100 protein-coding genes (2 of these 100 cut by a window edge) are annotated in these 115,343 nt (G+C 70.4%); 45 read left to right on the forward strand and 55 right to left on the reverse strand.

Annotated elements, in window-relative coordinates; genetic code table 11:
- From RIN46_RS08820 to RIN46_RS08855, 8 genes are all read left to right on the forward strand, one after another.
- A protein-coding gene (locus tag RIN46_RS08820; protein ID WP_309082316.1) for a hypothetical protein crosses the window boundary here: on the forward strand, positions 1–646 show its 3' portion. It extends 68 nt beyond the left edge of the window; the window shows 646 of its 714 coding nt (coding positions 69–714); the start codon falls outside the window, past its left edge; the stop codon is at positions 644–646.
- Between the two features lie 32 nt (positions 647–678).
- Entirely contained in the window at positions 679–1,878 is a 1,200-nt protein-coding gene (locus tag RIN46_RS08825; RefSeq protein WP_309109457.1) for a phage/plasmid primase, P4 family, read from the forward strand.
- A 285-nt stretch (positions 1,879–2,163) separates the two neighbouring features.
- Complete coding sequence (locus tag RIN46_RS08830) at positions 2,164–2,457, forward strand: hypothetical protein (RefSeq protein ID WP_309082315.1); 294 nt, start codon at positions 2,164–2,166, stop codon at positions 2,455–2,457.
- Positions 2,454–2,834 (forward strand): hypothetical protein, encoded by a 381-nt coding sequence (locus RIN46_RS08835; RefSeq protein WP_309082314.1) that lies wholly within the window; start codon positions 2,454–2,456, stop codon positions 2,832–2,834. Before RIN46_RS08830 ends, RIN46_RS08835 begins: the two co-directional genes overlap by 4 nt.
- Positions 2,835–3,564: 730 nt before the next feature.
- Positions 3,565–4,926 (forward strand): hypothetical protein, encoded by a 1,362-nt coding sequence (locus tag RIN46_RS08840; protein ID WP_309082313.1) that lies wholly within the window; start codon positions 3,565–3,567, stop codon positions 4,924–4,926.
- A gap of 265 nt (positions 4,927–5,191) precedes the next feature.
- A complete protein-coding gene (locus tag RIN46_RS08845) occupies positions 5,192–5,443 on the forward strand; it encodes a helix-turn-helix domain-containing protein (protein WP_309082312.1) in 252 nt (83 codons plus the stop codon).
- Positions 5,440–9,375 (forward strand): hypothetical protein, encoded by a 3,936-nt coding sequence (locus RIN46_RS08850; protein WP_309082311.1) that lies wholly within the window; start codon positions 5,440–5,442, stop codon positions 9,373–9,375. The genes RIN46_RS08845 and RIN46_RS08850 overlap by 4 nt, the downstream gene beginning before the upstream one ends.
- 3 nt (positions 9,376–9,378) lie before the next feature.
- A complete protein-coding gene (locus RIN46_RS08855) occupies positions 9,379–9,801 on the forward strand; it encodes a hypothetical protein (protein ID WP_309082310.1) in 423 nt (140 codons plus the stop codon).
- A 67-nt stretch (positions 9,802–9,868) separates the two neighbouring features.
- On the opposite strand, the gene RIN46_RS08860 is transcribed toward RIN46_RS08855, so the two are convergent.
- From RIN46_RS08860 to RIN46_RS08875, 4 genes are all read right to left on the reverse strand, one after another.
- On the reverse strand, positions 9,869–10,372 hold the full coding sequence (locus tag RIN46_RS08860) for a hypothetical protein (protein WP_309082309.1): 504 nt from the start codon (positions 10,370–10,372) through the stop codon (positions 9,869–9,871).
- Positions 10,373–10,523: 151 nt separating this feature from the next.
- Entirely contained in the window at positions 10,524–10,943 is a 420-nt protein-coding gene (locus RIN46_RS08865; RefSeq protein ID WP_309082308.1) for a hypothetical protein, read from the reverse strand.
- A gap of 182 nt (positions 10,944–11,125) precedes the next feature.
- Entirely contained in the window at positions 11,126–11,689 is a 564-nt protein-coding gene (locus tag RIN46_RS08870; protein ID WP_309082307.1) for a recombinase family protein, read from the reverse strand.
- Positions 11,690–12,039: 350 nt separating this feature from the next.
- Positions 12,040–12,948 carry a LysR family transcriptional regulator gene (locus RIN46_RS08875; RefSeq protein WP_309082306.1) on the reverse strand — a complete coding sequence of 303 codons (909 nt, stop codon included), beginning with the start codon at positions 12,946–12,948 and terminating at the stop codon, positions 12,040–12,042.
- Between the two features lie 73 nt (positions 12,949–13,021).
- Here RIN46_RS08875 and RIN46_RS08880 point away from each other — a divergent pair, with 73 nt between their 5' ends.
- The 8 genes from RIN46_RS08880 to RIN46_RS08915 all read left to right on the forward strand — a co-directional run bounded on the left by RIN46_RS08880 (position 13,022) and on the right by RIN46_RS08915 (position 19,546).
- Entirely contained in the window at positions 13,022–13,951 is a 930-nt protein-coding gene (locus RIN46_RS08880; RefSeq protein ID WP_309082305.1) for a DMT family transporter, read from the forward strand.
- Positions 13,948–14,679 (forward strand): NAD(P)H-binding protein, encoded by a 732-nt coding sequence (locus RIN46_RS08885; protein WP_309082304.1) that lies wholly within the window; start codon positions 13,948–13,950, stop codon positions 14,677–14,679. Before RIN46_RS08880 ends, RIN46_RS08885 begins: the two co-directional genes overlap by 4 nt.
- Before the next feature lie 155 nt (positions 14,680–14,834).
- Positions 14,835–15,437, forward strand: a complete 603-nt coding sequence (locus RIN46_RS08890; RefSeq protein WP_309109451.1) for a TetR/AcrR family transcriptional regulator — start codon at positions 14,835–14,837, stop codon at positions 15,435–15,437.
- 115 nt (positions 15,438–15,552) lie between these two features.
- Positions 15,553–16,689, forward strand: coding sequence for an MFS transporter (locus RIN46_RS08895; protein WP_309109458.1), 1,137 nt, complete (start codon positions 15,553–15,555; stop codon positions 16,687–16,689).
- 29 nt (positions 16,690–16,718) lie between these two features.
- Positions 16,719–17,696, forward strand: coding sequence for an EamA family transporter (locus RIN46_RS08900; RefSeq protein ID WP_309109452.1), 978 nt, complete (start codon positions 16,719–16,721; stop codon positions 17,694–17,696).
- Positions 17,697–17,761: 65 nt separating this feature from the next.
- The gene (locus RIN46_RS08905; protein ID WP_309082215.1) at positions 17,762–18,268 is read left to right on the forward strand and encodes a nuclear transport factor 2 family protein; all 507 of its coding nucleotides are present in this window, start codon (positions 17,762–17,764) and stop codon (positions 18,266–18,268) included.
- Between the two features lie 3 nt (positions 18,269–18,271).
- A complete protein-coding gene (locus RIN46_RS08910; RefSeq protein ID WP_309082214.1) occupies positions 18,272–18,415 on the forward strand; it encodes a hypothetical protein in 144 nt (47 codons plus the stop codon).
- A gap of 144 nt (positions 18,416–18,559) precedes the next feature.
- Entirely contained in the window at positions 18,560–19,546 is a 987-nt protein-coding gene (locus RIN46_RS08915) for an Abi family protein (protein ID WP_309082213.1), read from the forward strand.
- A gap of 78 nt (positions 19,547–19,624) precedes the next feature.
- Here the strand turns inward: RIN46_RS08915 and dnaE are convergent, their stop codons facing one another.
- Positions 19,625–23,137 carry a DNA polymerase III subunit alpha gene (gene dnaE, locus RIN46_RS08920; RefSeq protein WP_309082212.1) on the reverse strand — a complete coding sequence of 1,171 codons (3,513 nt, stop codon included), beginning with the start codon at positions 23,135–23,137 and terminating at the stop codon, positions 19,625–19,627.
- 122 nt (positions 23,138–23,259) lie between these two features.
- Between dnaE and RIN46_RS08925 the strand changes: the two genes are divergently transcribed.
- Positions 23,260–24,180, forward strand: coding sequence for a LysR family transcriptional regulator (locus RIN46_RS08925; RefSeq protein ID WP_309082211.1), 921 nt, complete (start codon positions 23,260–23,262; stop codon positions 24,178–24,180).
- A 123-nt stretch (positions 24,181–24,303) separates the two neighbouring features.
- Here the strand turns inward: RIN46_RS08925 and RIN46_RS08930 are convergent, their stop codons facing one another.
- Both RIN46_RS08930 and RIN46_RS08935 read right to left on the reverse strand, forming a co-directional pair.
- Positions 24,304–25,458: an AAA family ATPase gene (locus RIN46_RS08930; RefSeq protein ID WP_309082210.1), complete on the reverse strand. Its 1,155-nt coding sequence runs from the start codon at positions 25,456–25,458 to the stop codon at positions 24,304–24,306.
- The gene (locus RIN46_RS08935; RefSeq protein WP_309082209.1) at positions 25,455–26,006 is read right to left on the reverse strand and encodes a dihydrofolate reductase family protein; all 552 of its coding nucleotides are present in this window, start codon (positions 26,004–26,006) and stop codon (positions 25,455–25,457) included. The genes RIN46_RS08930 and RIN46_RS08935 overlap by 4 nt, the downstream gene beginning before the upstream one ends.
- Before the next feature lie 107 nt (positions 26,007–26,113).
- Here RIN46_RS08935 and RIN46_RS08940 point away from each other — a divergent pair, with 107 nt between their 5' ends.
- A complete protein-coding gene (locus RIN46_RS08940; protein ID WP_309082208.1) occupies positions 26,114–26,707 on the forward strand; it encodes a TetR/AcrR family transcriptional regulator in 594 nt (197 codons plus the stop codon).
- Between the two features lie 272 nt (positions 26,708–26,979).
- On the opposite strand, the gene RIN46_RS08945 is transcribed toward RIN46_RS08940, so the two are convergent.
- On the reverse strand, positions 26,980–28,161 hold the full coding sequence (locus RIN46_RS08945) for an MFS transporter (protein WP_309082207.1): 1,182 nt from the start codon (positions 28,159–28,161) through the stop codon (positions 26,980–26,982).
- Positions 28,158–28,499, reverse strand: a complete 342-nt coding sequence (locus RIN46_RS08950; RefSeq protein ID WP_309082206.1) for a transcriptional regulator — start codon at positions 28,497–28,499, stop codon at positions 28,158–28,160. The genes RIN46_RS08945 and RIN46_RS08950 overlap by 4 nt, the downstream gene beginning before the upstream one ends.
- Before the next feature lie 112 nt (positions 28,500–28,611).
- Between RIN46_RS08950 and RIN46_RS08955 the strand changes: the two genes are divergently transcribed.
- The 3 genes from RIN46_RS08955 to RIN46_RS08965 all read left to right on the forward strand — a co-directional run bounded on the left by RIN46_RS08955 (position 28,612) and on the right by RIN46_RS08965 (position 29,750).
- Positions 28,612–29,103, forward strand: coding sequence for a hypothetical protein (locus RIN46_RS08955; protein WP_309082205.1), 492 nt, complete (start codon positions 28,612–28,614; stop codon positions 29,101–29,103).
- Between the two features lie 9 nt (positions 29,104–29,112).
- Positions 29,113–29,313, forward strand: a complete 201-nt coding sequence (locus RIN46_RS08960) for a hypothetical protein (RefSeq protein ID WP_309082204.1) — start codon at positions 29,113–29,115, stop codon at positions 29,311–29,313.
- Between the two features lie 131 nt (positions 29,314–29,444).
- Positions 29,445–29,750, forward strand: a complete 306-nt coding sequence (locus RIN46_RS08965; RefSeq protein ID WP_309082203.1) for a helix-turn-helix transcriptional regulator — start codon at positions 29,445–29,447, stop codon at positions 29,748–29,750.
- 22 nt (positions 29,751–29,772) lie between these two features.
- Here RIN46_RS08965 and RIN46_RS08970 read toward each other — a convergent pair whose 3' ends face one another.
- The 3 genes from RIN46_RS08970 to RIN46_RS08980 form a co-directional block, all read right to left on the reverse strand.
- Positions 29,773–30,681, reverse strand: a complete 909-nt coding sequence (locus tag RIN46_RS08970; protein ID WP_309082202.1) for a hypothetical protein — start codon at positions 30,679–30,681, stop codon at positions 29,773–29,775.
- Positions 30,678–31,019: a histone-like nucleoid-structuring protein Lsr2 gene (locus RIN46_RS08975; protein WP_309082201.1), complete on the reverse strand. Its 342-nt coding sequence runs from the start codon at positions 31,017–31,019 to the stop codon at positions 30,678–30,680. Before RIN46_RS08975 ends, RIN46_RS08970 begins: the two co-directional genes overlap by 4 nt.
- A gap of 120 nt (positions 31,020–31,139) precedes the next feature.
- Positions 31,140–31,520 (reverse strand): hypothetical protein, encoded by a 381-nt coding sequence (locus RIN46_RS08980; RefSeq protein WP_309082200.1) that lies wholly within the window; start codon positions 31,518–31,520, stop codon positions 31,140–31,142.
- A 303-nt stretch (positions 31,521–31,823) separates the two neighbouring features.
- On the opposite strand from RIN46_RS08980, the gene RIN46_RS08985 reads away from it, so the two are divergent.
- The 3 genes from RIN46_RS08985 (at position 31,824) to RIN46_RS08995 (ending at position 33,057) form a co-directional block, all read left to right on the forward strand.
- Positions 31,824–32,090, forward strand: coding sequence for a helix-turn-helix transcriptional regulator (locus RIN46_RS08985; RefSeq protein WP_309082199.1), 267 nt, complete (start codon positions 31,824–31,826; stop codon positions 32,088–32,090).
- Positions 32,091–32,131: 41 nt separating this feature from the next.
- Positions 32,132–32,335, forward strand: a complete 204-nt coding sequence (locus RIN46_RS08990; protein WP_309082198.1) for a hypothetical protein — start codon at positions 32,132–32,134, stop codon at positions 32,333–32,335.
- A gap of 425 nt (positions 32,336–32,760) precedes the next feature.
- Complete coding sequence (locus RIN46_RS08995) at positions 32,761–33,057, forward strand: hypothetical protein (RefSeq protein ID WP_309082197.1); 297 nt, start codon at positions 32,761–32,763, stop codon at positions 33,055–33,057.
- Here the strand turns inward: RIN46_RS08995 and RIN46_RS09000 are convergent.
- Positions 33,044–34,576: a recombinase family protein gene (locus tag RIN46_RS09000; protein ID WP_309082196.1), complete on the reverse strand. Its 1,533-nt coding sequence runs from the start codon at positions 34,574–34,576 to the stop codon at positions 33,044–33,046. The genes RIN46_RS08995 and RIN46_RS09000 overlap by 14 nt on opposite strands.
- Positions 34,577–34,705: 129 nt before the next feature.
- Here RIN46_RS09000 and RIN46_RS09005 point away from each other — a divergent pair, with 129 nt between their 5' ends.
- The gene (locus RIN46_RS09005; protein WP_309082195.1) at positions 34,706–35,410 is read left to right on the forward strand and encodes an AbiV family abortive infection protein; all 705 of its coding nucleotides are present in this window, start codon (positions 34,706–34,708) and stop codon (positions 35,408–35,410) included.
- A 36-nt stretch (positions 35,411–35,446) separates the two neighbouring features.
- On the opposite strand, the gene RIN46_RS09010 is transcribed toward RIN46_RS09005, so the two are convergent.
- From RIN46_RS09010 to ychF, 3 genes are all read right to left on the reverse strand, one after another.
- Complete coding sequence (locus tag RIN46_RS09010; protein WP_309082194.1) at positions 35,447–36,493, reverse strand: hypothetical protein; 1,047 nt, start codon at positions 36,491–36,493, stop codon at positions 35,447–35,449.
- Between the two features lie 161 nt (positions 36,494–36,654).
- Positions 36,655–38,676: an ATP-binding protein gene (locus RIN46_RS09015; RefSeq protein WP_309082193.1), complete on the reverse strand. Its 2,022-nt coding sequence runs from the start codon at positions 38,674–38,676 to the stop codon at positions 36,655–36,657.
- Between the two features lie 231 nt (positions 38,677–38,907).
- The gene (ychF, locus tag RIN46_RS09020) at positions 38,908–40,011 is read right to left on the reverse strand and encodes a redox-regulated ATPase YchF (RefSeq protein ID WP_309082192.1); all 1,104 of its coding nucleotides are present in this window, start codon (positions 40,009–40,011) and stop codon (positions 38,908–38,910) included.
- Positions 40,012–40,104: 93 nt separating this feature from the next.
- Here ychF and rmuC point away from each other — a divergent pair, with 93 nt between their 5' ends.
- The 5 genes from rmuC to RIN46_RS09045 all read left to right on the forward strand — a co-directional run bounded on the left by rmuC (position 40,105) and on the right by RIN46_RS09045 (position 44,934).
- Positions 40,105–41,421, forward strand: coding sequence for a DNA recombination protein RmuC (rmuC, locus tag RIN46_RS09025; protein ID WP_309082191.1), 1,317 nt, complete (start codon positions 40,105–40,107; stop codon positions 41,419–41,421).
- A gap of 96 nt (positions 41,422–41,517) precedes the next feature.
- Positions 41,518–42,435 (forward strand): ABC transporter ATP-binding protein, encoded by a 918-nt coding sequence (locus RIN46_RS09030; protein WP_309082190.1) that lies wholly within the window; start codon positions 41,518–41,520, stop codon positions 42,433–42,435.
- The gene (locus RIN46_RS09035; RefSeq protein ID WP_309082189.1) at positions 42,432–43,193 is read left to right on the forward strand and encodes an ABC transporter permease; all 762 of its coding nucleotides are present in this window, start codon (positions 42,432–42,434) and stop codon (positions 43,191–43,193) included. Before RIN46_RS09030 ends, RIN46_RS09035 begins: the two co-directional genes overlap by 4 nt.
- A gap of 50 nt (positions 43,194–43,243) precedes the next feature.
- Positions 43,244–44,326: a sensor histidine kinase gene (locus tag RIN46_RS09040; protein WP_309082188.1), complete on the forward strand. Its 1,083-nt coding sequence runs from the start codon at positions 43,244–43,246 to the stop codon at positions 44,324–44,326.
- Entirely contained in the window at positions 44,323–44,934 is a 612-nt protein-coding gene (locus tag RIN46_RS09045; protein WP_309082187.1) for a response regulator transcription factor, read from the forward strand. Before RIN46_RS09040 ends, RIN46_RS09045 begins: the two co-directional genes overlap by 4 nt.
- 13 nt (positions 44,935–44,947) lie before the next feature.
- Here the strand turns inward: RIN46_RS09045 and RIN46_RS09050 are convergent, their stop codons facing one another.
- Entirely contained in the window at positions 44,948–46,657 is a 1,710-nt protein-coding gene (locus RIN46_RS09050) for an SLC13 family permease (protein ID WP_375141895.1), read from the reverse strand.
- 98 nt (positions 46,658–46,755) lie between these two features.
- Positions 46,756–47,844 carry a 4-hydroxy-3-methylbut-2-enyl diphosphate reductase gene (locus tag RIN46_RS09055; protein ID WP_309082186.1) on the reverse strand — a complete coding sequence of 363 codons (1,089 nt, stop codon included), beginning with the start codon at positions 47,842–47,844 and terminating at the stop codon, positions 46,756–46,758.
- 108 nt (positions 47,845–47,952) lie between these two features.
- Here RIN46_RS09055 and xseA point away from each other — a divergent pair, with 108 nt between their 5' ends.
- Positions 47,953–49,287: an exodeoxyribonuclease VII large subunit gene (xseA, locus tag RIN46_RS09060; RefSeq protein ID WP_309082185.1), complete on the forward strand. Its 1,335-nt coding sequence runs from the start codon at positions 47,953–47,955 to the stop codon at positions 49,285–49,287.
- 106 nt (positions 49,288–49,393) lie between these two features.
- Positions 49,394–49,660 (forward strand): exodeoxyribonuclease VII small subunit, encoded by a 267-nt coding sequence (locus RIN46_RS09065; protein WP_309082184.1) that lies wholly within the window; start codon positions 49,394–49,396, stop codon positions 49,658–49,660.
- A gap of 77 nt (positions 49,661–49,737) precedes the next feature.
- Here the strand turns inward: RIN46_RS09065 and RIN46_RS09070 are convergent, their stop codons facing one another.
- From RIN46_RS09070 to RIN46_RS09090, 5 genes are all read right to left on the reverse strand, one after another.
- Entirely contained in the window at positions 49,738–50,670 is a 933-nt protein-coding gene (locus RIN46_RS09070) for a polyphosphate kinase 2 family protein (protein WP_309082183.1), read from the reverse strand.
- A 72-nt stretch (positions 50,671–50,742) separates the two neighbouring features.
- Positions 50,743–51,987: a pyridoxal phosphate-dependent aminotransferase gene (locus tag RIN46_RS09075; protein WP_309082182.1), complete on the reverse strand. Its 1,245-nt coding sequence runs from the start codon at positions 51,985–51,987 to the stop codon at positions 50,743–50,745.
- 19 nt (positions 51,988–52,006) lie between these two features.
- Entirely contained in the window at positions 52,007–52,897 is an 891-nt protein-coding gene (locus tag RIN46_RS09080) for a glycine betaine ABC transporter substrate-binding protein (protein ID WP_309082181.1), read from the reverse strand.
- A gap of 194 nt (positions 52,898–53,091) precedes the next feature.
- Positions 53,092–53,613 carry an NUDIX domain-containing protein gene (locus RIN46_RS09085; RefSeq protein ID WP_309082180.1) on the reverse strand — a complete coding sequence of 174 codons (522 nt, stop codon included), beginning with the start codon at positions 53,611–53,613 and terminating at the stop codon, positions 53,092–53,094.
- Positions 53,614–53,670: 57 nt separating this feature from the next.
- Positions 53,671–54,927 (reverse strand): MFS transporter, encoded by a 1,257-nt coding sequence (locus RIN46_RS09090; protein WP_309082179.1) that lies wholly within the window; start codon positions 54,925–54,927, stop codon positions 53,671–53,673.
- A gap of 145 nt (positions 54,928–55,072) precedes the next feature.
- Between RIN46_RS09090 and RIN46_RS09095 the strand changes: the two genes are divergently transcribed.
- The 4 genes from RIN46_RS09095 (at position 55,073) to RIN46_RS09110 (ending at position 59,718) form a co-directional block, all read left to right on the forward strand.
- On the forward strand, positions 55,073–55,558 hold the full coding sequence (locus RIN46_RS09095; RefSeq protein ID WP_309082178.1) for an Lrp/AsnC family transcriptional regulator: 486 nt from the start codon (positions 55,073–55,075) through the stop codon (positions 55,556–55,558).
- Between the two features lie 66 nt (positions 55,559–55,624).
- On the forward strand, positions 55,625–57,544 hold the full coding sequence (locus RIN46_RS09100) for a tetratricopeptide repeat protein (RefSeq protein ID WP_309082177.1): 1,920 nt from the start codon (positions 55,625–55,627) through the stop codon (positions 57,542–57,544).
- A gap of 35 nt (positions 57,545–57,579) precedes the next feature.
- The gene (locus RIN46_RS09105) at positions 57,580–59,040 is read left to right on the forward strand and encodes a HAMP domain-containing sensor histidine kinase (RefSeq protein WP_309082176.1); all 1,461 of its coding nucleotides are present in this window, start codon (positions 57,580–57,582) and stop codon (positions 59,038–59,040) included.
- Positions 59,041–59,718 (forward strand): response regulator transcription factor, encoded by a 678-nt coding sequence (locus RIN46_RS09110; RefSeq protein WP_309082175.1) that lies wholly within the window; start codon positions 59,041–59,043, stop codon positions 59,716–59,718. It begins immediately after the preceding gene.
- 82 nt (positions 59,719–59,800) lie between these two features.
- Here RIN46_RS09110 and RIN46_RS09115 read toward each other — a convergent pair whose 3' ends face one another.
- From RIN46_RS09115 to RIN46_RS09130, 4 genes are all read right to left on the reverse strand, one after another.
- Complete coding sequence (locus tag RIN46_RS09115; protein ID WP_309082174.1) at positions 59,801–60,265, reverse strand: hypothetical protein; 465 nt, start codon at positions 60,263–60,265, stop codon at positions 59,801–59,803.
- Positions 60,266–60,356: 91 nt separating this feature from the next.
- On the reverse strand, positions 60,357–61,700 hold the full coding sequence (locus tag RIN46_RS09120) for an aminoglycoside phosphotransferase family protein (RefSeq protein ID WP_309082173.1): 1,344 nt from the start codon (positions 61,698–61,700) through the stop codon (positions 60,357–60,359).
- A 12-nt stretch (positions 61,701–61,712) separates the two neighbouring features.
- Entirely contained in the window at positions 61,713–62,738 is a 1,026-nt protein-coding gene (locus tag RIN46_RS09125; protein WP_309082172.1) for a hypothetical protein, read from the reverse strand.
- Positions 62,739–62,810: 72 nt separating this feature from the next.
- Entirely contained in the window at positions 62,811–63,446 is a 636-nt protein-coding gene (locus RIN46_RS09130) for a GNAT family protein (protein ID WP_309082171.1), read from the reverse strand.
- Positions 63,447–63,593: 147 nt separating this feature from the next.
- On the opposite strand from RIN46_RS09130, the gene RIN46_RS09135 reads away from it, so the two are divergent.
- From RIN46_RS09135 to cpaB, 3 genes are all read left to right on the forward strand, one after another.
- Positions 63,594–64,235, forward strand: a complete 642-nt coding sequence (locus RIN46_RS09135; protein WP_309082170.1) for a 5-formyltetrahydrofolate cyclo-ligase — start codon at positions 63,594–63,596, stop codon at positions 64,233–64,235.
- A 42-nt stretch (positions 64,236–64,277) separates the two neighbouring features.
- On the forward strand, positions 64,278–64,601 hold the full coding sequence (locus tag RIN46_RS09140) for an FmdB family zinc ribbon protein (protein WP_309082169.1): 324 nt from the start codon (positions 64,278–64,280) through the stop codon (positions 64,599–64,601).
- Positions 64,602–64,734: 133 nt separating this feature from the next.
- Entirely contained in the window at positions 64,735–65,445 is a 711-nt protein-coding gene (gene cpaB, locus RIN46_RS09145) for a Flp pilus assembly protein CpaB (RefSeq protein ID WP_309082168.1), read from the forward strand.
- Here cpaB and RIN46_RS09150 read toward each other — a convergent pair.
- From RIN46_RS09150 to RIN46_RS09285, 28 genes are all read right to left on the reverse strand, one after another.
- Positions 65,414–69,271: a DUF4011 domain-containing protein gene (locus tag RIN46_RS09150; RefSeq protein WP_309082167.1), complete on the reverse strand. Its 3,858-nt coding sequence runs from the start codon at positions 69,269–69,271 to the stop codon at positions 65,414–65,416. The two genes, cpaB and RIN46_RS09150, sit on opposite strands and share 32 nt — an antisense overlap.
- Positions 69,272–69,450: 179 nt before the next feature.
- Positions 69,451–71,037, reverse strand: a complete 1,587-nt coding sequence (gene guaA / locus RIN46_RS09155) for a glutamine-hydrolyzing GMP synthase (protein ID WP_309082166.1) — start codon at positions 71,035–71,037, stop codon at positions 69,451–69,453.
- A 120-nt stretch (positions 71,038–71,157) separates the two neighbouring features.
- Positions 71,158–72,609: an SURF1 family cytochrome oxidase biogenesis protein gene (locus RIN46_RS09160; protein WP_309082165.1), complete on the reverse strand. Its 1,452-nt coding sequence runs from the start codon at positions 72,607–72,609 to the stop codon at positions 71,158–71,160.
- 87 nt (positions 72,610–72,696) lie between these two features.
- Positions 72,697–74,436 (reverse strand): glycerol-3-phosphate dehydrogenase/oxidase, encoded by a 1,740-nt coding sequence (locus RIN46_RS09165; protein ID WP_309082164.1) that lies wholly within the window; start codon positions 74,434–74,436, stop codon positions 72,697–72,699.
- 2 nt (positions 74,437–74,438) lie between these two features.
- Positions 74,439–75,584: a GuaB3 family IMP dehydrogenase-related protein gene (locus RIN46_RS09170; RefSeq protein ID WP_309082163.1), complete on the reverse strand. Its 1,146-nt coding sequence runs from the start codon at positions 75,582–75,584 to the stop codon at positions 74,439–74,441.
- 150 nt (positions 75,585–75,734) lie between these two features.
- Entirely contained in the window at positions 75,735–77,057 is a 1,323-nt protein-coding gene (locus RIN46_RS09175) for a DUF4872 domain-containing protein (RefSeq protein WP_309082162.1), read from the reverse strand.
- 7 nt (positions 77,058–77,064) lie between these two features.
- Positions 77,065–78,570 carry an IMP dehydrogenase gene (gene guaB, locus RIN46_RS09180; RefSeq protein WP_309082161.1) on the reverse strand — a complete coding sequence of 502 codons (1,506 nt, stop codon included), beginning with the start codon at positions 78,568–78,570 and terminating at the stop codon, positions 77,065–77,067.
- 86 nt (positions 78,571–78,656) lie between these two features.
- Positions 78,657–80,744, reverse strand: coding sequence for an acyltransferase family protein (locus tag RIN46_RS09185; protein ID WP_309082160.1), 2,088 nt, complete (start codon positions 80,742–80,744; stop codon positions 78,657–78,659).
- A gap of 302 nt (positions 80,745–81,046) precedes the next feature.
- Complete coding sequence (mmsB, locus tag RIN46_RS09190; RefSeq protein ID WP_309082159.1) at positions 81,047–82,228, reverse strand: multiple monosaccharide ABC transporter permease; 1,182 nt, start codon at positions 82,226–82,228, stop codon at positions 81,047–81,049.
- The gene (mmsA, locus tag RIN46_RS09195; protein WP_309082158.1) at positions 82,225–83,763 is read right to left on the reverse strand and encodes a multiple monosaccharide ABC transporter ATP-binding protein; all 1,539 of its coding nucleotides are present in this window, start codon (positions 83,761–83,763) and stop codon (positions 82,225–82,227) included. Before mmsA ends, mmsB begins: the two co-directional genes overlap by 4 nt.
- Positions 83,764–83,873: 110 nt before the next feature.
- On the reverse strand, positions 83,874–85,040 hold the full coding sequence (chvE, locus tag RIN46_RS09200; RefSeq protein ID WP_309082157.1) for a multiple monosaccharide ABC transporter substrate-binding protein: 1,167 nt from the start codon (positions 85,038–85,040) through the stop codon (positions 83,874–83,876).
- Positions 85,041–85,315: 275 nt separating this feature from the next.
- The gene (locus tag RIN46_RS09205; RefSeq protein WP_309082156.1) at positions 85,316–87,571 is read right to left on the reverse strand and encodes a LamG-like jellyroll fold domain-containing protein; all 2,256 of its coding nucleotides are present in this window, start codon (positions 87,569–87,571) and stop codon (positions 85,316–85,318) included.
- 77 nt (positions 87,572–87,648) lie between these two features.
- Positions 87,649–91,959 (reverse strand): alpha-L-arabinofuranosidase C-terminal domain-containing protein, encoded by a 4,311-nt coding sequence (locus tag RIN46_RS09210; RefSeq protein ID WP_309082155.1) that lies wholly within the window; start codon positions 91,957–91,959, stop codon positions 87,649–87,651.
- Between the two features lie 259 nt (positions 91,960–92,218).
- Positions 92,219–93,214 carry a galactofuranose ABC transporter, permease protein YjfF gene (yjfF, locus tag RIN46_RS09215; RefSeq protein ID WP_309082154.1) on the reverse strand — a complete coding sequence of 332 codons (996 nt, stop codon included), beginning with the start codon at positions 93,212–93,214 and terminating at the stop codon, positions 92,219–92,221.
- Complete coding sequence (locus RIN46_RS09220) at positions 93,211–94,230, reverse strand: ABC transporter permease (protein WP_309082153.1); 1,020 nt, start codon at positions 94,228–94,230, stop codon at positions 93,211–93,213. The genes yjfF and RIN46_RS09220 overlap by 4 nt, the downstream gene beginning before the upstream one ends.
- The gene (locus RIN46_RS09225) at positions 94,227–95,729 is read right to left on the reverse strand and encodes a sugar ABC transporter ATP-binding protein (protein ID WP_309082152.1); all 1,503 of its coding nucleotides are present in this window, start codon (positions 95,727–95,729) and stop codon (positions 94,227–94,229) included. The genes RIN46_RS09220 and RIN46_RS09225 overlap by 4 nt, the downstream gene beginning before the upstream one ends.
- An 89-nt stretch (positions 95,730–95,818) precedes the next feature.
- Positions 95,819–96,814, reverse strand: a complete 996-nt coding sequence (locus RIN46_RS09230; protein WP_309082151.1) for an ABC transporter substrate-binding protein — start codon at positions 96,812–96,814, stop codon at positions 95,819–95,821.
- Positions 96,815–97,137: 323 nt separating this feature from the next.
- The gene (araA, locus tag RIN46_RS09235; protein WP_309082150.1) at positions 97,138–98,649 is read right to left on the reverse strand and encodes an L-arabinose isomerase; all 1,512 of its coding nucleotides are present in this window, start codon (positions 98,647–98,649) and stop codon (positions 97,138–97,140) included.
- A gap of 69 nt (positions 98,650–98,718) precedes the next feature.
- Positions 98,719–99,399 (reverse strand): L-ribulose-5-phosphate 4-epimerase, encoded by a 681-nt coding sequence (locus RIN46_RS09240; protein ID WP_309082217.1) that lies wholly within the window; start codon positions 99,397–99,399, stop codon positions 98,719–98,721.
- Between the two features lie 77 nt (positions 99,400–99,476).
- A complete protein-coding gene (locus tag RIN46_RS09245; protein WP_309082149.1) occupies positions 99,477–101,156 on the reverse strand; it encodes an FGGY-family carbohydrate kinase in 1,680 nt (559 codons plus the stop codon).
- Between the two features lie 145 nt (positions 101,157–101,301).
- A complete protein-coding gene (locus RIN46_RS09250) occupies positions 101,302–102,372 on the reverse strand; it encodes a LacI family DNA-binding transcriptional regulator (protein ID WP_309082148.1) in 1,071 nt (356 codons plus the stop codon).
- 209 nt (positions 102,373–102,581) lie between these two features.
- A complete protein-coding gene (gene groL, locus RIN46_RS09255) occupies positions 102,582–104,186 on the reverse strand; it encodes a chaperonin GroEL (RefSeq protein ID WP_309082147.1) in 1,605 nt (534 codons plus the stop codon).
- A gap of 65 nt (positions 104,187–104,251) precedes the next feature.
- Positions 104,252–104,548, reverse strand: a complete 297-nt coding sequence (gene groES / locus RIN46_RS09260) for a co-chaperone GroES (protein WP_309082146.1) — start codon at positions 104,546–104,548, stop codon at positions 104,252–104,254.
- Between the two features lie 208 nt (positions 104,549–104,756).
- Positions 104,757–106,109: a hypothetical protein gene (locus RIN46_RS09265; RefSeq protein ID WP_309082145.1), complete on the reverse strand. Its 1,353-nt coding sequence runs from the start codon at positions 106,107–106,109 to the stop codon at positions 104,757–104,759.
- The gene (locus RIN46_RS09270) at positions 106,106–106,606 is read right to left on the reverse strand and encodes a hypothetical protein (protein WP_309082144.1); all 501 of its coding nucleotides are present in this window, start codon (positions 106,604–106,606) and stop codon (positions 106,106–106,108) included. The genes RIN46_RS09265 and RIN46_RS09270 overlap by 4 nt, the downstream gene beginning before the upstream one ends.
- 75 nt (positions 106,607–106,681) lie before the next feature.
- Positions 106,682–108,031 carry a hypothetical protein gene (locus RIN46_RS09275; RefSeq protein ID WP_309082143.1) on the reverse strand — a complete coding sequence of 450 codons (1,350 nt, stop codon included), beginning with the start codon at positions 108,029–108,031 and terminating at the stop codon, positions 106,682–106,684.
- Positions 108,032–108,033: 2 nt separating this feature from the next.
- Positions 108,034–108,384, reverse strand: coding sequence for a DUF6507 family protein (locus RIN46_RS09280; protein ID WP_309082142.1), 351 nt, complete (start codon positions 108,382–108,384; stop codon positions 108,034–108,036).
- Positions 108,385–108,490: 106 nt separating this feature from the next.
- Entirely contained in the window at positions 108,491–109,426 is a 936-nt protein-coding gene (locus RIN46_RS09285; protein ID WP_309082141.1) for a sugar-binding domain-containing protein, read from the reverse strand.
- 116 nt (positions 109,427–109,542) lie between these two features.
- Between RIN46_RS09285 and RIN46_RS09290 the strand changes: the two genes are divergently transcribed.
- The 6 genes from RIN46_RS09290 to RIN46_RS09315 form a co-directional block, all read left to right on the forward strand.
- A complete protein-coding gene (locus tag RIN46_RS09290; RefSeq protein WP_309082140.1) occupies positions 109,543–110,913 on the forward strand; it encodes a sugar ABC transporter substrate-binding protein in 1,371 nt (456 codons plus the stop codon).
- A gap of 66 nt (positions 110,914–110,979) precedes the next feature.
- Positions 110,980–111,837 (forward strand): sugar ABC transporter permease, encoded by an 858-nt coding sequence (locus tag RIN46_RS09295; protein ID WP_309082139.1) that lies wholly within the window; start codon positions 110,980–110,982, stop codon positions 111,835–111,837.
- A complete protein-coding gene (locus tag RIN46_RS09300; protein ID WP_309082138.1) occupies positions 111,834–112,700 on the forward strand; it encodes a carbohydrate ABC transporter permease in 867 nt (288 codons plus the stop codon). The genes RIN46_RS09295 and RIN46_RS09300 overlap by 4 nt, the downstream gene beginning before the upstream one ends.
- Before the next feature lie 27 nt (positions 112,701–112,727).
- Positions 112,728–113,774, forward strand: a complete 1,047-nt coding sequence (locus RIN46_RS09305; RefSeq protein WP_309082137.1) for an NAD(P)-dependent alcohol dehydrogenase — start codon at positions 112,728–112,730, stop codon at positions 113,772–113,774.
- Between the two features lie 5 nt (positions 113,775–113,779).
- Complete coding sequence (locus RIN46_RS09310) at positions 113,780–114,472, forward strand: HAD-IA family hydrolase (RefSeq protein WP_309082136.1); 693 nt, start codon at positions 113,780–113,782, stop codon at positions 114,470–114,472.
- Between the two features lie 10 nt (positions 114,473–114,482).
- A protein-coding gene (locus tag RIN46_RS09315) for a class I SAM-dependent methyltransferase (RefSeq protein ID WP_309082135.1) crosses the window boundary here: on the forward strand, positions 114,483–115,343 show its 5' portion. The gene runs 393 nt beyond the window's last position; only the first 861 of its 1,254 coding nucleotides appear in the window; the start codon lies at positions 114,483–114,485; its stop codon lies off the right edge, out of view.

Below are 115,343 nucleotides of genomic sequence, written 5' to 3' on the forward strand. Positions count from 1 at the left end.
CGACCTCACCGAAGGCTCCTCGAAGGTCGCCAACCCCGTGGCCGACGCCTTCACCCGCGCCATGGACCACTTCAGCGACGGCGGCGAGATCGCCCCGCTGAACGAGGTGGTCAAGGTCTGCACCCGCGAATACCTCGACGCTATCCTTCCCGACCAGCCGCCCACCCCCGACGAGATCGAGAAGCAGCTGCTCGCGATGGTCAACGGTGTCTGCAAGGTCGAGAACAGGAAGACCAGGATCGACAGGGAGAAGCTCCAGTTGCTCAAGGCCCTCATGCCGGTCCAGGTCGCCATGATCGTCGACCACCTCTTTCACGTGGCGGAGGTGACGCCGGGCGGCACCCAACAGGACGACGGCCTCGGCGTCCTTTCGATCTACCAGGACTCAGGCGAGTTCGTGGGCCTCCACCGTCGAGTCGACCTCGGCCTCCTCGACGAGTTGGCCCGCCAGTACAACTTCGGCCACGACGGCAAGTGGCTCGTCGAGTTCGAACGGGCCCTGCGCGGGTTCGCGCGCAAGGTTCCGGAGAACCAGAACACGGACCTCGTCGTGATGGGCAACCTCATCTACGACTACCGGAACGACGAACGGATCCCGTTCTCGCCGAACTACGTGTTCCTCGCCGCCACTCGGAGACCGATCTGATCGACCGGCAGCACCCGGGCTCCGCCGTCACGATCACGCGTGAGGACGGCACGACCTGGAACTACGACGAGTGGTGGGCCGGGACGGTCCCCGACGAGGGCACTAGGTCCTACATCCAGCACGTGGTCGGCGCTGCGTTCCGGCCTGCCCATGACTGGCAGAAGATGCCGTGCCTCTTCTCCGAGACGGGGTCTAACGGCAAGGGCACGATCCTGGCGCACATCCGCGCGATGATCGGCTCCCGCAACTGCCGGAGCGTGCCGCTGAAGCGTTACGGGTCGCAGTTCGGCAAGTCGCAGCTGATCGGCGCGCGCCTGAACATCCCCGATGAGACCCCGGTGGGCGAGTTCATCAAGGATGCCACGGACCTGAAGTCGATCATCACGAACGATCCGATCGAGATCGACCGGAAGCACAAGGACCCGATCACCTACAAGCCGGCGCTCCTCACCATCCTGACCCTGAACGGCGACCTGAACTTCCGCGACAAGACCAAGTCGATGGACCGCCGCGTCGCGATCGTCCCGATGACACAGCGCTTCGACGACGGCGTCAAGGACAAGGCGATCAAGGACGACTATCTCCAGCGCCGCGAGGTGTGCGAGTACATGGCGTACAAGGTGCTCGTCGAGATGCCAAAGTTCTGGGAGCTCGACGAGCCGTCCAGCGTCAAGCAGGCGCTGCAGGAGCACCGGACCAGGACCAATACCGTGCTCGCGTTCTTCGAGGAGTACAAGGAAGAGTTCCTCCGCCCGTTCGTCCCGTTCCCGATGGTCCGGGCGCTCTACGTGGCGTGGCTGAAGGAGAACCGCGAAGGCTCCAATCCGGTGGGGGCCGAGCAGTTCACGAAGGACATCAAGGAGTGCTTCGACGCCAACATCTGGGCCGTCCCGCAGACCTCCGACGGCGCTGACCGCAAGCTCAGCACGCGCACCTGGCTCACCGAGCGCGAGCCCGTGCTCGACGAGTTCCACTACGCCGACGACGTGAACAAGTGGCAGTACGAGGCCGAGCGCGGTCGCTTCGGGGGCGACGCGCTGGCGAAGTCCGCTCCCCGCCAGGTGCGGGGGTTCATGCGCCGCGACGTCTACGAGGCCTGGATGGCCGCGGGCGGTGCGAGCGGCCCGGACGCCGCCGCCAAGGCCGTGCGTGAGGCGCAGCAGCGGAGGGCGCGGGCCGCGATCCCCGGTGCTGACAACGACTGCGCTGACACGATTGGAGATGCAGCATGAATCGCGCCGTCATCCGCGCCACAAGGATGCCTCGTGGCACCACGGTCGAGTACCTCAGGTACTTCCGGGAGTCGGCCGCCGAATACCATGCGCGCGCTGATCGCCTGGAGCAGCGCCTTCTCGCCGGCGGGACGATCAAGGGCTCCCCCGACCTTCGGGTCCAGATGCCGTCGTGGGAGGTGGGCGACGTCTGCTGCTTCACGGATGTCACGAAGGCCGAGCTGCAGGAGGTGCTCCCGCCGCTGTTCGACGCGCTGCGCTGCCTCGAGCGCGCAAGCCGCCGCTATGGCCGCCCGGGACTTCAGGCGCGGGAGCAGGCTGGGGCTGGGCACCCAGGGCGTAGACGCGATGCTCAGCCAGTACCTGGCGGACCGTCCAGGCCATGCTGCCGCCACCGAGCAGAAGATCGACGGCTGGTTGGGCCAGATGCTCGGCCCGTGCACGTGGAGCGCCCACGAGCACTTCGGCAGCCGGTGCCAGAAGCCGGTCCCTTGGACGAAAGTGGACATGGGCGGCGGCCGCTCCGAGGGTGCATCGGCCCGGACCCTCTACGCGGTGAAGGCCGGGGACAGGCGATGACCTCCGCCGCCGGCCGCAGCGCCGTTGCCCTCCGCGTCTGGGCACGAGGCGACCTCGCCCTGGAGGCGACCGTCGCGCTACTGCTCGGTGGCGGCGGCAGCCTCGTCGAAGGCCCCTGGGTTCGCCCAGGGAGCTTCGGCGCGTTCTGGTTTGACGCCGACACCGCTTCGGCCGAGTGCGGCCATCTGAGCGGCGGGGAGCGCCGCGTGCTGGCGATCGCGGCTTCCCTCGCCAGCGCCAATCATCCGGTCGACCTGGGCGACGCCGTCACGGGCCTCGACCCTGCCGCGCTGCGGTGCGTGCTCGACGCAATGGCTCACGCCGGAGGGCTCCGCGACCTCCGAAGCGCCACGAGGGACCATCATGAGCCCCGCTGAGGCCCTCTTCGGGACCGCATGGGGACCGGGGCGGGGCGCGTCCTGCCCGAGCCCTGAATCGGCCCCTTTGGGGACCATTGGACGCCGCTCTGAAGACCGCGCTGAGACCTCGGAAGGGCCAGGGCTCCGAGCACCCGGGACAAGCTCCAATCGAAACCCTGCAGCGCCCTTCGGAGGTCCAGGACGCGACCATAAGGAGCCCTCGAAGAGGCCAGCGTCTCACGGGACCGGAGCCGGCCCAGGTCGAGACCGCTGTAGGACCGTCGCGAGACCCGCAATGGTCCATGTCGGTCAGAGCCTCAACGTTGCGCGCGGTCGTGGCGGCCTCAGGTCTGCCCTCGAGTTCGTCGGCGCGGAGACCTTCGCAGACGTGGCCACGGCGCGCCGTGAGCCGTCCCAGTTGGGCGGCGAGCGAAGCCCGCGCGTTCCGCGCTCAGGCAGGCTGCCCGGGCAGCGGCCCCCGGAGGGCCCCGGACATTCAGGAGCGAAGCGAGTGAATGTCATACGGGGCTATGACATTCCTTGTCTCGGGGTGCCAGAGGCTCCAACAACTGGGTGCAGGGGCCCGGTTGTCGGAGAGCACCCCGAGACAAGGAATGGCGCGCTCCAGCGATGGTCGAGGCCGCGGAGCGGTAGGGGTCCCCGTCCGTCGTTGGAGCGCTGCCGAGCGGTCCAGCCAGGGACCGATTGGCGTCCGAAGACCTCACCAAACTGAAAGCGAGGAATCCCCATGGGCGAGCAGACCGGACACGCTGCCTTCCACCTCAAGAACGTCCCCCATGGAGCGAGCGGCAACCGCGCCGACAGGCGCGCCATCCTCCACGAGTCGATGCGGCACCTGGACGCGAAGGACGTCAAGCGTCACGCAGCGAGGAACCCCTCCATCGTGCCCGCCAAGGCGCGTTTGAACGCTGCCTTCGTCAACGACGGCGCTGGCGGGTTCCGCGCCCCGAAGAGCATCAAGGAGGTCCTTGACTACGGCGATGCCCGAGCGAAGCGGGTACGCCGGAAGATCAACGAGAAGCAGGTGGCGACGAACCTCTTCGTGGTCCACCTCCCGAAGACGATGTGCGTGGAGATCCGCGACTACTACCCGAGGCTGAACGCCGACGGGTCCGAGCGCCTGGATCCGGTCACGGGCCAGCCGATGTCCAGGTCGCGCTGGGTCGCACGGGATCACGACGAGGCCATGCGCTACTTCAACGACGCGGTCGACCGCCTAAGTGGTCACGTCGTCCCAGGCGGTCCGGAAGCGATCCACGGCTGGGCGACGAACTTCGACGAGTCGACGCCTCACATCCAGATCATGGCCGACCCGTTCGCGCCGGACCCCAAGGCTCCCGAGGATCGACCCAATGCGCTGCGGACGGAGCACAACCAGGCGTATGGCTCTCACCGAGAAGTGACGGACGACCGCGGCCGCCAGATCAGCGGACCGGCGAAGATGCGGGATCATCAGGCTGGTTTCCGGCAGCACATGGTCGCGCTCGGCTGGCCCGTGCAGGAGGAGGTCTCCGAGCGGCACGGCAAGGAGCTGTCGAAGCCCGAGTTCGAGGCGGCGATGGACGCCGCCGCCGAGGCGAAGGCCGCACTGGAGGGCGCTCGGTCCCGGGCGGAGGTCAACAGCGCGAAGGTCGCGGAGTTCAACGAGAAGGTGGCCGAGATCCGAAGCGAGTTCGACGCGCGCTCCGCCGAGCTCGACGAGCGAGAGGCGGCGCTGCCGCGGATGCGCCGGCGCATCATCGAGGAGACGCGGGACGAAGTGCGCACGGAGTGCTACGAGGCCGAGCGGGCCGCGGCGAAGCTGCGCGCCGATGAGGCGCTCAAGACCTACCTCGAGCGGCTCCGGGCCCAGCCGGTCCCCCGCCTCGTCGAGGAGTACCTCGACCGGACGGATCCGAGCGGGCGCTCCTACCGTCGCAGCTTCGAGCGCTTCGTCGATCAGCGCCTGGCGCAGTTCGAGGCGGAGCATGGCGTGACCGGTGACCTCGAGCTCGAGCCCGGCGACAGGGAGCGGTTCGTCGAAGACGGCGGGGAGCGCCTCGGTGCCGAAGTCACGCAGTTGCATCGAGAGCGCGGGTACGGCGAATGAGCTGAACTATTTTTCTTCCTGGTATCCGAGCCAGAACGTGCCGTTGTGGCCGTTGCAGCCTGGAACAGCGGTCAACGCCCAAGTACAATTGAACACACGAAGGGCGACCCTCCGTGGGGTAGTCCGCCGGACGATGAGCTTCTCTGAGATCCCCTCCTGTCGAGGAAGGGAGCCGCTCTCGTCGAAGCGTCTTGGCGTAATAGCCTGCGCTACCAGGTAACGCCGGGCCTGGACTTGATGATCATCCAAGTCCAGGAGACCGGCTTTGACCTTCACGACGACCATTCGCGAGAAAATTCGCGCCGACGCCCGCCACGAGGGCCGCGACTTCACTAACTCCGCTTCCGCTGCTGACTATCTCGGCGTTACCGACGGCACCTTGCGCAAGTGGCGCATGCGCCGATACGGCCCCCGTTTCCAGAAGATCGGCGGCGAGGTCCGCTACTACCTCTCCGATCTCGACGCATGGTTGGACGCACAGTTCGTCGACTCGTCCGACGGCGGTGAGGCGCGATGAACGCCGCGATCACTGCCGGCGGCCGCTTCGCCCCACTGCGCCTGCTCGGCGTCGCGCTGCTCGCCGCGCTCATCGTGCCGCTGCTCATGACGTCCTTCGCGCCGGCGGCTCACGCGGACGGAGAGGACGAGCGCGCCAACTACTCCCTTTACCAGCTCGCCTCGAACGCCTCGACCTACTTCGGGGAGAAGAACTCGCCCGACGGCGGCGACGGCCTGCACGAGGACTGGAACGCGATCACGCGCAGTCCCGCCACGGGCGGCGACATGCTCGGCTACGCCGACCCGGATTTCAGCATGGGCGACGTGATCGGGTGGCTCTTCGCCGAGGCCACGGGCTCGACGCAGACGATCACGTACGACACCCTCAGGACGTCCAGCGGCGAGGACGGGAACGCGTACGCGGGCATGCTCGACTACGCCCACTTCGGCGCGGCGAACGCGGACCTCGGCCTGGACACCATGTCCTCGGGCATCGGCGGGCAGATCATGTCCATGATCGGCGGGTCCGTCATCTGGGTCCTCTACCTCCTGGCCCTCGCCGTGGGCACCGTCTTCTACGTGATCATCCAGCTGCTCAAGGCGATCAACCCCTTCATGTGGTTCTACCAGGCGGTCGCCGGGGTGGCGGACGCGAGCGGCAGCACCGACAGCGCGCACCAGCAGGAGCTGGCCGACGGCATGACCGGCGACGACGCCGGAGGCGGGGCCCTGGCGGGCCTGCAGCACTGGATCTCGAGCTGGTACGGACTGCTGCAGTCCATCGCTTGGGAGGCGCTGGTCCCGCTGTTCATCGGCTTCCTGCTCATCGGCCTGGTCCTGTTCAAGAAGATGGACCGCGGCTCGGCGATCAAGAAGCTGATCGTCCGCATCGTCTTCATCGGCGTGGGCCTGCCGCTGCTGGGCTCGATGTACACCGGCGTCCTCGACAAGTTCGACGACTCGCTGCTCGGACAGCACTCGGGTCCGACCCGCGTGGTCCTCTCCACCTACGTGGACTTCGAGGCCTGGATGATGAACGACCGCCTCTCCGTGCCCGACCAGGCGACGATCTCCTGGGAGGACGGCCAGGCGGGATCCGAGTCCTTGATGTCGGTCCGCAACTCCGCACTGGCGATCAATGCCCAGGCGAACAGCGACTTCGGCGGAATCTCGGTCGGCACGAAGACGAGCGACGCCGAGGCCGCGTGGCGCGCAGGCACCGTCGACGTCGGCGGCTCGGCGGGAGACGACGTCGAGGCAGTTTTCTCTACCTTCGGGATCCTGAACAAGTACATCTCTGGCCAGATCACCTCGGCGTCGGACTTCGAGTCGGGCATCAAGAGCGCGATCACGGACCTGGACGTCGCCGACGGCGAGAAGAAGGAGTGGTTCGTCGACGACCGCAGCTACGGCGACGTGAAGGAGTTCGGCGAGCAGGACGGCCCCGCGCCGAGTGAGCACCCCGTCCTCGCGACCGCGGGCACGGAAGGCCTGGCCTCGTCGAACCCTGGCGGGAGCTCGACGACGTTCACGACCCCAGGCAGCAAGCAGGACTGCGGGTTCAGCGTCATGGACGCGGACGGGAACCTCGCCTCGTGCAATCTGTCGGCTCTCTCGGCCTACAACTACCTGAACACCGGGTTCGGACCCGACTCGCTGACGATGTACAGCTCGAACAACGTCACCAGCGGCCTGACCCGCGAGGACCACATGGCCGTGAGCCAGGTCGGAACCGGCCCGGCGAAGTTCATGTACTGGCACAACGCCGTGACGGTCCTGGGGTGCATCGTGCTGCTCGGCTTCTGGTACGCCATCGGGATGCTGGCTGGAGCGGTCAAGCGCACCTTCAGCCTCGTGGCTGCGATCCCGTTCGCCACGCTCGGAGCCCTCTCCGCCATCGCGAAGGTGGTGGTCTATTCGACCGCGCTGATCCTCGAGGTCATCGTCACGCTGTTCGTCTACCAGTTCGTCTCGGAGCTGCTGATCTCCATCCCGGACATCATCGCCGGACCCGTCTCGAGCATGGTGGAGCCCGGCGGCCTGTTCGGCAGCCCGGTGCTCGGAGGGATCATCGTCGTGCTCCTGACCATCGTCTCTTCGCTGCTGGTCATGGGCGTGACCTTCGCCCTCCTGCGGGTGCGCAAGGTCGTGCTGCAGGCGATGGACGAGGTGTTCACCAAGCTCGCGGACAAGTTCCTCGAGACGGGAACCCCGTCCAAGGCGGACAAGGCTGGATCGATGCCGTCGCCGGCGCAGGCGCTGGGCACCGGTGCCGGAGCTGCGGCCGGGCAGAAGCTCGCATCGGGCATCGGTGGCAAGGTCGGCGGCGGTTCGAAGGGCCCGAAGCCCACGGGGCAGCCGACGGGCAAGAACCAGTCGACGAACGCGGGCGGCCTCAACGGCCAGCGGGGCCTCCCGCCTGCCGGACAGAAGCTCGCGATCGGTCCCGGCGGCGGCGACTCCAGCCAGGCTGGCGAAGGCCCTCGCGGCGGTGACCAGGGTGGTCGCGCGATCGAAGGCAGCGGTGCGCTCGCCCTGTCGGCGGGCGCAGGCTCCGACGGCGACAAGAGCGGCCCGCTGCAGCTCACCAGCGGCAAGCCGGGCAGCTCGCGCTCCGACAAGGAGACCGCGCAGAGCCTGAGCAGCAGGGGCGGCCTGTCGAACCTCGGCTACAGCACTGGCGACCAGCAGGGCCCGCACGGAGGCAGGAACCGGCAGTCCGGTCAGACGCAGAATCAGTCGAGCGCTGAAGGCGGCAGCCGCGCAGGATCGTCGTCGCGCGGCGGTCAGACCGGCTTCGGCAGCGCACAGGGGGGCTCTGAGCCCAATGGCGCTAAGCAGGTGGGCCAGGGCAATGGTCAGAGCAACGGCCGTCACAGCACGGCAGCCATCGGCTCCGAGAGCGCACACCGCACCAGCGGGGGTCGCAAGGCGATCGCCGCACAGTCGTTTTCGACCCAGTTCGGCACCGGACAGCAGGGCGCTCAGGCCACGGGCCAGGACGGCCGTGGGCAGATGGGCGCTCGGTTCACCGCTGGCACCAGCGGTCCGGCGCAGCTGAGGCCGGGTCGTGCAAGCAACCCCGCCTCGGCGGGAGTCCCGGCTGCGTCGAGCAGCGCTCCCACGTCGAGCACGGAGGCCAGCCGGGCGGCCAAGGGGCAGCAGCCGAAGGGCCAGGCCGGAGTTGGCCAGCATCCGACGCAGGGCGCTCAGGTCCACGGCTCCGGCGGCGCTGCTCTTCCGGGCACCGGGCAGGGGCCGCGGTCTCGCGTGGGCACGACGGGTGCTGCGGCACTCAGCCCCGGCCGTGCCGGGACCCCGGCGACGCCGGGCGCGCTCTCCCCGTCCGCTGCGACGGGCAGCGCGCCTGATCCGAGTGCGAGGACGTCTGGATCGCGAGCGGTGCGTCCGACCCAGGGGCAGCCGTTTCATGGCCGTGAGGTCCCGGGACTGGTCACGCAGCGGCCGACCCGTGCAGCCGGTTCGTCCCCGGCGTCTGTCCATCAGGGTCAGTCGCAGGGCAAGGCACCGAGCTCGGCACCGCCCCAGTCTGGACGTCGGTCTGCTCACCGTCCTGTCCAGCAGCCGCAGGCCGTGCAGTCCGCGGGCCAGCGGCCGCAGCAGGGCCAGCGGCGGGTGCAGGTCGATCGGTCGGTGGCCTCGGGCTCGACCCGGCGGCCGTCCACCCCTCAGCCGATGACCGGCTCGACCGCTCCGAAGCAGTCGGCTCCCACGGAGGGACCGCAGGTCCTGTCCACGGCTCCGGCTCTGGTTCCGGGTGCCCCCGCCTCGGCTCCGAAGTCCTCTGCGCAGAAGACCAAGGCCTCGAAGCCGTCCATCGGCTCCGAGCAGCCGAGGCCGCAGCAGCAGGCCCCGGCCAAGCCGCGGCGAGCGGCCGAGAGGCCCGTGCCGCCTCCCAAGATCAACCACAAGCGCGAAGAGAAGGAGTAGGAAATGATGCACAGCACCGTCCACGCCCAGGCCCGGACCGACTTCCCGACGGGCTGGTGGCGCTCCTGGCGCTGGTGGGGTTCCGCCATCAGGAAGGAAGCGACCGCCGCTCTCACCGTCATCGCGCCTGCGCTCCTCCCCCACCGCGCCGTCTTCGCGATGCGCCATCGCCGCGACGGCGAGCAGCTCGGTCGCCTCGACGGCGAGGGCTTCGCATACGGCTTCGCCGGGGGCCTGGCGCTCATCGCGCTGCTGGTTTGGACGACGGCCGGGAGCACTGAGCTGATCCCGCTCCAGTTGGGCGTGGGCTGCTTCCTCGTCCTGAACACCGTGGTCTCCGGGATCGTCGTCGGCGTCCTCATCACCGCACGGCTCCATCTTCGGAAGGGAGGCTCGACCGCGATGCCGGCCATTCCGGACGAGTAGACGACAGAAGAAGAAAAAGAAGCCCACCCCGCCGCGCGGCGGGGTGGGCTTCTTCTTTGCAGACGGACTACGACGGCGACTCGGAATCGCCGAGCCGACCGAGCACGAATCCTCGTGCGCGCCCGTCGTTCATCATGTCGCCGAGGTGTGCCAGGAACACTGCGCGCTGGGTGGTACGGCGATCCTCAAACGGGTCGTACTCCCGTACGGCGTTCATGCTGACGACCCAACCGTCCTCGCGGGCGATGGCCTCGGCGAGCTCGGATTCTTCGGGCACGGCCATGCCAGCGAAGTCGTGGTCGAACTCGGGCGTGACGTCGAAGCGCTGAGAGGGATCGTCGATGTAGGCCGTGTCGCCGCGCAGCAGCCGTCCGGAGCGGTCGAACGCCGAAAGGAAGACCCGGTCGGCCCGCGAGGTGTTCTCGACGTGGACCGCCGCTACTGCGCCGTCGGCGAGGAAGTCGGTCTGGTCGAGCCGTGCGTGGACCCGCGCCCGGGCGCAGTAGTGGCTCATGAGCCGTTCTGCCTCGTCGAAGCCGCGGAACTCGTCGCTGGTCAGGTCGTCGTACATCGTGAACTCCGTTCGTGCCGAGGGATGTCGAGGTCGGAGGGACCCGCCTCGACGCCGAGTCCCTCCAAGCCCTCCCCCGGGCGGGCTCCGCCCGCCGAGAAGCGGCATCGCCGCTCCCAGACGGCATGTGACGTCGAAGCGGCCACCGACGTCAGCACATCCCGTCGTACCCGCTCACGGCCTCGCCCTTGTCCATCGCGAAGAATCGGCGGCCGTCCAGCTCGACCGCATCGCCGGTGCCAGGGGCGACCAGTGCGGACGAGCCCCCGATGCGGTCGCTCCCGAGGTGCTCGTCGTCGGAGGCCCAGACGACCTGCGCGCCGTCCTCCGAGAGCCCGCCCTCGGCGCTCGGCTCGCTCTCGAGGACCGCTTCGCCCTCGACGGCGTCCGAGCAGCCGAAGGGATAGAAGGCGACTGAGTCGCCCTGGATGACGAGCTGGCCCTCGTCGTCGTAGTACTCGCCGCTGAGGCCCGAGCCTCCCGAGCAGGCGACGAGGCCGGCGGCCAGTCCGATGCCGACGACCGTGCAGGCGATGGCCTTCTTGATCGTGGTCGTGCTGGTAATGCGCATGATGCTCTCCTTCAGTGGATGTCTGTGTCCGCCTCCTTGCTCTCGTTCCGGTGGCGCTCGTGCGGCACGGGACCCCTGGTCCAGCGCCTGGCGGGGCGACGCCGAAGTCCTCGGACCGGACGCGCCCATCCAACGACCCTCCCGGCCCCGCCCAGCTGGACCGATGCCCACGAGTCGGATGCTCACTTTCCGCCCTCGATCTCCAGGTACCGGTAGAGCGTCGCCGGGCTGGTCTCGCAGACCCGCGCGATCTCCGCCATCGTGAACCGGTGCTCGTCGTAGAGCGCCTGCGCCTTCGCGAGCTGCTTGGCCGTGATCGAGCGCTTCCTCCCGCCCACGCGTCCCTGGGCGCGAGCCGCGGCGAGGCCGGAGCGCGTGCGCTCGATGAGGAGCTCTCGCTCCATCTGGGCGACGGCCGCGATGATGTTGAAGAAGAACGCCCCCGAGGGCGACGAAGTGTCGATGCCGAAGTTAAGGATCCGCAGACCGACGCCGAGCTTCTTCAACTGCTCGCTGAGGTTCGCGAGCTCGCCCATGTGCCGGCCAAGTCGCGACAACTCGGTGACGACGAGCCGATCACCCGTGCGAAGGGTGCGGAGGCAGAGATCGAACTCAGGACGCTTGGATTCCTTGCTGCCCGAGGCCTTCTCGGTGAAGACCCGCTCGCAGCCTGCCGCCTCGAGCTCGTCGATCTGCCGATCGAGGATCTGGTCGTTGCGCGATACGCGCGCGTAGCCGATGTCCATCGCTCTCCCCAGTGGTCTGGCGGAGAGCCCCGATGCCCGGCGTCTGAGAGCCCTGGGCCCAGAGTGAGTCGAGTGTGGACAGGCCCCGGCCGACGCTGCGTCGGCCTCGTGTCCATTCTATCGGGGGTTTGTGACAAACCAATTGTGAGAGAAGTCTGTCCTCGTCGTGTCGCACGGATCGCCAGGGAGCAGCGGTCGCGTCAGATCCGTCTCACAGACGCTCGTTTGCGGACGTGCTTGTCGTTCGTGGTTTGCGCGGGCTAGGGTCTTGCCCATCATGATCAGCCCGTAGCTGCAAGGCGCGGGCTGGTTTTCTTTCTTCGGAGAGGGGCCATGGCGGAGCCCACCGCCTACCCCTTGGACAGGGCCGTGCTCGCCTGCTCGCGCAGCGCGGCGATCAGCGACACCAGGTTCGGGGAGGACTGCGAGGTCCGGCGGGTCGCGATGGAGATCGTCCGGTGCGCGTCTGGGTCGCTGAGCGGCACGGGTACCACGGTGGTCGGGAGCGGCCCGCGCCCGAGCCGGGGCAGCGCGGTGATGGCGAGGCCGTGCTCGACGAAGCTGATCAGAGAGGCGAACTCGCTCGCTTCGTAGATCGTCCGGGGTCGAAGGGCGAGGACCTTCTGATGGCTGGCGAACCAGTCGCGGTACGAAGGATCCTCGCGCGGCGTGAGCGCCCATGCCTGCTCTGCCAGATCCTGCAACGTGAGCGAGGGCTCACGTGCCAGCGCGTGCTCGGCGGGGAGGATGGCGTCGATGGGGTCGATGCCGAGCGTCTGCTCCCGCACGACGTCGTCCTCGTGCGAGCGGGTCGCTCCCCACTCCTTGACGATCGCGGCGTGGAGCCGCCCCGCACGGAGACGGTCCAGCGCCTCGTCCGGCTCCAGTTCGCGGGGGCGGATCCGCAGAGCAGGGACGTCCCTGGCAAGCGTGGCGACAGCCGGGACGAGGAGGCCGCGCAGGCCCGTGGGGAACGCGCCGACGTCAATCGCGCCGGAAGGTACCAGGGCCGTGCGGTCGACCAGGTCATCGAGCTCCAGGAGCAGGTGGCGGCCACGGTCCACCAGGACCTGCGCGCGGTCTGTGAGGATGATGCGGCGACCCGACCTCTCGACCATGGGGGCGTCCATGGCCCTCTCCAGGCGTCGGAGGTGCTGGGTCACGTTCGAGGGGCTGTACCCGAGTTCTCGCGCCGCTCCCGTCACGCTGCCGGCGTCGGCGACCGCCACCAGCACCCGCAGCCCGAGGACATCTACCATTCAGTCAGACTAAACGATCAAGGAGGAGATTGCGCAATAGACATGAATCCTCACTGTCCGCAACATGGTACGTATGCAGCTTGCAACACTCTCGTCTCCTGTAACCGCGCGAGCACGCGCCACGGTACTCCTCACGATCGCGATGGCCGGCTGGGGCACCATCGGCCTGTTCGCGCATGGCGCTGACGCGGATCCGGTGACGATCGCAGCTTGGCGGTGCGTGTTCGCCGTCGTCACCCTTGCAGTGATGTCCGTCGCGGTCGGGGCCTTTCAGTCCAGCAGGTTCACCCGCCGCGCGGTCATGCTCACGCTCTCCGGCGGCGCAGCTCTGGTGGCGAACTGGGTGCTGCTGTTCGCAGCCTTCGATCGGACGACGATCACGATCGCCACGGTCAGCTACCACATGGAGCCGTTCTTCCTCGTCGCCATCGGCGCGCTGATCGCGCGGCGCGCGCCATCGGCGCGATCTGTGGCCTGGCTGGTGGCCGGGTTCGTCGGCCTCCTCCTGGCGACGCGATTCGTGCGGTTCGACGGCCTCGCCCTCGACAGCGGATCGCTCATCGGCCCCCTGGCCGGCCTGGGGGCCGGCCTGCTCTACGCCATCGCGACATTACTCGCGAAGTACACCGACGGCATCCATCCCCAGGTGATGACCTTGATGCAGTGCGGACTCGGAGCCCTGGTGCTCCTCCCCTTCGCCGGGATGCTCGAGTGGAGCGATTCCCGGTGGGGCTGGATCGCCGCGATGGGCGTCATCCATACAGGCGTCCTGTACTGGATCCTCTACGCCGCGGCGCGGAGGCTATCAACCGTCACGCTCGCGGCCCTGTCCTTCGTGAATCCCGCGGTCGCCGTGCTCACCGACGTGCTCCTCACCGGCGATCTGCCCGCGCCTGAACAGTTCATCGGCATTGCGGTGATCGTCGCCGCTACTCTCGCGATCACGCTCAAGCAGGAGGACCACGAATGCCGGTCACGGCCCGAGGTGGAGGTCGCGGCATGAGGGTCGCCGTCGCAGGGGCGACCGGCCTCGCCGGCGCAGCGGTGTGCGCCGCGCTCGAATCCGAACGTGCTGACGTGGTCCCGCTCAGCCGCTCGCACGGCGTGGACCTGATCTCTGGAGCAGGGCTCGAGAGGATGCGCGGCTGCGACGTCGTCATCGACGCCACGAACGTCACCGGAGGAGACCTGCCGCGCGACGTCGCGACCGTAACGGCAGCAGAGCGGCTCGTTGAAGCAGCTGTCGAGCACGGCGTCCGGCGAGTCGCCGTGCTCTCTATCCTGGGCGTGGATGATCCCGGCTTCGACGAATTCCCCTACTACCGCGCGAAGCGTGAGCAGGAGCGGCTCGCTCTCGCGAGTCCGCTTGAGGCGGTGATCGTCCGCTCCGCGCAGTGGTTCGAGTTCGCGATGAACCCAGCAGCTGTCACTACCGCCGACGAAGGATATCTTGAGGTCGCCGACTGGCTGATCCAGCCAGTGGCCGTGTCCAGCGTCGGATGCTACCTGGCCCGGTCCGCACTGAAGCCCAATCGAGAGGTCGTCTCGATCGCCGGCCCGGAACCCGTGCGGCTCCCGGAGATGACCCGACGGATCCTCTCCACTCGCGGCGACCCTCGACAGATCCGCGCGGTCGAAGCTCGTGTCGCGGCGTTCAGCTCAGGCGCGCTCCTCCCTGACGCGTATGCCTCGCTCCTCGACCCGCGACTCAACGAATGGCTTGTCAACTAGACCACCCCCTACCGCCGAGAGCACAGGGCACACGACAGGACTTTGGCGCTCTTGGCATCGGCGCGGGCAACCCTGATCAGGGATACGACAAGTCGCGGGCGGAGACGATCCGACAGTATTGGACAATCAAATACATAATGACGTACGGTGACTCCATGGCCAGACCACGCACCTTCGACGAGACCGCAGTTCTCGACGCCGCGGCGCGCGAGTTCCGTGTTCACGGCTTCGCCGAGACCTCGACAGAGCAGCTCTGCGAAGCAGCCGGCGTGCGCCGCAGCAGCCTGTACAACACCTTCGCCTCCAAGGACGAGCTGTTCGTGCGGGCGCTGGAGCACTATGTCGCGACGACAGGCAGCGCCCACGAGGCAGTGCTGACCGATGAAGACTTGCATGGCGCTGCCCGCCTGCAGGGCCTGATGGATCTCATTCTTGACGAGGAGCGCGAGGCAGCGGCTCATGGCCACGCTGCAGGATGCATGGTGGTCAGTGCTCGAATGGCGCCCGACCTGAGCGCGAAGAACGAGAAGGTCAAGAACCTGCTAGACCGGGCGCTAGAACGGCAACTCTCCCTGATCGAGCAGACCATCCGCCTGGGGCAGCTCGACGGCTCGCTCAAGCCGGGTAACGCAGCGCCCGATACCGCACGCACTATGGTCGCGCTGATCTCGGGTTTGCGGGTCCTCGCTCAGGCCGGCTCGACTCACGAAGAGCTGCGTCGAGTGGTGACGCTCGCACTCGACGGTCTGCGCGCCTGACGCGACGCCCGCACCGCGGCTGGTGCGGGTCTACTTTTTGACCAAATTCTGTACTGCATAATCCAGAAAGAGAAGTCCTATGAAGAAGCACCTCTACCTGCTCATGGTCACCATCATGGTGACGGTCATGAGCGAACTGCAGGTCGCGGGCATGATGCCTGCGATGTCCGCCGACCTCGGCGTGTCCACCAGCCAGGTCGGCATGCTGGTCTCGATGTTCGCCGGTGGCATGGCGATCGGTGGACCGCTTTTTGCCTACTTCCTGCGCCATAGTCCTCCCAAGAGCGCACTTCTCACGATCGTCGCGCTATACGCCGTGATGCAAGTGCTGGTGCCGCTCATCGATGAGTATTGGTGGGTCGCGCTAATCCGGATTCTCACCGGCGCACTCGCGGGAGCATCGTTCGGTCTTTCCGTAACTTACGCCGCGCTGCTGGCACCAAGCCCGCAGAAGATCGGCGAATCCATCTCGATCGTGCTCGGCGGCATCATGGTCGGCACGATCCTCGGACTGCCCCTGTCGCACTTCATCGCGGACCGCTGGGGCTGGCAGGCCAGCTTCCACGTCCTCGGCGCGCTCACGTTCCTGCTATTCCTCGCCAGCGCCGCCGTACTGCCCAAGCGCGACGCCCCGGCGCAGGAAGCGGCTGCCCAAGACGTGCAGAACCTGCGTATGCCGAAGCTGTGGGCCCGCTACGCCGTCAGCCTCCTGACCGTCGGTGCCGCCTACGCATCGTTCTCGTACTTCACCCCGCTGCTGGAGACCAGCGCCGGGTTCAGCACCAACGCCACGACGATCATCCTGCTCGCCTACGGCGTCTGCTCATACATCGGCAACATGGTCGTCGGCAAGTTCGCCGACAAGCACGCGGTCGCCGTGCTGCGGATCGGCCACGCGCTGCTGTTCGTCGCGCTGGCCGCCCTCGCGGCGTTCGGATACGTCCAGCCGATCGTCCTGGTGATGGTCATCATCGTCGGCTTCGTCGGCGTCACGATGAACCCCGCCCTGGTGACCCGCGTCGCGGAGGTCGGCGGGGCCGGGACGATGGTCAGCACCATCCATACCGCCGTCATCTCTGCGGGCGTAACGCTCGGGTCGGCCGTCAGCGCCGTGACGATCAGCATGTTCGGCGACGATCCTGCCGTCGCGATGTGGACCGGGGCGGTGCTCGCCGTGCTCGCAGCCATGGTGCTGTCGACTCAGACCGAAGCCCGGAAGAAGGAATTGGTCGACGCCGTCGCGACGGACTAGCACCGATCTGCAGAGAAAGGCCACGATCGTTGGCAGCGAGCACCGGCATGAACATGTCGACAAATAGAACTGGACTGCGTGCCGCAGGGTACGTCTTCGTTGGAGCTCTGGGCATCCAGGCCTCGTCGGCCATTTCGTCGACGATGTTTTCCGATCTCGGATCGCCGGCCGTGAGCTCGATTCGATTGCTCATTGCTGCAGTCGTACTCCTGCTCGTACTGCGGCCCAGGGTGCGTGGTATCAGTGTCCGCCAATGGTTCAACATTGCGGCATTCGGTGCGGCTATGGCCGCTATGAACATGCTGCTGTACGCCTCGATCGAGCGGCTGCCCCTCGGTATCGCGGTGACCCTCGACTTCCTGGGGCCCGCAGCCGTCGCGCTCGTGCTGTCACGGAGAATCCGAGAAGCGATATGGGCGCTCGCGGCGCTGGCCGGCGTCGTTCTGATCGCCGGACCGGGCGGCTATTTCGACCTCTCAGGATTCCTCTTCGGGCTAGGCGCTGGGTTCTGCTTCGCGCTGTATACGGTCTTCGCCGAAAAGGTCGGGAAAGCCGACGACGACTCGATCGCCACCCTCGCCTTGTCGGTTGCCTTCGCTGCCGTGCTCTCGGCCCCGTTCGGAATTCCGCAGATCACGTCTGTGAGTGCACCTCAGTGGTCGATGCTCGCGCTGAGCGGCCTCATCGGAGTCGCGCTGCCCTATGTCGTCGACACTCTGGCTGCCAAGCTATCATCGGCCCGCGTCATCGGAACGCTGTTCGCGATCGATCCCGCTGTCGGATCTCTGGTGGGCTGGGTAGCTCTCGGCGAACAGCTGAACGCGCTGGCGCTGACCGGAATTGCGCTCATCATGGTCACCGGTGCCGTGGTGGCCTGGACAACCGCGAGCACATCCACCCGGGCCGACACTGGCTCGAGACGCGGGTCGCCGCGCCCGTCGACCGCGGATCACGCGTCAGCATTGGATCCAGGCGACCCTGCGCCGTCCACCGCTGGCCGCGTGTGACGGAGGTCCGGCGGTTCATCTTGCTCTTCCTCGATTCGAAAACCACACACAGAAAGGTGCAACGCTTGACCACAACTGTTTCCGAGGACCTCGCAGCACAACGCGTGGAGATCGTCCGGAAGTACTTCCGGATGGTCGACGCCGGTGACCCCGGACTGCTCGACCTCGACACCGACGACGTCGAGATCTTCTTCCCCAAGTTCGGACACGGCCGCGGCAGGGAGGACATGAGCGAGTTCGCCCGCAGGCTTTGGATCGGCCTCGGCAGCATTGAGCATGACATCGAGGGTCTGGACATCATGGTCTCGGGCGACCGGGTCGCTGTCGAAGGCCGCGAGTGCGGAACGCTCGCCGACGGGACGGCGTGGCCTGACGGGCAGGTCTCCACCGGCCGCTTCTGCAACGTCTTCGCCTTCCGCGGGACCCTGATCAGCTCAGTGCACATCTACGCCGATCCGGATATAGCCAGCGCACACGCAGAGAAGGTCAGGCAGCTGCACCGGGGGGTCGTGAAGCGACGACCCAGCGCCTCTCCCACTGAGACATGCAAGGCAAGAACCGCGCGGCCTTAGCAGGTGGCGGAGGTCGCGGGGATCCGTCCCATCCGGCTCAAGGAGCTGGAGACCGGCGTCGACCACCCCGAGGGCCTGAAGACGCTGGGCAAGGTGCTCAGGGCCTACCGGGTGCGCCTCGGCGTGGCGCTGCCGACGGCGCGGTGAAGGTCGAGCCTGTGCTGAGCTGTTCAGCGCTGCTGGGCTGAGCACGGAGAGGGCGGCGACGAGCCTCCTCGTGCTATGCTCGTGTCATCACGATCAGCCCGTTGCCGCAAGGCGCGGGCTGATTTTCTTTTTCCAGGGAGGACCATGGCGGAGTACGCGAAGCCGTGGCTGTCCGTCGACGAGCAGATCGATCGGCTGGCGGGGCACGGGGTCGAGATCAAGGATCGAGGCCGGGCCGCGACGGTCCTGCAGGCCGTCGGCTACTACCGCCTCACCGGCTACCTCTACCCGTTCCGCGAATCCGAGCCCTACGCCGATGACGAGGGCCGCGCACGGATCCGCGTGCTCAGCGACTACCGGGCGGGCACGACGCTGCGGCACGCCGAGGACGTCATCGACTTCGATCGGCGGCTGCGCATGCTGGTCATGGACGGCGTCGAGCGCATCGAGGTCGCCGTCCGCATGCGGATCGGCTACGTGCTCGGCAGGAGGTCGCCCTTCGCCTACGAGGACCCGGCCTGCTTCACCGAGGCCTTCACCGCCGAGAGCACCGACGCCCGGGATCCCGCGCCGAGCAGGCACGTGCAGTGGCTCCAGCGCGTCAACGAGAGGAAGGCCAGCTCCGACGAGCAGTTCGTCGAGCACTTCCGCCAGAAGTACGACGACCGGATGCCGGTCTGGGCGCTGACCGAGATCCTCGAGCTGGGCCACCTGTCCGTCCTCTACCGGGGCATGCACCAGCAGGACGCCGAGGAGATCGCCCTGGCGTTCGGCGTCCCGACGAAGAAGATCATGACCAGCTGGCTCGCGAGCCTGAACTACGTCCGCAACGTCGCGGCGCACCACTCCCGGCTGTTCAACAGGAAGCTCCAGAACGCGCCGGCGCGCCCGAAGTCAGGGCAGATCCCCGTCCTCGACCACCTGCGGGACGAGGCGACGGCGAAGGGGGTCTTCGGCACCTACAACGCCCTCGCCGTCATCGCGCATCTCCTGCCGTCCATCGAGCCCGGCACCGACTGGGCGGAGCAGATGGCCGCGCTGCTGCGCGACTTCCCCGTCTCGCACGCCCTGACGATCGAGTCGACGGGCGCGCCCCGGAACTGGGAGTCGCTCGAGCTCTGGCGGGGCTGAGAGCTTCTTCGGCGAGGTTGACTGCTGAGACCTGAGCCATCGACATGAGAGCGTTATCCCCGAGGCTTAGAACTGGGTCTATTCGATCGAGTTCGCGCCGAGGAGTGCCTTGACTTCCGCATGCAGGTCGTTCGTCACCGATACCGGGTGGTTCGGAAGCTCGAAGTGGACGATGCTCCCCGGCTTGCGCATCTTCAAGTGGGTCGCCGTCTCTCCCCGGTGTCGTGACAGGATCTCTCCGAGCTCGGTGACTCGCGGTTCGGTGGCAGCTTCCTCCGCGATAAGGATCGTGAATGGCTTGTCGTGACGATCGACCAAGGCGTCGAGCAGTTCGACGCCGTCGGCATGGAGACTGAGACCCTCGTCGCGCACGCTGATCCGTCCGGTCACGGCGACGACGGCGTCCTGTTCGAGAACCGGCGAGCACAGCTGATGGGTCTTGCCCATCACCATGACGGTGACGTCTGCGCTCAGGTCTTCGACACGCACGATCGCATACGGGTTTCCGGAGGACTTGGCGACGCGTTGCTGGACCTGGGTGATCAGTCCGGCCACGGTGATCCGCTGGCCGTCCTTGGGCGGCTTCTCTCCCAGCAGCTGCTCGATGGCATGGGTCGATCGTTGCGAGAGCTGCTGCTCCAGACCGGTGAGCGGATGGTCGGAGACGTACAGCCCGAGCATGTCGCGCTCGTGGCCGAGCTTCTCGAGCCTCCCCCACTCGGAAAGCGAAGGAATCTCGGTCCTCACGCCGTCGAAGCCCTCGTCGTCGACTCCCGCAAACAGGTCGAACTGTCCTCGCAATTCTTCACGTTTGACCGACGCGGCGGCGTCGACCGCTTCCTTGTGGATGCTGACCAGCGCACGGCGAGAGTGCCCATACTCGTCGAACGCCCCCGCCTTGATCAGAGATTCGACGGTTCGCTTATTGGACGCCTCCTGCGGAACCCGGCGCAGGAAGTCGTGGAACCCGTCGAATGAACGATCTTCTCGGGTGCGGATGATCTGCTCGACGACGTTGCCGCCCACGTTGCGGATCGCTTCCAGCCCGAAGCGGATGTCCTCGCCGACGGCGGCGAAGTACCGGATCGACTCGTTGACGTCGGGTGGGAGGACTCGGATGCCCATCCTGCGCGTCTCCCCAAGGTAGAGAGCCATCTTCTCGCGGTTCTCGCCGACGCTGGTCAGCAGGGCCGCCATGTACTCGGCCGGGTAGTGCGCCTTGAGGTAGGCCGTCCAGTAGCTGAGGAGGCCGTAGGCGGCCGAGTGAGCCTTGTTGAACGCGTAGTCGGAGAACGGCAGGAGGATGTCCCACAGGGTGGTGATCGCGTCTTCGCTATAACCGTTCGCGCGCATCCCTGTGGAGAACGCTTCGAACTGCTTGTCCAGCTCGGCCTTCTTCTTCTTGCCCATCGCGCGGCGCAGCAGGTCTGCCTGTCCGAGGGTGAAGCCGGCGAGGACCTGGGCGATGGTCATGACCTGCTCCTGGTAGACGATCAGGCCATAGGTCTTGCCCAGGACGTCTGCCAGGGGCTCGGCGAGCTCGGGGTGGATCGGGACGATCTCCTGCTGCCCGGTCTTGCGCAGCGCGTAGTTGATGTGCGAATTGGCCCCCATCGGGCCGGGGCGGTACAGGGCACCGACGGCGGTGATGTCCTCGAAGTGGTCGGGGCGCGCGAGCCGCAGCAGGGACCGCATGGCGTCGCCGTCGAACTGGATGACCCCCAACGTGTCGCCGCGGCGCATGAGCTCGAAGACGCCGGGGTCGTCGAGCGGCAGCTCCTCGAGGTCGATCTCGTCGCCGCGGTTGGTGCGGATGTTCTCGAGCGCGTCGCTGATGATGGTGAGGTTCCTCAGGCCGAGGAAGTCCATCTTGATCAGGCCGAGGCCCTCACATGTCGGATAGTCGAACTGGGTGATGATCTGCCCGTCCTGCTCCCGCTTCATCAGCGGGATGACGTCGATGAGCGGCTCGCTGGACATGATCACCCCGGCTGCGTGCACTCCCCACTGCCGCTTGAGGTTTTCCAGCCCCGTGGCCGTGTCGTACACGGTCCGGACCTCGGGGTCGGATTCGATCAGAGCGCGGACGTCCTGGGCCTCGGCGTACCGCGGGTGGCCGGAGTCGAAGATGCCGCCGAGAGGGATGTCCTTGCCGGAGACGGTCGGAGGCATGGCCTTGGTGATCTTCTCGCCCATGCTGAAGGGATATCCGAGGACGCGTGCGGAGTCCTTCAGCGCCTGCTTGGCCTTGATCGTGCCGTAGGTGACGATCTGAGCGACCCGGTCGTCGCCGTACTTCTCCGTGACGTACTGGATGACCTCTCCCCGCCGCCGGTCATCGAAGTCGACGTCGAAGTCGGGCATCGACACGCGGTCAGGGTTCAGGAATCGCTCGAAGATCAGATCGTGGACGAGCGGGTCGAGCCCCGTGATGGTCAGCGCGTAGGCGACCATCGACCCGGCTCCGGATCCTCGGCCTGGACCGACGCGGATGCCCTGACTCTTTGCCCATTGGATGAAGTCCGCGACGACGAGGAAGTAGCCGGCGAAGCCCATCTGGAGGATGATCCCGGTCTCGTACTCCGCGCGCTCACGCACTTCCTGGCTGATTCCGCCCGGGTAGCGCATGGCCAGTCCGCGCTCGATCTCCTTGACCAGCCAGGTCTCCTCGGTCTCCCCGTCGGGCACGGGGTACCGCGGCATGTAGTTCGCCGAGGTGTCGAACTCGACGTTGCACCGTTCAGCGATCAGCAATGTGTTGTCACAGGCCTCGGGGAAGTCTCGGAACAGGTGACGCATCTGAGCGGCGGATTTCAGGTAGAACTCGTCGGCGTCGAACTTGAAGCGATTCGGGTCGTCCATGGTCGAGCCCGACTGCACGCACAGCAGGGCTGCGTGACTCTTGGCATCCTCTGCCGCGACGTAGTGCAGGTCGTTGGTCGCGACCAGCGGCAGATTCAGATCCTTCGCAAGCCTGATGAGATCACCCATGACGCGCTTTTCGATGCCCAAGCCATGGTCCATGAGCTCGCAGAAGTAGTTCTCCGCTCCGAAGATGTCGCGGAAGTCCGCCGCTGCCTGCCGGGCCTCGTCGTACTGGCCGAGGCGGAGTCGCGTCTGGACCTCGCTGCTCGGGCAGCCTGTCGTCGCGATGAGGCCCGTGCCGTACGTGCTCAGCAGCTCGCGGTCCATCCTCGGCTTGAAGTACTGCCCTTCCATCGAGGCCAGCGACGAGAGCCGGAAGAGGTTGTGCATACCCTCGGTGGTCTCCGCGAGCATCGTCAAATGCGTGTAGGCCCCCGCGCCCGAGACGTCATCCCGCGAACCGTCGCCCCAGCGCACACGAGTACGGTCCGTACGATGAGTGCCCGGCGTCAGGTACGCCTCTGTCCCGATGATCGGCTTGATTCCGGCGTCCCTCGCGGTCCTCCAGAAGTCGAAAGCGCCGAAGACGTTCCCATGGTCGGTCACGGCGACGGCAGGCATGCCCTGACGCGCAGCCTCATCCACCAGCGGACCGATGTGGGCGGCTCCGTCCAGCATCGAGTACTCGCTGTGCACGTGGAGATGGACGAACGCTTCAGCTGGCATCTGCACCCTCCCAAACAACAATCGGTTGACTGCTCGAGTTCAGCAGGAGGAGTAGGCAGGGGTCCAACAACCCTAGGCCCGGCGTGCCACAACCGTGCGTTGTACGGCGTAGTATTGGTGGCATGGATGTTGATACCGTGAGGACGTTCCTTGCCGTAGCGGAGCTCGGGCAGTTCCAGGAGGCGGCGACAGAGCTGGGCGTTACTCAGCAGGCAGTCTCCAAGCGCATCTCCAGGCTCGAGTCGGAGCTCGGCGTGCGCATCTTCGCCCGCACGCCGCGAGGCGCGCACCTCAGCGTCGACGGGCAGGCGTTCCTGCCTCACGCTCGGGAGCTGGTGCAGGTCGCGGACCGCGCCGTCGATTCAGTCCATCCCGGACGCAGAGCGCTGCGGGTCGATGTCCTCCACCGACGGATTGCACCCTCCGTGTTGATGCGCGAGTACCACCAGAGCAGCCCTCACGTGCTCCTCGACGTCGTGACGCTTGGCACCGCGAGCGTCACCGACGCGATCGAGGCGATCCGCGCAGGCACCATCGATGCGTCTTTTCGTGCGATCCTGCACGACGCACCCGACCAGTGGGCGGACATCGCTGTGCCCCGGGTCTTCGAATCACGGATGGAGGTGCTCGTCGGCCCTCACCATCCGCTTGCCGCCGCCAAGCATCTGACGCCCCATGACCTGCGGACCCATCGCATCTGGATCCCGGGGATCTTGCCGGGAACCGAATGGGCTCACTACTACGAAAGGCTCGCCGCCGACTTCGACCTCAGCATCGACGGCATCGGCCCGCACTTCGGCGACGAGGCTCTGCTCGAGGAGATCGCCGATTCCAGGACCCTGATGACGTTCGTGGGCGACCGCGACCGCTACCTCTGGCCGGCGCATTTCGACCTTCGCCGGATCCCGCTTCGGGACCCGACTCCGATCTATCCCTACTCCCTTGTGCACCGCGCAGACAATGCACACCCCGGGATACCAGGGATGCTCGACTACTTCCGGGCTCTCGAGAGCAGTGCTGTGGGCGAGACATGGCTGCCCTAGCGCCATCGACCGACTCCCTGTGCGACTTCCAGTGCCCCTCCGGCCAGGGGCGCAGGATCGCCATCCGCGCAGCTGCCAGGCCTTCACGACGATCTGAGGCGAGCACGGGCGACTACCGACCTCCTACGGGGAGTCCACGGGGCCACCGACGGAGCCTGGCTGGATATGAGCGACGATCTCCTCTGCGACTGCCTGCGGCGAAGCGTCGCTGGTGTCGATCACTCGACGACCATTGCGCGGCGAGGGATCCTGCGCCTCGATGACTGCCGCCTCGATCGAGGCGGCGAGCTCGTCTCCTTCCAGCCCGAGCCGGTGATTGCCCTGGACAGGTGGACCGTCACCGCGGGCACTGGCCGCGATCCGCTCGGCAAGTGCATCTGCCGACGCGACGAGCCAGAAGTCATGTGCTTCGACTTCGCCGCCGTGTTCGATGAGGTTGATGCTCGAAGCGTCGCCGCTGACCACGAGCGTGCTCGCCCCGGCTTCAGCGAGACGGCGGGCCACCGACCTCGCGTTCGCCGCGCGCATCGGAGCCAGGTCAGCGGCTCGCGACCGAGAGCCAAGGTGCCCGAGCTGGGTGGCATCGACATATCCAACGGGCTGTCCCGAGCGCGCGAGATGGGCGAAGACCTGGTAGCCCGTCGTCGAGACGCCGACTCCTCCGGGACCCGTGATGGTAATCAGCCTGTGCGCATTCGGTCTGACCGCTTCATCGATCGTCGCTTCTGTCTGGTCGTCGGCTCGACGGAGCCAGTCGAGGACGACGTGGCTCACCGCCTGCGCCAAAGCTTCAGGCGTCTGCGCACTTGTGTCCATCCGCAGATCCGCGAAGCCCGCTTCGATCCGCCGCGCGTACGCAGCGGACTCGTCCGCGAGCTCGGTCAGCCAGCCACGCTCCAGGACGCGGCGACGGATCGATTCCTCATCTGCGTCGAGGTGGACCGCGAGGATCCGGTCCCGCGGCCATCTGGGCAGAAGCGAGCGAAGCTGCCCATCACTGTCGGCGAGGCCGGCCACGATCAGGCAGCGTGCACCCTTGCGCTGGAAACTGCGGGCCAGGTCGGGAAGCGACGCAGCTATCAGGTCCTCCTCCGAGGCGTCGATCGCACTTGCCAGGCGGAGCTGGTCGGCGTCGGCGAACGCGGCCTGCACGCCAGCGCGCTCCAGCTCGGTCAAGAGACGGTGCCCGAGGGTGGACTTCCCCACTCCTGAGGTCCCGAGGATCCACACGATCGGAATCAGGGCTTGCCGATGCCTGGGGCTGTGGGCGTTGTTCATCGGCGACTGTAGGTGAGGAGCACGGCTCCGGACGCGAAGGTCTTTGTGCCCTTGTGTTCCCATCGACTACGGGGCTGGCCGCCTTGGAACAGCCGGGTGCCTTTGCCGAGAAGGACCGGATTGAGCACGAGCCGGAGTTCGTCGAGCAGGTCCGACTCGAGCAGGGAGGTCGCGGCGCTGCCGCCGGCGAACACGGCGATGTCGCGCCCATCCTCCTGCTTGAGGCTCCGGAGGCGTTCGATGGCATCGGGCCCGAGCGGAACTGCCCTGTGCCAGTCCGAATGCTCCAGCGTGCTGCTGAGGACGTACTTCGGCAGCGCGTGCATGCGCTCGCGCTGGACGGCTGTGACCTCGTCGCCGGCCGTGGGCCAGTACGCGGCGAGCTCGTCGTGGGCGACGCGCCCGAAGACCATGCCGTCGATGGACTGCAGGAGCTCATCGAGGTGCCGCTCGAACTCGGCATCGGAGAAGGCCCAGTCGATCGCACCTGAGTCGTCGTTGATGAAGCCGTCGAGAGAGACGTTGGTGTGCAGGAAGAGTCGTCGCATGGCAGGGCTCCTGTCCCGTCGCGGATCGCGACTGTTCTTGATTGGTCGGCCAAAAATATGGTGCCCAATTTTTGGCGGCCCTGTCAAGAAGTTGCTAGGATCGGGTCATGACACGCGCCGGTCGACCCAGAGGCTTCGTCGAGGCCCAGGTCATCGGCGGCGCGCGGGACGTGTTCTGGCTCCGAGGGTACGCAGCGTCGTCGCTCCGGGACCTGACTGAGGCGACGGGACTGCTGCCCGGGAGCATCTACAGCTCGTTCGGCGGCAAGCGCGACCTGTTCGTCCGCACTCTCGAGGACTACGCCGCTGGTGCGCGGCAGGCCGCAGACGAGCTGCGCGCCGCGGCCCCAGCCCTACCGGCCATCCGCGCCTTCCTGGTCGGTGCCGTCGACGCCGCTCGCGTCTCGCCGGGTCGCGGATGCATGCTCGGCAACACCGCGGTCGAGCTGCTGCCTGAAGACGACACGGCACGGGAGATCGTCCGCAAGGCGTTTCACGATCTGGAGGACGGGCTGGCGGCCGCGCTCGTGAACGCGCAGCAGGACGGCGAGATCCGCAGCGACCTCGACGCCTGTCCGCATGCTCGGCAGCTTCTCGCCCTGGTGCAAGGACTGCACGTCACGGCCCGCGCCGAGGCCGACCCGCACCGGCTCGTCGACGCGGTGGACGCAGCCCTCGATGCTCTTCGTCCCATCGTGTGACCTGTAGCGGTGGAGCGCGGCCTTGGAGCATGACCGGCCATCATGGCCAGCACTCCGGATTCGCCGACATCAGCTGTAGGCGTTGCCGACCGGCGGCTCGAGGGGCTGGAGGCGTATTCGATAGCTCTGGGCCTGCCAGACTCAGAACCGGCAGTGCTCTCCGCGGCACGATGCCGACGTGCTCGGGCCGAAACCTGGTGACGGAAGAACCCCGTGGCCTTCGTGGCCACGGGGTTCTTCCGTCGGCGCTCATAGCACCATTGGATTATCGATCACGCGACGCTGCACGCCTCCGCCTGCGCAGACTCGGGTGCCTTGCGCGCTGCGGCGCGCGTCGCGATCCAAGCAGTGAGCGCCAGCGCGAGCACGGCGGGAATGAGCGCCCACGCGGCGAGATCTGCTGCCCCAATGCCAGCGGTCAGCAGTGCGCCGCCGAGCGCTGCGCCGACGGCGGAGCCGAGGTACATCGCGGCCATCTGGAACGCGATGATCGGCATCGCCTGCGCCGGACGGTCCGCCGTCAGGGCCTGCTGCAGCGTGGGGACGCTCGCCCAGCCGGCCGCGCCCCAGACCACCGCCGCGATCAACCACATGATCGGTGACGAGAACAGCCACGCCGCGGCGAAGCTCAGCGCGAGCAGGGCAGGCAGCGCGATCAGCAGTGGCTTGGGGCCGAAGCGGTCGAGGGGCCGGCCGATCAGCGCGGACCCGGTGACGCCGCCGATGCCCCATGCCCAGACCAGGGCGAAGCCCAGTCCTGAGAGCCCGCGGTCCTCGGCCATGGGCAGGAGGTAGGTGTAGAGGCCCAGGCTGGCGACGCCCAGGAGGAAGGCAGCCATGACGCCGACGCTGGTCCGGCTCGATCGCAGAACCGTGAACGCGGATCCGCCAGCAGGCGCGTCGAGACGCGGGAGCGTCTTCGCGCGGAGCGCCAGCGCTGCCATGCTGACCACGCCGATGAGCACGACCAGGGCCATGGTCCAGCGCCATCCGGCGCTCTGGCCGATGAGCATCCCGACCGGCACGCCGGCAACGGTGCCAGTGGACAGGCCGAAGGTCACCAGCGACATGGCGCGGCCCCGCTCATGGTCGGCGACCATCGCCGCGGCCGTGGCGGTCGCGACGGCCGTGAGGATGCCCGCGCCCACTCCGGCGACCACGCGCGAGGCGAGGAAGACCTCGATGCCGGGTGCGAGGGTGGTGATGAGGTTGCCGAAGTTGAACAGCCCGAGCGCGATGAGCAGCGCCCGTGCCGTGCTGCCGCGCGTGAGGCGTCCCGACAGCAGCGGACCGGCGACGGCGTACGCGGCGGTGAATGCGGTGACGCCGAGCCCGATCATCGCCACCGTCGTGGTCAGTGAGTCTGCTATCTGAGGGAGGACGCCCGCGAGCACGTAGGCGTCGATGCCGAGCGAGACGGCGGCGATCACGAGCGGCCACAGCTTGCGGATCATGCGTCAGCCTCCCCGTGGTCGTCCTCGGCGTTCTCATAGCCGTTGAGCACCGTGCTGAGCAGGCCTGGGAAGCGGGCCTCGAGGTCCTCGTCGCGGAGCTTGATCATGCACTTGCGTCCCTCGGCGCGGACGAAGACCACGCCGGACTCGCGCAGCAGGCTCGTGTGGTGGGTCAGGGTCGAGCGCGGCAGATCGGGTCCGAGGTCGATGCTGTCGGTCTCTCCCTGTTCGGCGAGCGTGCGCACCATGTTCAGGCGCAGAGGCTCGCTGAGTGCGAAAAGGACGCGTGGCATCGCAATTTCGTTCGGGTCCGGGTGGTGGTAGGTCCGTGGGGGCATGGAGCATCTCCTATCGTTCGACCTTTCTCGCACGATCATAGTTCGAGAATTCCCGCACGATCAAGTCGCCAGCCACCCTCTCAACGACCCGAGCCCTCGTAGAGTTGTGCGCATGTCACCCGACGACCTCCAACGGCTCGCGATGGCCGACCTCCTGCGGCTGGAGGCGTCGCTGCGCCACGAGGTGGCTCGGCGGGGCATCTCCAGGACGGCGACCGCCCTCGGGGGCGAGCTCGCGGAGCACCTCGCCCAGCGCGTCTACGGGGGCGACCTGTCGGCTCCAGCGACGGCGGCATTCGACCTGATCGATGCGCAGGGCAGACGTGTCCAGGTGAAGTCCCGGACACTGCCGCCCGGCGAGCAGCGGCACTTCGCCTTCAAGAGCCTCGACTTTGACCTCGCGGTCTGCCTGCGCTTCGACAGGAAGACGAACGGGCTCGAGTGGGCCCGCGAGTTCCGTCCTTCGGAGATCCGGTCCCTGGCGAGCGACCATGCGGACGGACTTCGTCTCTCTACCCGACGGGCGTCCGAGCACGGCCAGGACTTAACCGACGCCTTCCGAACTGCGCTCGACGGGATGGGCGTCGGCGACGCGTGGACGTAGGGTCGAATCGTGGACCATAGACGCTTCGAAGGGCCGGACCGCCTGCGGATCGGCGCGCCCCGCGACGAGGGATACCGCACCTGCGCCGAGTGCGGTGGAGACTGCGAGCCCGAGCCCACTGCGCTCGACGGACTCGGCGTCCGCATCGCGTTCATGTGCCCGGAGCACGGAATACACAGCTTCGTGGACCCGTTCGAGAGCAAGCGGTAGAGCCGTTGGACAATCGACCGCCCCGGGAGTCTAGGCCTGAGGTCCGGATGACCACCAGGGCGCTGCATGTACAGACCACGCGAGCCGAGGCTTCACCGCCTCAAGCCCGTCGATCCGAGCGGAGAGAGACGATGAGCCGACGATTGGGCGACTTGGTCGCCGGGCACCCCGTGGACCGGGAACGAGTCATGGCGCACAAGGAGAGGATGGTGGCCGAGCTTCGCGGGCACCGACTCCGCGAGATGCGCGTCAAGCTCGGCCTGACGCAGGCGCAGCTGGCCGCGAGCATCGGCGTCGGTCCGAGCCAGGTCTCCCGGATCGAGCGCGGAGACCTCGAGGGCGTGAGGATCGGAACGCTCCGCGCCCATGCCGCTGCACTCGGCGCGGAGCTGTCCGTCAGCTCGATCGTGGGCGACGCGCGCACGCGGATCGGCTAACCCGGAGTAGCGCCTTGACGGCCTACTCGTCGAGGGCCAGGCCGAGCTGCTCGCGCAGTCGCCGAGCCTCCGCCTCGACCTTCGCGAGCCGAGCCTCGGTCCTCGACCGCTCCGCCGCGGCCTGCTCGTCCGAAGCCGGCTTCGAGTCCTTCTTCGGCACCAGCCAACCGATGCGCTGGTAGCCGGTGATGCGCTGTGCGTAGCGGCACGTGCGGCACTCCTGCTCGGGCTCCGGACGGGGCCAGCGCAGGTCGAGCATCTTGCGGACATGGTCGCGCTCAGCGCCTTCCTCGGGCCATCCAGCATCGTCCTCGGCGGACCAGCTCGCCTCGAACTCGCTCCGCATCTCGGCGGCGCGCTCCACGGTGACCAGCTTCGGCCCGTCCTCCGGCCTCCATCCCACGTCGGTCACGACGTGTTCGTGGACGTGCCCGCAGGAGAGGCGCACGCTCCAGAAGGCCGAGGAATGCGGTTCCGGCTGCCTCAGCGCCGCCCAGACCTCGGGGATCGTGTCGTCGGGGCACTCCTCGGGATCAGCTGGAAACTCCCTGACGCGTCGATCCATCCACTCGATGACGTCGCGGTAGACCGTCTCGACGTCGCTGTGGTCGTTCGTGCACCAGGCCTCGCCCAGGGGCAGGACGTCTCCGGCGGTCGGACCAGTCCACGGATGGGCATCCGGGTAGATGTCCTTCCCTAGAGTGAAGAGCTCTCGGACGCACCCGCACTCCAGCTGCACGCGCCAGCGGTACACGTCCTCGGCCTTCGGGATGAAGAAGAACCAGAACTCTGGCTTGTATCGGCGCTTCAGGGCCGCGACGGTCTCCTCGAACGCCTTGAGAGCCTGCTTCTGCGGACGCGCCCGTCCCGGAACGCGCATCAGCAGCGCGCCATTCGCCGAGTCCGAGTCGACGCGTTCCGCCCCGCTCACGACGCGGCCTCCGCGTGCGCGGCCGCATACGCGCTGTGGATCGCGTTCGGGATCTGCCCGTAGGACGACAGCCTGTGGCCGTTCTCTCGCGCCCAGACGCGGATGGCTGAGCGCTCCACCGGGGTGGTGTCCGGCACGAACCGCTGCGGGAGCGGCTTGACGACCGCCGTGCCGACCCTGCGCGCCGCATCGAGGTAGGCGCTCATGCAGCGCTCGAGCTCCTCGTGCTCGGCGGCCGTGAGGTCGATCTCGTACCAGGTCCCGGCGTACCCGAAGCTCGTCGGGACGGCGTCGGGCCGACCGCTCAGGTCGGAGACGATCAGGTTCTTGGTGGACATAAGGACTTCCTTCCGGTCAGGTCGCCCCGGCGCTCGGTGCCCGGGGTCTGAGCCGGCTCTGCACGTGTCCGAATGCCATCCGCCCGCCCTGCCGCTCTGTCGCGATCTGCTCGCGCTCCATCACGCGTCCGGGATCGGGAAGTCGCAGCGTTGGTTGAACTCCGCCAGGTCGCCGGCCAGGCTGTGGGAGTCCTCGGGGAAGAACTCCTCGAGGTACGCGATCGACCCTGTGCCCGTCAGATGGAACCCCACGACGTCCTCGTCGTCGATCCTGGCCACCATCGTCCCAGGAAGGTCGCCGCCGCCATCCCACGCGATCTCCTCCCCTGACCTGGTGCCGGAAGTCGTGGTGACGCCGTACCAGCAGTCCGAGTACGTCTGCGTCACGGAGTCTCCGTCGAGGACGATCACGGAAGCCCGCTCGTTCCTATTCTCAGTGAGGTTCACGGCCACATAGGTGCCGTCGGCGATCTCGACTGCCTGCTCTCCTGGCTCGGACACCGGCTTCGATTGCCCTCCGCCAGTCGACGAGGACGACCCGTCGCCGCCCGCGCCGCCGCAGCCGGCGAGCAGGACGAGTACGGATGCGCCCAGCGCCGTCCCCACTGTCAGTTTCGAGCGTCGAGTGTTCAAAGGCTCCAAGGTCTCCCCTTTTTGGAAGTCTGTCTCAGCTCGTCGACTCGGGAGGTCACTCACTCACGTGGCGGCGGGTCGCTACAGCGGGTCGACGTTGACTCGAGCCTACACTCGGATAGGCGCGTTTAGGTTACTGTGCACTGAACGCGACTCCGCGAACGTGGAGTCATGCCTGCTCCCGTCCCCGATCTGCGCGCCCTCGGCGTCGAGATCGCACGTCTCCGACGGGAGCGCGGGATGTCCATCGAGCGGCTCGCCGAAGCCGCCGAAGTGCACCGCAAGTCGATCATCCAGATCGAGGCCGGTCGCGTCGCAGCGAAGATCAGCACGCTCCACGGGATCGCTCACGCGCTCGGGGTGCCGCTGCCAGAGCTGGTCGCGCCGGTGTGCGCCCGGCATCCGAAGTCCGTCCGGACGCCGACGCCGATCGTGTAGCTCCGAAGCGTCCGTCCGGCGGGCGACCTAGAATCGAGGACATGACCGAGGACCTTGACTGGATGCGCGATCTGTCTCCCGCCGACCAGGAGAGGTGCGCGCGGGACCTGGCGGAGGCGACGGGCACCGATCGCCTGGACACCGTGGCGAGGGCCTGGCAGGAGACGGCGGCTGCCGTCGCCGAGGGTCTGGGGCGTGTCGAGCCGAAGTGGCTCGACCAGCACGCGGCCGTGGAGCGCCCGTAGGAATGGACTACAACGGCATCGACTAGCTGGATGGGTTCGAGGCCAGGGCCCCACGGACGACGTTTACCGGAGGTGCTCAGTCTGCGGAGGGGACCGCGAACCGGACACATCGCTCAGTGGACGGCACCGGCGTGCGCATCGCGTTCGTCTGCCTCGAGCACTGCGCTCAGGGCGTCGTGGATCCATTCTCCGACCTGCGGTGACCGACGTGGTGAGTGGTCACATGTCCTGACGGCCTTCGGGGCGACACTGGGCGCATGAGCGCACGACGACGACGGAATGATCTCGAGGGCCACGCCTTCACGGGCTGGGAGACGGCCAAGCCGCTCTCCGACGGGGATCGGAAGCTGATCGAGGTCATCGACTAGCGCCGACCGGGGCTGGACTGGACGCCTCAAAAGGCGCTGGACAAGCGGTAGGCCGGCGTGGAGGGCGACATCGCTTCCACGTGCGAGTGCGGCTGGAAGGGCGTGCCGGAGGACTGGCCGCCGACTGAGTCGCGCAGCCGCACCGGCGGTCAGCAGTACGTCAGCCACGAATTCACCGTGCGGTCGACCGCCGCTACCGAGCGCCTGGCCGCCGAGGTAGCCGCCGTGGCGCTACGGCACGCTGTCGACGGCTGGGATGGCGACGAGACGGTGGCCGAGTGGCTCGAGGCCCGGACCGAGCACATCGAGGGAGTCGGCCGATACGACCTGGAACACTGGTCTACTTCGGAGTGACCTTCACCGTCTCAGGGTCGAACGTCTTCCGTCCGCGTGGAGCGGGAAGGAGCTCAACAGTGCAGAAGAAGTCGACGACGCGGCGCTGTATCGCCAGGTCCGCGTCGTCGAACGCGGCCACGGGATCGTCGGCGTTTAGCACTCCCCCGAGGTCAGTGGTCGCGGTAAGCGATGTGCGCTCCGCCTCGAGCACGACGATCTTCGCACTCTCACGCTCGCGCACGCGCTTGAGGTCGTAGCTCTCGATGATCTCCTCGTCGTAGTCGTGCTGCGCGCGCTTGATCTTCCCCTCGTGCACGGCGATCTGCGCCTGGATGGCGCGCAGCCGCGGCTCGTCGCGGCTCGGCAGCACGTCCTTCAGGTCGGGGCGCGCGAGCCTCTCACGCACGATCCGCAGCACCCAGTCGTCGACGGGTGACCGCACGCGCATGACGTGACCGCCGCAGCGGTAGCGGACGCCGTGCGCCTTGACAGGCTTCCCGCAGATGCCGCAGAGGAAGAGGCCGGAGCCCAGGTGCTTGCGCGAGGTCGAGCCGGTCTTGTTGGTGACGCGCGCCGGCATGTCCAATCGCTCCTGGACGGCGAGCCAGGTCGCCTCCTCCACGATCGGCTCCCACTGGCCCTTGACCCGGTCGCCGTTCTCGTCGCGCAGGACCTGGGCGTACCAGGAGCGCCGCTTGTTCTTCGTCCGATCGCGGCGGTCGGTGTACACCGACCATCCGGCGTACCGCGGGTTGCGGAGGATCCCCAGGACGGTCGAGCTGCTCCAGGGGCCGTCCTCGGGCACCTGCCGAGGATCGAGGCCTTCCACGGCTCGGCGCTCGTTCCGCTCCTCCGCGAGGGTCCGCGTGAACCGCTGCACGCGGTGGAGCGACTTCGGGATGTGCTTCGCCTCCTTGCCCGAGAGACCCGCCGCGAGGGCGGCGAGAGAGGGGCCGTCTTTCACGGCGAACAGCTTGAAGAGCTCGGCGACGACCTCGGCCTCGTGCGGGATGACCGTTCCGTCGATGTCGTAGCCGAACGGTCTCACGCCCTTCGGGGGCCGGCCCTGGGCGGCTCGCTGGACGTGCGCCGCGCTCTGGCGGGCCGACTTCCGCTCGACCTCACCGCGGGCGACCGCGGCCTTCACGCGCGCATAGAGGCGGCCGCCGTCGGTGTTGAGGTCGGCCTCGCCGTTTGCCGTGACGAGCTTCAGATCGCGATCCTCGGCGGCGTCGATCCAGTCCTCGAGCTGGCGCGGCTGGCGGGTGAGGCGGTCGAGGTCGTAACAGACGATCGCGTCGAAAGAGCCCGACTCGTAGTCACGCACCATCTCGTCGTAGGCCGGGCGGACCTTGGTCTTGTCCGTCGCGCTCTTGGACTGGTCGACGTACTCGCGCACGACCTCCCACCCGCGGTCCTTGGCGATCCGCTCGCAGTCGGCGCGCTGACGATCGATGGCGAGGCCGTCCATCTCGCGGTCCTGGCTGATGCGGAGGTAGATCGCCGCGCGGACGGGTGCATGAGGGCTCTGGTGCATAGACCCAGTCTACACGTCAGAGGTTACTTTTCTACGGAACGCCGAACTGTGTCGCCGCCACTCATGGGGGATGCTGGCTGCGCCATCCGCGATGCCACGGCTGGAACTCAACTGCGGGAGAATCCTCTTATGGAGATGCATCCGAACACAGCGCGAACGCTCTGGAAGGCGCTCATGGACAACGCCTCCGGACTCATCGCCGACGCCCATGCCCTGCTTGAGCGCGGGTCGTTCGGCCGCGCCCGCTCGCTCACGGTCCTCGCACAGGAGGAGCTGGGCAAGGCGCTGTGGATCTACGAGACCTTCGAGCAACCATGGAGTTCTGGCGCGGACGACCTCCGAGAGGTCCCGCGGCTGACGTCGGACGGTCGCCGCCACGCCGTGAAATACATGGAGGCCTTCGTCTTCGGTCAGGAACTCGCGGCGTTCTGGGGCGACTACGAGTCCTATGAGCTCCCGGAGGACCAGTCACAGGAGGGCTGGACGGCTCACCTCGCGAAGAAGAGGAGCGAAGCTGAGGTCGCAGGCAAGAGAGCCAACGAGGAGAAGATGGCCGGCTTCTATGTCGACCTGGACTCCTCGGGCGAGGCGGTGCTCTCTCCCTCCGACGTCTCGGCAGGGACGATCTCCGACGACCTGCAGACCGCGGCGCAGGTCGTCGAGATGCTGCTGATCAAGGACCACAGTCGGATGAAGCTCGAGGCCACGACGCCCTACGACAGCACGCACGAGCAACAGCACAGACTCCTGCCGATCTCGCACCCCGAGGACTGGGCGGCGGCGTCGCAGGAGTTCAGAGACGGCGGCTACATCATCAAGGGCAGCAACGACTGAGCAACGCCGTCATCACCGCCGCAGGCCCGTGCGAAACTAGCCGGATTCACGGGCCACCCGGTTGGCGTAGCCGATGAGGCTCGTGACGAGCATGAGCACCTGGATGCAGTTCCTCTTGCTGAACTGGCGAGAGGAGACGCCGTGGACGCTCGCGTGGCGCGAATAGTAGTGCGGCACCTTGTCGCCCTTGTGCTTCCAGAACTCCTCGTGCGCGTTCCAGATCGGCAGCCACACGAACGCTTCTCGGACGCCCATCTCGTCGATCGCCTCGGGGAGATCAGCGCCCCTCTTGCGATTCGTGATGACCCCACGGGCCTTCCGATCGGGATAGAAACGATAGATCAGCGTGTCCAGCGTGACGGTGAACATGGCCTGAGCCGAACGAGCGTGCCCGGCCCGCATCGCGCCGAGGCCGTCGAGGGCGAATGCCCGCTCATCGCTGATCGCCTCGTGCTCCGCCCGTTCGAGCACGGCGGCACAGTCCTCCATGAGCGACTCGTAGCAGTCGCCGAGCACTCGTCGCCGTCCTGCGCGATTCTTCGCCCGCAAAAGCCGCAGTGCCGTCCGCCCCCGTGGCACGAGGTAGAGCGGGATGCCCTCCTGCTCCAGGAACCCGTGCACCTGATGCGCCTGGATCTCGTCGGCGTAATCCCTCAGGTTCGGCGGTAGGAGAGCCCGGTTGAATCCGCGCAGCAGCTCCGGGTCGAAGAGCGGCTTCAGCGAGCTGCGCAGGCCCTCGAACATCTCGGACTGATGGGCAGTGATCTGCTTGAGCATCGACTCGGTCGCCGGACTGGCTCCGATGCCCTTCCACACCGGGAAGTCGATCATCGGACCTGTGAACTTCGGGAGGCTGGCCGCGATCGACGTCATCTGCTCCCGGAGTCGCCCGTTGTACGGCTCGATCGCTTTCTTGACCATCAAGTCGTAGTCCGGCAGAGCGGCCTTCATCTGATCCTGCAGGAGTCGGTTCAGCGGCCCCGTGATCGCTCGTGCGTACTCGGAGGTGTCCGGGAGCATTGCTTCCAATTGCGCCCGGATAGGTGCGAGCATCTTCGCCGCAGCGTCGTCAATGCCGGGCATCAATGACTGCGAGAACCCGGCCGGCAGTCGAAGGCCGAACGGGGGCTCAAAAGCTGCGTCCGGCGAGGTCGTGTCGCCATCGTCAGCCGGCAATTCCTCTGCCGCCTCACGATCCTGCTCGGAGTCGCCCCCGCGATCTTCGTCCTGGTCCATCGCGACGGCTAACTCGACGGCAGGCCGAGCTTGTCGAAGAAGGCTCGGTTTCGCTCGGTGGCAGCGTTGACGAGACGATCGAAGCTCATGACCTCGATATAGGCCTTGTACGGCTCGATGAAGCCGAAGTAACCCATCCCGTCGTGCGTCATGGTCAGGCCCGATAGCTTGCACCGACTCACCATCGTCGGGGTGAGGTCGGCGATGATGTAACAGAAGGCTGGCGGGTCGTCCGCCGAGGGAATCGGCCTTCCCGTGGCCGTCTTCGCGACGCCGGCTCGAACCCGTGCGACATAGTCGAGGCACTGCTCGATGGGATTCTTTCCCTCGGCCGCATCATCGCGCATTGGACGCTTGAGCTCGACGACGACGATTGACTGCAGTGGCAGCTTCTTGCCTTCAGCGGTGAGGACCGGAGAATCCGGCTCGATGACGCGCGTCGTGAGCACATCGGGCCTCTTCATCGAGTCGTCGTCCGTTATGGAGATGGTCTTGAACGGCTTGTCTGAGGCGAGGAAGTCGTGGAACACGAGCCTCTCGTCGAGAATCCAGAGGTTCGAGGCGTCAGCGCCGACCTCCGCCGACTCCTTCCGCATCGGGAAGAGGAGCTCGTGGATGGATTCCTCCCGAGCGTATTTCCCGTCGTCGTCCGCCTGGATCAGCTTGTCGAGGATGTCAAGCGTGGTCCGTCGACGGAAGACGTAGTTCGCCAGGTCGGACTGGTTGAACTCCTTCACCGTCTCGAGATATTTCGCCAGGCGCTCTTCGTACCCTTCAGGCCTGTCGCCGTCCGACTCCGCGAATACGGCCTGGCCCTCGGCCAGCACATCGGCCTCGATCTTCTGGCTGCAACGGTGAAGCTCCAGCTCCAGATCCTGATCCTTGATTGACGGGTCGATGGCGAGGCCGAGGGACTCGATCCGATTGATCAGCGGGCGGTACTTGGGCGCTTTGGTGCTGATGTACTGGTGCATCCGCTCCCGCCCGGCCTGCTGGGCGGATGCCAGTGGCTCAGCCAAGCTCCGCGCGATCTCCGCGAACACGCCTTTCCTAATGTCATCGAGGGAGGGCTCGTCGATCAGGGTCTCCCCAGGGACTCGTTCGGGGAGATCGAAGTCCGTGCGGTCAGAGCGAACGTGATCGTCGAGGAACTTCGATGACAGGTAGCACACGTACGTGAACTCGGTCGATGCCTCGTCCCTCAGTCGGCCGTACAGCCCTGGCACCTTGCCAGCGATGCTCTCGTCCTTGACGACGCGATTCGCGGCGCACCAGTGCAGGCGCGGGCTGGAGTTGCGCACCGACGACTTGAGCCGGAGGCCCAGCAGGTCGAACTTTTCCCCCTTGATGTCGATTGTCGCCCTCGTCGTCTCCGAGTACCCCGAGTCGTCGAGCAGCTCCCTGAGCGAGATCGAATCACCGTCATCGTCGGAGACGATCACGTCCGGCGCTCCACCAGGACGGAGGAAGTACCAGATGCAGTGCTCGAACACTTCGCGAGCGATCGCTTCCACGGTCTTCGCGGCGCTCTGCTGGTACGTCTGCTTAAATCCAGTCAGGCTCACCACCGAGCCTGCGTCGGTGATGCCCTCGGGAGCGGCGTCCTGCTCGACCTCGCGCGTCACCGAGAACTTGAACTGGCGTCCCTGGAGCGACCCATCGTCGTCGCAGTACGCGCTTCGAACCTCGACGCGGTCGAAGGCCTTGAGCCACAGGAGCCTGCCGACCCCGCGGCATCCGAGCCCGGCCTTGAAGTCGCTGTCGAGCGTCTCGAAGGAGGCCATGTTGTCCGGGGTGAAGCCCACACCGTTGTCCTCGACGCTGAAGCCGATGATCGGCTTCAGCGGCACGCGTCCCGGGGCCGCCGGCGAGAGGTCAAGCGCGTCTTGTGGCTCTCGCCTGATCCGCACCCTCAGCGACCCGCGTTCGACGTCGTCGCCGTAGCGGGCGTCGATCGCCTGGATGCCGTTGACGACAGCTTCCAGGAGGGGCAGCAGGGCGTGGGTCTTGGGCAGCGTGGTGTTCTGCACTCGACCAGCCAGAGACGTCCTCAGCGCCATTGCTCCTCCTCCTTATCGACACCTCGAACACTAGAACGGGCCACTGACATTGAGCGCGAAAGTCGACTGCGGCGCGTCGAGCGGATCAGTAGCCACTGGCCACGCTCGATTCGTACAGACCTCTAGCACTCTGCGCATCACGGAGGGGCTGGCGAACTCCTGCCTTCGTGATCTCTGTTGAGTCCGAGTGGGAAACGAGTCCTACTTCTTCCCGCCAGAGGTTAATCCACTACGGAACTCCACCACGTCGCCATCCTGCATGACGTAGTCCTTGCCCTCCATGCGGGCCTTGCCGGCCGAGCGCGCGTTGGCAACCGAGCCGGCTTCCACGAGGTCGTCGAACTTGATGACCTCGGCCTTGATGAAGCCGCGCTGGAAATCGGTGTGGATCACGCCGGCGGCCTCGGGCGCCGTCGCGCCCTGCGGGATCGTCCAGGCGCGGGTCTCCTTGGGGCCAGCCGTCAGGTAGGACTGCAGGCCGAGCGTCGAGTAGCCCACGCGCGCCAGCTTCTCCAGGCCGGACTCGTCGTAGCCGGCCTCGTGCAGCATCTCCTCGGCCTCGTCCTCGTCCAGCTCCACCAGGTCGGCCTCGAACTGGGCGTCGAGGAAGATCGCCTCGGCCGGCGCCACGAGCTCGGTCAGCTCGGCCTTGAGCTCGGCGTTCGCGAGCCCGGCCTCGTCCATGTTGAAGACGTAGATGAACGGTTTGGTGGTCATCAGCTGCATCGGCTTGAGCTCGACCAGGTCCAGCTTGGCTGCCGCGGCGCCGGCGAAGAGCGTCTTGCCCTCCTCGAGGACCTTCTGCGCCTCCTTGACCGTCTCCACGAAGGACGCGTCGATCTTCTTGGCGCGCAGCTCCTTCTCGAGCCGCGGCATCTGGTTCTCGATGGTCTGCAGGTCAGCGAGGATCAGCTCGGTGGCGATCGTCTCGATATCGGAGGCGGGGTCCACCTTGCCGTCCACGTGCACGACGTCGGAATCCTCGAACGCGCGGGTGACCTGGCAGATCGCGTCGGCCTCGCGGATGTTCGCGAGGAACTTGTTGCCCAGCCCCTCGCCCTCGGAGGCACCCTTGACGATGCCCGCGATGTCCACGAAGGACACGGTCGCCGGCAGGATCTTCTCGGACTTGAAGATGTCCGCGAGCACCTTCAGCCGGGAGTCCGGCAACGGCACCACGCCGATGTTCGGCTCGATCGTCGCAAACGGGTAGTTTGCCGCGAGAACCTGCGCGCGCGTAAGTGCGTTGAACATGGTGGACTTGCCGACGTTGGGCAGTCCGACGATTCCGATAGTTAGAGCCACGGCAGACGAGTCTACCCGCCACGCTCCGGCCGCGCTTCCCGGCGGACGCGGCCCGTGCTCTATCCCGTGGGCGGGTCCGGCGATGCTGGTGCCATGGATACTCTCAGCGCGATTCTCCCGGTTCTGACGTTGCTTGTCGGTGCGGCGCTCGGCGCGGCCGGCGCCTGGTGGGTTGCCGGCCGCACCAGCGACGGCCCGTCCCAGCAGGAGTACGACGCCGTGGTGCAGCGCCTCAACGCGGTCCAGGTCTCGCTCGCCGCGGCCGAGGCGGAACGCACCGCCCTCCAGGAGCGACTGGCGGCCGAGCAGCAGTCGTGGCAGGAGCGTCTCGCGGCGGAGCGGTCGGCGCTGCAGAGCCAGGTGATGGCGGAACGCGAGCGCTCCGGCCAGGACCGGTCCGTCGCCCAGATGCTCGCGCCCCTGGCGGACCGATTGCGGACCGTCCAGGAGCACGTCGCCCTGCTGGAACGGGACCGGGTGGAGCAGTTCGGGCAGCTCAGCCAGCAGCTCGCCGCCGCGGCCGAGCAGGACGCCGCACTACTGCGCACCACGGCCTCCCTGGCGGGCGCGCTGAAGAACAATACGACGCGCGGCACTTGGGGCGAGGCGCAGCTGCGCCGCGTCGTCGAGGCGGCGGGCATGCTCGCCCAGGTGGACTTCACCGAGCAGGCCACACTCCGGGCCGTGAGGAATGGGGCGGGTGCCGGCCTGCGCCCGGACATGGTCGTGAATCTCCCCGGCGGCAAGGCCGTCGCCGTCGATTCCAAGGTGCCGCTGAGCTCCTACCTCGCCGCGCAGGAGATCGGCGCGTCGGGCACGCTCACGGCGGAGCAGGAGCAGGAGTGGTCGCGCCTGATGGCGGCGCACGCCAAGGCGCTGCGCTCCCATGTGGACCAGCTGGGCTCCAAGGAGTACTGGGATTCCCTCCCCGGCTCCCCCGAGCTCGTCGTCTGCTTCCTGCCGGCCGAGTCGTTCCTGGCCTCCGCGCTCCAGGCGGACCCGGGGCTACTGGACCACGCCTACTCGAAGAGCGTGGCGCTGGCGTCTCCCGCCACGCTCTTCTCCATCCTGAAGGGCCTCGCCTTCGCCTGGCGCCAGGAGTTGCTCACCGACAATGCGCGCACTCTGTTCGAGGAGTCCCGGGAGCTCTACAAGCGGCTCGGGACCCTCGGCGGGCACATCAACGGGCTGGGGAAGTCGCTGAAGACCTCCGTCGAACGCTACAACTCGTTCGTCGGGACACTCGAGTCGAGGGTCCTGCCGTCCACGCGACGGCTCCAGGACCTGGATCCCGGCCTGAAGGAGTCCACGCAGTCGGAGGCCCTCGACGTGACGCCGGTCGAGTCCACGCCGCGGGTACTGAGCGCACCCGAGCTCTTGCCCCAAGAACTGACCCAGGAATCGGCGTGAGCCGGACCGCATGAGCGTGGCTGCATGACAACTGTCATGGACGATTCATGATCGCGGGCCCGGGTGCGGAGCAACGAGCCGACCTAGCGTGAGGGCATGGACACAGCACCCGTCATCAGTCTCCGCGGCGTCCGCCGCTCCTTCCCCTCCGGCGGCGGCCGGGTCCGCGCCGTCGACGGCGTCGACCTGACCGTCTGCACCGGCGAGGTCGTCGCCCTGCTCGGGCCCAACGGCGCGGGCAAGACCACGCTCATCGACATGATCCTCGGCCTCACCGTGCCAGAGCACGGAACCGTCGAGGTCCTCGGAACCACGCCGCGGAAGGCCGTCACCGCCGGCCGTATCTCGGCACTCCTCCAGACCGGTGGCCTCCTGCCCGACCTCACCGTCCGCGAGACCGTGCGCATGATCGCCTCGCTCCACCGCGCCCCGCTCGGTGTCGACGAGGTCCTCGAAGCGGCCGGCGCCACGGACTTCGCGTCCCGGCGCGTCTCGACCTGCTCCGGCGGCCAGCAGCAGCGCCTCCGCTTCGCCCTCGCACTGCTCACCCGGCCGGAGATCCTCATCCTCGACGAGCCCACCGCCGGCATGGACGTCAACGCCCGGCGCGCCTTCTGGGACAGCATGCGCTCCCTGGCGGACGGCGGGTCCACCGTCGTCTTCGCCACCCACTACCTCGTGGAGGCCGAGCAGTTCGCCCGCCGGGCCGTCCTCATGAACGCAGGGACCATCCTAGCCGATGGACCCACGGACGAGGTCCGTCAGCGCGCCGGCGTGGCCCGCGTCACCGTCACCTGGTCGCCCACCGACACCGAGCTTCAGGCGCTCGAGCATGTCGTGGACGTCCAGCGGCACGGACCGCGCCTCGAGTTCCGCACCGACGACGCCGACGGGCTCGCACGGCACCTCCTGACGCACACCGACGCCCACGGTCTCGAGGTCGCGCCCGCGAGCCTCGACGAGGCCTTCCGCTACCTGACCGCAGGAGAGACCGAGAGGACGGTTGCAGCATGAGCATCGGGACCTACATCGCCATGGACTTTTGGAGGAACCTCCGCAATATCGGCAACAGCTTCTTCGTCATCGTCCTGCCGACGGTCCTGTTCCTCTTCTTCGGCGCCTCGATGGAGTGGTCGAACGTCCCCGTCGGCGAGGGCAACGTCAGCGCGTGGACCATGATCTCGATCGCCTGCTACGGCGCCGCCATGGCCGCCACGTCGCTCGCCGGCTCTGCCGCCGTCGAGCTGCAGCAGGGCTGGGGCCGCCAGCTCGCGCTCACCGCGCTGCCGCACGGCGGGTTCGTGATGGCGAAGACCGCGGTAGCCCTCGGCATCGCCGTGCTGCCCGTGCTCGTCCTGAACATCACGGGCGTCTTCACGGTGACCGACATGCCCGTCGGCACCTGGATCGCCACGGCGCTGCTGACCGTCGTCGGCGTCGTCCCGTTCGCGCTCTACGGACTCGCGATCGGCATGGCCTTCCGCTCCGATGCCGCCGTGGGGACCGCGACCGGCCTGCTGGTGATCTTCAGCTTCCTCGGCAACGCGTTCACCCCGCTGGACGGCGTCCTGCTGGACATCGGCCGCTTCACCCCGCTCTACGGCGTCGTCGCCCTGGCCCGCTACCCGCTCACCGGCGGCGACCAGATCTCCATGAACGGCATCGCCGGCAACGATCCGCTCTGGATGGTGCTGGCCAACGTCGTCGCGTGGACGCTCGTCTTCGCGGCGGCGTGCCTGATGCTGCAGCGTCGACGGACCAGGAGGCAGTAGCCATGGCCCTCCACCCGACCGGGCCCTCCGTGGCTGGCAGAATGACCGACATGGACAGCGCCGAGCAGCCGAAGCGCCCCGTCGCGGGCATCTTCTACGCCGCGATCTGGCTGCTGTTCCTCGGGTTCCCGGTCGCGTCGGCGCTCGGCGGTCCGGCCGGTCCCGCGTGGACCACGGTCGCGCTCGTCGCGGCGATCGCGTTCGCGGCCGTCTACATCTGGCTGTTCTGGGTGCTCTCCGGCGAGGACGTCGGTGTCGCCGCCAACCGTCGGCGCCTGATGGTCGGCGTCCTGGCGCTCGCTGCGCTCGCGGCACTCGCCACGCCGGCGGCCGGCCCATGGGTCGCGGCCTTCACCCCGTTCATCGCCGCGGTCCTGGTGTTCAGCCTGCCGCTGGTGCCCGGCCTGGCCGCGGGAATCCTCGTCTGGCTGGTCCCCAGCTCTGTCGCCGCGCAGTTCTCCGGGACGCTCTGGACGCTGCTCGGCCCCGGCTTCGGCGTCGCCGTCATCGTCTTCGCCCGCCTCATGGAGCACAACGAGCGGCGGGCCCGGGACGCGCAGAACCACCTGCAGGTCGCCGCCGAGCGCAACGCGATCGCCCGCGACGTGCACGATGTCCTCGGCCACTCGCTGACCGTCCTGTCCATCAAGGCGCAGCTGGCCCGGAGGCTGCTCGACCTCGACGTCGACCGCGCCCGCGAGGAGCTGGACCAGATCGACGCTCTCGCCCGCGAGTCGCTGGGACAGATCCGCTCCACGGTCACCCGGCTGCGCACGCCGAGCCTGGCCTCCGAGCTGGAGGCGGCGCGGACGGCGCTCGAGGCCGCCGGCATCCGGGCCGACGTCGTCGTCGATCCCGAGGTGCGGGACGACGGCGGCGACCTCTTCGCCTGGGCCGTGCGCGAGGGCGTCACCAACACCGTCCGGCACTCCGGGGCCACCCACTGCCGGATCGACGTCCGGCCCGCCACCCTCACGATCGCCGACGACGGCGCCGGCTGCGGCGGGGCCGAGCACGGGAACGGGCTGCTGGGGCTCCGGGAGCGCGCCCGCGGCGTCGGTGCCCGCGTCGAGGTCCGGCCCACCCACCCCGAGGACGAGCGTCCCGGAACGACCCTGGAGGTGAGGCGGTGACGCCGATCAGGCTGCTGCTGGCGGACGACCAGGACCTGGTGCGCGGCGGTCTCGCGGCCCTGCTCTCGCTGGAGCCGGACCTCGAGGTCGTCGCCCAGGTCGGCCGCGGGGACGAGGTCCTCGACGCGGTGCGCCTCCACCGCCCGGATATCGCGCTGATCGACATCGAGATGCCCGGCGCCGACGGCATCGAGGTCACCCGGCAGATCACGTCCGCCCTGCTGGGCTGCCGCTGCCTGATCGTCACGACCTTCGGCCGGCCCGGCTACCTGCGCCGGGCGATGGAGGCCGGTGCCTCCGGATTCGTCGTCAAGGACACGCCGGCCGAGCGCCTGGCCCAGATGGTGCGGCAGGTCGCGTCCGGCCAACACGTGGTGGACCCGCAGCTCGCCGCCGACTCGCTCGCGGGCGGGATCGATCCGCTCACCGACCGGGAGCGGGACGTGCTCCGGGCCGCGGCCGCGGGCGGCTCCATCCGCGCCATCGCCGAGTCCGTGCGCCTCAGCCCGGGGACCGTGCGGAACCATCTCTCCAGCGCCATCGGCAAGACGAACACGCAGAACCGCTACGAGGCGGCCCGCGAGGCCCAGCACCGCGGCTGGATCTGAACCGGTGGACGCCCTAGCCGCCGGGCTGGAACACCCACACGAGCAGGCTCATGGTCACCACGGTGATGAGCACGATCCCCGCGACGTTGAGCCAGATGCCGCCGCGCATCATCTGGCCGATCGTCACGTAGCCGGAGCCGTAGGCGATCGCGTTCGGCGGTGTCGCCACCGGCAGCATGAACGCGCAGGTCGCCGCCAGCGCGACCGGCACGGCGAGCATCAGCGGGTCCACGCCGAGCCCGAGCGCCACGCCGCCCGCGACGGGCAGGAACGTGGCTGCCGTCGCGGTGTTGCTGGTGAGCTCCGTCAGGAAGATGACGCCCGTGGCCATGATGACCACCAGCAGGACCAGCGGGACGGTGCCCAGCGCCTGCGCCTGCTGGCCGATCCACTCCGTGAGCCCGGAGGCGCTGAACTGGGCCGAGAGCGCCAGCCCGCCGCCGAAGAGGAGCAGGACGCCCCACGGCAGCTTCACGGCGGACTCCCAGTCCAGCAGGCGGACGCCGCGCCCGGCCCCGGCGGGCAGGAGGAACAGCAGGATGGAGACGGTCATGGCGATCCCCGCATCCGAGATCAGGCCCTTGGCGATCATCGGCATGAAGACCCAGGAGAGCGCCGCGAGCGCGAACATCGCCAGGACCAGCTTCTCGCCGGTGCTCATGGGCCCGAGCTCGCGGAGCTGGCGCCGGATGGGCTCCCGGCCGCCGGGGATCTCGTCGATCTCCGGCTTGAAGAGCACCTTGGTCAGCAGGAACCAGACCAGAAAGAGCATGACCGCGGCCAGCGGCAGGCCCACGAGCATCCACTGGCCGAAGCCGATGTCCACCCCGTGGGCATCGTTCATGTAGCCGACCAGCAGAGTGTTCGGCGGCGTGCCGATGATCGTGGACAGGGAGCCCACCGATGCGGCATAGGCGATCCCGAGCATCAGGGCGGTGCCGAAGTTGGAGGCGATCACCGCCTCCTTGACCTCCGCGTCGACCGCGCGGGCGCTCTCGCCGTCGTCCGCGCTGCCGCCGGCCTCCGCGCCGGTGGGGTCTGCGCCGGCGGGGTCCTCCCGGCCGCGCGCCAGGGCGACGTCGTCGTTCGCCTCCCCCGCCCCGGCGGCCGGGGCCTCCTCGCCGCGTCCGCCCGTGACCCCGAGGTTCGTGACCAGCAGCAGGACGGAGACGCCGATGGGCAGCATCATCACGGTGGTGGCGGTGTTGGAGACCCACATGCTCAGGAAGCCGGTCGCCAGCATGAACCCCGCGATCACCATGGTGGACCGGGTCCCCATCGCGGAGACCGTCATGAGGGCGATGCGCCGGTGCAGATTCCAGCGCTGCATCGCGAGGGCCAGGATGAACCCGCCCATGAAGAGGAAGATGATGTCGTTGCCGTAGCTGGAGCCGACCTCCTCGATGTCGACGCCGCCGAAGACGGGGAAGACGACGAGCGGCACCAGGGCGGTGGCCGGGATCGGCAGGGCCTCGGTCATCCACCAGATGCCCATGAGGACCGCCGTCGCGGCCGTGAGCCGGGCCGCCGGGTCGAGGTCCTGTGGCATCGAGAAGTAGACGAGGAGGGCGGCCAGCAGGCCCGCGGCGAGGCCAATCCATCGGCGCCTGTTGGTCCTGGGCTCCACCGGCTCCGCGAGGAGTCCGGGCGAGGTGTGCTCGCTGCTCCGGGCGCGGTCCCGGACGCTCCGGGCGCGCTCTCCGGGGCTGTATGAACTGGACACGGCAACCTCCACGACGTCGGGTCGGTCAGTGTGACCTGCACCACGCTACTCGCGGGATCGCCGAACGTCACTGGTGGGGGCGGAGTGCCGCTCTGCGCTCAGCCCTGCTTGACGCGTCCGCCGAGCCCGCGCGAGTCGTCGCCGGCCTCCTTGAGCTTGGCGCGGAGCTCCTTCGGCAGGGAGAACAGGATGTCCTCCTCGGCCGTGACGACCTCCTCGGCCTCCCCGAACCCGTACTCGGAGAGCAGGCGCAGCACGTCGCCGATGAGGACCTCCGGGACGGACGCGCCGGAGGTCAGGCCGACGGTGGCGACGCCCTCGAACCAGGCCTCGTCGATCTCGTCGGCGAAGTCCACGCGGTAGGCGGCGCGCGCCCCGTACTCGAGCGCGACCTCCACGAGGCGCACGGAGTTGGACGAGTTCGCCGAGCCGACGACGAGGACGAGATCGGCCTCGGGGGCGATCTTCTTGATCGCGGCCTGCCGGTTGCTGGTGGCGTAGCAGATGTCGTCGCTGGGCGGGTCCTGCAGGTTCGGGAAGCGCTCGCGCAGGATGGTGACGATCTCCATCGTCTCGTCCACGGAGAGCGTGGTCTGGGAGAGCCAGATCAGTTTGTCCGGGTCCTCGACCTGCACGGTGCGCGCCTCGGCCGGATTGTTGACGATCGTCGTGTGCTCCGGCGCCTCGCCGTAGGTGCCCTCGACCTCCTCGTGGCCCTCGTGCCCGATGAGCAGGATCTGGCTTCCCGCCCGGGCGAACCGCACGGCCTCGCGGTGGACCTTGGTCACGAGCGGGCACGTCGCGTCGATGGTGCGCAGGTTGCGGTCCTCGGCGGACTGCACGACGGCGGGGCTCACCCCGTGCGCGGAGAAGACGACGAGCGCGCCCTCGGGCACCTCGTCGGTCTCCTCGACGAACACGGCGCCGCGGGCCTCCAGCTCGGAGACGACGTGGACGTTATGGACGATCTGCTTGCGCACGTACACCGGGGCGCCGTAGTGCTCGAGGGCCTTCTCCACGGCGATGACGGCGCGGTCGACGCCGGCGCAGTAGCCGCGCGGCGCGGCGAGCAGGACGCGCTTGGGCCCCTCGACCGGTGCGGCCGCGGCGACGTCCTCCGGGCTGCGCCGCTGCCGCGGGATGCGCGGCATGGGCACGGAAACGGGAGCGGCGGAGCGGGTAGGCATGCCTCCATGCTACGCGTTCGGCGCTCCACAGGTCTGCGGGCCGGATCACTAAAAGGGGGCCGATGCTGATAGGAATGTCTAGCAGTACACCGGCGGAAAGGGCAGCACGTGGACAACGGCTACAGCACGGACCCCGGCGACGGGGCGGACGCCCCGGCCGGGGCCGAGGAGCGCAAGACGCTCCCGACCACGGCCGGGCAGACCTCGCCGGACAACCCCTGGCCGCTGCATCACTTCGCGTCCGTCCTCAAGAACCACATCGAGCGCGCCCCGGAGACATGGATCGAAGGGCAGCTGCTGGAGGCGAACGTCCGCAACGGGCACGCGTACCTGACCATGCGGGACGTCGACGTGGAGAACTCCCTCTCCGTCACCGTCTGGCGGTCGACCATGGACCGACTGGAGACCAAGCCGCAAGTCGGGGCGCGCGTCGTCGCCCGGATCAAGCCGAACCTCTACCTCAAGACGGGCCGGCTCTCGATGAACGCGTCGGACCTGCGCCCGGTGGGCCTCGGCGACCTCCTGGCCCGCCTGGAGCGCCTCCGGCAGGCACTCGGCGCGCAGGGGCTGTTCGACGTCGACCGGAAGCGTCCCCTGCCCCTGCTCCCCCAGCGCATCGGCCTCATCACCGGGCGCGACTCCGACGCGGAGAAGGACGTCATCCGCAACGCCACCCTGCGCTGGCCGGGCGTCGAGTTCGAGGTCCGCAACACCGCCGTCCAGGGGGTCAACGCGGTCGGCGAGGTCATGGCGGCCCTGGCCGAGCTGGACCGGCTCCCGGAGGTCGACGTGGTCGTCATCGCCCGCGGCGGCGGAGCCCTGGAGGATCTGCTGCCGTTCAGCTCCGAGGAGCTGGTCCGCGCCGTCGCGGCGGCGGGCACCCCGGTCGTCAGCGCCATCGGGCACGAGGCGGACCGGCCGATCCTCGACGACGTCGCCGACGTGCGCGCCTCGACGCCCACGGACGCCGCCAAGCGGATCGTCCCGGACGTCGCCGAGGAGCGCCAGGGCATCGCCGAGGCGCGGCTGCGCCTGGACCGGGCGGTCTACAACCTGGTGGAGCGCGAGGGCCAGCGGCTCGAGGCGCTGCGCACGCGGCCCGTCCTCGCGGCCCCGGAGGCGATGATCGACTCCCGCGCCGAGGACGTCGCGCGAGCGGCCGACCGCAATCGAACGGCCGCCCGGCTGGCCGTCGACCGGGCCGGGACCGATCTCCGGCACCTGCGGGCGCAGATCCGCCAGCTCTCCCCCCAGCACACGCTGGACCGCGGCTACGCGGTGGTCCAGATCGACCCGCAGGCGGCGGCACCGGCCGGCGGCCTGGAGCCCGGGGACATCGTCCGGGACGCGACGGCGGTCCCCCACGGTGCCGGGCTGCTGGTCCGCGTCGCCGTCGGCAGCCTCGACGCGACCGTGACGGCCACCCACGCCAACAACACCTGACCCCGCCGCGGCCGCGGCACCCGCGTCCGTGACACCTCCCCCGCCACCCCTACGCCGGCAATCAGCTCAGCACCGGCAGTCAGTCCAGCACCGACAGGAGCCCACCATGACCGAGACCCCGGACAACGCCCGCACCGCGGCGCCCAGCACCGAGGACGCGAACACCGACGTCGAGCACCTGAGCTACGAGCAGGCCCGCGAGGAGCTCATCGCCGTCGTCTCCCAGCTGGAGGCCGGCGGCGCCACGCTGGAGCAGTCGCTGGCGCTCTGGGAGCGCGGCGAGGCCCTGGCGGCCCGCTGCGAGGCATGGCTGGAGGGCGCACGGCGCCGGCTCGAGGCCGCCCGACAGGCCCAGGACGGCAACGAGGGCTGACGCCCCGGCCGCGCGCGGCCGAGGCACCCCGGCGACGGTACCCCGGAGGAGGCCGCCGCCCCGTGGGTGAGTCTGGGTTAGTCCGAGGCCAGCAGCCGGGCGCGCTGCTCGTCGACGTCGAAGGCCGCCGGGGGCCACTGCGGGTCGATCCGGCGCAGGACGTCGATCAGCAGCTGCTGGACGGCGACCCGCGCGTACCACTTCCGGTCCGCCGGCACCACGAACCACGGTGCGGAGTCGGTGTCCGTCCTCCGGATCGCCGTCTCGTACGCGCGCTGGTAGTCGCCCCACAGGGCCCGCTCGTCGATGTCGCCGGGATTGAACTTCCAGTGCTTGTCCGGCCGGTCCAGCCGTTCGAGCAGTCGTTCCCGCTGCTCCTGCGGGGAGATGTGCAGCATCACCTTGAGCACGTGGGTGCCGGAGCGGACCAGCTGCTCCTCGAAGTCCCGGATCGCGCCGTAGCGGCGCTCGATCTCCGCCTCCGGGGACAGTCCCCGCACGCGGTGCACCAGCACGTCCTCGTAGTGGGACCGGTCGAAGACGCCGATGATGCCGCGACCGGGCAGCTGCTTCTCCACGCGCCAGAGGAAGTCGTGCTCGAGCTCCTCGGGGGTGGGAGCCTTGAACGCGTGGTGATGGACGCCCTGCGGGTCGGCCGCGCCGATGACGTGGCGGACGATCCCGCCCTTGCCTGCGGTGTCCATGCCCTGCAGGATCAGCAGGAGGCGGTCCTCGGCACCGAAGCGGGAGGCCGCGAACAACCGCTCCTGCAGGTCGTCGAGCACCGGGTCCATGGCCTTCAGCGTCGCCTTGCCGTCGGCCTTCGAGCCCGGGTACCCCGGCTTCGACCCGGGATCCACGGTGCCCAGGTCCAGCTCCGCCCCGGCCCGCAGCAGCGTGGTGGGGCTCTCCTCGAAGTCCAGCGGCTGCGGCCGGGCCGCCTCCTCGGTGCCGGGCTCCGCGCGACGGTCCGTCCGGGCCCTCGCCTGGTCCGTCGTGGTCTCGGTCATCGCTTCACCTTCCGTCGGTGGGGACGAATGTGGTGACGAGCCTACTCTCGCGGTCCGGGCCCGGGATACGGGCTAGGCCCGCACGCCCTCCAGGAACTCGGCGATCCGACCGATCGCGTCGCGCAGGTCCTGCTTCGCGGGCAGCGTGACGAGCCGGAAATGGTCCGGAGCGACCCAGTTGAAGCCCGTGCCGTGGGTGACCAGCAGCTTCTGCTGCTTCAAGAGGTCGAGCGCGAACTTCTCGTCGTTCTTGATCGGGTACACCTCCGGGTCCAGCCGGGGGAACAGGTACATGGCCCCCTTGGCCTGCTGGACGGAGACGCCGGGGATCTCGTTGAGGAGCTGGTAGGCGAGGTTCCGCTGCTCCAGCAGCCGCCCGCCGGGCAGGATCAGGTCGTTGATCGACTGGTATCCCCCGAGCGCGGTCTGGATGGCGTTCTGGCCCGGGACGTTCGCGCACAGGCGCATGTTCGTGAGCATGTTGATGCCCTCGATGTAGTCGTTGGCGCGCTGGCGCGGGCCGGAGATGGCCATCCAGCCGGCACGGAAGCCGCACACCCGGTAGGCCTTGGACAGTCCGGAGAACGTCAGCGTCAGCACGTCGTCGGCCAGCGCCGCCGTGTTGTAGTGCACCGCGTCGTCGTACAGGATCTTCTCGTAGATCTCGTCGGAGAAGACGATGAGGTTGTGCCGGCGGGCCAGTTCGAGGATGTCCTCGATGACGTGCTTCGGGTAGACCGCGCCCGTGGGGTTGTTCGGGTTGATCAGCACGATGCCCTTGGTGCGGGGGCTGATCTTGGCGGCCATGTCCTCGAGGTCGGGCATCCAGCCCTCCTCCTCGACCGTCAGGTAGTGCACCGGGGTCCCGCCGGCCAGCGAGACGGAGGCGGTCCACAGCGGGTAGTCCGGGGCCGGGATGAGGACCTCGTCGCCATCGTTCAGGAGGGCGTTGAGGCTGAGCGTGATCAGCTCCGAGACGCCGTTGCCGAGGTAGACATCGTCCACGCCGATGGTCCGGATGCCGCGGGTCTGGTAGTACTGCGAGACCGCGGTCCGGGCCGACAGGATCCCGCGCGAGTCCGAGTAGCCCTGCGAGTTCGGCAGGTTGCGGATCATGTCCACGAGGATCTCGTCGGGGGCCTCGAACCCGAACGGGGCGGGGTTGCCGATGTTCAGCTTGAGGATGCGGTGGCCCTCGGACTCCATGCGCTGGGCGTGCTCGAGCACCGGCCCGCGGATGTCGTACAGGACGTCCCGCAGCTTCGATGACTGCTTGAATCGCCGGTCTTCCCGAGAGATCTGTTCGGAGGCTGACATGACCACTAGCTTGTCACAGCTAGGAACCGAACCCGTGTTCCGCCAACCATATTTCAGCGGCCTGCCGGGGCGTCAGGGGTGCGTCCCCGAGGGTCTGCCCGTTGAGCCGGAGCATCTCCTCGGTGGTCAGCTCCTCGGAGACCCGGCCCAGCGCCTCGCGGGCCTCGTCCGGCACGGTGTCCGCGTGGACGAGGGGCGCGATCTGCTGGGCGCGGAAGAAGTGGCGGGGGTCGTCCAGGACCACGAGGCCGTTGCGGGCGATCTCCGGGTCGGTGCGCGGCAGGACCGCGATCTGCGCCGCGTCGGTCAGCAGGGCGGAGAGGATCTCCGCCGGGTCGCCCTTGGCCGCGTAGGTCTTCGGGGTGCACGCGAGCTCCTCGGCCAGGCGGGGCAGGTCCTGGTCCTCGGCGGCGAACTCGGGCGGGCCGGCGAAGGTCAACTCGGAACAGGCCTCGCCCAGGTCGGAGAGGGCGCCGAGCTCGGCGCTCACGGACCGGGCGCGGGTGGTGACCAGGACGGGCGAGCGGTCGGCCTCGGCAGGGTCCAGCAGCTCCGTCGACTCCGGAAGCGCCTCGCGCAGGGCGGCGGCGACATCGCCGGGGTCCGTCGCCTCGGCGGCGCCGTCGTACCGGGTCAGCAGGGACCCCGTGTAGTCGACGACGACGTCCACGTCGCCGCCCTCCACCTCCGCCAGGTAGGCGTCCCGCTCGCCCGACTCGACGGCGACGGCGGCCTTGAAGCCAGCGTCGCGCAGGGCACCGGCGTAGACGTGGGCGGCGATCCGCGCCTCGGTGCTCTCCGGTGCGGCCAGGGTCAACGGCGTGGCGACGGTGCTCGGGGCCGGCTCGGGCTCGCCGGCGACGCCGCAGCCGGCGAGTGCCAGCGCCCCGGCCAGGCTCCCGGCCAGCAAGAGCGCGCCAGCCCGGGTCCGGGACGCCCGCGGGCGCCGCGCCCGGGTGGGAGGGAGCTCGGAGGGACGACGTCGGCCGGCTCGGCCTGCGGCTGCGTTCAGGGGTGTCATGTGGTCCTGTTCCGGGTGGTGCTCGGGGGATGTGCTCGGGAGCTCGGGAGCTCGGGGCTCGGGGGCTCGGGACGTGGGCGCGGCTAGCCGCTCGACGCGCGGTACAGGCGCAGGGCCTCGTCGACGCGGGCGACGCGGTCCAGGGACGCGACCTCGTCGAGGTCGAACCAGGCGGCCCGCGACGTGGTGCCGCCGACCTCGTGGGCGAGGTCGCCGCCGACGATCTCCGCCGCGTACATCACCGCGACCGTCTGCAGCGGGCGCCCCTCGCCGTGCAGGCGCTGCCCGGAGGGGATGACGCCGGTCTCGACGCCGAGCAGGGAGGTGACGGCGACGTCGTACCCGGTCTCCTCCGCGACCTCGCGGACGGCGCCGGCCTCGGCCTGCTCGCCCAGGTCCACTCCCCCGCCGGGCAGGGTCCAGCGCGGACGGAAGTCCGGCCGGCTCGCACGCATGTCCCACAGGGCCAGGAGGATCCGGCCCTCGCGGACGACGACGCAGTAGGCGGCGAGCCGCGTGTCCCAGGGGCGGGCCGCCGGCGGGACGGCGCTGCTGACCGCGCCGCTGGCGGCGGGTTGGGCGGGGACGGGGCGCGGCTCGGTCATGCCCTCTAGCGTATTAGGCGCCGGGGGCGATCCGGTCACCGCGGGGGCGCTGCGGCCTCAGCGGGCGGCGCGGGCTCGCAGCCGGCGGTGGCGCGCGGCGGCGACCGCGGCGAGGGCGACACAGCACGCGAGCATGCCGGCGGAGAAGTACCCGAAAGAGGCGTCCATGCCGATCCGGCCGGCGACGAAGCCGAGCAGGAGGACCGGGACGGCGCTGCCGAGGTAGGTCACGAGGTAGATCAGGCTGGTCACCTGGGCCTGCAGCGCGGCGGGGATCGCGGCGGAGGCGTCGTTGAACGCGCCGCGGAAGGCCAGGCCCTGCGCGGCCCCGGCGACGATGCTGCCGGCGACCACGACGGGGAGGGACTCGAGGTGGGCGCCGTAGGCGAGGGCGACGGTGCCGAGGCCCATGACGATCAGGGCCGGTCCGATGACGGCCGGGGTCGCCCGGCCGACGAGCTGGCTGGCCGCCGAGGAGGCGAGCGTCAGCGCGGCGATGACGCCCAGCAGCAGCGGGCTGTCGATGCCGAACACGGAGCCGAGGTAGCCCGGTGCCAGCGACAGGACGAGTCCGAAGAGGGCGAAGCTGAGCAGGCCGGTGAGGGCGGCGATCCAGAACTGGACGAGGGCCTCGCGGGCGAGTTTGGGCGGGCGGGGCCGGAGGGCCTCGCGGGCCCGCCCCGGCGCCGGCGCGAGGGCCGGACGGGCGCGCACCAGCCACAGCGGGACCAGGACCAGCACGAGGGCGACCGAGTGGATGAGGAACGGGGTGGTCGTGGGGTCGGGCAGCTGGCTCAGCGCCCCGCCGACCACGGGGCCGGCGGCGACGCCGCCGGCGTTGAGCAGGAGCGTGAACCGTCCCGCCCAGTCCGGGTGGCGCGGCATCAGCTCGCGCAGGGCCGCGCTGGACGCGCCCGTCGCCGCGGCGACGGCGGCGCCCTGCAGGACGCGCCCGATGACGAGGAACGTCAGGCTCGGCGCGAAGGCGAAGACCAGGCCGCCGGCCAGGGCCAGCACGACGGCGAGCACGAGCGCGGCCCGCCGGCCGATGTGATCGGACCAGTGCCCGTAGCAGAGCAGCCCGACGATGAGTGCGAGGACGTACGCGGTGAACGCGACGGTGACCCCGAGCGGGCCGAGGCCCAGCTTGGCCTGCAGGACCGGGTAGATGGGGGTGGCGATATTCACGCCGATGAACAGCAGGCCCATGACGGCGCCCGTCAGGGCCACCCGCGCCCGCAGGGACGCGTCCCAGCCGTCGCGGAGCGTCGGTTCGGCGGAGGCCTGCATGCGCAGTTCGCTGATGACGGTCATGCGGCGCCCCTCCCCGGTGCGGATACTCCTCGGTCGATGTCCTCGCTCAATGCTGGAGCGGACTGGTTCCCGTGATCGGAATCGGGGAGCATAATTGAGCAGGACGCGCAAAAAAGACGCCTGTACCGAGGGAGGATGAAGCACCGTGCCACGAACCGCGCCCCGCCTGGACTCCACGGACCTCGAGCTGCTGCTCCGGCTGGTCAACGACCCCCGCGCGCAGATCAGCGAGCTCGCCGACTCCCTGGGCCTGGCCCGCAACACCGTGCACACCCGGTTCCGCCGGCTGGTGCGCGCCGGGATCCTGCGCGACGGCGGCCGGGACATCGACCTCGCGGCGCTCGGCTACGACGTCCTGGCGTTCATCACCATCGAGGTGGACCACCGCGAGCTGGACTCGGTGGTCGCGGCCCTCGGCCGGCGCGAGCACGTGCTGGAGGTCTTCGAGACGTCCGGCCGTGGGGACGTCTGGTGCCGCGTCGCCGCCCGCGACACCCACAACCTGCAGCAGGTCCTGCGCCACATCCTCAAGCTGCCCGGCGTCATCCGCACCGAGACGTCCTTGGCCCTGAGTGAACACATCCCCTTCCGGGCGGGTCCGCTGGTGCGGCACTCCCTCGCCGACGCCTAAGCTCGACGGAGGACCACCGCACGCCCCGCACCACATCCCGCCAGCCACCGGAGAGGAGCCGCCGCAGTGTCAGCCCTGTCGGACCGCCTGCGCGCGCTCCTCGGCACCACGTCGCCGGACCCGTTCGTCGCCTGCACCACCGCCGGCGAGTGCCTGGACCTCGCCTACGAGCGCGCCTACACCGAGGACTACGCCGGGGCCATCCGGGCGGCGCTGCTCGGCCTGGAGCTCGCCGGCGACGACCTCGACACCCTGCTCTCGCTCTGGGGCTCGCTCGCCTCGGTCCGCCATCTGGGCGGGGACGACGACGGCGCCCGGCGGGCCGCGCGGGCCCGGCTCTCGCTGCTGCGCGCAGCCGGCTGGAGCTTCCAGGCCGACATGGAGGAGGACCTCGGCGCGCTGCTCTTCCGCGAGGCCTCCCCCGAGGAGCTGCCCGTGCTCGAGGCCGCCCTCATCACGCACGAGACCGCCGGAGCGCCCGATCACGTGCTGGCCGACATCAAGCTCGCGTTCGCCGTCGCACTGCACAGCTACGGCTCGGAGGGGGCGCTCGACGCGCTCGAGTGGTGCGCCCGCGCCTACCGCGCGGCCGGCCGCGCGGAGTCCGAGGGCGGGGCGCTGCTCTACCTGGCGCACGCCCACGCCAAGGAGGGACACCACGAGCTCGCCGTCGCCGCCGCCGACCGCCTGCTGGGCCTGCCGCTGAACCGGGCCATGAAGGCGGCCGTCTGGATGGTGAAGGCGACCAGTCACAACGAGGCCGGCCATCGGCTCGAGGCCGAGGGATGCGCGCTGCGGGCCCTGGAGCTGTACGCCGCCGCCGGCGTCCGCAAGGGCGCCGTGTCCGCCGCGGCCGGAGTGGCGCAGGCGGCCTCCGAGGCCGCCGACCACGAGGCCGCGATTCTCGCGTGGAAGGTCGCCGTGGAGCAGGCCGAGCGCGGGGAGATCGACGAGACGTGGGCGGTCCGCCTGGCCCTGGGCCACCAGCTGCTGGAGGCCGGCGAGTTCGCCCTGGCCGAGGACGTGCTCGCGCCCCTGGCCGAGCGTCTGGGGGCCGCCGGGCGCCCGACGGCGCGGGCCCGCACCCTCGTGTCCCTCGGGCACGCCCTGCGGCACCAGGAGCGGCTCGCCGAGGCGCTGCGGACCTGGGACGAGGCCGCCGAGGTGTTCGTCGCCGCGGAGCTCCACGGCGAGGCCGCGCGCACCCTCATCGCCGCCGGGACGCTCGTCAGCCGCGAGGAGTCGCTCTCCGGGGCGCGCCCGCGCTTCGAGCGGGCCGTGGAACTGGCCCGGGACGCCGAGGACGACCCGGCGGCGCTGCCCACCGCCCTGCACGCGCTCGGCCACGCCCTCTGCGAGGAGCACGACCCGGACGGGCTGAGCCTGCTGGACGAGGCGATCGCCCTCGCCGACGCGCACGAGGCCGAGTGGCACTCGGCGGACTTCCGGGACACGCACGCCCGCGGCCGCTGGTCCCTCGGCGACGCGCGCGGCGCGGTCGCCGAGGCGCTCGAGGCGGCGGACCTGTTCCGCGCGGTCGAGGACCCCGACGCCGCCGGCAACGCGGAGCTGTTCGCGGCCCACGTCCTCGCCGAGTCGGGCCAGTGGGACGAGGCGGCCTCGCTCTTCCGGCTCATCGCGGCCGAGCACGCCGACAGCGTCGCGCACGTCAACGCCGCGCAGAACGGGCTCGGCGACGTGCTGGAGAAGCAGGGGCTCCCGCTGCAGGCCGAGGAGGCCCGCGCCGCGGCGCGCGCCGTCGTAGACAACGCGCTCGAGCACGCGGCCGACGCCGTCGTCGAGGCCATCGGCGACGACGAGACCGAGGACGGCGAGAACCCCGCGGACGACGACCAGGATTCCGCGGGCGGGGCCGCGCCGGACAGGGATCACGTGGGCGGGGATCACGTGGGCGGGGACACGCCGGACGGCGATCCTGCGGGCGGGGACGACGGCGACGACGGGCCAGCGGACGGCCGACGATGACCGTCGGGGCGGCCCCGTTCTGGCGGCGGTGGCCCGTGGCCCAGCAGGTCCTCGCGTCCATGCTGGTGATCGCGATCGTCACGCTCGGCATCGCCGGCGCGGCCTCCTACCTGGTGCACGTCGGCCAGCTCTACGCGCGGATCGACGACGACCTCACCCGCGAGGTCCAGGAGTTCGAGGCGCTCCACGCCTCCGGCATCAACCCGGAGAACGGCGAGCCGTTCACGTCCGCGGCCGACCTGATCTACCTGGCGATGCAGCGCACGTCCCCGGCCCGCAGCGAGGGCATGATCGCCCTGCACCCGGGCGGGATCCGCTGGAACGCCCCCGTGACCGTCGAGGTCCGCCTGGAGGAGGACCAGGAGCTGATCCAGCGCCTCCTCGGCTCGCCGATCCCGGAGCGGATCCGGCTCACCACGGAGGCAACGGGCACGACGACGTACCGCGTCGCCGTCGTGCCCGTGCAGCTCCAGGACGACCCGGCGCCGCTGCGGCTGGTCCTCGCCCGGGACATCGAGGCGGAGCTCGCCGAGCTGCGGCGCACGTACGTGGTGTTCTTCGGCGCCGGGCTGGTGGCGCTCGCGATCGCCGCCGTGGTGGCGTGGGCGCTGGTGCGCCGGCTCTTCCAGCCGCTGGAGGACCTCCGCCGCACGGCGCAGCGGATCACCGCCGGCGGCATCGGCGAGCGGATCGAGGTCACCGGCAGCGACGATCTCGCGGACCTCTCCCACACGTTCAACGAGATGCTGGACCGGCTGGAGTCGGTCCTGGAGTCCCAGCGGCGGCTGCTCGACGACGTCGGACACGAGCTGCGGACCCCGATCACGATCGTGCACGGCCACCTCGAGCTCACGGACCCCGAGGACCCGGAGGACGTGCGCCAGACGCACGAGGTCGCGCTCGACGAACTGGACCGGATGTCGATGCTCGTGGAGGACCTCGTCACCCTCGCCACCTCGGACCGGGACGACTTCGTGCAGCCGCGCCCGGTGGACGTGGACCGGCTGCTGCTCGACGTCGTCGACAAGGCCCGGGCACTGGGCGACCGGCAGTGGCGGATCGCCGAGAACGTCGCCGCGACCGCCCCGCTGGACCAGCGGCGCGTCACGCAGGCCCTGCTGCAGCTCTGCCAGAACGCCATGAAGTTCTCCGCGCCCGGCTCCGAGGTGGCGCTCGGAGCGGAGCTCACGGTCCCCGGCGGGCACGCCCCGGACGCAGGCCGACCCGGCGGGGAGGGCAGCGAGCTCCGCCTCTGGGTGCGCGACCACGGCGTCGGCATCACCGAGGAGGACGCGGCCTCCATCTTCGAGCGCTTCACGCGCGGGGCGAACGGCTCGCGCGCCGAGGGCTCGGGCCTCGGCCTGACGATCGTCCGCGCCATCGCCGTCGGGCACGGCGGGCGCGTCAGCGTCTGCTCGACGCCGGGGCTCGGCTCGATCTTCGCCCTCCACCTGCCGGTGCCCGCTAGGCTCGAGTCAGTCGTGGAAGGACGGTAGATGAGTCGGATCCTGATCATCGAGGACGAGGTGCGCATCAGCTCGTTCGTCGCCAAGGGCCTGCGGTCGGCCGGGTTCCAGCCGACCGTCGCCGAGACGGGACGGGCGGGTCTGGACCTGGCCATGACCGGCGACTTCGAGCTCGTCCTGCTCGACGTCGGCCTGCCGGACCTGGACGGTTTCAGCGTCCTGCGCGAGGTCCGCCGCGGCCGCAACGACGTCCCGGTGATCATGCTGACCGCGCGCACGAGCATCGACGACACGCTGACCGGCCTCGAGGGCGGGGCGGACGACTACGTGCCCAAGCCCTTCCGGTTCGAGGAACTCGTGGCGCGCATCCGGCTGCGGCTGCGCTCCGACGCCAACGGCAGCGACCAGGAGACCCTCGAGCACGAGGGGCTGGTCCTTGACCTCCGCTCGCACACGGCCCGGGCCGACGGCGCACCGGTGGACCTCTCCGTGCGCGAGTTCGCCCTGGCCGAGGCCTTCCTGCGCAATCCAGGCCAGGTGCTCACGCGGGAGCAGCTGCTGGCCCGGGTGTGGGGCTACGACTTCGATCCCGGATCCAACGTGGTGGACGTCTACGTCCGGTACCTGCGCAACAAGCTCGGCAGCGAGCGCTTCCAGACCGTCCGGGGGCTCGGCTACCGGCTGGCGGTGCAGCACCCCGCCGGCTGACCCGGCCCGGCCCCGCCTCGGCCGGGAGCAAGAGGGATCGAGTCGGCCGCGAGCGACCCGCCTCGGCCGGCTCATGCGTCGCTCAATCGTCCTCGCCGGCCCCGCCGTCGTCGTCGCCATCGTCGCTGTCGTCCGCGTCCTCGCCGGGGGCCGCGGGAGGCGCGGGGACCACGTCGTCGTCGTCATCGTCGTCGGTCTCCGCTGGCACGGGCGCCGTGGCCCCCGCACTGCTGCTCGGGACGGCGCTGGTGGGCGCGGCGCTGGTCGGCGCGGCGCTGCCGGCGCCCGCGCCTCCGGGTGCGGTGCTCGGCTCCGGGCTCGGTGCGGGGCTCTGCGCCGGCGAGGCGGAGGCCCCGGCCGGGGTCGTCGCGGCGCCGCTCGGCGCGGAGGGCAGCGTGGACTCATCCGGCGCCGCCGAGGAGTCGACCACGGTGATGCCGGGGCCCAGGTCCTTGGGCTCGGTGAAGGCGTGATCGGCGACCACCACCCCGGTCCCGAGGGCGATGAGGCCGACCGCCCCGGCGGTCACCCAGAGCCTGGTGTTCATGCTGTGCTCGTCTCCGTCTCGCGCGTGCTGTCCGGCTCCCAGTGTGCCCGGCCCAGATGAGAGGACGAGGAGAGCCGGATGAGACCGGCCCTCAGGCGACCAGTCCGCTGCGCCGGGCGAGGGCCAGGAGGTCCTCGGCGGCCTGGAGCCGGCGGTACGCGGCGGGCTCCCACGTCTCGCGCGGCGCGCCGGGTACCCGCGCCCCGGCGACGAGGGAGACCGCCACCGCGGCGGCCCGGGCCCAGAGCCCCCGCCCGGTGGCGCCGTGGCGCGCGAGGTCGGCCCCGAATGCCGCCCCGAAGTGCGCCAGCGCCTCCTCGGTGTGCAGGTAGCGCTCGTCGACGCCGGGCAGGACCGCCAGGTGGCCGAGGAAGCACGCGTAGTCGTCCACGCGGTGGCCGGGACCCAGCGAGTCGACGTCGAGCAGCCCGGAGATCCGCCCGCCGTCGATCAGCACGTTGGCCTCGTAGAAGTCGCCGTGGGAGGGCACGGTGCGGCCGGGGTCGGTGGTGTCGAGGACCGCCTGGATCCGCGCCTCCAGCTGGCGGAGGCGCTCGGCGGCCCCGGGCAGCGCCGTGCGCGCGGCGTGGGCGTAGCGGTCCAGCCGGTCGGACCAGGCCGGCCGGCGACCCAGCTCGAGCACCCCGTCCGGCAGGGCGTCCAGCAGGGAGACGAAGAGACCCGGATCCAGGCTCGTGCCGCCGTCGTGCATGATCTGCTGCGACAGCGGCCGCCCCGCGGCCTCGGTCAGGGCGAGGATCCCGGCCGGCCCTCCCTCCGCCTCGTCCGCCGTCACCGGGGGGTCGAGCAGCTGCGGGACGGGCAGCCGCGCCGCCCCGAGCAACCGGTGCCGGAGCAGCAGCTCGTCGGCGACCTCGGAGCGCACCACCTTGAGGTAGATCCGGCGCGAGGCATGGACGGGCCCGGGCGTCGTCAGCTCCGCGCGGAGCACGGCCCGGCGCAGCGGCCGGTAGGTGACGGTCTGCAGGCCGGTGAGCCGTTCGCCGCGGCCCCAGCGCGCCTGGACGAGCTCGGGGTCGCTCACGACGGACAGCCCGGGCAGGCGTGGATCGTGCGGGTGGTCCCAGACGCTCACCGTCAGCTCGCCCGCCGCCGCCTCGACGCCGGGGTACGACGACGCCGGCACCCGGACCTGCACGTACCGCCCGGCCGCGCCGTCGGGCCCTGGCGCGGCCGTCCGGTCGCCCACGGGGTCGGGCAGGCGCTCGGTGGTGAGCCCGACGAAGCCGCCGCCGAGATCGGCCGAGAGCTCGTAGAGCATGCTCACGCCGGCGCCCGGGCGGTGCTGGAGCTGGACCTGCCGCAGATGCCGCGGAGCGGTGCGGACGGCCCGCTCGATGCTGGGACGGACCAGCGCGACGAGGTCGGCGGCGGCGTCGGTCAGGAAGGCGACATGCTGCGCCTCCGGCCACATGGGGCTGGTCCGTTAGGCGCCGCGGCGACGCTGCAGGACGTCGTCGAGGTTGATCCGGGGCGTGGCGGACGGGGCCGACGACGCCGAGCCCGGCTGCACCGAACCCGGCCGTGCGGACGACGACTGCGCGGATGCCGGCTGCTCCGCGGTCCCGGCCTGGGCCGCCTGGGCGCGGGTGTCCGCGAGGATGCTGGTGACGAACTGGGCCCGGCGCTCCTCGGCGCGCGGCAGGGGTGCCGGCTCGGGGCGCTCGGCCTTGGCGGCCTTCACGTACGTGGGGGTGGGCACCTCGACCGGGGTCCAGGTGCGCGTGTCGGCGACCGGCCGGCCCGTCTGCTCCCCGGCCTTCTGACTGACGGCGACCCGACGGGCCTCCTCGCGCAGCTCCTGCACCGTGGGGGCCCGGTGCCCGGACTGGCCCGGCTGGCCGTCGAACAGCTCCCCGCCGCGGGTGCGGGCCGGCGCCTCGGCGGCCTCCTGCTCGCGCGCGACCTGCTCTTGGACGGCCTCCATGGCGTCGGCGTAGGTGCGGTTGATCCGCTCCAGGACGCGGCGGCGGCGGTCGCGGACGGCCAGCGTGCGGAGCCCGCCGACGGCCAGCACGCAGACTGCGAGGCCGGCGAGGGGGACGAGGCCGGAGACCGCGCCGAAGAGCGCCACGACGCCGGTGACGACGAACAGCGCCAGCCCGGCCGCGCCGGCGAGCGCCACCGCGACGCGGCCCCAGCGCACGCGCAGCGGCGCGGCGGCGGCGGTCGTGGCCTCGGGGGCGGGTCGCAGTTCGCTCGCGTCTCGCTGACCAGTCGCGTTCATGGGGCTCCTCCCGGTACCGGGTGCGGACTCGAGGTGCTGCCGATCCCAGCGGATCGGGGCGGCCTCGGCGTCGCTGGTGGGCGCGGCGTTCATCTGGCGGATCGCGGCCCGGCCGCCTGCGGGTCGCCTCTCGGCGGCTCCCTCGAAGCTGCGGACCACGGTGGACAGGAGCATCAACAGCAGCGTGATCGCTGCGACGAGGACCACCGAGCTCTCAATCCTCACATCCACGTATCAGACGTTACGGCGTCGTCGGTGCGCCCCGTCGCATTGTCTCCGGTGTGTCCGCCGGATAAATCACATGGTTGTGCTTTGGAGCCGTTCGAGGAAGCTCCCGGCGACGTCCTCCCGGGTCAGCGCGAAGGTCCGGTGGTCGGCCCACGCACCGTTGATGTGAAGGAAGCGCTCGCGCAGCCCCTCGTCCCGGAACGCCAGCTTCTCGACGACGCGCAGGCTGGCGGCGTTCTCCGGCCGGATGTTGATCTCCACGCGGTGCAGCCCCAGCGTGCCGAAGACGAAGTCACCGGCGAGCGCGACCGCCTGCGGCACCAGGCCGCGCCCGGCCTGCCCGGCGTCGATCCAGTAGCCGATGGAGCAGGACTTCGCCGCTCCCCAGGTGATGGTGGAGACGGTCACCTGGCCGGCGAGCACGGGCTCGGCCCCGGCGCCCGGCCGCACCGCGATCGCCCACGGCAGGCAGTGCCCGGCCCGCGCCTGCCGGTTCAGCGAGAAGACCATGTGCCGGAAGGTGGGGCGGGTCCCGCCGTCGGGGTCCGTGGCGTCCCAGGGACGCAGCCAGTCCTGGTTGCGCCGCCGCAGGTCCGCCCAGGCCGACGCGTCCGACCAGCGCAGCGGCCGGAGCACCAGATCGCCGTGCTCGAGCGTGGCCGGCCACCAGGCGACGGACGGCTCCCAGGGCCAGGTGCGTGACATGGGCACGAGTGTAGCCGGGGCCCGGGCCTCCGGCGGCAGGGGACGACGGCGGCGTTCCCGCTCGCACCGCGGCCGTGCCGGCGGATACACCCCGTGATCGTGCCGGGACGCTCGCGGACCGCGGGTCGACGCCCGTAGGATGACGCCATGTCGCATCCCACATCGTCCTACGCCAGCGGACTGCACGCCGAGGCGCTGGAGCGGAAGGCCGCGCTGCGGCGCGATCTGCGCGCCCGGCGCCGTGCCCTGGAACCGCACGTCCGGGAACGCGAGATGGCCGCGGTCATCGGCCACCTCCGCGCGCTCGCCACCGCCGCGGGCGAGCGGCCCCGGGTGGCCGCGTACCTGCCGGTCGGCGCCGAGCCGGACGTGCGGCCCTACCTGGCGGAAGTCGCCCGCGCGGGCGGAAGCGTGGTGGTGCCCGTCTGCCTGCCGGAGTGGCGGCTCGCCTGGACCGAGTGGACCCCGGAGACGGAGCTGGTGCGCTCCGAGCGGGCGTGGGTGGACGAGCCGGAGGGCGAGCGCCACGGCCCCGAGGCGGTGGCGGCCGCCGATCTCCTGCTGGTCCCCGCGCAGGCCATCGACACCGCCGGCGGCCGGCTCGGCCAGGGCGGCGGCTACTACGACCGGTTCCTGGAGCAGCTGCGCGCGGACGGCGGCGGGCCGGAGGTCCTCGCGGTGGTCTACGAGCACGAGCTGCTCCCGGCCGGCGAGTTCCCGACGGAATCGACGGACCAGCCGGTCGACGGCGTCGTGACGGCCTCCGGCGTGCGCCGCTTCGGCCTGTAGTAGAATTGGCACTCGAACTAACCGAGTGCTAGAAGGGTTCCGATGCCGACATACGCATACGCCTGCAAGGACTGCGGCAACGAGTTTGAGATCTTCCAGTCGTTCACCGACGATTCGCTGACCACCTGCACCGCCTGCGACGGGCGCCTGCGCAAGGTCTTCAACGTCGGCGGCGTGGTGTTCAAGGGCTCCGGCTTCTACCGGAACGATTCCCGCGGCTCGGGCTCCGGCAGCCCGGCCTCGAGCGACTCGTCGTCCTCGGCCTCGTCCGCCGGGTCCAGCTCCGCCGGGTCCAGCTCCGCCGGCTCCAGCTCCGCCGGGTCGAGCTCCTCGAGCACGACCGCCCCGGCCGCGGCAGCCTCCTAGGAGCCACCCGGGGGCCGACTCGTCCTCTCCACCAGCGACTCGTCCTCCACAGCCCGCCAGCGCCTCGGGAGCCGTCCACAGTGATGTGGGCGGCTCCTTCCGCGTCCCGGCCCGTCCCGGTGGACTGGGCGGCATGTTCGCAGCACCAGACCGCAGACCAACGGCTCGTCGGGACCGCCGCTACCGGCGCACGTGGCGGGACGTCAGCGCCCGCTACCGGCGGCCGTTCGCGGCGGGGATGGCCGCCCTCGCCGTCGCCGCGTCGCTCGCGGCCGTGGCCCCGGAGCGGGCGCCGACGGTGGAGACGCTCGTCGCGGCACGGGAGATCGCGGCCGGGCAGACCATCGGGGCCGACGACGTCGAGCCGGTGCAGGTGGCGCGAGCCGCCCTGCCGCCGGGCCACGACCTCGCGGCCGGGGATGCCGTCGGCGAGCGGGCGGCCATCGGGATCGCGGCCGGGACCCCGCTGCACAGCGGGCTGTTCGTCGGGGAGCACCTGCTCACGGGGATGCCCCCGGGCACGGTCGCGGTGCCTCTGGAGCCGGCCAACACGGAGGTGCTGGGGCTGCTCTCCCCCGGCCTGCACGTGGACGTGGTCCTCAGCCAGGGCAACGGATACGAGCGGCCCGTGGAGTCCGCCCCGGTCGCCCGGAACGTCGCGGTTCTCTGGGTGCCCACGGAGGACGGGGCCGGCTGGATGGACGCCTCCACGGGCCCGGGCGGCCGGTCGACCGTGGTCGTCGCCGCCACGGCGGACGAGGCGGCGGAGCTGGCCAGCGCCGGCAGCCGCGGCAGCGTCCACTTCCTGCTGGTCAGCCCCAGTGCGGCGGGCGCTGCTCCTTGAGCCAGGAGTCGCGGTCCTCCGGGATCTCGCCCCAGCTGCGCGGATCGTCCTCGCCGGCGGCCCGGGGGATCACGGGCTCGGCCACGAGCTGCGGCTTGGATGCACGGCGGCCCGAGGGGCGTCCTGCCGGTTCGGTCACGTCGTCCTCCTGGGCGGCGGGAAGGTTGAGGTAGTCGGCCAGGGCCTCGGCGATCCGGGCGGGGTCGCTGAAGACGTCGATGGTCCAGAGCGGGACGTACCGCCAGCCGGCCGTCTCCAGCAGCTGGGGTCGCTGGCGGGAACGGTAGCGGACGCTGAGCTGCGCATACCCCTGGGTGCCGTCGGAGACGACGGCGAGCGGCGGAGCCGGCTCGTCGGCGTCGCCGTCGGGGTTCCAGATCGCCAGGTCCAGCTCGCCGCGGTAGCGCTGCTCGACCCTGGCCCCGCGGGCCACCAGCCGGTTCCGCAGGTCGGCCACGAGCGGATCCTCGAGGGGCGCGTCCGTCCCCGACCGGGGCGTCTCTGCCCCCTCGATCACCTGCAGGAGACGGGCCGCGCCTCCGGTGACCCGCCCCGGGTCGAGGTCCTCGCCGCGGACGGCCGTGACGATGGTCAGACTCTCCCGGGCCCGGGTCATCGCGGTCACGAACAGCTCGTCGCCGCGGGGGCCGGAGAGGCCCCCGAACTCGTGGACGGCCTTGCCGTGCGGCGTCCGGCCGTAGCCGAGCGCGAAGATCACGGCGTCGCGGACCACGGTGCGGGAGCGCTGGATGGTCGAGACCTGGAAGCGCTCCTCGTCGCGGTGGAAGAACTCGTCGGCCCACGGGTAGTTGGGCAGCTGGACCTGGATCGCCTCGGCGATCCGGGTGGCGTGGCGCTGGTTGGCCGCGACGACGGCCAGGGACTTGCCCGGGCGCCGGCGGATGTGCGCGAACACGAGGTCCACGACGCGCTGCACCTCGGCGACGGTCGACTCGACGGCCTCGGCGCCGGCGTCGGGCAGCCCCGTCCCGTCCTGCACGTACTCGACGTGGAGGCCCTGGCCGGGGTCGGTCAGGCCGGCGGCGGACGGGAGCCGGTGCAGCTGGCTGCCGTAGCACTCCCCCAGCACGTCGGTGAGGCCGTCGTCGACCCCGCGGTACACGGTGTCGAGGCTGCGCACCGGGAGCACGCGGCTGAGCGCGGCGAACGTGCTGACCGGGGTCCGGGGCGCGCGCAGCGACGCGGTGGGGTCCACGGAGACGCTGAAGGTGGTGGGGGGCCCGAGCTTGCCGTCGCCGAAGGCGATGACCTGGCCGGAGCGGCTGATGGCGCCGACGGCGCTGCGCAGGGACAGGGCGTCCGCGTCGAGCAGGAGCACGGCGTCGAACCGCGTCTCGGCGGGCACCACGGAGGGGATCATCAGCGGCGAGCCGATCCACAGCGGCACCAGCGAGTTCACCAGCGGGGCGCCGAGCTCCGCGAGGGCGCCCACGCTCGGCTCGCCGTCGCGGAGCATGGTCTTCAGCTCGCGGCTGCCGGCGCGGTGGTCCAGCAGGGCGGCCTTCCACCGCTGGGCGAGCTTCCAGTTCAACCGGGAGGCGCCGGAGGCGATGTGCAGGTTGTCGACCAGGCGGTACTCGGCCTCGAGCTGGCGGAGCTGGTAGCCGTCGGACATGGCGAGGTAGTCGTCGCCGCTGATCATCGCCTCGAGGACGGACTGCCACCAGGCGAGCTCGAGCTCGTGCCCGACCTCGGCGGCGGGGACCTCGCGCTCGAGCAGGTCCGCCATGAGCTCCTTCAGCCCGGCCTCGGCGAGCTGCTCGACCAGCAGGGTCCGCTCGGGCAGGCTCTGGAGGGCGTCGTGGTCGTCGGCGAGGCGCTCGATGTGGGAGACGACGTCGTCGATGGGCGCCCGGGTCAGGTCGGGCGTGCCCGTCCCGTCCGGGGAGCCGATGGAGCGCACGGCGTCGCCGAGGATCCGGCCGAGCTGCTCGAGCCGGTCCTGCGCGTCCCGGTAGTGCCGGTTGAGCTCCAGCAGGCCGGTCGGCACGGCCGGGTGGCGCTGGCTGGTGGCGTAGCTCTTCCACGCGGCCCGCTGCTGCTGGACCTGCTGCAGGGAGGTGTGCAGGTCGGCGATGTGGACGCCGGGGCGGATGTACTCCTTCGCGACGCGGCGCAGGCGGCTGCGCGTGACCGAGCCCATCTCCACGCCGTGCTCGCGCCGCCACGACGAGGAGGCAGTGGCCGCGATCAGGTCGTCCACCGAGCGGTCGAACACGTCCGGCTCGAACTTGTCCAGGCTCTCCCGGACGGCGACCAGCAGGTCCAGCTGCTCGCCCCACTGGGCGAACGAGTCGCCCGGCTTGATCTGGGAGTGGGCCGCGACCTGCTGCATGCGCTCGCGCAGCCGCGGGAGGTCCTCGGCGAGGCGCTGGGCCAGCCCGTAGGCGTCCTGGGCCTCCTTGGAATTGCGCAGGCGCGCGCCGTACCAGGGGCTGCGGGTGACGGACTGGTCGAAGGCGCCGATCTCGGCGGCCCGGCGCAGCTTGGTGCGGGTCTCGTCGCGCGCGACGATCTGGTCCAGCACCGAGCGCTTCAGCCGCACGGCGGTGGACGGGGCCGGCGTGAGCGCCGTCAGGCGGGCCAGCTCCTGCATCGCCTGGTACGGCGAGCAGCCCCACCGCTCGCGCACGTTGTGCAGGGAGGAGACGTGGTCGCGCAGCGCGTGGCGGTGGCGCTTGAGGGTCTGGTGCGCGCGGGTCAGCTGCGGCTCCTCGGCGCGCTCGTTGCGCAGGATCGACTTGGTCAGCTGGCGACGGAGCGCCTCGGCGTCGACCTCGGGGGCGATGCGCAGCGCGAGGCTGTCGAGGCCGAGGGAGGCGAGCCGGCGGATGAGCTCGTTGGCGGTCTGCCGGCGCTCGGCGACGACGAGCACCCGTTTGCCCTGCCCGGCGAGGACGGCGGCGGCGTTGATGGCCGTCTGCGTCTGCCCGGTGCCGGGGGGCGAGGAGACCACGAACGACTCGCCGGCCTCGACGAGGTCGAGCACGGCCTGCTGGCTGGCGTCCGCGTCGAGCACCAGCAGCTCGTCGGCCGGATCGCGCTCGTCGGTGGTCTTGACGTCGACGTCGGGCTCGGCGACGGGGTCCGGCTCGCCGACGCCGTCGTGCTGTTCCCAGTCCTTCAGGAGCGCGGAGACGACCGGGTGCGTGGTGTCGAGGGTCGCGGGGTCGGCCGGGTCGGCGACGTCGGCGAAGGTGGAGACGAGGAGTCGGTGCTCGACGACGACGCCGGGCACGTCCGCGAGCTGCCGGCGCAGCTCGTCCATGGCCTGGCGCGGGTCGAACCGGGCGATCATGTAGGCGGCGGCGTAGAGCTTCTCCACGTCGATGGTGGTCCCGTGGTGCTCCTTGAAGTAGCGGACCAGGACGGGGTTGACCTCGGCGCGGCCGAGGAGCTGGATCTCGAAGTCGTCGCGGTCGCGGGCCGCCAGGGAGATGCGCACCAGCATGACGGGGGCGCTGAGCTGCTCGCTGCGGCCGTCGACGGTGGCCCGCCAGGAGACGAGCCCGGCGGCGAGGTAGCCGACGTCGATCCCGCGCTCGTCGGCGAGCTCGCGGATCTTGGCGCGGAGCCCGCGTGCGGTGCGCAGACCGGGGGCGAAGACCTCCTGGTCCCGCAGCAGCATGGACAGGCGGGTGCGCCGGCCGGCCATGAACTGCGCCAGCCCGGAGGGGTGCGCGTGCGTGACCTCGACGCTGTTGGAGGAGGAACCGGCGAAGCGCAGCAGGGTGTCGGTGCCCGCACCGGGTCCGAGCTTCTCCAGCCAGTCGGCGATGGCCGACCCGCTTACTTCAGTCCCCACCTGAATACCGCCTTCCTTGCTCGTTGGCGCCCACCGCGGACGCGGCGACCCCTTCTAAACTACGTCAGCGTGCCGCCGGTTCCGGCGACCGAAACACTGCCCGGCCCGGATCGACGAGGGCCCCGTCCCCGCCGGCCAGCGCGCGGCTGGTCGGCGGGGACGGGGCCCTCACCGGGGGACTACTCCCACTCGATGGTTCCCGGCGGCTTGCTGGTCACGTCGAGGGCCACGCGATTCACGCCGTCGACCTCGTTGGTGATCCGGTTGGAGATGCGGGCCAGCAGGTCGTACGGCAGGCGCGACCAGTCGGCCGTCATCGCGTCCTCGCTGGAGACCGGGCGCAGCACGATCGGGTGGCCGTAGGTGCGGCCGTCGCCCTGGACGCCGACGGAGCGGACGTCGGCGAGCAGCACGACCGGCATCTGCCAGACCTCGTTGTCGAGGCCCGCCGCGGTCAGCTCGGCGCGCGCGATGGCGTCGGCCCGGCGCAGCGTGTTCAGGCGCTCCTCGGTGACCTCGCCGATGATGCGGATGCCCAGGCCGGGGCCGGGGAACGGCTGGCGCTGGACGATCTCGGCCGGCAGGCCGAGCTCGGCGCCGACCGCGCGGACCTCGTCCTTGAAGAGGGTCCGCAGCGGCTCCACGAGCTCGAACTGCAGGTCCTCGGGCAGGCCGCCGACGTTGTGGTGGCTCTTGATGTTCGCCGCGCCCTCGCCGCCGCCGGACTCGACGACGTCCGGGTACAGGGTGCCCTGGACGAGGAATTTCACCGGCTCGCCGGCGTTGGCGGACGCCTTGACGATCTCGGCCTCGGCGGTCTCGAACGCGCGGATGAACTCGCGGCCGATGATCTTGCGCTTGGTCTCGGGGTCGGTGACGCCGGCCAGGGCGTTGAGGAAGCGCTCCTGCTCGTCGGCGACGTAGAGCTTCGCGCCGGTCGCGGCGACGAAGTCCTTCTCGACCTGCTCGGCCTCGCCCTCGCGGAGGAGGCCGTGGTTGACGAAGACGCAGGTGAGCTGGTCGCCGATGGCGCGCTGCACGAGGGCGGCGGCCACCGCGGAGTCGACACCGCCGGAGAGGCCGCAGATGGCCCGGCCGTCGCCGACCTGGGCGCGGATCTTCTCGACCTGCTCCTCGACGATGTTGCCGGTGGTCCAGTCGGCCTTCAGCCCGGCGCCCTCGAAGAGGAAGTTCTCCAGGATGCGCTGGCCGTGGTCCGAGTGCTTGACCTCGGGGTGCCACTGGACGCCGTAGAGGCGGCGGGCGTCGTCGGCGATCGCGGCGACGGGCGCGCCGGCGGTCGTGGCGAGCACCTCGAAGCCCTCGGGGGCCTCGTGCACGGAGTCGCCGTGGCTCATCCAGACGTTCTGCGCGGCGGGCGTGCCGGCCAGGATGGAGCGGGCCTCGCCGGACATCGTGGCGTCGGTGGCGCCGTACTCGCGCAGGCCGGTCTGGGCGACCTTGCCGCCGAGGGCGTTGGCCATCGCCTGGAAGCCGTAGCAGATGCCCAGGACGGGCACGCCGGCCTGGAAGAGGTCGGTCTGGACGTTCGGCGCACCCTCGGCGTAGACGCTGGAGGGCCCGCCGGAGAGGATGATCGCGGCCGGGTTCTTGGCCAGGATCTGCTCGGTGGACATGGTGTGCGGAACGATCTCCGAATACACGTTGGCCTCGCGCACGCGGCGAGCGATGAGCTGCGCGTACTGGGCCCCGTAGTCGACGACCAGAACCGGCTGATGCTCTGGGGCTGCGGGTGGGTTGGTCACGGGCTCCACTTTAGTCGACTCCGCCCGCAGGCCCGAACGGGCCGTCGGCGCGGGCACCGGGTGCGCCCGGCGCACCGGGCGCGGTGGGACGGACCTGCGGGCCGAGCCGTCCGGCGGCCCCTAGTACCGCTTGACGGCCTGCGGGTTGCCCTCGATCTCCTCCTCGACGCTGCGGTGCACGCGCCGCTCCACGATGAAGGAGAGGAACGGGACCACGCCGCCGAGGGCGATGAACAGGAACCGGGTGAACTTCCAGCGCATGAGCATCCAGAGCCGGAAGTCGCACAGCAGGTAGAGCACGTACATCCAGCCGTGGGCGATCTGGATGGCCAACGTCACGTTGAATCCGCCCGCGTAGGAGTCCACGGGCACGAATCCGAAGGTGTGGGAGGAGCCGTCGGCGAGCGTGCCCCCGGCGACGAGCTCGACGCCGAAGCCGTACTTGGCGGTCATCTCGACGACGAGCAGCAGGAGGAAGACGCCGGTGATGTACGCGGCGATCTTGAACCACCCGGCCGCATTGCGGATCTGGGCGTCGGTGCCGCCGAGGCGGCGGCCCTGGGTGGAGAGGTTCTGGCTGGACACGTCGTCGCCTTCCTGAGCGGTGGTGGTCTGTGCTTCGCGTACGACGCCGGTGCGTCGCTCCGCGGTCCCCTCGCCGGGTCGTGGCTCGTCGGGTCGGGGCTCGCCGGGTCGGGGCTCGCCGGCTCCGGGCGCGGCCGCCGGCGCTCCCCCGGCCGCGCGGGCGGCGGCGAGCCGGGCCCGCTGCTCGTTGCGGTAGTCGTCGCGCACCAGGCGGGTCCAGAGGAAGAACGCGAACCCGGCGAAGAGCGCCCATTCGAGCCCGTAGAAGATGTTGAGCCAGTTGATCTGCGGTCCCGGCGGCTGCGGGCCGACCCAGACGTCCTCCAGCCCGGCCGCGGCGGCGCCGGCGTCCTCGCCGGCGGGGTTCCGGACCTCGAACGCGACGACGAACCCGCTGTAGGAGTCCAGCTCCCAGACGTTCAGGAGCTGGGCCGCGGAGAGCGACTCGAACACCGGGACCCCCCCGGCGTCGGGCACCGGCTCCTCCACGGGCGACTCGGTCGGCAGCAGGCGGCCGGTGACCTGGAGGTCGCCCCGCGGCAGCGGTGGCGGCTGCGTGGCCGCCTCCTGCCAGCCCCGGACCACGGGGATCACGACGTCCTCGCCCCGGGCGGCGCCCGAGTCGGCGGGCGGTTCGTCCCCGTCCGGCAGCGGGTCGGCGAGCACGAAGGCCGCGACCACCCAGTGGCCGGCCCGCTCGTTGCCGTCCCCGTCCTCGTGCACGCGGTCGGTGACGAGCACCTGGCTGTCGGACAGGAAGTGGCCCTCGAACCGGACGATCTGGTCGGCGTCGTCCGCCATCAGGGGGCGGTAGGGCCCGAAGTGACTGGTCAGCGGCACCGGCGTCTCGGTCACGCTCGCCGGCGGCGGCGGGGCCGTCTGCGCGCGCCCGAACTGCCACTGGCTCAGCCAGACGAAGCCCCCGGCGAGGGTCATCGCGAGCAGGAGGGCCAGCAGCCATTTCGGCTTCAGGGCGGTCTTCAACACCGTTCAAGCGTACTTCGATGGCCTGTAGAAGTCCGAACCGGGGCCGGTCCCCCGCCCCGGGCCGGAGGGGCGCCCGGCGTCCCTCCGTCAGTCCTCGCGGACCGGGACGATGTCCTCGACGTTCATGCGCGTCTTGTCGGCGGAGACGTCGTCGGGCTGCTCCTGGCTGGCCCGTTCCGCCTCCACCCGGGCCAGGTAGTGCCTGACCTCGCGGTCCACCTGCGCCTGCGACCAGCCGAGCAGCGGCGCCATCAGCTCGGCCACCACGGGGGCGGCCGAGACGCCGCGGTCCCACGCCTCGATCGAGATGCGGGTGCGCCGGGTGAGCACGTCGTGGATGTGCCGCGCGCCCTCGTGCAGCGTCGCGTACACCGCCTCGGCGGCCAGGTAGTCGTCGGCGCCGGGCAGCGGCCTGGCCAGGGAGCGGTCCGCGACGATGAGGTCCAGCACGTCACGGGCCATGGAGCCGTAGCGCTGGAGCAGGTGCTCCACGCGGGCCACGTGCACGCCCGCGCTCTGCGCCAGGCGGGCCCGGCTGTTCCAGGCCGCCCGGTAGCCCTCGGCCCCGAGGACGGGGATGGTGTCGGTGCAGGAGGCCGGCGCATGGATGTCCATGCTGCGCACGGCCTCGTCCACGGCGTCCTTGGCCATGATCCGGTAGGTCGTGTACTTGCCGCCGGCGACCACCACGAGCCCCGGGACCGGGTGGGTGACCACGTGCTCGCGGGAGAGCTTCGCCGTCGAGTCGCTCTCGCCGGCCAGCAGCGGGCGCAGGCCGGCGTAGACGCCCTCGACGTCCTCCCGGGTCAGCGGTCGCTTGAGGACCTTGTTCACATGCTCGAGCACGTAGTCGATGTCCTTGCTGGAGGCGGCCGGGTGCGCCTTGTCCAGCGTCCAGTCCGTGTCCGTGGTGCCGATGATCCAGTGCCGGCCCCACGGGATGACGAAGAGCACGGACTTCTCGGTGCGCAGGATCAGGCCGACGGTGGACTGGAAGCGGTCCCGCGGGACCACCAGGTGGATGCCCTTGGACGCGCGCACGCGCAGCTGGCCCCGGTCGGTCACCATGTCCTGGGTCTCGTCGGTCCAGACGCCGGTGGCGTTGATGACCTGCTTCGCCTTCGCCTCGAACCGCTCGCCGGTCTCCTGGTCCTCGAGGACCGCGCCGACCACGCGCTCGCCCTCGCGGAGGAAGTCGACGACCTTCAGCCGGTTGGCCGCGGCGGCGCCGTACTTGGCGGCGGTGCGGACGATGTCGACGACGAGCCGGGCGTCGTCCACCTGGGCGTCGTAGTAGCGGATGGAGCCCACGAGCGCGTCATCGCGCAGCGAGGGCGCCGCCTTGAGGGTCCCCTTATGGGAGAGGTGCCGGTGCAGGGGCACGCCGCGGCTGTGCCCGGAGGCCATGGAGAGCGCGTCGTAGAGCGCGATGCCCGCGCCGACGTAGGGCCGCTCGACGCACCGCTTGGTGAGCGGGTAGAGGAACGGCACGGGCCGGACCAGGTGCGGGGCAATACGGTCCATCAGCAGCCCGCGCTCCTGCAGCGCCTCCCGGACCAGCCCGAAGTCCAGCATCTCCAGGTAGCGCAGGCCGCCGTGGATGAGCTTGGAGGAGCGCGACGACGTGCCGGAGGCCCAGTCGCGGGCCTCGACGATGCCCACGCGCAGGCCGCGGGTGGCGGCGTCGAGCGCGGTGCCGGCGCCGACGATCCCGCCGCCGACGATGAGCACGTCGAGCTCCCCGCCGGAGCGGGCCGACGCCTGGAGCGCCTCTATCGACTCGGCCCGCTCCTGGGGGCCCAATGATCCTGACCGAGTCGCTGCCATGTTTACCTCGCTTGGTAGGGGGAGACGATGACTTCCACGCGCTGGAACTCCTTCAGGTCGGAGTAGCCGGTGGTGGCCATGGAGCGGCGCAGCGCGCCGACCAGGTTCGAGGTCCCGTTGGTGTGGTGGGAGGGGCCGTAGAGGATCTCCTGCAGCGGGCCGACGCTGCCGACGTGCACGCGGTCGCCGCGCGGCATGTCCGGGTGGGTGGCCTCCAGGCCCCAGTGCCAGCCGCGGCCGGGGGCCTCCTCGGCGCGGGCGAGGGCGGTGCCGAGCATGACGGCGTCGGCGCCCATCGCGAACGCCTTGACCACGCTGCCGCCGTAGCCCATGGCGCCGTCGGCGATGACGTGCACGTAGCGGCCGCCGGACTCCTCGATGTAGTCGCGGCGGGCCGCGGCGACGTCGGAGATGGCTGTGGCCATGGGGACGTGGATGCCGGTGGCCTGGCGGTTGGCGCCGGTCGCGGCCCCGCCGAAGCCGACGAGGACGCCGGCTGCGCCGGTGCGCATCAGGTGCAGCGCCGGGGTGTAGCCGGCGACGCCGCCGACGATGACCGGGACGTCGAGCTCGTAGATGAACTGCTTGAGGTTCAGTGGCTCCTGGTTCTGCGAGACGTGCTCGGCGGAGACCGTGGTGCCGCGGATGACGAAGAGGTCGACGCCGGCGTCGACGACCGTCTTGTAGTGCTCCTGGGTGCGCTGCGGGGTCAGGGACCCAGCGACGACGACGCCGGACTCGCGGACCTCCGCCAGGCGCGCGGCGATCAGCTCGGGCTGGATGGGGGCGGCGTAGAGCTCCTGCAGCCGCTGGGTGACGGCCGGGTTGAAGTTCCCGCTGGTCTCGGCCTCGAGCGAGGCGATCTCGGCGAGGACGGGCTCCGGGTCCTCGTACCGGGTCCAGAGGCCCTCGAGGTTCAGGACGCCGAGGCCGCCGAGCTGGCCGAGCGTGATGGCGGTCCGCGGGCTCATGACGGAGTCCATTGGTGCCCCGATGATGGGCGCGCCGAACTGGAAGGCGTCGATCTGCCAGCTGACGGACACGTCCTGCGGATCGCGCGTGCGGCGGCTGGGGACGATCGCGATGTCGTCCAGCGAGTAGGCCCGTGTCCCGCGCTTGCCGCGGCCGATTTCGATCTCGTTCATCACGCCGTCAGCCTACCAGCGCCGCCCTCGCGGGCCGGATTCCCGCGGGCCGGGGCCTCCCGATGACGCCGGCGCCGCGGGCCTCGGCCCGTGCCGTGGCCGCGGCGTGTTGCCGGGGCTCGGTCCGGAGCGGACACCGGGACGCGGCGCCGGTCAGCCGTCCGCCGGGTCCGCGCCGGCCGGGGGCGCCTCCACGGCGAGGACGGCCGTGCGCAGCGCGCGGGCGGCCGCCTCCTCCGCGTCGGCGAGCCGGGAGATCCGCTCCGCCAGGGCAGCGAAGTAGCGCAGGCGCGCCGTCTCCCCGCTCCCGGCCGCAGCCGGGGTCAGCTCGGCGGCCAGCGCGTCCCACTCCCCCGCGAGGTCCGCGTAGGCCGGCGCGCAGACGGCGAGGGGCTCGAGGCCGGGGAGTTCCCCGGCCTCGGCGAGGAACCGGGCGTAGAGACCGCGGAAGCCGCCGCGGCCGGCGAACCGGCCGTTGGCGAAGAACTCGGCGACCATGCCGAGCCCGTCGGCGAGCCGCTCGTCGGTGCCGAACAGAGCCGGCCAGTCGCGCTGGCCGGTGCCGGTGAGCCGCTCGGCCCACGTGCGCATCCCGGCGACGCCGAAGTTCTTGGCGAAGTGCGCGGGGATGCCCTGCAGCTCGGTCTCCCCGAGCAGGCGCCCCGTGGTCTCGGCGACGGCCTCGACCACGGCCGCGCGCAGCCGCTCGGGCCGCGGCGACAGCGACTCGGGCACCCACGCCTGCCAGTGCTTGTCCTTCTTCCGGCGCGAGCGCGCGGCCGAGAGCTGCCCGGGCCGCAGCAGCTGCAGCTCGCCGGAGCCGTCGTCGACGAGGTACTTGCCCGACTCGTCCTCGCCGAGGACTGCGAGGTCCACCGACTCGGCATCCTCGGCACTGCCGGCGGCCTTGACCCACGGCAGCATCGACTCGGTGACGCGGACGACGACGGCGCGTCCGGCGTCGAGCGCCTCGTCCAGGTGCTCCTGGGCGAGCTTGGCGCTGGAGGTGTGGGTCTGCCGCACGGGCACGCCGACGCGGCCGATGAGGTTCTCGACGTACGGCTCCGGGTGCGCGCGGGTCACTACGGTGGCCGTGACGCCGGAGTCGTAGTCGAACGTGAAGACCATGAATCCGATGCCGCCGCCGAGCCCGGCCAGCAGCGCCTCGCTCGGCGGCTGCCCGGTGGCCGGGTCGGTGACGCCGGCCTGGGTCAGGACGCGCTGCCAGAGTCCGGCGTCGTACTGGACCACGTCCCCGGGGGCGGGGTACTCGGGCAGGTCCGCCCCGTCGTCATGCCCCTGCGGGGACGACGACGCCGCGGGGCGGCCGCCGCCGCGCTCGGGCGCCCCGGCGAGGACGGCCTTGCGGGCCTGCGTGTACGTCTCCCCGGTGCGCCCCATGCGCTCGCGGGCGAGCTTCTGGAGCTGCTTGGGGGTCAGGTCGGAGGCGCCGGGACGCTTGCGGGGTGCGGGCATGTCCGGGTTACCGCGACTTATAGTTCGGGGCCTCGACGGTCATCATGATGTCGTGCGGGTGCGACTCCTTCAGGCCCGCCGCCGTGATGCGGACGAACTTGCCGCGCTCCTTGAGCTCCGGGATGGTCCGGCCGCCGACGTAGAACATGGTCTGGCGGAGGCCGCCGACCAGCTGGTGCGCCACCGCGGAGAGCGGGCCGCGGTACGGGACCTGGCCCTCGATGCCCTCCGGGATCAGCTTCTCGTCCGAGGGGGCGTCGGCCTGGAAGTAGCGGTCCTTGGAGTAGGAGGTGTTCTTGCCGCGCGTCTGCATGGCGCCCAGCGAGCCCATGCCGCGGTAGGTCTTGAACTGCTTGCCGTTCATGAACACCAGGTCGCCCGGGGACTCGGCGGTGCCGGCGAGGAGGGAGCCGAGCATGACGGAGTCGGCGCCGGCGACGAGGGCCTTGCCGATGTCGCCGGAGTGCTGCAGGCCGCCGTCGGCGATGAGCGGGACGCCCGCCGGGATGGCGGCCTTGGCGGACTCGTAGATGGCGGTGACCTGCGGGACGCCGACGCCGGCGACGATGCGGGTGGTGCAGATGGAGCCGGGGCCGACGCCGACCTTGATGGCGTCCGCTCCGGCATCGATGATCGCCTGGGCGCCCTCGCGGGTGGCGGCCTGGCCGCCGATGACGTCGACGTGCGCCGCGGCCGGGTCCTTCTTCAGGCGGGCGATCATGTCCAGCACGCCCTGGCTGTGGCCGTTGGCGGTGTCGACGACGAGCGCGTCGACGCCGGCGTCGACCAGCGCCATCGCGCGCTCGTAGCCCTCGCCGAAGAAGCCGACGGCGGCGCCGACGCGCAGGCGGCCCTGGTCGTCCTTGGTGGCCTGCGGGTACTGCTCGGCCTTGTCGAAGTCCTTGACCGTGATCAGACCCTGGAGGATCCCGGCGTCGTCGACGAGCGGGAGCTTCTCGATGCGGTTCTCCCCCAGCAGGCGCTGGACCTCGGCCGGCTCGACGCCCACCTTGGCCGTGATCAGCGGCATGGGCGTCATCTTCTCGTAGACCTTGGTGGTGGCGAACTCCTCGCGCGGGACGAAGCGGATGTCCCGGTTGGTGATCAGGCCCAAGAGCTTCTTGTCCTGGTCGACGACCGGCAGGCCGGAGACCCGGTAGTGGCCGCAGAGGTCGTCCAGGTCCAGGAGACTCGCGTCCGGGGTGATGGTGACCGGGTCGGTGATCATCCCGGACTCGGAGCGCTTGACCTGGTCCACCTGGCGGGCCTGGTCGTCGATCGAGAGGTTCCGGTGGATGATGCCGATGCCGCCCTGGCGGGCCAGCGCGATCGCCATCGGCGCCTCGGTGACGGTGTCCATGGCGGCCGAGATCAGCGGCATGTTCAGGTGGATGCGCTTGCTCAGGCGCGTCGCCGTGTCGGCCTCCGAGGGGATCACGTCCGTGGGGCCGGGCAGCAGCAGCACGTCGTCGTAGGTGAGGCCTTCGAGGGCGAACGGGTTGAACTCAGACACAGGGGGGCCTTTCGCGAGCCAGAGGAGGAGTGGTTACATCCTAGAACGCGGACCCGGGCCCACGCATTCCGGCCGGTCGGCCCCGGCTACCAGCCGAGGGCCGCGGTGAGGCGCTGCTCGAACACCGGCGCGAGGGTCTGCGCGTAGGTGCGGGTGATGTGATCCTCGTCGCGGATGGTGACGACGTTGCCGATCACCGCCCGGCAGGTGCCCTCGATGCAGAACTGGTCGGTCATGTCGAAGAAGCTCAGCTCGCGCGGGAGCACGCCCGCGTCGACCTGCTGCTGGAGCTCGTCCAGCGGGTTCCGCTCGGCCAGCACGAACTCCTGGGGCAGCCCGCACTCCTCGGCGCCGCGCATGTCCACGCACTCCGGGACCGCGTAGCGGTAGCGCGGGGTGTCGCGCAGGCCGGCGACCTGGATGCCCGCCTCCGCGAACGGCAGCACCGACTCGACGTACCCGTCGGCGACCTTCTCCTGCTCGGCCGGGGTGCGGCCGGCGTCGTCGGGGTACTTGGCGGTGTGGGAGGCGACGGTGAGGACGGCGTCCGGGTGGTGCTGCAGGACGTACTCGGTGGCGGCCTCGATGAAGTCGTTGCAGCGCTCGGTGCGGTCCGGACCGGTGGTGCCGAACCGGCACGAGGGCTCGTGGATCATGATCCACGCCCAGTCGTTCCCGACGGCGGCCGGGTGCAGGGCGGTGCTCCAGTGCTGGGCGTGGGAGTCGCCGAGGACGATGACGAACTTCTCGGCGGTGGCCGGGTCCCCGAACTGCTTGCAGAACTCGATTCGCTCGTCGGCCGGCGCGTAGGCGTTCAGGCACGCGCCGCCGACGTTGGCCCACTCCTCGTCCAGCGAGGTGGACAGCGGCAGGACGGCGGCCTCGGCGCTGGGCTCCCCGGCGAATCCCGGCTGCAGCACGGCCGCGCCGGGGTTGTCGGCGGCGCTCTGGCTGGACGCGGCGTCCTCGAAGGCCTCGACCCGGTTCTGCCAGCTGTTCAGCGGCAGGAGGACCAGGCCGATGAGCGCGGCCAGGACCACGGAGAGCCGGCGGCGGCGCTGGGTGGGCCAGTGCCACTGGTGGAAAGGGGTCTCGACCATCTTGGTGGTCGCCCACGCCAGGGCCAGGGACAGGCCGATGACCGCGGTGCCTCCGAGCCAGGTGGCGCGGTCGAGCCCGTTCGTGACGAGGTAGATCACGAGGATCGGCCAGTGCCAGAGGTAGAGCGCGTAGGAGATGTCGCCGAGGCGGATGAGGGGCCGCGCGGAGAGCAGCCGGTCCGCGCCGAGACGGTGACCGGTGGCCCCCGCGCCGACGATCAGCCCAGCGGCCACGGTGGGCCACAGGCCCACGTAGCCGGGGAAGGACGCCTCGACCTGCAGGAGGACGCCGCAGGAGAGCATGGCCAGCAGGCCGGTCCAGCCCAGGGCGACGCGCAGCAGCACCGGCAGTCGCTCCATCCAGGGCAGGGCGACGACGAGCAGGGACCCGAGGGCGAATTCCCAGAGCCGGGCGCCGGTGTCGAAGTAGGCCCAGGTCTGGCGGGTCGCCGTGATGTAGACCGAGTAGGCCAGCGAGAGGACGAGGATCGACCCGAACGCGCCGGCCAGGACGGGCCGGAACCCGAGGTCCGGGCGGCGGCGGCGCAGGCGCCGCCACGCCAGTGCGGCGCCGGCGATGACGAGGGGCCAGAGGAGGAAGACCTGGCCCTGGATGCTCAGGGACCAGAAGTGCTGCAGCGGGCTGGCCGTGGCGTGGTCGGCGGCGTAGTAGTCGACCGAGCCGAGCGCGAGATTCCAGTTCTGGACATAGAAGAGGCTGGAGACCGTCTGGCTGGCGACGTCCTCCCAGCGGGTGCGCGGCAGCAGCGAGACGGTCGCCGCGAGGACGGCGAGCAGGACCACGATCGCCGCCGGCAGGAGCCCGCGCAGCCGGTTGAGCCAGTAGCGCACCAGCTCCAGCGGGCGCCCCGACTCCACCCTGTAGGTGAAGGAGACGGTCAGCAGGAACGCGGAGAGCAGGAGGAAGACGTCGACGCCGCCCGAGACCTTGCCGAGCCAGACGTGGTACAGCACCACCATGAGGACGGCGAAGGCCCGGAGCCCCTGGACTTCCGGGCGGTACGCCGGCTTCGCGACGGCCGCGGACTGCGGCAGAGGGGTGCTGACGGCCATCGAGGTGGTCTTCCTGCAGGGAACGGTTTCCGGGCGGCGGCGGCTGGAAGACGCGCGGCCCGACCTCCGATTTTACCAGTGCGGCTCCGGCCGGCCCCGGAGAGGCCCGTCCTCCCGGCGCCTACCGGCCGGCGTCCCAGGGCTGACTGGGAGCTTCTCGGGGCCGCTCGCCGCCGCACTCGTCCTCCACCGGGCCCACGCGACGACGCCGGTGCGTCGCCCGCGCGGGCGACGCACCGGCGTCGTCGTGCACCGCCCCGGCCCACCGCGTCTTCCCCGGCGTGGCGCGGCGGTGCGGGCGGCTACCGGGCGGACCCGGCGCGGCGCTTGTTGTAGATGTCGAACGCCACGGCCAGCAGCAGCACGAGGCCCTTGACGATCTGCTGGGTGGACTGGTCGACGCCCATGAGCTGCATGCCGTTGGACATGACCGCCATGACGAGGCCGCCGACGATCGCGCCGGTGACCCGCCCGACGCCGCCGGTGGTGGACGCGCCGCCGATGAAGCAGGCGGCGATCGCGTCGAGCTCGAACATGTTGCCCGCGCCCGGCTGCGCGCCGTTGGAGCGGGAGGAGAAGACCGCGCCGGCGATGCCGGCGAGCAGGCCCATGTTGATGAAGATCCAGAAGTTGACCTTCTTGACGTTCACGCCGGAGAGGCGGGCCGCGGCGAGGTTGCCGCCGATGGCGTAGATGTGCCGGCCGAACACGGTGCGCGTGGTGACCACGTGGTACGTGATGATCAGGACGGCGAGGATGATCAGGACGATCGGCATGCCGCGGCTGTGCGCCAGCTGCCAGAAGAACCACAGAACGACGGCGGCGACCAGGACCAGCTTGGTGGCGAAGAGGCCGAGGGACTCGACCTGCTGCTCGTAGCGGACGCGCGCCCGGCGTGAGCGCCACTGCGACCAGGCGAAACCGCAGATCGCGAAGACGCCGATGATCAGCGTGAAGAGGTCGTAGCCGTAGCCGCCGAGCAGCCCGTTGAGGAACCCGCCGGCGACGCGCTGGTACTCCGCCGGGAACGGCGACAGGGAGATGTTGCCCAGGGTCAGGTAGGTCAGGCCGCGGAAGAGCAGCATGCCCGCGAGGGTCACGATGAAGGCCGGGATGCCCACGTAGGCGACCCAGAAGCCCTGCCACGCCCCGCAGAGGATGCCCATGCCGAGGGCGGCGAGGATGCCGACCCACCAGGGCAGGTCCTGCTGGATGACCAGGACCGCGGACACGGCGCCCGTGAAGGCGACGAGCGAGCCGACGGAGAGGTCGATGTGCCCGGCGACGATCACCATGATCATGCCCAGGGCGAGGATCAGGACGTAGGAGTACTGCAGGACGATGTTGGTGATGTTGATCGGGCTGAGCAGCAGCCCGTCGGTGAGCACCGTGAACAGTACGATGATTAGGGCGAACGCGATGTAGATGCCGCTGGTGCGGAGATTCTTGGTGAAGAGGTCCTTGAGGTCGCTGGCGACGGTCACCGGACTGCCTCCTTCTCGATGGTCATGAGCTCCATGAGGCGCTCCTGGTTGGCCTCGGCGCGCGGGAGCTGGCCGGTGAGCCGGCCGTAGGCGAGGGTGTAGATGCGGTCGCAGATGCCCAGCAGCTCGGGCAGCTCGGAGGAGATGACGAGCACCGCCTTCCCGGCCTCGGCCAGGCGGTTGATGATCGTGTAGATCTCGTACTTCGCCCCGACGTCGATGCCGCGGGTCGGCTCGTCGAGGATGAGGAGCTCCGGGGCGGTGTGCAGCCACTTCCCGAGCACCACCTTCTGCTGGTTGCCGCCGGAGAGGTTCCCCGTGACGGACATGACCGTGGGGGCCTTGATGTTCATGGACCTGCGGTAGTCCTCGGCGATGCGGATCTCCTCGTTGCCGTTGACGAAGCCGCCGCGGGAGATCTTGTCCAGGCCGGCCGCGCTCGTGTTCACGCGGATGTCCTCGATGAGGTTGAGCCCGTAGTGCTTCCGGTCCTCGGAGACGTAGGCGATGCCGGCCTTGATGGCCTTGTCCACCGTGGAGGTGTCCACGGCCTTGCCGTCCATCCGGACCTCGCCGGTGATGCCGCGTCCGTACGAGTGCCCGAACACGCTCATCGCGAGCTCGGTGCGCCCGGCGCCCATGAGCCCGGCGATGCCGACGATCTCCCCGGCCCGGACGTCCAGGTCGGCGTGGTCGACGACGACCCGGCCGGCCTGGGTGGGGTGGTGGACCGTCCAATCGCGGATCTCGAAGACGACGTCGCCGATCTCCGGTGTCCGCTCCGGGTAGCGGTGGGACAAGTCGCGGCCGACCATCCCGCGGATGATGCGGTCCTGCGTGGAGCCCGGCTCGGACATGTCGATCGTCTCGACCGTCTGGCCGTCGCGGATGATCGTCGTCCGGTCGGCGATGTCCTCGATCTCGCCCAGTTTGTGGGAGATGATGATGCAGGTCATCCCCTCCTTGCGCAGCTCGCGCAGCAGGTTGAGCAGGTGCTCCGAGTCGGCGTCGTTCAGGGCGGCGGTCGGCTCGTCGAGGATGAGCAGCCGCACGTCCTTGCTCAGGGCCTTGGCGATCTCCACCAGCTGCTGCTTGCCGACGCCGAGGCTGCCGACGGGCTCGACCGGGTTCTCGTCCAGGCCGACCCGCTTCAGCAGCCCGGCGGCGTCCTGGTTGGTGCGGTTCCACTCGATGAAGCCGGCGGCCTGGCGTTCGTTGCCGAGGAAGAGGTTCTCGGCGATCGACAGGTACGGGACCAGCGCGAGCTCCTGGTGGATGATGACGATGCCCTGTCGCTCGGAGTCCTTGATCGAGGAGAATTTCATCTCCTCGCCCTCGAAGAGGATCCGGCCCTCGTAGCTGCCGTGCGGGTAGACGCCGGAGAGGACCTTCATCAAGGTCGACTTGCCGGCCCCGTTCTCGCCGCAGATCGCGTGGATCTCGCCGCGCTCGACGGAGAGGTTGACGTCCTGGAGCGCTTTGACGCCCGGGAAGGTCTTGGCGATGTCCTGCATCTGCAGGATGGTGCTGTTCATGGTGGACCTGTCCTTCGATCATGGAGCGGGGGCCGAACCGGAGTTCGGCCCCCGCGTTCATCGGTGACTGGCGGGGCCGGGCGCGGGCGCCGGCCGGGAGGCGGCGGCGGTCAGCCCGCCTGCCCCGCCTCGACCTCCTCGGCGGTCCAGTAGTCGGAGTCGATCAGCAGCGACTGGATGTTGTCCTTGACCACGATGTCCGACTCGAGCAGGTAGGACGGGACGACCTTGACGCCGTTGTCGTAGGACTCGGTGTCGTTCGCCTCAGGCTCCTCGCCCTCCGCGTAGGAGGTCGCGGCCGCGACCGCCTGCTCCGCGAGCTTGCGGGTGTCCTTGAAGATCGTGGCGTACTGGACGCCGTCATTGATGAGCTTCACGGAGGCGATCTCGGCGTCCTGGCCGGTGACCACCGGCAGGCCGTCCTCGATGGTGGCGCCGTAGCCGGCGTTCTTCAGGGCCGTGATGATGCCGCGGGAGATACCGTCGTAGGGCGAGAGGACGCCGTCGAGCTGTCCGCTGCCGCCGCCGTAGTGCGCGGTGAGCAGGTCCTCCATGCGCTTCTGCGCCGTCTCCTGCGACCAGCGCAGCGTCGCGGCCTGCTCGATCGTGGTCTGACCGGACTCGACCACGAGCGTGCCGGCGTCGATGTGCGGCTGCAGGGTCTCCATGGCGCCCTTCCAGAAGAAGTGCGCGTTGTTGTCGTCCAGCGATCCGGCGAAGAGCTCGATGTTGAACGGGCCGGCCTCGCCCGTCTCGTTGCCCTCGCCGTCGAGGACGCCGAGGCCCTGGAGCAGCGACGTGGCCTGCTGGACCCCCACGTTGTAGTTGTCGAACGTGACGTAGTGGTCCACGTTCTCCGTGTCGTTGATCAGGCGGTCGTAGGCGATGATCGGGATCTCCTGGTCGGCGGCGGCCTTGAGCTGGTTGCCCAGGGCGGTCCCGTCGATCGAGGCGACGACGAGGATGTCGGCCCCCTTGGTGATCATCTGGTCGATCTGCTGCTGCTGGGTGGGGATGTCGTCGTTGGCGAACTGCAGGTCCACCTCGAAGCCGGCCTCCTCCAGGCCGCTCTTGACGGCCTCGCCGTCGGCGATCCAGCGCTCCGACGTCTGCGTCGGCATGGCCACGCCGATGGTCATGTCCTCCGGCGCCTGCTCCTCGCCGCCGCCGGCACCCGCGCCGCCGGCACCGGAGCCTCCGCACGCCGCGAGGGCGCCCACGAGGGACAACCCCGCGAGCGAGACGGCCGCGCGCGTGGTCCAGATGTTCTTAGCCATTGCTTCTCCTTCGTCAGCCGCCGGGGCGGCTGGGTAACGAGCTGAGTGACGGGATGACTCGGCGCCCTCGTGACGCAGGACCGGTGACGGGCCTGCGCGGCCCGGGGGCCAGAGCGCGAGAGTGCGCCAACTCACACCATGTTAGCGATCACATTAAGGCGTGGCGAACCGATCCGAGTCACGATTCGGCAACGCCCCGGGGCCGGGGGCCCCCCCCCGGCGGGGGGGGCCCCCCCCGGCCCCGGCCACTCGGCGCGTCGGCGTCCGCTACGGCGTCAGAGCGCGGCCACCTCCTCCGCGGTCAGCGCCCGCTCGTAGAGGCGGAAGTCCCGCACCTCGCCGCGCAGGTGGTGGTCCGCCGCGTAGAGGGACCGGCCGAGGTAGTTGGCCGCGGTGCTCCCTCCCCCGATGTCTTCCGGGTCCACGGTGACGCCCGTCCGGCGGCCGACTTCGACGCCGTCCAGGTACAGCGTCGCGGTCTCCCCGGCCAGGGTGTAGGTCAGCGTGCTCCAGACCCCGCGCTCCAGGTCGCGCCCCGCGGACACGGTCTGCTCGCCGGACCAGTTGCCCAGGGACAGCGAGGTCCGGTAGGCGTTGCCGGTGGTGAAGAGGTAGCCGTCGCCGGCCCCGTTCCTCGTGTTGCCCAGGCCGTAGATGAAGTACGGGTTCCGCTGCTCCGGGTCGATCCGCACTTTCAGCGAGACCGTGACGTCCTCGATCCCGGCGAGCAGGTCCTGCGGCAGGACCACGTGGTCGTCCACCCCGTCCAGGCTCACGCCCGCGGGACCGGCGCTCGCGCCGCCGGCGAGCACGGCGTCCGGGACGCCCTCGACCGCCGAGGCTCCCCCGGCCGCGTCGAGCGGGAAGTGCGCGGCCAGGCCGGGCGGCTCCTCGGTCACGGTCACCTCCACCGTGTCGCGCAGCCCGCCGGACGCGGCGGTGACGACGGCGGTGCCGGGGGCGACCGCCGTGACCACGCCGTCGGCGACGGTGGCGACGCCGGGGGCGGAGGACTCCCAGCGGAGGCCGGCGGTCGCGTTCGCCGGTTCGACGGCGGCGTCGAGCGTGGCGCTGCCGTGCTGCCAGAGCTCGATCCGCTCCTGCTCGATCTCCACGGACGTCGCCTTGATCGGCTTGGCCTGCACGTGCACCGTGGCGGTGGCGGGCTCGAGCGCGTCGGCCACGGTCCCGGAGACCTCGAACGTCCCGGTCTTCGCGTAGGCCTCGGCGGGGACCTCCTCCCACTCGACGGCGGCGGTGCCACTGGTCCCGTCGGCGAAGGTCACGGGGACCTCGGCCGGCAGCGCGGGGGCCTGCTGCTTCCGCGTCGTGACCTCGACGGGCTCGACCGTCTCGACGAGCGCGTCCGGCTGGTACGCGGCCAGGAGCCGGTGGTACTCCTCCTGGGTGACGGGCAGGACGGTCCCATGGCGCGGCCGCGAGGGCATCGTGTAGTCCTCGGCGACCCGCCACTGCCCCGAGTCGAGGTCCTCGGTGACGAACGGGACGTAGCCGCGGCCGCCGAACTCGTCGATGAACATGTACCAGCGCTCGGCGTGGTTGTCCTTGAAGACCAGCGGTCCCTCGCCCTGGCCGATGCCGGCCGAGTCGGCGGTCGCCTTGCCGATGCAGTCCGCGATGAACTCGTAGTCGGCGGCGCGCAGCTCGGCGGACTTCTCCGCGGTGATGAACTTGCCGCAGGGGCTGGTGCCGGTGTTGGACCGCTCGTCCTTGGTGAACCGGTAGTACACGCCGTCCTCGCGGAGGACGGTCGAGTCGATGACGGAGTAGCCCGGGTCGATCCAGACTTCCGGCTCGCTGAAGGTCACGAAGTCCGTGGTGGTCGCGTACATCATCCGGTTGTGCTGGCTGCCGGTGTGCTCCGGGTCGTCGTCGGCGTAGAGCTTGGAGGCCCAGAAGACCACGTAGGCCCCGAGCTCCTCGTCGTAGAACGCCTCCGGCGCCCAGGTGTTGCCGGCGTTCTCGGGGGCGACCTCCACGAGGCGGGGCTCGCTCCAGTCCACGAGATCCGTGGACTCCCAGACCACGATCGAGTGCGATCCGTGCCGCTGGAAGCCGTCCCAGTCCCACGAGCCGTGAACCTTCAGGTCGGTGGCGATCTGATAGAACTTGTCGCCCTCCGGCGAGCGGATGATGAAGGGGTCGCGGACGCCCTGCTCGCCGATGTCGGAGGTCAGCACCGGCTCGCCGTCGTTGAGATCGCGGTAGTTCAGCGGGTCGTCGCCCTCGCTGAGCCCGAAGTACACCTGCTCGCCGTCGGCGGTCCCCTCGCCGACGAAGTAGGAGAAGAGGTAGCCCGCGTAGGGCTCGTCCTGGGACGCGTCGGCCTCGGAGGGGACGACGTCGCCGCGCGCGTCCGCGGCCCGCGGCGTCGGGGTGGTCGCGTCGGCCGGGCCGGCCCGGCCACCGGCGGAGGAGCTGGCGGTGGCCGGCGGGCTCGCGGCCAGGGGCAGTAGGAGGGCGAGTCCGGCGGTGACCGCCAGGGCTCGCAGGATCGGGGGTCTCGTCATTCTCGGCTCCTCGGAGGTGGTGCGGGGAGGGACGGGCCCCGGCGCCGGTCGGCGCCGGGGCCCGTCCCCTCGTGCGGTCAGCGGACGGTCAGCGTCACCTCCGTGGAGCTCGGGGCGTGCCCGTCGTCGCCCAGGTACTCGACCGTGACCGGGTACGTTCCGGGCGATAGGCCGTCGGTGGGTACCGCCGCCCTGGCCTTGCCGTTCTTCAGAGCGGCGGTGTGCTCGGCCCCGTCGACCGTGACGCGGACCTCGCCGGTCGCGCCCGGCGCCTCCGCGGCGGCCTCGGCGGCGGCCTCGGCGGCGACGGTCACGTGCGCCTTGGCGTCCTGCCCTGCCTTGACCGTGCCCGGCGTCAGCTTCGCCTCCGTGGCCGTTCCGGCGCGCTCGTCGCCCGCACCGGTGTCCAGCCGGAGGAACGTGATCGAGTTCGCCGGGACCTCGTAGACGAACTCGCCTCCGGCGCCGGGGACCTCAAAGTCCCGCGGCACCACGTTCTCCGGGGCCGCCTTGGTGTTGACGGCGGCCGGGTCGGCGACGAGCTCCGTCGCCTGGACGGTCTCACCGACCTCCGCGTCGGAGACCGCGATGGTCGTCCGGGCGGCGGTCGTCGTCGCGTTGACGAGCTTGACGATCAGCTCGCCCGTCTCCGTGTCGCGGGTGACGACCTGGTAGAGGGCCTTCGGGGCGGGCTCCGTGTAGGACAGGTGCAGCTCGCCGTCGAGGTACAGCTCGGCCGTGCGGCCGTCGACGACGATCTTCACCTGGTACTCGCGCCCCTCCTCGAGGGAGAAGCCCTCCTTGGCCGCGACCTCGCCCTGACGGGCGCCGTCGGCGCGCTCGAGCACGGACCGGGTGTTGCCCCAGCCGCCGAGGTTCCACCAGTAGAAGGCGTCGCTCGCGCCGGCGGCGAAACCGACCAGGAAGCCCTCGTTGCCGCCGTCCTTGCGGGCGGTCAGCTCCAGGGTGTAGTTGTCCCAGTCCTTGCCGTAGGCGTCGGTGATCACGCTGCGCGCGTCCTCGACTCCGGCGTCCGACTGGACGTACTCGCCGTCGACCACGGACCACTGGCCGGAGACCGGGTCCCACTGCGAGGCGTCCTCGAAGGTGTCCGAGAACAGGACCTCGCCGCTGGCGTTGTCGGTGACCGTGACGTCGTCGTACGCCGCCTGGGTGAGCCAGCTGGAAAGGAAGATCCCGCCGGAGAGGTCCCCGGCCGCGGTGGCCGGGCCCTCGTGCGTGGACGGGACCACCTCGTGGCCGACGTTGTTCATCCAGAGCTTCTGGTTGTAGTAGTTCGCCGAGGCCCAGGACTCGTCGTTGTCGAACCACATCATGTCCGGCGCCCACTGGACGTAGTCCTCGTTGGCGAACATCGGGGCGTAGGACGCCATCTTCACGACGTCGGCGTTGCGCTCCAGGCCGGTCATGTAGGCGGCCTCGGAGAGCGCGTTGGCGAACGTGTTGCCGCGGGAGGCGTACTCGCCGAGGAAGACGTCCGGGCCCTCGCGGTCGTAGGAGTCGTAGCGCTCGTCGTTGCCGAGGAACCAGGACGGGTCGTTGTAGTAGTGCTCGTCGACCATGTCCACGCCCTGCTCCCGGTTGAACTCCCAGAGCTCGTCGAAGCGCGCGCCGGAGTCGTCGGGACCGGTGTTGGAGATGATCGTGATGTCCGGGTACTCGGCGGCGATGGCGTCGCGGAAGCGCGGGAAGTTCGCCTCGAACGTCGGGGTGTTCTCCTCGTTGCCCAGGCCGATGTACTCCAGCCCGAACGGCTCCGGGTGGCCGAGGTCGGCGCGCACGGCGCCCCACTCGGTGTCCACGCCGCCGTTGGCGAACTCGATGAGGTCCAGGGTGTCCTGGACCCAGCGGTCGATCCGCTCGTCGTCGGTCATCTCCGGGATGGTGGAGCCGCAGCCGTTGGCTCCGACGGAGACCACGGGCAGCGGGGTGGCGCCGAGGTCCTCGGCCCACTTCATGTACTCGAGGTAGCCGATGCCGTAGGACTGGTTGTAGCCCCAGAAGTTCCAGTTGGTCGGCCGGGACTCCACCGGGCCGATGGTCTCCTTCCACTGGTACGTGCGCTGCCGGTCCGCGCCGTCGGACTCGAGGTAGGTGTCGAACGTGCCGACGTTGGTGACGCAGCCGCCCGGGAAGCGCAGGAAGCCTGGGTCAAGCTCGGCGACCATCTCGGCGAGGTCCTTGCGCAGCACGGACTTGCCGTTGACCGGCCCCACCCAGGTGTCCTGCGGGAAGAGGGAGACCATGTCCAGGCGCAGCGTGCCGGCCGCGCCGGCGGCGACCTCGAGCCGGGCGGCGTTGGTGTCCGCGTCGGCGGTGAGGGTGGCGGTGTACTGCTTCCACTCGTCGGATCCGTCCACCGCGACGGTCGCGGTGCCGTAGACCCGCTCGCCGGAGCCGTCCTCGAGCGAGACGGAGAGCTCCTGCTCCACGGAGGAGCGCGCCCAGACGCTGAAGTCGTACGACTCGCCCTCCTCGAGGGCGACGCCCTCGTTGTAGGAGGTGTTCCGCACCCCGGTGCCGGGGGCGTCCGCGGCGATCTCCAGGTAGGCGCGGTTGGAGTCGTTGAGCCAGGTGTCGCGCTCGGACTCCACGGTCACGGACCCGTCGCCGACGGTCTCCCAGGCGGTCAGCCCGTTGAAGGAGGCGTTGTCGGCGGGGGCGAACTCGAAGGAGCGGTTGCGCACCAGCTCGGCGTAGAGGCCGCCGTCGGCCGCGTAGTTGATGTCCTCGTAGAACGCCCCGTACATGGTGTCGCTGATCTCGTGGGCCGTCCCAGCGCCGTCGATGCGCAGGGTGTGGTCCTGGACCGCGCCGGAGCCGAGGGTGAACTCGACGGCGTCGTCGGCCGCGCCGAGGACGAGCGCGCCGTCCTCGGCGCGCGTCGCGTACGCCGCGGAGTCGTCGATGGACGGGTCGGCCAGCCGGAGGGCGAGCTTGCCACCGCCCTCGTCGGTGAGGCGCCAGGCGGTGCCCTCCCCCGCGGACTCCCCGGCGAGCGCCAGGCGCCCGTCGCGGACGACGACGCTGCCGGCGTCGGCGGTCAGCGTCACCGGGCGGACGGCGTCGTCCCCGTCCTCGGCGGCGGTCTCCGCCGCGGTGAGGCGGAGCGTCTCCAGCGGCCGGTCGGCGGCGAGGCCCAGGGCGCCGTCGTCACCGGCGGCCAGGTGCCGTGCCGGGGCGGGGCCGTCGAGCGTGAACGAGTTCTCGGGGACCAGGTCCGGCACCGCGGCGGGCGGGTAGGCCTCCAGCAGGGCGTCCTGTTCCTCGTCGGTGATCGGCACCACGGTGCCGTGGCGGGGGCTCGAGGGCAGGTCGGCGTCCGGGACGGCGGTCCAGTCGCCGGTGGCGAGGTCCTCGGTCTCGAAGAGCATGTAGCCCTGGCCGCCGTGGTAGGACGGCTGGTCGATCATGAGGTACCAGCCGTCGTCGGTCAGCGACGGGAACATGGTGGGGCCCTCGCCGGAGGTGAACGTGCCGCCCCACGGGTTGGGCTGGCCGACGCCGATCTGCTCGGCGATCAGGTCCCAGCCGTCGCCCTCGGCGACGCCCTGGGTGCGCCGCAGGTCGTCGGAGGACTCCTGCCGGACGGTCATGTCCGCCTCGTCCTTGGTCAGCCGGTAGAACGTGTCGCCGACCTCGGCGATGGTCGAGTCGATCATGCCGCGGCCATCGCCGCGCTTCTCGTCGATCCAGACCTGCGGCTCGGAGAACTCCACGAAGTCGGTGGTGGTCGCGTACATCATCCGCTGGTAGGAGGTGGCGATGTCGCGGTCCTCGGGGGCGACGTCGTCCGGATAGAGCGCGGAGGCCCAGTAGACCACGTACTCGCCGTTGGCCTCGTCCCAGTGGGCCTCGGGGGCCCAGACGTTGCCGGCGTTCTCCGGGGCGACGACGACCTCGCGCTGCTCGGACCAGTCGATCAGGTCGGTGGACTCCCAGACCATGATGGAGCGGCTGCCGGTCTCCTGCGCGTCCCCGAACGTGCCGCCGCCGTGCATCTTCAGGTCGGTGGCGATCAGGTAGTACTTCAAGCCGTCGTGGGAGCGGATCAGGAACGGGTCGCGCAGGCCCTGGGTGCCGAGCGTGGACTCGAGGACGGGCTCGCCGCCGTTGAGCGTGTGCCAGGACATCGGGTCGTTCGACTCGCTGACGGCCAGGTGGATCTTCTCGCCGTCGTCCGTGCTCTCGCCGGTGAAGTACGGGAAGACGTACGCGCCGTAGTCCGCGTCGTCGACGTCGACGGCGGCCGGGACGGGCGCGCCTCCGGGGCCGGGCGGCGCGGGCGGCGCTGCCACGGCCGAGGCCGGCAGGGCCAGGGCGAGGGCGAGCGCCAGCGGCGCGGCCCATCGTTTTCGGGGATGCATCGGGTGACTACCTCCGTGGTGGGTCGTCCTGCGGGCCGGGGTGCGCCGACGCGGGGGTCGGGCGCGCGGACCGCTGGACTGGTTGTGGTGATGCGGGTACGCCGACGGCGCGCTCCGGGGCGGGGGCCGCGGATCGCTGGGGTCCCGGCGGTGCCGGGGAGGTGAGGACGTCGACGGTGGGCCCGGCGCCGGGGCGTCGGGCGGTCGGGCTGGGACGGCGCCGGGGTCCCCGCCGCCGTCGCACGCCCGGGCCGTGCGGTCAGGTGCGCCGCAGGGTGAGGATGCGCTGGAGGACCACGAAGATCAGCAGCAGGGCGCCGATGACGATCTTGGTCCACCAGGAGCTGAGGGTTCCCTCGAAGGTGATGATGGTCTGGATCAGGCCCAGGACCATCACGCCGATGACCGAGCCGAGGACGAACCCCGTGCCGCCGGTCAGGAGGGTGCCGCCGATGACGACGGCGGCGATCGCGTCCAGCTCCATGGCGACGCCGGTGAGCGCGTAGCCGGAGCGGGAGAACATCGCGAAGAGCAGCCCGGCGAGCCCGGCGCAGGTGCCGGAGATGACGTACACGAGCACCTTGGTGCGCGCGACCCGCAGGCCCATGAGCGTGGCCGACTGCTCGCCGCCGCCGACCGCGTACACGGTCCGGCCGAACCGGGTGCGGTGCAGGACCCACCAGGCGGCCGCGACGGCCAGCAGCGCGATGAGCACCGCCGCGGTGACCCGCCAGCGGCCCAGGTTCACGCCCCAGCCGGCGAGCGCGATGAAGGACTCGTCGCGGATCGGGACGGACTCGGGGGCGAAGAGGAAGCAGAGGCCGCGGGCCAGGAACATCCCGGCCAGCGTCGCGACGAACGGCTGGATGTCGAAGTACTGGATCATCACGCCCATGCCGTAGCCGATCGCCGACCCGGCGAGGACCGCGACGGGGACGACGAGGGCGAGGCTCCACCCGGCCTGGAGCAGGGTGGCCGTGATGACCGAGGACAGGGCGAGCACGGCCCCGACCGAGAGGTCGATGCCGCCGGTGAGGATCACGAACGTCATCCCGACCGCCAGGACGATCAGGTGGGCGTTGTTGATGAAGAGGTTGGACATCACCGCCGGCGAGAGGAAGTTCTCGTAGCGCAGCCCGCCGATGGTGACCATCAGCGCGAAGACGATGAACGTGCCGATGACGGGCAGGTACCGGCGGTCCGGGGACCAGCGGCCGACCCCGGCGATCTGGTGCGGTGCGGCGACGGCGCTCATGCGCGTACCTCCTGGGGACGGGTCCGGCCGAGGCCGGCGAGCGTGGCGCGCAGCCTCGGCGACTGCAGCAGGGTGACGGCGACCACCACGATCGCCTTGAACAGCGGGGTGACGAGCGGCGAGACGCCGAGGACGGTGACGGTCAGCGTCAGGGTGGTGATCACGAGGACGCCGACGAGGGTCCCGCCGAGGTTGAACTTGCCCCCGGAGAGGGCGGTGCCGCCGATGACGACGGCGAGGATCGCGTCGAGCTCGATGAAGAGTCCGGCGTTGTTGGCGTCGGCCGCCATGGTGTTGGACGCGAAGATCAGCCCGGCGAGCCCGGCGAAGAGCCCGGAGAGCGCGTAGACGGTCCAGGTGAGCGTCCTCGCCTTGACTCCGGCGAGCCGGCTGGCCTTCGGGTTGATGCCCACGGACTCGAGCAGCATGCCCAGCGCGGTCCGGCGGACCAGGAGCGCGACGACGCCGTACACGCCGTAGGCGATGAGGGCGGCGACGGGCAGGCCGAGCCAGAACCCGGAGGCCAGCTGCGCGAAGGGCGCGCTGTTGACGGTGGTGATCTGACCGCCGGTGATGAGCATGGCCACGCCGCGGCCGGCGGTCATCAGGATGAGGGTCGCGATGATCGGCTGGATCCCGAGCGAGGAGACGAGGAACCCGTTCCAGAGCCCGAGGACCAGGCAGAGCCCGAGGGCCACGACAACGGCGCCGACCGCGGTGCCGACGGACCCGGGGTCCGGGGAGCTGGCGATGAAGGTCATCGCCACGGCACCGGCGATGGCGACCGTCGCGCCGACCGAGAGGTCGATGCCCCGGGTCGCGATCACGAGCGTCATGCCGAGCGCGACGAGCAGCAGCGGGGCGCTGTTGCGCAGGATGTCGATGGGGGCGCCGAAGAGGTGCCCGTCGAGGACGGTGATCCCGAGGATGTCGGGACGGCGGACGGTGCACGCCAGCAGCAGGGCCGCCAGCGCGACGAGCGGCCAGAGGAGGCGGCTCTTGAGGATGCGGTTCACTGGTTCTGCCCTCCGCTGGCGATGAGGTCGATGAGCTGGGGCACGCCGACGTCCTCGCCGCCGTCGATCTCGGCGACCTTGCGGCGGTCGCGCATGACGGCGATCCGGTCGCTGAGCCGGACCACCTCCTCGAGCTCGGCGGAGATGAACACCACCGACATGCCCTGGGAGGCGAGCTCGGAGACGAGGTTCATGATCTCCGTCTTGGCGCCGATGTCGATGCCGCGGGTCGGCTCGTCGAGGAGCAGCAGCCGCGGCGCGGTGGCGAGCCAGCGCGCCAGGAGGACCTTCTGCTGGTTGCCCCCGGAGAGGTTGCGCAGCAGGGCCTCGGGGTTGGCGGGCCGGATGCCGAGCGCCTTGATGTACTCGGCGACGATCCGGTCCACGTTGGCGCGCGGCAGCGGCCGCATCCACCCGCGCGCGGCCTGCAGGCCGAGCACGATGTTCTCGCGGACGGTGAGGTCGCCGACCACGCCCTCGCCCTTACGGTCCTCGGAGGTGTAGGCGATCTTGTGGGCGAGGGCGGCCCGCGGGGTGCGCAGCCGCGTGGTCTCGCCGGCGAACTCGATGGCGCCGGCGTCGGCGCGATCGGCCCCGGAGAGGAGCCGGGCCAGCTCGGTGCGCCCCGAGCCGAGCAGGCCGGCCATCCCGACCACCTCGCCCGGGTAGAGCTCGAGGTCGAAGGGCTCCACGGAGCCCTTGCGCCCGAGCCCGATCGCCCGCAGCAGCGGCCCCGCCTCCGGGTCGCGGGCGGCGCGCTCGCCACGGGGACGGGCCTCGCTGACGTCCGCGCCGCTCTTCCCGGCGATCATGAGCGAGACGAGCTCGCGCTGCGGCAGGTCCGCGGTGGCGCGCTCCTCGACCAGGCGGCCGTTGCGCAGCACCGTGATCCGGTCGGAGATCGCATAGATCTGGTCCAGGAAGTGGGAGACGAAGAGGATCGCCACGCCCTCGTCGCGCAGCCGGCGCATGACCGCGAAGAGCTGCTCCACCTCGCCGGCGTCCAGGCTGGACGTCGGCTCGTCGAGGATCAGGACCTGGGCCTCCACCACCATCGCGCGGCTGATCGCCACGAGCTGCTGGATGGCCAAGGAGTGCGAGTCCAGCGAGCTGGACGGGTCGATGCTCAGCCCCATGCGCTCGAGGTGCCGGGCGGCCTCCCGGCGCATGGAGCGCCAGTCGAGGCCGCCCAGGCGCCTTTGCTCGGAGCCGAGCATGATGTTCTCCGCCACCGTGAGGTTCCCGCAGAGGTTGACCTCCTGGTAGACGGTGGAGATGCCGCGCTCGCGGGCATCGGCCGGGCCGGTGAAGCGGGTCTCCGCCCCGGCGACGACGATGCTCCCGGCGGCGACCGGGTTGACCCCGGTCAGCGCCTTGATGAGCGTCGACTTGCCGGCGCCGTTCTCGCCCATCAGGGCGTGGACCTCGCCGGGGAAGAGCCGGAAGTCCACGCCGTCGAGCGCCTTGACGCCGGGGAACTCGACGGTGATGCCCGTCATGGATACCACGGGTTCCGGGTGCGGGCCGGGGCGGGCCGGCGGCGCCGCCGCGGTTCTGGTCTCGGGTGTGGCCGCAGTCATGGGAGCCCTCAGTACTCGCGGGTCGGCAGCGCCTCGGCGGCCTGCTCCTGCGTGAACTCGGCGTCCTCGACGACGATCCGCTTCTCGACCTCCTCGCCGGCGACGACCTTCTTGGCCACCTCCGCCAGGTCCTCGCCGAGCATCGGGTTGCACTCGACGATGTAGTTGATCTTGCCGTCGGCGAGGGCCTGCATGCCGTCCTTGACGGCGTCGATGGTGACGATCTTGATGTCCTCGCCCGGCGTGAGCCCGGCGGCCTCGATGGCCTCGATCGCGCCCAGGCCCATGTCGTCGTTGTGCGCGAAGACCAGGTCGATCTGGTCGTGGGAGTTCAGGAAGCCCTCCATGACCTGCTTGCCGCCGGCGCGGGTGAAGTCGCCCGTCTGGGAGTCGATCAGCTCGATGTCGGTGCCCTCGACGGCCTTGGCGAAGCCCTCCTTGCGGTCGATCGCCGGCGCGGAGCCGGTGGTGCCCTGCAGCTCGACCATCTTCAGGCCCTGGCCGTCGAAGTTCTCGGCGACCCACTGCCCGGCGCGCTCGCCCTCGAGGACGAAGTCGGAGCCGATGAACGACTCGTAGAGCGAGTCGTCCTCGGTGTCCACGGCGCGGTCGGTCAGGATGACCGGGATGCCGGCGTTCTTGGCCTCCTGCAGCACGGCGTCCCAGCCGGTCTCCACCACGGGCGAGAACGCGATGACGTCCATGCCCTGCGCGATGTAGGAGCGGATGGCCTGGATCTGGTTCTCCTGCTTCTGCTGTGCGTCGGAGAAGCTGAGCTCGAAGCCGTTCTCGGCGGTCAGCGTGTCCTGGATGGACTTGGTGTTCGCGGCGCGCCAGCCGGACTCGGCGCCGACCTGGGAGAAGCCGATCGAGATGGTGTCCCCACCGCCACCGTCGCCTGCGGCCGCGCCGGTGTCGCCGCCCCCGCCGCAGGCGGTCAGGGCCGCGACCGCCGCGATCGAGGCTGCCGCCGCTGCACTGCGCAGGAAAGTCTTCCGCTTCATGTTGTCCTCCTCGAGATGCCGCGGCCGGGCCACGGTCGAGCACCCTGGGGTGCGATGTGATGTGTCAACGCTCACAATGTTAGCGCTAACAATTCGGAGCGCAAGGGTGGCTCAAGTCACGAAGAGGTAACGTTCTGGGCGGTCCCGAGGAGGGCGCGCCAAGGGGCCCTCCGGGCGCGGGCACGCCGAAGGGCCGGGTGCCCCGGAGGTTCCTCCGGGGCACCCGGCTGCCTGCCGCCGTCGCGGGGCTACGCCACCGGGGACGCGCAGCGGCGCCACAGGGGCCGCCTCGCCGAGCGGCGGCAGCCCCGGTCAGGGCGTGGCTACAGGCCCTGGGCCAGCCGGTAGTAGGCCTGGTTGAAGCGCACCTGGTCGGCGAAGCCGCGCCGCGTGGTGGACTCGTCGATCACCAGCAGCTCGGTGCGGGCGATCTCGGCGAAGACCTCGAACGCCTCCACGCCGGCGGCGGTGGACATCACGGTGTGGTGGGCGCCGCCGGCCGTCAGCCACGACTCGGCGGACGTCGCGAAGTCCGGCCGCGGCTTCCAGACGGCGCGGGCCACGGGCAGGTGCGGCAAGTCGTGCGGGGGCGCGACGACGTCGACGACGTTGGCGGTCAGCCGGAACCGGTCGCGCATGTCGGCCAGGGAGACGACGACGGCGCCCTCGGTGGCGTCCGCGTTGAAGACCATGCGCACCGGGTCCTCGCGGCCGCCGATGCCCAGCGGGTGGACCTCCAGCCGGGGCCTGGACGTGGTCAGCGACGGGCAGACCTCCAGCATGTGAGCACCGAGGATGAGCTCCTCGCCCGGGGTGAGGTCGTAGGTGTAGTCCTCCATCAGGGAGGCTCCGCCGGGCAGGCCCGCGCCCATGACCTTGGCGGCGCGCACCAGCACGGCGGTCTTCCAGTCGCCCTCGGCGCCGAACCCGTAGCCCTTGCCCATGAGCCGCTGCACGGCGAGCCCGGGCAGCTGCCGCAGCCCGCCGAGGTCCTCGAAGTTGGTGGTGAACGCCTTGGCGCCCACGCCCTCGAGGAAGGACTCGATGGCCAGCTCCTGCCGGGCGGCGTAGCGCAGCGACTCGTGCCGCTCCCCGCCGGCGCGCAGCTCCACGACGACGTCGTACTGGTCCTGGTACTCAGCGACCAGCGCGTCGACGTCGGAGTCGGGGACCGCGTCGACGACCTCCACGAGGTCGTTGACGGCCCAGGTGTTGACGGAGACGCCGAAGCGCAGCTCGGCCTCGGTCTTGTCGCCCTCGGTGACGGCCACGTTGCGCATGTTGTCGCCGAAGCGGACGAGCTTCAGGGACTGGGTGGCGGCCCAGCCGGCGGCGCCGCGGACCCAGGTGCCCACGCGGGCGGTCACGGCCGGGTTGGACACGTGGCCCACCACGGTGGTGCGCGCGGCACCGATGCGGGTGGCGAGGTAGGCGTACTCGCGGTCGCCGTGGGCGGCCTGGTTGAGGTTCATGAAGTCGAAGTCGATGCTGTCCCAGGGCAGCTCCACATTGGCCTGGGTGTGCAGGTGCAGCAGCGGCTTGCGCAGCGCGTTCAGACCGGAGATCCACATCTTCGCCGGGCTGAACGTGTGCATCCAGGTCACGACGCCGAGCACGGCGTCGTCCGCGTTGGCGTCCAGCATGGCGCGGCGGATGGAGTCGGCGTCCTTCAGGACGGGCTTCCAGACCACCTTGGCCGGGACGTCGGAGGACGCCTCCAGGGCGGCGGCGACCTGCTGGGACTGCTCGGCGACCTGGCGCAGGGTCTCCTCGCCGTAGAGGTCCTGGCTGCCGGTGAGGAACCAGATCTCCTGGTCTGCGTAGGGCTTGGTCATGCGGGGCGTGTCCTTTCGGGAGGTGCGGGAGAGCGGGGGTGCCCGGTCGGGCGGCGGGCGCTGGACCGGCTACTTCTGGCCGTACACGTTCTGGTAGCGGTCGTAGAGGGAGTCGATGTGCAGCTGCTCGATCGGCAGCGGCTCGCCGAGCTGGCGGGAGATGTGCACGGTGCGGGCGACCTCCTCGCACATCACGGCCGCCTTCACGGCGGCGCGGGCGTCCTTGCCGATGGTGAAGGGGCCGTGGTTGCGCATGAGCACGGCCGGGCTCCGGGACTCGCGCAGGGTCTCGACGATCCCGCGGCCGATCGAGTCGTCGCCGATGATCGCGAACGGCCCCACGGGCACGGGCCCGCCGAACTCGTCGGCCATCATGGTCAGCACGCAGGGGATCTCCTCGCCGCGCGCGGCCCACGCGGTGGCGTAGGTCGAGTGGGTGTGCACCACTCCCCCGACCGCGGGCAGGTGCCGGTACACGTAGGCGTGGGCGGCGGTGTCCGACGACGGTCCGCGCGTGCCGTCCACCAGTGCCCCGTCGAGGTCGCAGACGACCATCGACTCGGGCGTGAGCTCGTCGTAGGAGACGCCGGAGGGCTTGATGACGAAGAGGTCGGCGCTGCCGTCCGGCACGTCCGGGTTCGGCACGCGCTGGGAGACGTTGCCGGCGGTCCAGACCACCAGCTCGTAGCGGGGCAGTTCGGCGTGGAGGCCGGAGACGATGCGGCGGACGCGCTCGAGGTCCTCGCGCATGGCCTGCGGGTAGTGCTCCAGCGGCGCGGTGGCGGTCATGGGGTGCTCCTGCGGTAGAGGTGGTTCGAGGTGGGGAGTCAGCGGAGGGCGTCGGTGGCGGCCCGCTCGACGGCGAGGCCGGCCGAGTAGCGCTCCAGGTAGGCGGCGTAGCCCTCGACGTCGGACGGGACCGGATCGACGACGTCGAGCAGCACATCGGCGAAGACGCGGCGATTCAGGAACTCGCCGAGGGTCTCGCCGCCGTCGTGCCCCGCTCCCCCGGGGCCGCCCTCGCCGGAGACGCGCCGGAGGTAGGCGGCGAGCACGGCGATGCCCCAGGCGCCGCCCTCGCCGGCGGTCTCGCCGACCGCGACGGGCGCGCCGGTGGCGGCGGCGAGGAAGCGCTGTGCCACCCCGGCGGTGCGGAAGAGGCCGCCGTGGGCGAACATGGCGTCGATGGCGACGTCCTCGGCGGCGAGGATCCGCAGGCCGAGGCTGAGCGTGCCGAAGACCCCGTAGATCTGGGCGCGCATCAGATTGGCCAGCGTCAGCTCGGAGCCGGGCGTGCGGACGATGAGCGGGCGGCCCTCCGCGAGGCCGGTGATGGGCTCGCCGGAGAGGTAGTTGTAGGCTAGGAGCCCGCCGGCGTCGGACGCGCCGTCGAGGGCCGAGGCGAACAGGGCCGCGTAGGTCTCGTCGGGCGCGGCGGGGCGGCCCAGGGCGGCGGCGAACTGGCCGAAGACGTCGGCCCAGGCGGCGAGCTCGCTGGCGCCGTTGTTGCAGTGGACCATGGCCACGGGATCGCCCGAGGGCGTGGTGACGAGGTCGATCTCGTGATGGACGCGGACGAGCGGGCGCTCGAGGACCACCATGGCGAAGATGCTGGTGCCGGCGGAGACGTTGCCGGTGCGCGGGGCCACCGAGTTGGTGGCGACCATGCCGGTGCCGGCGTCGCCCTCCGGCGGGCAGAGCGGCACGCCGGCGGCGAGGGCCCCGCTCGGGTCGAGCAGGCGGGCGCCCTCCTCCGTGAGGCGTCCGGCGTCGGCCCCCGCGGGGAGGACGGACGGCAGGAGGTCCGCGACGCCGCGGCCGCGCAGCTGCTCCGCGGCGAGGCGGTCGAAGGCCGCGAGCATGCCGGCGTCGTAGCCGCCGGTGGCGCTGTCGATCGGGAACATGCCGGACGCGTCGCCGACGCCGAGCACGCGCTCGCCCGTGAGCCGCCAGTGGACGTAGCCGGCCAGGGTGGTGAAGAAGTCGATGCCGGACACGTGCGCCTCGCCGTCGAGCATGGCCTGGCGCAGGTGCGCGATCGACCAGCGCAGCGGGATGTTGCAGCCGAAGAGGTCGGTCAGCTCGGCGGCGGCCTCGCCCGTGCTGGTGTTCCGCCACGTGCGGAAGGGGACCAGCTGCTCGCCGGCGGCGTCGAACGCCAGGTAGCCGTGCATCATGGCCGAGACGCCGAGGCTCCCGTAGGCCTGCGGGCGGAGTCCGTAGCGGGACTCGACGTCCGCCACGAGGTCCGCGTAGCAGGCCTGCAGGCCGGACCAGACGTCCTCGAGGGAGTAGGTCCAGACGCGGTCCTCGAAGCGGTTCTCCCACGCGTGGCCGCCGCTGGCCAGCGGGGTGCAGTCCGGCCCGACGAGCACGGCCTTGATGCGGGTGGAGCCGAGCTCGATGCCCAGGGACGTGTCGCCGGCGGCGATGGCCTCGCGGGCCGCCGCGCCGGCCTTGGGGTCGGCGGCGTGGTCGGCGGTCCGGTCTCCGGGCTGCGTGCTCACGTGGTGCTCCCTCCGTCCCGCCAGCGCGGGTGCGTCTGTGCTGCGCGCGGCGGCGATGTGCCGTGCGCCACTCAGAATGTTAGCGCTAACAAGCCGCGTTGGACAACCTCGCGTCGGGGGCGGGCGCGGAGGCGGGCGGGGGCGCTCAGCCGGCGGGCGGCGGCGCGGTGCTGTCGCGGACGACGAGCTCGGGCTCCAGGACGGCCTCGAAGCGGCCGTCGGCGCGCGGCTGACCGGCCGCGATGCCGAGCAGGGCCTGCATGGCGGCCTGCCCCATGGCCGTGAACGGCTGCCGGACGGTGGTCAATCCGGGGATGAAGTAGGCGGAGTCCTGGAGGTCGTCGACGCCCACCACGGAGACGTCCTCCGGCACACGGAGGCCGCGCTCCCAGAAGGCCCGGAGCAGGCCGATCGCGATGTAGTCGTTGGCCGCGAACAGGGCCGTCGGCCCGTCGCCGGCGGCGATCTCGTCGGCGATGCGCCGCCCCACGGCGTACCCGGTCTCGGCGGTCCAGCCCCCGGCCGCGTACTCGACGGCGGCCAGCCCGTGTTCTTCCATGGTGGCCCGCCATGCGCCGTTGCGCTCGAGCGCGTCGATCCACGCCATCTCGCCGGAGACGTGGGCGATGCGGCGGTGCCCCAGTCCGAGCAGGTGCTCGGTGGCCTCCCGGGCGGCCAGGCGCTGGTCGGTGCACACGTAGCGCAGGGAGTCGGTGGGGACGGCGTCCGGGTTGGCGGCGACGATCACCGCGGGCACCTGGAGCCCGGCCCCCTCGACCACGCGGGCGACGTCGACCAGCGGGGCGACCACGACGATCCCGTCGATCCCCTGGTCCACCAGGTGCCCCAGGGCGGTCTTGGCCGCCACGGCGTCGAACGCCTCGAGCGAGCTGACGGAGACGAAGTAGCCCTGCGCGCGGGCCGCGGCCTCGACCGCGAGCACCGTGCTCGCCGGGCCGAAGTTGGCGTTGCCGACGGTGAGGATGCCGATGGTGCTGCTGCGGGAGGTCACCAGCGCCCGCGCGGCGCGGTTGCGGCGGTAGCCGAGCTCCGCGATCGCGGCGAGGACCCGTTCGCGGGTGCCGGGACGGACGTTCGGGTGGTCGTTGAGCACCCGGGAGACCGTCTGGTGGGAGACGCCCGCCAGAGAGGCGACGTCCGACATCGAGGGAGGGCGATTCGTCGGCTGGCCTGGGGCGCTGGATCCGGGCTTCATCCCGACATTATGGCTGATGGGCGCGCCGGAGGGATCGCAGGGCCGCCGCCGGGCGGCCGAATGAGGCGGAACGTGAAGGCCGGGCCCGGTGGTCAGGCAGGTGGAACGACGACGCCGGTGCGTCGCCCGCGGGGGCGACGCACCGGCGTCGTACTGGATGCACTGCTGACCGCCCGGCGGCCCCGCGGGGCGCGGCGGGCGGCGGCCCGCTAGTGCTGGTGGCCGCCCTCGTCCTCGGCGGGCTTCTCCGCCACGAGGGTCTCGGTGGTCAGCACCAGCGCCGCGATGGAGGCGGCGTTGCGCAGGGCCGAGCGGGTGACCTTGACCGGGTCGATGACGCCTGCGGCGAGCAGGTCCTCGTACTGGCCGGTCTTGGCGTTGAACCCGTGGTTGGCCGGCTGCTCGGCGACCTTGGCGGCCACCACGTAGCCGTCGTGGCCCGCGTTCTCGGCGATCCAGCGGACCGGCTGCACCAGGGCGCGGCGGACGATGCCGACGGCGGTCGCGGCGTCGCCCTCGAGGGCGGTCACGGCCGGGTCGGTGTCCAGCGCGCTGAGCGCGTCCACCAGGGCGGTGCCGCCGCCGGCGACGATCCCGTCCTCGAGCGCGGCACGGGTGGAGGACACGGCGTCCTCGATCCGGTGCTTGCGCTCCTTGAGCTCCACCTCGGTAGCCGCGCCGACGCGGATGACGCCCACGCCGCCGGAGAGCTTCGCCAGACGCTCCTGGAGCTTCTCGCGGTCCCAGTCGGAGTCGGTGCGCTCCACCTCGGCCTTGATCTGCGCCACGCGGTCGTCGAGGTCGGCCTGGTCGCCCGCGCCGTCGACGATCGTGGTGTTGTCCTTGGTGACCGTGATGCGGCGGGCGGAGCCGAGCACCTCGAGGCCGACCTGGTCCAGCTTCAGGCCGAGCTCGGGCGAGACGACCTGGGCGCCGGTGAGCACGGCGATGTCCTGCATCATGGCCTTGCGGCGGTCGCCGAAGCCCGGCGCCTTGACGGCCACGGCCGTCAGGATGCCGCGGAGTTTGTTGACCACCAGCGTGGACAGGGCCTCGCCCTCGACGTCCTCGGCGATGATGAACAGCGGCTTCTTGGACTCGAGGACCTTCTCCAGCAGCGGCAGGAAGTCCTGCACGGTGGAGATCTTGCCGGAGTTGATCAGGATGTGCGCGTCCTCGAGGACGGCCTCCTGGCGCTCCGGGTCGGTGACCATGTTCGGGGACAGGTAGCCCTTGTCGAACTGCATGCCCTCGGTGATGGCCAGCTCGGTCTGGGTGGTGTTCGACTCCTCGATGGTGATGACGCCATCGGTGCCGACCTTGCTGAACGCCTCGGCCAGCAGGGCGCCGACCTCGTCGCTCTGGGCGGAGATCGCGGCCACGTTGGCCACGTCCTCGCCCTCGACGGCGCGCGCGTTCTCGGCCAGGCGGCCGGCGACGGCCTCGACGGCCGCCTCGATGCCGCGCTTGACGTCGCCCGGGGCGGCGCCGGCGGCCACGTTGCGCAGGCCCTCCTTGACCAGGGCCTGGGCCAGCACGGTGGCGGTGGTGGTGCCGTCACCGGCGACGTCGTTCGTCTTGGTGGCGACCTCCTTGGCGAGCTGGGCGCCGAGGTTCTCGTAGGAGTCCTCGAGCTCGATCTCGCGGGCGATCGTCACGCCATCGTTGGTGATGGTCGGTGCGCCCCACTGCTTGTCGAGGACCACGTTACGCCCGCGCGGGCCGAGGGTGACCTTGACCGTGTTCGCGAGCTTGTCGATGCCGGCCTCGAGCGCCTTGCGAGCGTCGTCGTTAAAGGCGAGCTGCTTTGCCATGTTCTAACTCCTTCAGGGGCGCGTATAGCCCCGGCGCAGAGGGCCGGGGCTATACGCGGAAAGACTTACTTGACGACAGTGGCGAGGACGTCGCGCGCGGAGAGCACGAGGTACTCCTCGCCGCCGACCTTGACCTCGGTTCCGCCGTACTTGGAGTAGATGACGACGTCGCCTTCGTTGACGTCGACCGGGACGCGGTTGCCCTTGTCGTCGAAACGACCCGGGCCCACGGCCACGACCTTGCCCTCCTGGGGCTTCTCCTTGGCCGTGTCGGGGATGACCAGTCCGGAAGCGGTGGTCTGCTCAGCCTCGAGCGGCTGGACAACGATACGATCCTCAAGGGGCTTGATGGAGACCGACATGCGGCTCTCTCCTTTGCGTGAGTTACCAATGGTTACTGGGGCCGTTGGGGTGTAACCAACCGTCGTCGCGGTGCCAGTTGGCAGTTCCTCAGGCGCTAGCACCCGACGGCGTCGAGTGCTAATCACACTTTATGGAACCGTTGGCACTCACGCAACCAGACTGCTAATCCCGACGCCGGCGCGTCGCCGTCCGGCCCGGGCCGGAGCGCTACTCCCAGGCCGCGGGGCGCGCGATCGTGGCGGCGCCGATCTCCTGCAGGAGCACGTCCCAGACCTGCGCCGAGGCGACCGGCACCAACTCGGAGCCGCCGTCGTCCAGGGCCCCGACGGCGTAGTGGCCGGCCGCCCCGGCGTTCAGCCAGGTCCGCTCGAAGCCGAGGTCCGGGATGGACATGCTCCAGCCGAACCACGGCTGGCCGAGGAGCCGGCGCGAGGCCGCGTCGACGTCGTCTGGCGCCGCGAGCGGGGCGTCGCAGCCGCGCTCCAGCGCGCCGGGCTCCAGCGTGCGCACGTTCCCGGCGACGCTCCACGCCGGGCCGAGACCGGCCCAGGCCGCGATGAGCGCGGGCACGCCCTCGGTGGTGGCCAGGTCCAGCAGGAACGTGCCGCGGGGCGTTCCGCCGCGGCCGTCGCCGCGCGGGGCGATGCCGTGGATCAGCTCCGGAGCCGACGGGCCGGCGAGGACCAGCGCGCGCCCGGCGCCGACGTGGATGTCGAGGGTGGTGTCCAGGCCCTGGTGGCGGGCGCCGATCTCGATCCGGAACTCCGGCTCGCGCAGCGCGCCGAGGATGAACTCGAGGTCGGGCGAGAACCTGCCCGCGGCGTCGATGAGCTCCGCGGCGCGGAGCTCGCCCATCTCGGTCTGGTGGGCGGCGAGGTCGAACCGGCCGAAGCGGCTGCGCTTGGCGTGCTCCTTGAGCAGGTTGACGGCGGAGGCGCTCAGGGTGGGCCCGTCCGAACGGTAGCCCTGCACGGCCGGGAGCCTGGAGAGGTCCTCGACCGGGTGTCCCGCGAGCTCGCTCAGCCAGACGTCGTGGCGCGGTTCCTTGGTGCCGCTCATGACCTCGGCGTCGCGGCTGCCGCTGCTGGCGCGCACGGCTGCGGCGTCCCAGTCGAGCGATCCGGCGACCACCGCGCCGACCGGCAGCATCTCGTAGGCGAGGGCGACCGTCGCGGTCACCGTGATCTCGAGGGCGCGCCCGCCGCGGACGGCCAGGTAGCGGTCCACCACCAGGTCGAAGCCGCCGGCCGCGTAGGCGAAGCGCTGCCGGCGCCCCTCGCCGCCGTCGAGGTCCAGCTCGTCGTGGGCGATGAAGTGGCAGCCGCTGATCTGCGCCCGCGTGCTCGCCAGCGAGAACGCGGCCAGGGCCGGCAGGGAGCCGGCGAAGTCGGAGACGCGGACGACGACGTTCGGCCGGAACGCGAGCCCCTCGGTCTCCGGGTGGACCACGGCGAGGCTGCCGGCCGGGGCATCGGCCCGCTCCCACTCGACGGGGAAGGCGAGACGGGCGCCGTCGTGCTCGAGGTAGGTGTAGCCCTCCGGCAGGATGCGTTCGGTCATCGGGGGCCCTCCCGGCCGTCGCCGTTCTCGGGCGTGCGGGGGCCCTGGTCCGCGGGACTGGTCGGGGCCGGGCCGGCGTCCGGGTTCCCGAGCCGGCCGTACAGGCTGCCGCCGGGGCGGAGCGCCTGGCTGAGCGGGTCCTCGCCGCGCCTGATCTCGTCGATCGTGTCCTTGACCCACTGCGGCAGCATGAAGCGGGGCAGCCAGAACATGCCGATGATGCCGATGATGGCTCCGGCGATCATGGTGAAGATCAGCAGCAGGCCCAGTAGTGCGCGGACGACGTTCCCCTCCGGCATGGCCTGGAGGACCACGGCGGCACCGGCGCCGGACAGGATGGCCGCGCCGATGTAGAGGCCGGCCAGGCCGGGCCAGCCGGGGAAGAAGGACTTCAGGGCCAACCAGGCGACGTACTTGCCGCGGTAGGCCAGGACGCCGGAGACGAAGCTGACTCCGCCGATGCCGAGCAGGATGGCGAAGAAGACCGGTTGATCCAAGGGGGTGTTCCCTTCCACCGGCGCGCGCCGGCATGATTCGTCGAAGAGCAGCTGGGTGCCCGGGGTGGGTCCAGCCTAGAAGATGGAGTTCCAGGCGTCCGACACGGCGTCGCCGGCGTCGTCGAGCAGCTCGCCGGCGCCGTCGACCAGGTCGGTGACGCCCTCGGCGGCCCAGTCCTTGAAGCCGGTGGCGTCCATCAGGTAGGAGAGTCCCACACCGACGCCGAAGCCGACGACGGCGCCCAGCGGCCCGCCGATCGCGGTGCCGATGGCCATGCCGGTCATACCGGCTCCGAGGTCCAGTACGACCTTGGTGGTGCCGCGGGTGGCGGACTCGTAGAGGGCGCGGTTGTGGATCTCCGACTCGGACCAGTCCGGGTGCTCCTCGAGGAGCTTGGCCTTGGCGTCCTCGTACTCGTCCCGGTAGGTCAGCCCCGCCATGACCACGGAGACCACCGGGCCGGCGCCGCGGACGAACTTGGTCCAGCCGTTGGAGGCGCGGAAGTCGTCCGCGAAGTTCACCAGCTTCTGGTCCGCGCGCCACCAGGCCGGCCGACTGCCCGGATGGAAGGGCTGCCAGCGGCCGGGGTTCGCCTCGACGTAGGAGCGGTACTTCGCCGAGTTCCGGAAGAGGAACTCGTTGACCTCGGGGCGCATGTCCAGGAACTGGCGCTGCGTCCAGGTCCGCCGGGTGACGTCTGTGACCGTCATGGTCTCCAGCGTCTCCTGGACCAGGGTGACGGTGGCGATGTAGCGGCCGCTGGGCGTGACGATCACACGGCTCGGCACGGTGATGGCCGTCAGCTTCCAGCGCTGGTAGGTGGTCTGGACGATGGTCAGTTGGCTGAAGCGGACGTCCTGGAACATCGTCAGGGACAGGCCTTCGCCGAGGACTTCGACGGCGAGGCCGGCCTCCTTCTCGGTGAGCAGGTCCACGAAGCCGTCGTCGGTGACGTCGATGCCGTTGATGTCCTTGGCGCAGGTGTCCGCGGCGGCCGTGAGATCGGCGACGAGGTCGTTGATCTTCCCCTGGATCTCGGCTTGGGAGCCATAGCCGAACTCCGGGTTCTCGACGTCGGGGTCGGAGGAGGACGCGTTGGAGTTGAACGTGGAGATGCGGCTCTCGAGGTTGGTCTTGCGCGTCTTGAGCTCGGTGACGGTCTCTGCGTAGGTCTCCAGGTGGCCCTTCGCCTGCTCGGCCACGACCTCCACGGCGGTGGCGTGCGCCAGCGGCATGGTCATCGCCTGGACGACGGCGTCGCGGCCGGGGCCCTCGCGGTAGGCGCCGTCCACGGCGGCCCACTCGGTGGCGCAGTCGCCCACCACCTCGTGAATCTCTTGGCCCTTCTTCGGCAACTGCCCGGCGTCGGTCTTGATGGTCGCGGGGTCGGGCCATCCCTGCAGGCCGGAGGTATCGAGGGCCACGACTACACCGTCTTCCCGTCGTTGATGTCCAGTTCCGGCACGGCGACGATCGACTCCTCGGCGTCGTCCATCATCGACTGGTCGCCGTTCTCATAGGCCTGGGCCACGTCCCCCAGCGCCGTGCAGGCGTTCTTCACGCGCGTCTCGGCGGCCTCGGTCTGCAGGGCCAGGATGTCGTTCCAGAGGCTGGTCAGGGCGGAGGCGACCTGCGGCATCTTGCACGACTCGATGCTGTTGTCCACCGCGGTCGAGAGCGCGCTGCGCTTGCCGGGCAGATCATCGATGTGCCCCTCGACCTTGCCCTTGACGGTCCGCATGGTCCCAGGACTGACGTCGTATCCGGACAGTGCCACGGTGCCCGCTCCTCCCTGCTCGTTCGATCAGCGCCGAGAATTCCGGCGATCCAACCCTATGCGGCCCCGGCGCCGGGCGCGATGGTGAGAACTCCCCATGCGCCGCTCACGAATGGTCGAGCAGGAATCGGGCGGTTGCCGCGTCCGTCACGAGGACGTCGGCGTAACCGGAGCGGGCCACGGCCAGGACGGCGCGCTCCTTGCCGGGGCCGCCGCCGACGGCCGTGATCTGCGGCGTCGATCTCAGCTGCTGCTCGGAGATCCCGATCGTCCTGCCCTCGAGAGCAGGCACCGCGGTTCCCTGTGCATCCAGGAGCGTCGTGCCGATCTCGGCTACGATTCCGCGACCCACCAGCCTCTCCATCTCCCCCAGCTGGTCCGCCTGCGCGGCCAGGAGCGAGGCATCCGGCCATCCGCCGATCGTGACGATCGCGCGGTCCAGGGCGTCCATCCGCGCCAAGGCGCGGCGCACGGCGGGCTGGGCCGCGATGGCCCGCCCGGCGGTGGCATCGGTGGCGAGCATCGGGGCGTGGAGCGAGTGGATCTTGCCCCGGACCGCCGACGTCATGGCGGTGATCGCCCGGAGGATCTCACCCTCGTCGGTGGAGGCGACGCCCGTCAGCTGAACCACGTCGCACATGGGCAGCGACTCCAGGCGCTCGCACATCTCGATGATCGTGCGCCCCGGGGTCATGCCGACGATGTCGTCCTCCTCGATGGCATCCACCAGGAGCCGCGCGCACACCGAGGCGAGGGCCGACCGGATCTGCCGCCCGCCACCGACGGGTGCCAGCACCGCGTAGGCGGCGGAGAGGCCGTAGCGGTCCGCCAGCACGTGCGACAGCTCAGCGTCGATGGGATCGGCCATGACGGAGCGCACCTCCACCAGCCCCTCGTCGCGGGCGCGCTGGACCATCCTCCCGACCATGAAGCGGGAGACGCCCAGCTCCCCGGCGATGTCCACCGTCGAGCGGCCGTACTTGAGTCGCTGCAGCGCCGCATAGACGCAGCGCATCTGTTCGTCGATCGTCAACTTGCTCACCTGAGCATCATAGACGCTCCACCGTGCTCGTGTGACTAGCATTACATCCAGTCCCCCAGGTCGGCCGCGAGCCCGCGGCCCTCCGCTCTCCACCCCATCACTCCCAGGGAGCAGCAATGGAACACCACAGGAAACCTGCGGCACTCGCCCGCACCGCCCTCGTCGCGATCGCCGCCGGCGCGATGCTCACCGGCTGCGCGTCGGGCCCGGCCGGAGGCCCGGACGTCGAGGTCGAGTCCTTCGACTGGCGGAACTTCGAGGGCGAGGAGATCAACGTCCTCATGAGCCAGCACCCGCTCTCCAACGCCGTGCAGAACCATGTCGAGGAGTTCGAGGAGCTCACCGGCGTCGACGTGAACATCGAGACCCAGTCGGAGACCGACTACATGGTCAAGATCCTCACCGAGCTCCAGTCCGGCTCGGGCTCCTACGACGTCTTCATGACCTCGCAGCCGATGAACTACCAGTACGCGGCCGCCGGATGGATCGAGGATCTGCAGCCCTGGGTCGACGACCCGAACCACACGTCGCCGGAATACGACTTCGACGACTTCTACCCCGCGCTCATCGAGGCCAACCGCTGGGACACCACCGACTTCGGCGGCGCCGGCGAGGGTGGCCTCTGGGCCATTCCCGCGAACGAGGAGGGCTACGCGCTCTTCTACCGGAAGGACATCCTCGAGGCCAACGGCATCGCGGTCCCCCAGACGATCGACGAGCTCATCGCCGCCGCGAAGCAGCTCGACGGCACCGAGTTCGAGGGGCAGGAGATCTCCGGCTTCGTCAGCCGCGGCGACAAGACCTACCCGACGCTGAACCCCTTCTCCACCTTCGCCGGCGCGTTCGGCGCCCAGGACGTCACGGACGGCAAGGCGACGGTCAACTCCCCCGAGGGCGTCGAGGCGGTGAGCAAGTGGGTCGAGCTGATGGAGACCGCGCCGCAGGCCGCCAGCACCTACACGTGGTACGAGGCGCAGCAGGACTTCATCAGCGGCAACGCCGCCTTCTACATCGACGCCGACCACATGGCGCCCGACTTCGAGAAGGAGGGCAGCCCGATCGCCGGAAAGGTCGGCTACGCCCTGCCTCCGGAGGGGCCCGAGGGACGCGCGTCGAGCCTGTGGGTCTGGTCCCTGGGCATGAACGCCTCCTCGGAGCACAAGGGCGCGGCCTGGCAGTTCATCCAGTGGGCCACGTCCAAGGAGATGCTCACCAACGCCATCGCCGACGGCAACATGAACCCGACGCGCGTCTCCGTCGCCGAGAGCGAGGAGATGGCCGCGGCCACCGCCGAGTGGGGCGACTACAACCAGGTCTGGCAGGAGATCCTCTCCGAGTACGCCGAGTGGCCGTACGCACCGTCCGCCACGTGGCCGGAGGTGGGCGACATCTGGGCCACCGCCATCCAGTCCGCGCTCCTCGGGGATCAGAGCGTCGAGGAGGCGCTCGACGAGGCCGCCGCCAAGATCGATGAAGTCATCAAGTAGTCCTCGGCTACCGGGCGCGGCCAGGGCCCTCCTGGCCGCGCCCGGTCTCCCACCGAAGGGTTCCGCATGAAGCACAAAGCCTCACTGCCCTATCTCCTGGCACTGCCAGGACTGGCGGTCCTCGTAGCCATCCTCTATCCGTTCCTGACGGGCACGTGGTGGTCGTTCACGTCCTACCGCCTCAACCGCGGCGATCCGGAGTTCAACTGGGGCGAGAACTTCGTCACGCTCTTCTCCTCCGGCGAGGGGCTGCACGCCATCGGCGTCACGCTGACCTACGCGGCCGTCGTCGTCGTCATCGAGTGCCTGCTCGGCATCAGCCTCGCGATGCTGCTCAACTACGGGCGGTACGGCAACTTCTTCCGCCTCCTCATCGTCCTCCCCATGCTGCTCCCGCCGGTCATCGCCGCGCTGATGTGGAAGGTCATGCTGACGGAGAACGGCATCGCGAACTGGATCCTCGAATCGCTCGGCGGGCAGCGGCTGCTCTGGCTCAACGGCCAGGACTCCGCGCTGTGGTCCGTCATCCTCATCGACGTCTGGATCTTCACGCCGTTCGTCGTCCTCCTGGCCCAGGCCGGCCTGAAGAGCATCCCCGCGGAACTCCGCGAGGCCTCGGCCGTCGACGGGGCGGGGCCCATCCGCAACTTCGTGTCGGTCACGCTGCCGATGCTGACGCCCATCCTGATCGTCATCGTCACGTTCCGCGGCGTCGACTCGCTCAAAATGTTCGACATCATCTACACGACCACCAAGGGCGGCCCGATCGACGCGACGACCAACTTGCACGTCATGGCGTATCTGGACGGCATCCGGAACCTGAACTTCGGCATGGCCATGGCCGCGCTCGTCGTGCTCTGGGTGCTGTGCTACCTGATCTCGCACTTCCTCTTGAAAGCCCGCCGAAAGGAGGCAACGTCATGACCGCCGTCCTGCTCCAGGAGGACGCGGCGAAACGCCGGCGTCGTCGCAAGAACACCAAGCATGCCGTCGTCATCGCCGTGCTCTGCGCCTGGTCGGTCTTCGCGCTGGCGCCCATCGTGTGGATCCTCCTGATGTCGCTGAAGCAGCCCGGCGACATCGCCTCCTACCCGCCGAAGTTCTTCTTCTCGCCGACCCTGGCGAACTACGCGGAGGTCCTGAGCGGGCCGGAGTTCCTGACCCCGTTCGCGAACTCGCTGATCGTCACGCTGGGCGCGCTGGCGCTGACCCTGGTGATCGGCCTGCCGACGGCCTACTCGCTGGCCCGGTTCGCCTTCAAGGGCCGGGAGAACATCGCCTTCGGCATCCTCTCCCTGCGCTTCGCACCGGAGCTGCTGATCATCCTGCCGCTGTACCTGATCTTCCAGAACGTCAATCTGCACGACACCTACCTCGGCCTCATCCTGGCGTACCAGCTGGTCACCCTGCCCATGCTGGTGTGGATGCTCCGCTCCTTCATCGAGGACCTGCCGAAGGAGCTCGAGGAGGCCGTGGCGATCGACGGCGGAACTCGATGGACCGCGTTCCGGCACGTGCTGTTCCGGCTGATGGCTCCCGGACTCGGGGCAAGCCTGATGCTGTCCTTCATCTGGGCGTGGAACAACTACACGCTGCCCCTGGTGCTCAGCGGCCGCAATACCGAGGTCATCACCACCGGCATCCAGCAGTACATCTCCTTCCAATCCATCGCCTGGGGTCCGATGGCGGCCGCAACCGTCATCTCCCTGATCCCCGGCATCCTCTTCGCCCTGCTCTCCCTCCGCTGGATCGTCGACGGTCTGACCGCGGGCACCGTCAAGGGCTGAGCACCCAACCCGAGCCAGGAGCCATCAATGAACATCCCCGAAACCATGCTCGCCAGCGTCCTCACCGAGCCCGAGCGCATCGAACTGCAGCGGGTCGGCGTGCCGGCCCCGGCCGCCGGCCAGGTCCTCATGCGGGTCACCGCGGTCGGGGTCTGCGGGTCCGACACCCACTTCTACGAGACGGGACGCATCGGCGACATCGTCGTGGACGGCCCGATCGTCCTCGGCCACGAGACGGCCGGCGAGATCGTCGCCGTCGGGGCCGGCGTCGACCCATCCCGGGTCGGCGAGCAGGTCGCGATCGAACCGCAGATGCCGTGCCGCCGCTGCGACTACTGCAAGACCGGCAGCTACCACCTCTGCCGCTCCATGCGGTTCTACGGCGCCTACCCGGTGGACGGTTCGTTCTGCGAGTACGCGCTCATCGACGAGGACTTCGCGCATCCCATCCCGGAGGGGATGACCGCGGAGCAGGCCGCGCTGGTCGAACCGGTCTCGGTGGCCGTCCACGCCTGCCGGCGCGCCGGCGTCGTCCCCGGCGCCAAGGTGCTCATCACCGGCGCCGGACCCATCGGCGTCCTCACCGCCCAGGTGGCGCGGGCGTTCGGCGCCACCGAGGTGATCATCAGCGATCCCATCCCGCACCGCCGCGCGTATGCGGAGGCACGCGGAGTCACGCTGGCGCTCGATCCCGCCGAGGCGGATCTGGGACGGTACGACCAGCACTTCGATGTGTACATCGACGCGTCGGCCCATGCCGGGGCCATCGGTTCCGCGTTCCCCGCCATCCGCCCGGGCGGGACCGCCGTGCTGGTCGGCATGGGCGGTCTGAACCTCGAGGTGCCGATCGCGCTGATCCAGCACCGCGAGATCACGCTCACGGGCACCTACCGGTACGTCAACACGTGGCCGACGGCGATCGATCTGATCGCCACGGGCGCTATCGAGGTGGACTCGCTGGTGACCGGGCGCTACGGGCTCGACGCCGTGGAGGAGGCGCTGACGAAGGCCAAGTCGGACCCGGTGGCGATCAAGACGATGATCATCCCGTCGCTGACCTCCGCCGACGGGTGACCTCCATGGAACCAGCGACCCGGCAGGCTGACGGTTCGGTGCGGCTGACGGTCGAGGAGATCCTCTTCGACATGGACGGCACGCTGATCGACTCGATCGCCGCCGTGGAGGCCGCGTGGCGCAGCTGGGCGGCGGAGTTCGACGTGGCCATGGCCCCCGGCGTCGCCTTCCACGGTCGCACCGCCGCCGATCTGGTCGCGTCGCTGGTTCCCGGTGAACGGTTCCGCGCCGCGCTCGAGCGCCTCGAGGCGTTGGAGCGGGTGCCGGCGTGCCCGGTGCTCCCCCTGCCGGGGGCGCTGGAGCTGCTGGCCCGGCTCCCTCCGGAGCGATGGTCGATCGTGACGTCGGCCGCGCGACCGGTGGCGGTCGCGCGGCTGGCGGCCGCCGGCGTGCCGCTGCCGGCCCGGCTGGTCACCGGGGACGACGTCGAGCACGGCAAGCCGTCTCCGGCCCCGTTCCTCGCCGGCCGGCTGGGCACCGGGCCGGCCGTGGCCTTCGAGGACACTGTCGCCGGCCTCGCGTCCGCCCGCGCGGCCGGGTGCGCCACCGTCGGCATCATCGGCACGTACCCGGTGGAGGAGCTGCGCGCTCACGCCGACCACGTGATCGAGGACCTCGCCGCGGTGACCGTGGCGGCCTCGGGCCCGGACGGGCTGGTCATGGACCTCCAGACGACCCGCGGTGCACCCCGACGCTAGGCTGGAGACCATGTCTTCCACCCCCGCAGCCGAGCAGGCCACCGAGAACCTGATGCCGGTCCTCTCCCCGGAGGGCTTCGGGCTCCTATCCTCGCTGGCCCCGGACGCGGCCGCCACGGACCGGGCCGCGCTCGAGCTCAACCTCTCCCTGCGGAAGTCGGGCCACGACCCGCAGGTCGTCACCGCCGTCGTGCACCAGGCGCGCCTGCGCGCGCTGGCGAAGGCCAAGCTGGGCCCGTTCGCCGAGCACATGATCCTCACGCGGGCCGGGCTGGAGCAGGCCACGCGTATGAACGTCGCCGCGCTGCACGCGCGCCGGTACGTGGAGGCGGGGCTGACGCGGGTCGCGGATCTGGGCTGCGGGCTCGGCTCGGACGCGATGGCGATGGCGTCGCTGGAGCTGGACGTGACCGCCGTCGAGCTGGACGAGACCACCGCGGCGGCCGCCACGATGAACCTCATGCCGTGGCCGAACGCGCAAGTGGTCAACGCCGACGCGGAGGACTTCGACGTCTCCGGGTTCGACGCCGTCTGGCTGGACCCGGCGCGGCGGACCACCACGACCTCCGGCACCTCGCGGATCTTCGACCCGGAGGCGTTCAGCCCGCCGCTGTCCTTCGTGGAGGGGCTCGCGGACGCCGGGAAGCCGGTCGGCGTGAAGCTGGGCCCGGGGATCCCGCACGAGTCCGTGCCTGCGAACTGCGAGGCCCAGTGGGTGTCGGTGGGCGGCGCGGTGACCGAGGCGACGCTGTGGTTCGGCAGCCTCCGGCGCGACGGCGTGCGCCGGGCCGCGCTGGTGGTCGGCGGGCACGGCGCGGCGGAGCTGACCTCGGGGACCGACGCGGCCGAGGCGGCGCAGGCCCGCGGGGGC

It is taken from the genome of Zhihengliuella sp. (assembly GCF_031178195.1).
Lineage (GTDB): Bacteria > Actinomycetota > Actinomycetes > Actinomycetales > Micrococcaceae > Zhihengliuella.

What these genes read in the sequence shown, in the direction of transcription:
- RIN46_RS08890 (WP_309109451.1), top strand. Translation starts at nt 14,835, where the DNA reads ATGGCCAGACCACGCACCTTCGACGAGACCGCAGTTCTCGACGCCGCG.
- RIN46_RS08870 (WP_309082307.1), bottom strand. Translation starts at nt 11,689, where the DNA reads ATGGACATCGGCTACGCGCGCGTATCGCGCAACGACCAGATCCTCGAT.
- chvE (WP_309082157.1), bottom strand. Translation starts at nt 85,040, where the DNA reads ATGGCTAAGAACATCTGGACCACGCGCGCGGCCGTCTCGCTCGCGGGG.
- RIN46_RS09035 (WP_309082189.1), top strand. Translation starts at nt 42,432, where the DNA reads ATGAGCATCGGGACCTACATCGCCATGGACTTTTGGAGGAACCTCCGC.
- RIN46_RS08915 (WP_309082213.1), top strand. Translation starts at nt 18,560, where the DNA reads ATGGCGGAGTACGCGAAGCCGTGGCTGTCCGTCGACGAGCAGATCGAT.
- RIN46_RS08860 (WP_309082309.1), bottom strand. Translation starts at nt 10,372, where the DNA reads ATGTACGACGACCTGACCAGCGACGAGTTCCGCGGCTTCGACGAGGCA.
- RIN46_RS09165 (WP_309082164.1), bottom strand. Translation starts at nt 74,436, where the DNA reads ATGGCAGCGACTCGGTCAGGATCATTGGGCCCCCAGGAGCGGGCCGAG.
- RIN46_RS09085 (WP_309082180.1), bottom strand. Translation starts at nt 53,613, where the DNA reads ATGACCGAGCCGCGCCCCGTCCCCGCCCAACCCGCCGCCAGCGGCGCG.
- RIN46_RS09120 (WP_309082173.1), bottom strand. Translation starts at nt 61,700, where the DNA reads ATGTGGCCGGAGGCGCAGCATGTCGCCTTCCTGACCGACGCCGCCGCC.
- RIN46_RS09210 (WP_309082155.1), bottom strand. Translation starts at nt 91,959, where the DNA reads ATGCATCCCCGAAAACGATGGGCCGCGCCGCTGGCGCTCGCCCTCGCC.
- RIN46_RS09135 (WP_309082170.1), top strand. Translation starts at nt 63,594, where the DNA reads ATGTCGCATCCCACATCGTCCTACGCCAGCGGACTGCACGCCGAGGCG.
- RIN46_RS08925 (WP_309082211.1), top strand. Translation starts at nt 23,260, where the DNA reads ATGGATGTTGATACCGTGAGGACGTTCCTTGCCGTAGCGGAGCTCGGG.
- RIN46_RS09075 (WP_309082182.1), bottom strand. Translation starts at nt 51,987, where the DNA reads ATGTCAGCCTCCGAACAGATCTCTCGGGAAGACCGGCGATTCAAGCAG.
- RIN46_RS09185 (WP_309082160.1), bottom strand. Translation starts at nt 80,744, where the DNA reads ATGGCCGTCAGCACCCCTCTGCCGCAGTCCGCGGCCGTCGCGAAGCCG.
- RIN46_RS09130 (WP_309082171.1), bottom strand. Translation starts at nt 63,446, where the DNA reads ATGTCACGCACCTGGCCCTGGGAGCCGTCCGTCGCCTGGTGGCCGGCC.
- RIN46_RS08950 (WP_309082206.1), bottom strand. Translation starts at nt 28,499, where the DNA reads ATGCCCCCACGGACCTACCACCACCCGGACCCGAACGAAATTGCGATG.
- RIN46_RS09250 (WP_309082148.1), bottom strand. Translation starts at nt 102,372, where the DNA reads ATGAAGCCCGGATCCAGCGCCCCAGGCCAGCCGACGAATCGCCCTCCC.
- RIN46_RS09000 (WP_309082196.1), bottom strand. Translation starts at nt 34,576, where the DNA reads ATGCACCAGAGCCCTCATGCACCCGTCCGCGCGGCGATCTACCTCCGC.
- RIN46_RS09090 (WP_309082179.1), bottom strand. Translation starts at nt 54,927, where the DNA reads ATGACCGTCATCAGCGAACTGCGCATGCAGGCCTCCGCCGAACCGACG.
- RIN46_RS08885 (WP_309082304.1), top strand. Translation starts at nt 13,948, where the DNA reads ATGAGGGTCGCCGTCGCAGGGGCGACCGGCCTCGCCGGCGCAGCGGTG.
- RIN46_RS09030 (WP_309082190.1), top strand. Translation starts at nt 41,518, where the DNA reads ATGGACACAGCACCCGTCATCAGTCTCCGCGGCGTCCGCCGCTCCTTC.
- RIN46_RS09240 (WP_309082217.1), bottom strand. Translation starts at nt 99,399, where the DNA reads ATGCGCGAGGACCTCGAGCGCGTCCGCCGCATCGTCTCCGGCCTCCAC.
- RIN46_RS09205 (WP_309082156.1), bottom strand. Translation starts at nt 87,571, where the DNA reads ATGACGAGACCCCCGATCCTGCGAGCCCTGGCGGTCACCGCCGGACTC.
- RIN46_RS09140 (WP_309082169.1), top strand. Translation starts at nt 64,278, where the DNA reads ATGCCGACATACGCATACGCCTGCAAGGACTGCGGCAACGAGTTTGAG.
- RIN46_RS08985 (WP_309082199.1), top strand. Translation starts at nt 31,824, where the DNA reads ATGCCTGCTCCCGTCCCCGATCTGCGCGCCCTCGGCGTCGAGATCGCA.
- RIN46_RS09175 (WP_309082162.1), bottom strand. Translation starts at nt 77,057, where the DNA reads ATGCCCGCACCCCGCAAGCGTCCCGGCGCCTCCGACCTGACCCCCAAG.
- yjfF (WP_309082154.1), bottom strand. Translation starts at nt 93,214, where the DNA reads ATGAGCGCCGTCGCCGCACCGCACCAGATCGCCGGGGTCGGCCGCTGG.
- RIN46_RS08875 (WP_309082306.1), bottom strand. Translation starts at nt 12,948, where the DNA reads ATGGTAGATGTCCTCGGGCTGCGGGTGCTGGTGGCGGTCGCCGACGCC.
- RIN46_RS09115 (WP_309082174.1), bottom strand. Translation starts at nt 60,265, where the DNA reads ATGAACACCAGGCTCTGGGTGACCGCCGGGGCGGTCGGCCTCATCGCC.
- RIN46_RS09225 (WP_309082152.1), bottom strand. Translation starts at nt 95,729, where the DNA reads ATGACGGGCATCACCGTCGAGTTCCCCGGCGTCAAGGCGCTCGACGGC.
- RIN46_RS09065 (WP_309082184.1), top strand. Translation starts at nt 49,394, where the DNA reads ATGACCGAGACCCCGGACAACGCCCGCACCGCGGCGCCCAGCACCGAG.
- RIN46_RS08840 (WP_309082313.1), top strand. Translation starts at nt 3,565, where the DNA reads ATGGGCGAGCAGACCGGACACGCTGCCTTCCACCTCAAGAACGTCCCC.
- RIN46_RS09010 (WP_309082194.1), bottom strand. Translation starts at nt 36,493, where the DNA reads ATGCCCGGCATTGACGACGCTGCGGCGAAGATGCTCGCACCTATCCGG.
- RIN46_RS08880 (WP_309082305.1), top strand. Translation starts at nt 13,022, where the DNA reads ATGCAGCTTGCAACACTCTCGTCTCCTGTAACCGCGCGAGCACGCGCC.
- RIN46_RS08930 (WP_309082210.1), bottom strand. Translation starts at nt 25,458, where the DNA reads ATGAACAACGCCCACAGCCCCAGGCATCGGCAAGCCCTGATTCCGATC.
- RIN46_RS09300 (WP_309082138.1), top strand. Translation starts at nt 111,834, where the DNA reads ATGACCGCCGTCCTGCTCCAGGAGGACGCGGCGAAACGCCGGCGTCGT.
- RIN46_RS09265 (WP_309082145.1), bottom strand. Translation starts at nt 106,109, where the DNA reads ATGACCGAACGCATCCTGCCGGAGGGCTACACCTACCTCGAGCACGAC.
- RIN46_RS08975 (WP_309082201.1), bottom strand. Translation starts at nt 31,019, where the DNA reads ATGTCCACCAAGAACCTGATCGTCTCCGACCTGAGCGGTCGGCCCGAC.
- RIN46_RS08935 (WP_309082209.1), bottom strand. Translation starts at nt 26,006, where the DNA reads ATGCGACGACTCTTCCTGCACACCAACGTCTCTCTCGACGGCTTCATC.
- RIN46_RS08895 (WP_309109458.1), top strand. Translation starts at nt 15,553, where the DNA reads ATGGTGACGGTCATGAGCGAACTGCAGGTCGCGGGCATGATGCCTGCG.
- RIN46_RS09040 (WP_309082188.1), top strand. Translation starts at nt 43,244, where the DNA reads ATGGACAGCGCCGAGCAGCCGAAGCGCCCCGTCGCGGGCATCTTCTAC.
- RIN46_RS08865 (WP_309082308.1), bottom strand. Translation starts at nt 10,943, where the DNA reads ATGCGCATTACCAGCACGACCACGATCAAGAAGGCCATCGCCTGCACG.
- RIN46_RS08855 (WP_309082310.1), top strand. Translation starts at nt 9,379, where the DNA reads ATGATGCACAGCACCGTCCACGCCCAGGCCCGGACCGACTTCCCGACG.
- RIN46_RS09005 (WP_309082195.1), top strand. Translation starts at nt 34,706, where the DNA reads ATGGAGATGCATCCGAACACAGCGCGAACGCTCTGGAAGGCGCTCATG.
- RIN46_RS09290 (WP_309082140.1), top strand. Translation starts at nt 109,543, where the DNA reads ATGGAACACCACAGGAAACCTGCGGCACTCGCCCGCACCGCCCTCGTC.
- cpaB (WP_309082168.1), top strand. Translation starts at nt 64,735, where the DNA reads ATGTTCGCAGCACCAGACCGCAGACCAACGGCTCGTCGGGACCGCCGC.
- groL (WP_309082147.1), bottom strand. Translation starts at nt 104,186, where the DNA reads ATGGCAAAGCAGCTCGCCTTTAACGACGACGCTCGCAAGGCGCTCGAG.
- RIN46_RS09055 (WP_309082186.1), bottom strand. Translation starts at nt 47,844, where the DNA reads ATGCCTACCCGCTCCGCCGCTCCCGTTTCCGTGCCCATGCCGCGCATC.
- RIN46_RS09310 (WP_309082136.1), top strand. Translation starts at nt 113,780, where the DNA reads ATGGAACCAGCGACCCGGCAGGCTGACGGTTCGGTGCGGCTGACGGTC.
- RIN46_RS09110 (WP_309082175.1), top strand. Translation starts at nt 59,041, where the DNA reads ATGAGTCGGATCCTGATCATCGAGGACGAGGTGCGCATCAGCTCGTTC.
- RIN46_RS08990 (WP_309082198.1), top strand. Translation starts at nt 32,132, where the DNA reads ATGACCGAGGACCTTGACTGGATGCGCGATCTGTCTCCCGCCGACCAG.
- rmuC (WP_309082191.1), top strand. Translation starts at nt 40,105, where the DNA reads ATGGATACTCTCAGCGCGATTCTCCCGGTTCTGACGTTGCTTGTCGGT.
- RIN46_RS08940 (WP_309082208.1), top strand. Translation starts at nt 26,114, where the DNA reads ATGACACGCGCCGGTCGACCCAGAGGCTTCGTCGAGGCCCAGGTCATC.
- RIN46_RS08850 (WP_309082311.1), top strand. Translation starts at nt 5,440, where the DNA reads ATGAACGCCGCGATCACTGCCGGCGGCCGCTTCGCCCCACTGCGCCTG.
- groES (WP_309082146.1), bottom strand. Translation starts at nt 104,548, where the DNA reads ATGTCGGTCTCCATCAAGCCCCTTGAGGATCGTATCGTTGTCCAGCCG.
- RIN46_RS09230 (WP_309082151.1), bottom strand. Translation starts at nt 96,814, where the DNA reads ATGAAGCGGAAGACTTTCCTGCGCAGTGCAGCGGCGGCAGCCTCGATC.
- RIN46_RS09305 (WP_309082137.1), top strand. Translation starts at nt 112,728, where the DNA reads ATGAACATCCCCGAAACCATGCTCGCCAGCGTCCTCACCGAGCCCGAG.
- RIN46_RS08945 (WP_309082207.1), bottom strand. Translation starts at nt 28,161, where the DNA reads ATGATCCGCAAGCTGTGGCCGCTCGTGATCGCCGCCGTCTCGCTCGGC.
- RIN46_RS09070 (WP_309082183.1), bottom strand. Translation starts at nt 50,670, where the DNA reads ATGACCGAGACCACGACGGACCAGGCGAGGGCCCGGACGGACCGTCGC.
- RIN46_RS08830 (WP_309082315.1), top strand. Translation starts at nt 2,164, where the DNA reads ATGGCCGCCCGGGACTTCAGGCGCGGGAGCAGGCTGGGGCTGGGCACC.
- RIN46_RS08955 (WP_309082205.1), top strand. Translation starts at nt 28,612, where the DNA reads ATGTCACCCGACGACCTCCAACGGCTCGCGATGGCCGACCTCCTGCGG.
- RIN46_RS08835 (WP_309082314.1), top strand. Translation starts at nt 2,454, where the DNA reads ATGACCTCCGCCGCCGGCCGCAGCGCCGTTGCCCTCCGCGTCTGGGCA.
- araA (WP_309082150.1), bottom strand. Translation starts at nt 98,649, where the DNA reads ATGACCAAGCCCTACGCAGACCAGGAGATCTGGTTCCTCACCGGCAGC.
- RIN46_RS08965 (WP_309082203.1), top strand. Translation starts at nt 29,445, where the DNA reads ATGAGCCGACGATTGGGCGACTTGGTCGCCGGGCACCCCGTGGACCGG.
- dnaE (WP_309082212.1), bottom strand. Translation starts at nt 23,137, where the DNA reads ATGCCAGCTGAAGCGTTCGTCCATCTCCACGTGCACAGCGAGTACTCG.
- mmsA (WP_309082158.1), bottom strand. Translation starts at nt 83,763, where the DNA reads ATGAACAGCACCATCCTGCAGATGCAGGACATCGCCAAGACCTTCCCG.
- RIN46_RS09295 (WP_309082139.1), top strand. Translation starts at nt 110,980, where the DNA reads ATGAAGCACAAAGCCTCACTGCCCTATCTCCTGGCACTGCCAGGACTG.